Annotated in this window: 102 protein-coding genes, 2 tRNA genes and 1 other RNA gene (1 of these 105 running past the window's edge); 71 read left to right on the top strand and 34 right to left on the bottom strand. The window is 69.0% G+C overall.

The genetic code is table 11. The features are described from left to right. Window positions 1–127: 127 nt before the first annotated feature. Window positions 128–934 (bottom strand): dioxygenase family protein, encoded by an 807-nt coding sequence (locus EZ313_RS22885; protein ID WP_135265624.1) that lies wholly within the window; start codon window positions 932–934, stop codon window positions 128–130. A gap of 197 nt (window positions 935–1,131) precedes the next feature. On the opposite strand from EZ313_RS22885, the gene EZ313_RS22880 reads away from it, so the two are divergent. The 4 genes from EZ313_RS22880 to EZ313_RS22865 all read left to right on the top strand — a co-directional run bounded on the left by EZ313_RS22880 (window position 1,132) and on the right by EZ313_RS22865 (window position 3,352). Then, the gene (locus EZ313_RS22880; protein WP_167772708.1) at window positions 1,132–1,746 is read left to right on the top strand and encodes a DedA family protein; all 615 of its coding nucleotides are present in this window, start codon (window positions 1,132–1,134) and stop codon (window positions 1,744–1,746) included. 113 nt (window positions 1,747–1,859) lie between these two features. Beyond that, the gene (locus tag EZ313_RS22875; protein WP_135265622.1) at window positions 1,860–2,126 is read left to right on the top strand and encodes a hypothetical protein; all 267 of its coding nucleotides are present in this window, start codon (window positions 1,860–1,862) and stop codon (window positions 2,124–2,126) included. 195 nt (window positions 2,127–2,321) lie between these two features. Beyond that, window positions 2,322–2,756, top strand: coding sequence for a helix-turn-helix domain-containing protein (locus EZ313_RS22870; RefSeq protein ID WP_135265621.1), 435 nt, complete (start codon window positions 2,322–2,324; stop codon window positions 2,754–2,756). Window positions 2,757–2,758: 2 nt separating this feature from the next. Continuing rightward, on the top strand, window positions 2,759–3,352 hold the full coding sequence (locus EZ313_RS22865) for a DUF2889 domain-containing protein (protein WP_135265620.1): 594 nt from the start codon (window positions 2,759–2,761) through the stop codon (window positions 3,350–3,352). Here the strand turns inward: EZ313_RS22865 and EZ313_RS22860 are convergent. Next, the gene (locus EZ313_RS22860) at window positions 3,321–3,980 is read right to left on the bottom strand and encodes a class I SAM-dependent methyltransferase (protein WP_135265619.1); all 660 of its coding nucleotides are present in this window, start codon (window positions 3,978–3,980) and stop codon (window positions 3,321–3,323) included. The two genes, EZ313_RS22865 and EZ313_RS22860, sit on opposite strands and share 32 nt — an antisense overlap. Before the next feature lie 192 nt (window positions 3,981–4,172). On the opposite strand from EZ313_RS22860, the gene EZ313_RS22855 reads away from it, so the two are divergent. Beyond that, window positions 4,173–6,188: a penicillin-binding protein 1A gene (locus tag EZ313_RS22855; RefSeq protein ID WP_135265686.1), complete on the top strand. Its 2,016-nt coding sequence runs from the start codon at window positions 4,173–4,175 to the stop codon at window positions 6,186–6,188. 72 nt (window positions 6,189–6,260) lie between these two features. Here the strand turns inward: EZ313_RS22855 and EZ313_RS23520 are convergent, their stop codons facing one another. After that, window positions 6,261–7,448 (bottom strand): sialidase family protein, encoded by a 1,188-nt coding sequence (locus tag EZ313_RS23520; protein ID WP_205960466.1) that lies wholly within the window; start codon window positions 7,446–7,448, stop codon window positions 6,261–6,263. A 311-nt stretch (window positions 7,449–7,759) separates the two neighbouring features. Here EZ313_RS23520 and EZ313_RS22845 point away from each other — a divergent pair, with 311 nt between their 5' ends. The 5 genes from EZ313_RS22845 (at window position 7,760) to EZ313_RS22825 (ending at window position 10,640) form a co-directional block, all read left to right on the top strand. Further along, window positions 7,760–8,593: a lysozyme family protein gene (locus tag EZ313_RS22845; protein ID WP_135265618.1), complete on the top strand. Its 834-nt coding sequence runs from the start codon at window positions 7,760–7,762 to the stop codon at window positions 8,591–8,593. 48 nt (window positions 8,594–8,641) lie between these two features. Then, window positions 8,642–9,097, top strand: a complete 456-nt coding sequence (gene trxC, locus EZ313_RS22840; protein ID WP_135265617.1) for a thioredoxin TrxC — start codon at window positions 8,642–8,644, stop codon at window positions 9,095–9,097. A gap of 162 nt (window positions 9,098–9,259) precedes the next feature. Beyond that, window positions 9,260–9,574: a PilZ domain-containing protein gene (locus tag EZ313_RS22835; protein WP_135265616.1), complete on the top strand. Its 315-nt coding sequence runs from the start codon at window positions 9,260–9,262 to the stop codon at window positions 9,572–9,574. Between the two features lie 50 nt (window positions 9,575–9,624). Continuing rightward, window positions 9,625–9,942 carry a PilZ domain-containing protein gene (locus tag EZ313_RS22830; RefSeq protein WP_135265615.1) on the top strand — a complete coding sequence of 106 codons (318 nt, stop codon included), beginning with the start codon at window positions 9,625–9,627 and terminating at the stop codon, window positions 9,940–9,942. Window positions 9,943–9,983: 41 nt separating this feature from the next. Beyond that, a complete protein-coding gene (locus tag EZ313_RS22825) occupies window positions 9,984–10,640 on the top strand; it encodes a hypothetical protein (protein ID WP_135265614.1) in 657 nt (218 codons plus the stop codon). A gap of 12 nt (window positions 10,641–10,652) precedes the next feature. Here the strand turns inward: EZ313_RS22825 and EZ313_RS22820 are convergent, their stop codons facing one another. The 3 genes from EZ313_RS22820 to thpR all read right to left on the bottom strand — a co-directional run bounded on the left by EZ313_RS22820 (window position 10,653) and on the right by thpR (window position 13,478). Next, window positions 10,653–12,008: a DUF5666 domain-containing protein gene (locus tag EZ313_RS22820; RefSeq protein WP_135265613.1), complete on the bottom strand. Its 1,356-nt coding sequence runs from the start codon at window positions 12,006–12,008 to the stop codon at window positions 10,653–10,655. Continuing rightward, entirely contained in the window at window positions 12,005–12,796 is a 792-nt protein-coding gene (locus EZ313_RS22815) for a DUF6502 family protein (protein ID WP_338106334.1), read from the bottom strand. The genes EZ313_RS22820 and EZ313_RS22815 overlap by 4 nt, the downstream gene beginning before the upstream one ends. A 148-nt stretch (window positions 12,797–12,944) precedes the next feature. Continuing rightward, window positions 12,945–13,478 carry an RNA 2',3'-cyclic phosphodiesterase gene (gene thpR / locus EZ313_RS22810; protein WP_135265611.1) on the bottom strand — a complete coding sequence of 178 codons (534 nt, stop codon included), beginning with the start codon at window positions 13,476–13,478 and terminating at the stop codon, window positions 12,945–12,947. 91 nt (window positions 13,479–13,569) lie between these two features. On the opposite strand from thpR, the gene EZ313_RS22805 reads away from it, so the two are divergent. Genes EZ313_RS22805 through EZ313_RS22795 form a run of 3 tightly spaced genes read left to right on the top strand, consistent with a single transcriptional unit; the run spans window position 13,570 to window position 14,467 of the window. After that, window positions 13,570–13,947: a hypothetical protein gene (locus EZ313_RS22805; RefSeq protein ID WP_240788754.1), complete on the top strand. Its 378-nt coding sequence runs from the start codon at window positions 13,570–13,572 to the stop codon at window positions 13,945–13,947. A gap of 1 nt (window position 13,948) precedes the next feature. After that, window positions 13,949–14,209, top strand: a complete 261-nt coding sequence (locus EZ313_RS22800) for a DUF5985 family protein (protein ID WP_135265610.1) — start codon at window positions 13,949–13,951, stop codon at window positions 14,207–14,209. A gap of 3 nt (window positions 14,210–14,212) precedes the next feature. Further along, entirely contained in the window at window positions 14,213–14,467 is a 255-nt protein-coding gene (locus EZ313_RS22795; RefSeq protein WP_135265609.1) for a DUF5985 family protein, read from the top strand. Between the two features lie 3 nt (window positions 14,468–14,470). Here the strand turns inward: EZ313_RS22795 and EZ313_RS22790 are convergent, their stop codons facing one another. Beyond that, window positions 14,471–15,100, bottom strand: coding sequence for a CDP-alcohol phosphatidyltransferase family protein (locus EZ313_RS22790; RefSeq protein WP_135265608.1), 630 nt, complete (start codon window positions 15,098–15,100; stop codon window positions 14,471–14,473). A 144-nt stretch (window positions 15,101–15,244) separates the two neighbouring features. Next, entirely contained in the window at window positions 15,245–16,360 is a 1,116-nt protein-coding gene (locus EZ313_RS22785) for an ABC transporter substrate-binding protein (RefSeq protein WP_135265607.1), read from the bottom strand. Window positions 16,361–16,483: 123 nt separating this feature from the next. Here EZ313_RS22785 and EZ313_RS22780 point away from each other — a divergent pair, with 123 nt between their 5' ends. Beyond that, window positions 16,484–17,746, top strand: coding sequence for an MFS transporter (locus tag EZ313_RS22780; RefSeq protein ID WP_135265606.1), 1,263 nt, complete (start codon window positions 16,484–16,486; stop codon window positions 17,744–17,746). Here the strand turns inward: EZ313_RS22780 and EZ313_RS22775 are convergent. Next, window positions 17,710–18,564: an endonuclease/exonuclease/phosphatase family protein gene (locus EZ313_RS22775; protein WP_135265605.1), complete on the bottom strand. Its 855-nt coding sequence runs from the start codon at window positions 18,562–18,564 to the stop codon at window positions 17,710–17,712. The two genes, EZ313_RS22780 and EZ313_RS22775, sit on opposite strands and share 37 nt — an antisense overlap. 91 nt (window positions 18,565–18,655) lie before the next feature. Between EZ313_RS22775 and EZ313_RS22770 the strand changes: the two genes are divergently transcribed. Next, window positions 18,656–20,254, top strand: a complete 1,599-nt coding sequence (locus EZ313_RS22770) for an alkaline phosphatase D family protein (protein WP_135265604.1) — start codon at window positions 18,656–18,658, stop codon at window positions 20,252–20,254. Continuing rightward, window positions 20,254–22,617: a sensor histidine kinase gene (locus tag EZ313_RS22765; RefSeq protein ID WP_135265603.1), complete on the top strand. Its 2,364-nt coding sequence runs from the start codon at window positions 20,254–20,256 to the stop codon at window positions 22,615–22,617. Before EZ313_RS22770 ends, EZ313_RS22765 begins: the two co-directional genes overlap by 1 nt. Here the strand turns inward: EZ313_RS22765 and EZ313_RS22760 are convergent. The 5 genes from EZ313_RS22760 to mfd all read right to left on the bottom strand — a co-directional run bounded on the left by EZ313_RS22760 (window position 22,614) and on the right by mfd (window position 30,046). Continuing rightward, a complete protein-coding gene (locus EZ313_RS22760; protein WP_205960465.1) occupies window positions 22,614–23,255 on the bottom strand; it encodes a hypothetical protein in 642 nt (213 codons plus the stop codon). The two genes, EZ313_RS22765 and EZ313_RS22760, sit on opposite strands and share 4 nt — an antisense overlap. A 368-nt stretch (window positions 23,256–23,623) precedes the next feature. Next, complete coding sequence (serB, locus tag EZ313_RS22755; protein ID WP_135265602.1) at window positions 23,624–24,349, bottom strand: phosphoserine phosphatase SerB; 726 nt, start codon at window positions 24,347–24,349, stop codon at window positions 23,624–23,626. A 30-nt stretch (window positions 24,350–24,379) separates the two neighbouring features. Next, entirely contained in the window at window positions 24,380–25,147 is a 768-nt protein-coding gene (locus EZ313_RS22750; RefSeq protein ID WP_135265601.1) for a slipin family protein, read from the bottom strand. 26 nt (window positions 25,148–25,173) lie between these two features. Further along, a complete protein-coding gene (locus EZ313_RS22745) occupies window positions 25,174–26,532 on the bottom strand; it encodes an NfeD family protein (protein WP_135265600.1) in 1,359 nt (452 codons plus the stop codon). A gap of 70 nt (window positions 26,533–26,602) precedes the next feature. Continuing rightward, entirely contained in the window at window positions 26,603–30,046 is a 3,444-nt protein-coding gene (gene mfd, locus EZ313_RS22740; RefSeq protein ID WP_135265599.1) for a transcription-repair coupling factor, read from the bottom strand. Between the two features lie 68 nt (window positions 30,047–30,114). On the opposite strand from mfd, the gene ispD reads away from it, so the two are divergent. Further along, on the top strand, window positions 30,115–30,828 hold the full coding sequence (ispD, locus tag EZ313_RS22735) for a 2-C-methyl-D-erythritol 4-phosphate cytidylyltransferase (RefSeq protein WP_135265598.1): 714 nt from the start codon (window positions 30,115–30,117) through the stop codon (window positions 30,826–30,828). 5 nt (window positions 30,829–30,833) lie between these two features. Next, window positions 30,834–31,319 (top strand): 2-C-methyl-D-erythritol 2,4-cyclodiphosphate synthase, encoded by a 486-nt coding sequence (gene ispF / locus EZ313_RS22730; protein WP_205960472.1) that lies wholly within the window; start codon window positions 30,834–30,836, stop codon window positions 31,317–31,319. Here the strand turns inward: ispF and EZ313_RS22725 are convergent. Together EZ313_RS22725 and ompR are read right to left on the bottom strand one after the other, a co-directional pair. Then, window positions 31,312–32,745: a sensor histidine kinase gene (locus EZ313_RS22725; protein WP_135265684.1), complete on the bottom strand. Its 1,434-nt coding sequence runs from the start codon at window positions 32,743–32,745 to the stop codon at window positions 31,312–31,314. The two genes, ispF and EZ313_RS22725, sit on opposite strands and share 8 nt — an antisense overlap. A gap of 81 nt (window positions 32,746–32,826) precedes the next feature. Next, window positions 32,827–33,558: an osmolarity response regulator transcription factor OmpR gene (gene ompR / locus EZ313_RS22720; protein WP_055902032.1), complete on the bottom strand. Its 732-nt coding sequence runs from the start codon at window positions 33,556–33,558 to the stop codon at window positions 32,827–32,829. A 164-nt stretch (window positions 33,559–33,722) separates the two neighbouring features. Here ompR and EZ313_RS22715 point away from each other — a divergent pair, with 164 nt between their 5' ends. The 3 genes from EZ313_RS22715 to EZ313_RS22705 are packed head-to-tail and all read left to right on the top strand — an operon-like array spanning window position 33,723 to window position 36,302. Next, window positions 33,723–34,457, top strand: a complete 735-nt coding sequence (locus EZ313_RS22715) for an SIMPL domain-containing protein (RefSeq protein ID WP_135265596.1) — start codon at window positions 33,723–33,725, stop codon at window positions 34,455–34,457. Between the two features lie 49 nt (window positions 34,458–34,506). Beyond that, window positions 34,507–35,490, top strand: a complete 984-nt coding sequence (locus EZ313_RS22710) for a diacylglycerol/lipid kinase family protein (RefSeq protein WP_135265595.1) — start codon at window positions 34,507–34,509, stop codon at window positions 35,488–35,490. Further along, window positions 35,487–36,302 (top strand): metallophosphoesterase family protein, encoded by an 816-nt coding sequence (locus EZ313_RS22705; protein ID WP_135265594.1) that lies wholly within the window; start codon window positions 35,487–35,489, stop codon window positions 36,300–36,302. The genes EZ313_RS22710 and EZ313_RS22705 overlap by 4 nt, the downstream gene beginning before the upstream one ends. Window positions 36,303–36,328: 26 nt before the next feature. Here EZ313_RS22705 and EZ313_RS22700 read toward each other — a convergent pair whose 3' ends face one another. Further along, window positions 36,329–37,099, bottom strand: coding sequence for a 3-hydroxybutyrate dehydrogenase (locus tag EZ313_RS22700; protein ID WP_135265593.1), 771 nt, complete (start codon window positions 37,097–37,099; stop codon window positions 36,329–36,331). An 88-nt stretch (window positions 37,100–37,187) separates the two neighbouring features. Here EZ313_RS22700 and EZ313_RS22695 point away from each other — a divergent pair, with 88 nt between their 5' ends. The 5 genes from EZ313_RS22695 to rimO all read left to right on the top strand — a co-directional run bounded on the left by EZ313_RS22695 (window position 37,188) and on the right by rimO (window position 42,591). Next, complete coding sequence (locus EZ313_RS22695; protein ID WP_135265592.1) at window positions 37,188–38,093, top strand: alpha/beta fold hydrolase; 906 nt, start codon at window positions 37,188–37,190, stop codon at window positions 38,091–38,093. After that, complete coding sequence (locus EZ313_RS22690) at window positions 38,090–40,294, top strand: RelA/SpoT family protein (protein ID WP_135265591.1); 2,205 nt, start codon at window positions 38,090–38,092, stop codon at window positions 40,292–40,294. The genes EZ313_RS22695 and EZ313_RS22690 overlap by 4 nt, the downstream gene beginning before the upstream one ends. 49 nt (window positions 40,295–40,343) lie before the next feature. Beyond that, a tRNA-Val gene (locus tag EZ313_RS22685) sits at window positions 40,344–40,420 on the top strand. Between the two features lie 149 nt (window positions 40,421–40,569). After that, window positions 40,570–41,118, top strand: a complete 549-nt coding sequence (phaR, locus tag EZ313_RS22680; RefSeq protein WP_135265590.1) for a polyhydroxyalkanoate synthesis repressor PhaR — start codon at window positions 40,570–40,572, stop codon at window positions 41,116–41,118. A 93-nt stretch (window positions 41,119–41,211) separates the two neighbouring features. After that, window positions 41,212–42,591, top strand: coding sequence for a 30S ribosomal protein S12 methylthiotransferase RimO (gene rimO / locus EZ313_RS22675; RefSeq protein WP_135265589.1), 1,380 nt, complete (start codon window positions 41,212–41,214; stop codon window positions 42,589–42,591). Between the two features lie 53 nt (window positions 42,592–42,644). Here rimO and EZ313_RS22670 read toward each other — a convergent pair. After that, window positions 42,645–42,729 (bottom strand) — tRNA-Leu (locus EZ313_RS22670). Window positions 42,730–42,753: 24 nt separating this feature from the next. On the opposite strand from EZ313_RS22670, the gene rnr reads away from it, so the two are divergent. Next, the gene (rnr, locus tag EZ313_RS22665; protein WP_135265588.1) at window positions 42,754–45,006 is read left to right on the top strand and encodes a ribonuclease R; all 2,253 of its coding nucleotides are present in this window, start codon (window positions 42,754–42,756) and stop codon (window positions 45,004–45,006) included. A gap of 12 nt (window positions 45,007–45,018) precedes the next feature. Further along, window positions 45,019–45,780, top strand: a complete 762-nt coding sequence (locus EZ313_RS22660) for an SDR family oxidoreductase (protein WP_135265587.1) — start codon at window positions 45,019–45,021, stop codon at window positions 45,778–45,780. Here the strand turns inward: EZ313_RS22660 and EZ313_RS22655 are convergent, their stop codons facing one another. From EZ313_RS22655 to EZ313_RS22645, 3 genes are read right to left on the bottom strand one after another with little or no spacing between them, the layout of a single operon-like run. Further along, window positions 45,781–47,211: an NAD(P)H-hydrate dehydratase gene (locus EZ313_RS22655; protein ID WP_135265586.1), complete on the bottom strand. Its 1,431-nt coding sequence runs from the start codon at window positions 47,209–47,211 to the stop codon at window positions 45,781–45,783. It lies immediately after the preceding gene. Window positions 47,212–47,243: 32 nt separating this feature from the next. Beyond that, entirely contained in the window at window positions 47,244–48,515 is a 1,272-nt protein-coding gene (locus EZ313_RS22650; protein ID WP_135265585.1) for a D-amino acid dehydrogenase, read from the bottom strand. Window positions 48,516–48,542: 27 nt separating this feature from the next. Continuing rightward, window positions 48,543–49,871, bottom strand: coding sequence for an amidase (locus EZ313_RS22645; protein ID WP_135265584.1), 1,329 nt, complete (start codon window positions 49,869–49,871; stop codon window positions 48,543–48,545). A gap of 181 nt (window positions 49,872–50,052) precedes the next feature. On the opposite strand from EZ313_RS22645, the gene rpsB reads away from it, so the two are divergent. The 21 genes from rpsB (at window position 50,053) to EZ313_RS22540 (ending at window position 71,578) form a co-directional block, all read left to right on the top strand. Next, window positions 50,053–50,805 carry a 30S ribosomal protein S2 gene (gene rpsB / locus EZ313_RS22640; RefSeq protein ID WP_135265583.1) on the top strand — a complete coding sequence of 251 codons (753 nt, stop codon included), beginning with the start codon at window positions 50,053–50,055 and terminating at the stop codon, window positions 50,803–50,805. A 72-nt stretch (window positions 50,806–50,877) separates the two neighbouring features. Further along, complete coding sequence (gene tsf / locus EZ313_RS22635; protein ID WP_135265582.1) at window positions 50,878–51,798, top strand: translation elongation factor Ts; 921 nt, start codon at window positions 50,878–50,880, stop codon at window positions 51,796–51,798. Between the two features lie 78 nt (window positions 51,799–51,876). Next, window positions 51,877–52,596 (top strand): UMP kinase, encoded by a 720-nt coding sequence (pyrH, locus tag EZ313_RS22630; protein WP_135265581.1) that lies wholly within the window; start codon window positions 51,877–51,879, stop codon window positions 52,594–52,596. 24 nt (window positions 52,597–52,620) lie between these two features. Further along, entirely contained in the window at window positions 52,621–53,187 is a 567-nt protein-coding gene (frr, locus tag EZ313_RS22625; protein ID WP_135265580.1) for a ribosome recycling factor, read from the top strand. A 41-nt stretch (window positions 53,188–53,228) separates the two neighbouring features. Beyond that, on the top strand, window positions 53,229–53,945 hold the full coding sequence (gene uppS / locus EZ313_RS22620; RefSeq protein WP_276606979.1) for a polyprenyl diphosphate synthase: 717 nt from the start codon (window positions 53,229–53,231) through the stop codon (window positions 53,943–53,945). Between the two features lie 5 nt (window positions 53,946–53,950). Then, window positions 53,951–54,805: a phosphatidate cytidylyltransferase gene (locus tag EZ313_RS22615; RefSeq protein WP_135265579.1), complete on the top strand. Its 855-nt coding sequence runs from the start codon at window positions 53,951–53,953 to the stop codon at window positions 54,803–54,805. After that, window positions 54,802–55,986, top strand: coding sequence for a 1-deoxy-D-xylulose-5-phosphate reductoisomerase (gene ispC, locus EZ313_RS22610; protein ID WP_135265578.1), 1,185 nt, complete (start codon window positions 54,802–54,804; stop codon window positions 55,984–55,986). Before EZ313_RS22615 ends, ispC begins: the two co-directional genes overlap by 4 nt. A 19-nt stretch (window positions 55,987–56,005) precedes the next feature. Then, window positions 56,006–57,376, top strand: a complete 1,371-nt coding sequence (gene rseP / locus EZ313_RS22605; protein WP_135265577.1) for an RIP metalloprotease RseP — start codon at window positions 56,006–56,008, stop codon at window positions 57,374–57,376. Window positions 57,377–57,435: 59 nt separating this feature from the next. Next, window positions 57,436–59,730, top strand: coding sequence for an outer membrane protein assembly factor BamA (bamA, locus tag EZ313_RS22600; RefSeq protein WP_135265576.1), 2,295 nt, complete (start codon window positions 57,436–57,438; stop codon window positions 59,728–59,730). Next, complete coding sequence (locus tag EZ313_RS22595) at window positions 59,730–60,239, top strand: OmpH/Skp family outer membrane protein (protein ID WP_135265575.1); 510 nt, start codon at window positions 59,730–59,732, stop codon at window positions 60,237–60,239. The genes bamA and EZ313_RS22595 overlap by 1 nt, the downstream gene beginning before the upstream one ends. 7 nt (window positions 60,240–60,246) lie before the next feature. Beyond that, a complete protein-coding gene (gene lpxD / locus EZ313_RS22590) occupies window positions 60,247–61,212 on the top strand; it encodes a UDP-3-O-(3-hydroxymyristoyl)glucosamine N-acyltransferase (RefSeq protein WP_135265574.1) in 966 nt (321 codons plus the stop codon). Then, on the top strand, window positions 61,209–61,652 hold the full coding sequence (fabZ, locus tag EZ313_RS22585; protein ID WP_135265573.1) for a 3-hydroxyacyl-ACP dehydratase FabZ: 444 nt from the start codon (window positions 61,209–61,211) through the stop codon (window positions 61,650–61,652). The genes lpxD and fabZ overlap by 4 nt, the downstream gene beginning before the upstream one ends. 88 nt (window positions 61,653–61,740) lie before the next feature. After that, window positions 61,741–62,532 carry an acyl-ACP--UDP-N-acetylglucosamine O-acyltransferase gene (lpxA, locus tag EZ313_RS22580; protein ID WP_135265572.1) on the top strand — a complete coding sequence of 264 codons (792 nt, stop codon included), beginning with the start codon at window positions 61,741–61,743 and terminating at the stop codon, window positions 62,530–62,532. Between the two features lie 80 nt (window positions 62,533–62,612). Continuing rightward, a complete protein-coding gene (gene lpxB / locus EZ313_RS22575; RefSeq protein ID WP_135265682.1) occupies window positions 62,613–63,731 on the top strand; it encodes a lipid-A-disaccharide synthase in 1,119 nt (372 codons plus the stop codon). Further along, the gene (rnhB, locus tag EZ313_RS22570; protein WP_135265571.1) at window positions 63,703–64,356 is read left to right on the top strand and encodes a ribonuclease HII; all 654 of its coding nucleotides are present in this window, start codon (window positions 63,703–63,705) and stop codon (window positions 64,354–64,356) included. Before lpxB ends, rnhB begins: the two co-directional genes overlap by 29 nt. Further along, entirely contained in the window at window positions 64,353–65,120 is a 768-nt protein-coding gene (locus EZ313_RS22565) for a TrmH family RNA methyltransferase (protein ID WP_135265570.1), read from the top strand. Before rnhB ends, EZ313_RS22565 begins: the two co-directional genes overlap by 4 nt. 164 nt (window positions 65,121–65,284) lie before the next feature. Further along, window positions 65,285–66,454 (top strand): glutamine-hydrolyzing carbamoyl-phosphate synthase small subunit, encoded by a 1,170-nt coding sequence (gene carA / locus EZ313_RS22560; protein WP_135265569.1) that lies wholly within the window; start codon window positions 65,285–65,287, stop codon window positions 66,452–66,454. A 6-nt stretch (window positions 66,455–66,460) separates the two neighbouring features. Continuing rightward, on the top strand, window positions 66,461–69,712 hold the full coding sequence (gene carB, locus EZ313_RS22555; protein WP_135265568.1) for a carbamoyl-phosphate synthase large subunit: 3,252 nt from the start codon (window positions 66,461–66,463) through the stop codon (window positions 69,710–69,712). A 115-nt stretch (window positions 69,713–69,827) separates the two neighbouring features. After that, entirely contained in the window at window positions 69,828–70,556 is a 729-nt protein-coding gene (locus tag EZ313_RS22550; protein ID WP_135265567.1) for an alpha/beta hydrolase, read from the top strand. Window positions 70,557–70,670: 114 nt separating this feature from the next. Further along, complete coding sequence (gene greA / locus EZ313_RS22545; RefSeq protein ID WP_135265566.1) at window positions 70,671–71,147, top strand: transcription elongation factor GreA; 477 nt, start codon at window positions 70,671–70,673, stop codon at window positions 71,145–71,147. Window positions 71,148–71,155: 8 nt separating this feature from the next. Next, the gene (locus EZ313_RS22540; protein WP_135265565.1) at window positions 71,156–71,578 is read left to right on the top strand and encodes a DUF4149 domain-containing protein; all 423 of its coding nucleotides are present in this window, start codon (window positions 71,156–71,158) and stop codon (window positions 71,576–71,578) included. Here EZ313_RS22540 and EZ313_RS22535 read toward each other — a convergent pair. Next, window positions 71,575–72,048: a YhbY family RNA-binding protein gene (locus EZ313_RS22535; RefSeq protein ID WP_135265564.1), complete on the bottom strand. Its 474-nt coding sequence runs from the start codon at window positions 72,046–72,048 to the stop codon at window positions 71,575–71,577. The genes EZ313_RS22540 and EZ313_RS22535 overlap by 4 nt on opposite strands. Window positions 72,049–72,108: 60 nt before the next feature. Here EZ313_RS22535 and EZ313_RS22530 point away from each other — a divergent pair, with 60 nt between their 5' ends. From EZ313_RS22530 to phoR, 12 genes are all read left to right on the top strand, one after another. After that, window positions 72,109–72,771: an RlmE family RNA methyltransferase gene (locus tag EZ313_RS22530; RefSeq protein WP_135265563.1), complete on the top strand. Its 663-nt coding sequence runs from the start codon at window positions 72,109–72,111 to the stop codon at window positions 72,769–72,771. Window positions 72,772–72,934: 163 nt separating this feature from the next. Then, the gene (gene ftsH / locus EZ313_RS22525) at window positions 72,935–74,848 is read left to right on the top strand and encodes an ATP-dependent zinc metalloprotease FtsH (RefSeq protein ID WP_135265562.1); all 1,914 of its coding nucleotides are present in this window, start codon (window positions 72,935–72,937) and stop codon (window positions 74,846–74,848) included. A 73-nt stretch (window positions 74,849–74,921) separates the two neighbouring features. After that, complete coding sequence (gene folP, locus EZ313_RS22520) at window positions 74,922–75,782, top strand: dihydropteroate synthase (RefSeq protein ID WP_135265561.1); 861 nt, start codon at window positions 74,922–74,924, stop codon at window positions 75,780–75,782. Then, a complete protein-coding gene (glmM, locus tag EZ313_RS22515) occupies window positions 75,779–77,113 on the top strand; it encodes a phosphoglucosamine mutase (RefSeq protein ID WP_135265560.1) in 1,335 nt (444 codons plus the stop codon). The genes folP and glmM overlap by 4 nt, the downstream gene beginning before the upstream one ends. Then, window positions 77,113–77,658, top strand: a complete 546-nt coding sequence (locus EZ313_RS22510; RefSeq protein ID WP_135265559.1) for an MOSC domain-containing protein — start codon at window positions 77,113–77,115, stop codon at window positions 77,656–77,658. Before glmM ends, EZ313_RS22510 begins: the two co-directional genes overlap by 1 nt. A gap of 116 nt (window positions 77,659–77,774) precedes the next feature. After that, entirely contained in the window at window positions 77,775–78,812 is a 1,038-nt protein-coding gene (pstS, locus tag EZ313_RS22505; protein WP_135265558.1) for a phosphate ABC transporter substrate-binding protein PstS, read from the top strand. A gap of 117 nt (window positions 78,813–78,929) precedes the next feature. Then, window positions 78,930–79,895, top strand: coding sequence for a phosphate ABC transporter permease subunit PstC (gene pstC, locus EZ313_RS22500; protein WP_135265681.1), 966 nt, complete (start codon window positions 78,930–78,932; stop codon window positions 79,893–79,895). Continuing rightward, window positions 79,892–80,788: a phosphate ABC transporter permease PstA gene (pstA, locus tag EZ313_RS22495; protein WP_135265557.1), complete on the top strand. Its 897-nt coding sequence runs from the start codon at window positions 79,892–79,894 to the stop codon at window positions 80,786–80,788. The genes pstC and pstA overlap by 4 nt, the downstream gene beginning before the upstream one ends. A gap of 19 nt (window positions 80,789–80,807) precedes the next feature. Beyond that, on the top strand, window positions 80,808–81,581 hold the full coding sequence (gene pstB, locus EZ313_RS22490) for a phosphate ABC transporter ATP-binding protein PstB (protein ID WP_135265556.1): 774 nt from the start codon (window positions 80,808–80,810) through the stop codon (window positions 81,579–81,581). A gap of 10 nt (window positions 81,582–81,591) precedes the next feature. Beyond that, window positions 81,592–82,305, top strand: coding sequence for a phosphate signaling complex protein PhoU (gene phoU, locus EZ313_RS22485; RefSeq protein WP_135265555.1), 714 nt, complete (start codon window positions 81,592–81,594; stop codon window positions 82,303–82,305). Next, complete coding sequence (gene phoB / locus EZ313_RS22480) at window positions 82,302–83,012, top strand: phosphate regulon transcriptional regulator PhoB (RefSeq protein ID WP_135265554.1); 711 nt, start codon at window positions 82,302–82,304, stop codon at window positions 83,010–83,012. The genes phoU and phoB overlap by 4 nt, the downstream gene beginning before the upstream one ends. A 12-nt stretch (window positions 83,013–83,024) precedes the next feature. After that, window positions 83,025–84,383 carry a phosphate regulon sensor histidine kinase PhoR gene (phoR, locus tag EZ313_RS22475; RefSeq protein ID WP_135265553.1) on the top strand — a complete coding sequence of 453 codons (1,359 nt, stop codon included), beginning with the start codon at window positions 83,025–83,027 and terminating at the stop codon, window positions 84,381–84,383. Here phoR and EZ313_RS22470 read toward each other — a convergent pair. The 10 genes from EZ313_RS22470 to EZ313_RS22425 form a co-directional block, all read right to left on the bottom strand. Further along, on the bottom strand, window positions 84,331–85,683 hold the full coding sequence (locus EZ313_RS22470; protein ID WP_135265552.1) for an MATE family efflux transporter: 1,353 nt from the start codon (window positions 85,681–85,683) through the stop codon (window positions 84,331–84,333). The two genes, phoR and EZ313_RS22470, sit on opposite strands and share 53 nt — an antisense overlap. Further along, the gene (locus EZ313_RS22465; protein WP_135265551.1) at window positions 85,683–87,371 is read right to left on the bottom strand and encodes a hypothetical protein; all 1,689 of its coding nucleotides are present in this window, start codon (window positions 87,369–87,371) and stop codon (window positions 85,683–85,685) included. The genes EZ313_RS22470 and EZ313_RS22465 overlap by 1 nt, the downstream gene beginning before the upstream one ends. Window positions 87,372–87,459: 88 nt before the next feature. Then, complete coding sequence (locus EZ313_RS22460; RefSeq protein WP_135265550.1) at window positions 87,460–87,720, bottom strand: type B 50S ribosomal protein L31; 261 nt, start codon at window positions 87,718–87,720, stop codon at window positions 87,460–87,462. Between the two features lie 88 nt (window positions 87,721–87,808). Further along, window positions 87,809–89,074, bottom strand: a complete 1,266-nt coding sequence (rho, locus tag EZ313_RS22455) for a transcription termination factor Rho (protein ID WP_135265549.1) — start codon at window positions 89,072–89,074, stop codon at window positions 87,809–87,811. Window positions 89,075–89,272: 198 nt separating this feature from the next. Next, a complete protein-coding gene (trxA, locus tag EZ313_RS22450) occupies window positions 89,273–89,605 on the bottom strand; it encodes a thioredoxin TrxA (RefSeq protein ID WP_135265548.1) in 333 nt (110 codons plus the stop codon). A gap of 128 nt (window positions 89,606–89,733) precedes the next feature. Next, window positions 89,734–90,183 (bottom strand): hypothetical protein, encoded by a 450-nt coding sequence (locus EZ313_RS22445; protein ID WP_135265547.1) that lies wholly within the window; start codon window positions 90,181–90,183, stop codon window positions 89,734–89,736. Window positions 90,184–90,313: 130 nt separating this feature from the next. Then, entirely contained in the window at window positions 90,314–92,065 is a 1,752-nt protein-coding gene (locus tag EZ313_RS22440) for a response regulator (protein WP_240788752.1), read from the bottom strand. A gap of 13 nt (window positions 92,066–92,078) precedes the next feature. Continuing rightward, entirely contained in the window at window positions 92,079–99,092 is a 7,014-nt protein-coding gene (locus tag EZ313_RS22435) for a HAMP domain-containing protein (RefSeq protein WP_167772710.1), read from the bottom strand. Window positions 99,093–99,833: 741 nt separating this feature from the next. Next, window positions 99,834–99,930: signal recognition particle sRNA small type (ffs, locus tag EZ313_RS22430), an RNA gene on the bottom strand. A gap of 28 nt (window positions 99,931–99,958) precedes the next feature. Further along, the gene (locus EZ313_RS22425) at window positions 99,959–100,273 is read right to left on the bottom strand and encodes a hypothetical protein (RefSeq protein WP_135265546.1); all 315 of its coding nucleotides are present in this window, start codon (window positions 100,271–100,273) and stop codon (window positions 99,959–99,961) included. Window positions 100,274–100,451: 178 nt separating this feature from the next. Between EZ313_RS22425 and dnaX the strand changes: the two genes are divergently transcribed. From dnaX to EZ313_RS22395, 6 genes are all read left to right on the top strand, one after another. Further along, complete coding sequence (gene dnaX, locus EZ313_RS22420; RefSeq protein WP_135265545.1) at window positions 100,452–102,287, top strand: DNA polymerase III subunit gamma/tau; 1,836 nt, start codon at window positions 100,452–100,454, stop codon at window positions 102,285–102,287. Window positions 102,288–102,296: 9 nt separating this feature from the next. Further along, window positions 102,297–102,629, top strand: a complete 333-nt coding sequence (locus EZ313_RS22415) for a YbaB/EbfC family nucleoid-associated protein (protein WP_135265544.1) — start codon at window positions 102,297–102,299, stop codon at window positions 102,627–102,629. Window positions 102,630–102,632: 3 nt separating this feature from the next. Next, window positions 102,633–103,220: a recombination mediator RecR gene (recR, locus tag EZ313_RS22410; protein WP_135265543.1), complete on the top strand. Its 588-nt coding sequence runs from the start codon at window positions 102,633–102,635 to the stop codon at window positions 103,218–103,220. A 35-nt stretch (window positions 103,221–103,255) separates the two neighbouring features. Further along, window positions 103,256–103,669 carry an MAPEG family protein gene (locus EZ313_RS22405; protein WP_135265542.1) on the top strand — a complete coding sequence of 138 codons (414 nt, stop codon included), beginning with the start codon at window positions 103,256–103,258 and terminating at the stop codon, window positions 103,667–103,669. A 102-nt stretch (window positions 103,670–103,771) separates the two neighbouring features. Next, complete coding sequence (locus EZ313_RS22400; protein WP_135265541.1) at window positions 103,772–104,815, top strand: ABC transporter substrate-binding protein; 1,044 nt, start codon at window positions 103,772–103,774, stop codon at window positions 104,813–104,815. Further along, window positions 104,812–106,296: an MFS transporter gene (locus tag EZ313_RS22395; RefSeq protein ID WP_135265540.1), complete on the top strand. Its 1,485-nt coding sequence runs from the start codon at window positions 104,812–104,814 to the stop codon at window positions 106,294–106,296. The genes EZ313_RS22400 and EZ313_RS22395 overlap by 4 nt, the downstream gene beginning before the upstream one ends. Here EZ313_RS22395 and EZ313_RS22390 read toward each other — a convergent pair. Beyond that, window positions 106,277–107,794 (bottom strand): transglycosylase SLT domain-containing protein, encoded by a 1,518-nt coding sequence (locus EZ313_RS22390; protein WP_135265539.1) that lies wholly within the window; start codon window positions 107,792–107,794, stop codon window positions 106,277–106,279. The two genes, EZ313_RS22395 and EZ313_RS22390, sit on opposite strands and share 20 nt — an antisense overlap. Next, a complete protein-coding gene (gloB, locus tag EZ313_RS22385; RefSeq protein WP_135265538.1) occupies window positions 107,791–108,564 on the bottom strand; it encodes a hydroxyacylglutathione hydrolase in 774 nt (257 codons plus the stop codon). Before gloB ends, EZ313_RS22390 begins: the two co-directional genes overlap by 4 nt. Here gloB and EZ313_RS22380 point away from each other — a divergent pair. The 4 genes from EZ313_RS22380 to EZ313_RS22365 all read left to right on the top strand — a co-directional run. Next, entirely contained in the window at window positions 108,563–109,369 is an 807-nt protein-coding gene (locus tag EZ313_RS22380; RefSeq protein WP_240788751.1) for a class I SAM-dependent methyltransferase, read from the top strand. The genes gloB and EZ313_RS22380 overlap by 2 nt on opposite strands. Continuing rightward, window positions 109,366–109,827 (top strand): ribonuclease HI, encoded by a 462-nt coding sequence (gene rnhA, locus EZ313_RS22375; RefSeq protein WP_135265537.1) that lies wholly within the window; start codon window positions 109,366–109,368, stop codon window positions 109,825–109,827. The genes EZ313_RS22380 and rnhA overlap by 4 nt, the downstream gene beginning before the upstream one ends. A 140-nt stretch (window positions 109,828–109,967) precedes the next feature. Further along, window positions 109,968–111,329, top strand: a complete 1,362-nt coding sequence (locus EZ313_RS22370; RefSeq protein WP_135265536.1) for an efflux RND transporter periplasmic adaptor subunit — start codon at window positions 109,968–109,970, stop codon at window positions 111,327–111,329. A 21-nt stretch (window positions 111,330–111,350) separates the two neighbouring features. Then, window positions 111,351–112,983 carry the 5' portion of an efflux RND transporter permease subunit gene (locus EZ313_RS22365; protein ID WP_135265535.1) on the top strand. 1,502 nt of this gene lie beyond the right edge of the window, so only the first 1,633 of its 3,135 coding nucleotides appear in the window; the start codon lies at window positions 111,351–111,353; its stop codon lies off the right edge, out of view.

Raw genomic sequence — 112,983 nt, 5'->3', positions numbered from 1 at the left:
TAGGCAAGCCCAGCCTTTGCGTGTGTAAGGCAAGAGCTACATCCGCGCTTCCCCCGGGCGGGCGCGAGCTGCCGTCGCGTTGCGGTGCTCAGCGGGCCCGCAGGCGCTCGACCAGCCGGCCAGCGCGTCAGGCAGGTGCGGCTCCCTGCGGCAGTGCGCCGAACACGTAGGCGTCCATCGCCAGCACCCCGTACGTCATGCCGCCGTCGATGACCTGCACCGGAGCACCGGCAGTGGCGGCGCCGAAGGCGAAGGGCAGCGGCAGGTAGTGGTCGGGCGTGGGATGCGCGCGCTGGGCATGCGGCGCGATGTCGAGGTAGTGCACCAGCGCCTTTTCGTCGTGGCGGCGTACCGCGTCGCGCGCCCAGTCGACGAACTCGTTTGCGTAGGCGCCACCGGCCGCGCCGATGTCCTGGCGGAACTCGTAGAGGTTGTGCGTGATGCTGCCGGAGCCCAGGATGAGCACCCCCTCGTCGGCCAGCGGCGCGAGCGTGCGGCCCAGGCGCACGGCGCCCTCGGCATCGAGGGTACGCGGCATCGACACCTGCAGCACGGGAACATCGGCGCCGGGAAAGAGATGGCGCACCGGCACCCACGCGCCGTGGTCCAGTCCGCGATGCTCGTCGGCGCTGGCGGACCAGCCGTCGGCACGCAGCATTTCGAGCGCGCGGGCGGCCACGTCGGGTGCACCGGGGGCCGGGTACTGGATGCGGTAGAGCTCGGCCGGGAAACCGCCGAAATCGTGGATGGTGTCCGGCGAGGCGGTGGTGGTCACGCGCACGTCGGACGTCATCCAGTGCGGCGAGAACACGAGGATGGCGCGCGGGCGCGGCAATTGTTCGCCCAGGCGGCGCAGCAGCGGGCCGGCCAGGTGCGGCTCGATCGCGAACGTCGGCGCGCCGTGCGAGACGAAGAGGGTGGGCATGCGGGCCATGGTGGAGTTTCCTTTGTGAATGCGGCGGTCGGCTGGTGCCGTCCCATGGGTCTGAATGTAGGTACGCTAGCGGCGGAAATGAAGGCGCAAGAACGGGATGGATTGTTCCGGCAACTGAAACGATCGATCGCTTCGACGTGCGCGGCGCCAAGTGAGGATCGGCCCGCCCGGGCCGGGTGATCGCAAACATGGGCTTCATGGAATCGATGCTGGCCATGCTGCAGACCCTTCAGGGCTGGCCGGCTTACCTGCTGCTGTTCGGATTGCTGCTGGGCAGCGGGTTCGGCCTGCCGGTGAACGAAGACATCCTGCTGCTGGTGGCGGCCGCGCTGACGCTGCGCGGCGTGATGGAGCCGGTGCCGCTGGTCGCGGTGGCGTGGTGCGGCGTTCTGTGCGCCGACGGGCTGATCTTCCACTGGGGACGCCGCTTCGGCACGCAGTTGCTGCGCCACAAACTCGCGTCTCGGGCGCTGCCCGCCGCGCGCCTGCAGTCCATGGAGCGCGCGGTGCAGCGCTGGGGGCCGGGCTTCATCTTCGTGGTGCGCTTCGTCCCGGGGCTGCGCACGGCGCTGTTGTTCGCGGCCGGTTCGATGAAGATCCCCTACCGCCACCTGTTCGTGTTCGACGGGGCCGCGGCGGTGGTCGAACTGCCGCTGCTGGTCTGGGGCGTGCGCTACGTCGGCGGGCGCTGGGAGGAGATCGTGGCGGCGCTGCAGCATTGGCAAGGCTGGCTGCTGCCGGCGCTTGCGGCGGCGGTGATCGCTGCCGCGGCGGCCGTGTGGTGGCGGCGGCGCTCGCGCAGCCCGCGTTGAACCAATGATTTCCAAGTGGGGAAAACCATCGCCCGGCTGTCATCGAAATCACGTTTGCGACTGCCCAGTCGCGGCCTACCATCGAACGCCGCCGAACCGGGATGGAGGCCGGAATGCAATCGCCGCAAAGTGGTCAGTCGCTACTGAACCTGTCGCAGCTCGAGACGCAACTGCTGCGGCAGTTGGTGCTCGTGCAGGGCCGTGACGCGACCGGCTTCGCCGCGTCGGTGCTGCCGGACGGCTGCTGCATCTCGGTTCGCTCGCCGGCCGCCGCGGCCTTCTATCCGCTGGAAGGCTGGACCAGCCGGTTCCTTCGCCACCTGCACCACGGCTACTTCGATCCCAAGGCGGTGACCCGGCCGGTGCGGCCGGCCAACTAAGGCGCCCGGCGCGGCTTTCTTGCGTAGCCGATGCTCTAAAAGGATGTATCGAACCAGCTTCCTGCCCCGGTTTGCGTAGTGCAAAGTTCCAGGAATGCGCCCACCGCTAAGATGCGGTCCCAGGGAGCGGAACAGCCCGCAGCGAAAAAACGGCTCGAGACCGTGGTGCGCGGACAACCGAGGTATAGGAACCAAATGCCCAATATCGGCACCGTCCTCAAGCAGGAAATCGCCCGCATCGCGCGCAAGGAACAGCGCGGCGAGCTGCAGCAGCTGAAGAAATCCGTGGCGCAGTACCGGGGCCAGATCGCCCAGCTCAAGCGCCGCCTGCAGGCGCTGGAGCAGCAGGTTCGCCGGCAGGCGCGCGGCGGCGGCCGTTCGGCGGCGCCGGCGCAGGCGCGTGAGGACGACGAGGGGCCGCAGCTGCGGTTTTCCGCGAAGGGCCTGGCGGCGCAGCGCAAGCGCCTCGGTCTGTCCGCCGCTTCCGTTGCCAAGATCCTCGGCGTCTCGGCGCTGTCCGTCTACAAGTGGGAAAGCGGCAAGACGCGCCCGCGCGCGCGGCAGCTCGAAGCCATCTCCGCCCTGCGCAAGATGGGCAAGCGCGAGGCCATGGCCCGGCTCGCCGCCTGAGCATGCCCCTGCCCGAGCCTGCCGCGCGGCGGCACCTGCACACCCGGTCCGTGACTTACCACGGGTTCCTGCGCGAAGACGGCCTGTGGGACATCGAAGGCGAGCTTGCGGACGTCAAGACCTATTCGTTCGATCGCTCGGACGGCCGCGAAATGCCGCCGGGCTCGCCCATCCACCACATGCGCATCCGCCTCACGGTCGACGAGGACATGGTGATCCGGGCGATCGCAGTCTCGATGGACAGCACGCCGTTCGGTGAATGCCAGCAGGGCAAGGACCCGATGCAGCAGATGGTCGGCGTGCGGCTCGGCCCGGGATGGCGCCAGGCGATCGAGAAGGCGCTGGGCGGCGTGCGCGGCTGCACGCACCTGCGCGAGCTGCTCTTCAACATGGCCACGGCCGCCTACCAGACTGTGTTCCCGTGGCGCGAGCGCGAGCGGCGCGAAGCGGGCATCGGGCCGCAGCACAACACCGAGCCGCCCTACCACCTGGGCCGCTGCATCGCGTGGGACACGACGGGGGCCGTGACGCTGCGCTATTACCCGCAGTTCTTCGGCCGGCCGCTCAGGCGGCCTGCGAAGGATCGCCCGGCTTGACCCAGGTGAACACCCGCACCGGCGGGATGTTCACGACCTCCCAGCGCTTGTCGGGCGCGCCGAGGTACCGGGAGGCATAGTCCGCCACATGCGCGCGCACCTGATAGGCGACGAAACGGCCGCCCGGCCGCAGCACCTGCGCGATGACGGCGGCGATGCGGTCGGACACTTCCGGCGGCATCGTCGAGAACGGGATGCCCGACACGATCGCGTCGGGAGCGGGCAGCCGCCGCGCCGCGAGGAAATCCGCCAGGCGTTCGGCGCTGCCCAGTTCCAGCAGCAGGCGGGGATCGTCCAGTTGCTGCTGCAGGTGCTGGTGGAAATTCGGATCGAGCTCCACCGCCAGCAGCCGCGCGGTGGCCGGCATGGCCTGCAGCATGGCTGCCGTGGTGCCGCCGGTGCCGGGGCCGAGTTCGACCACGGTGCGCGCCTGCGCGATCGCGGCGCTGCGGACCAGCCGCTGCTCGAGGCGGTGCGAGCTCGGCACGACCGAGCCGACTTGGGCCGGGTGGCGCAGGAATCCTCGCAGGAATTCGAGTCGGTCTCGCAGGGGGCCGGAAGAGAGGGAACCGGCCGGCAGGACGTTCTCGCCGGCACCCGGGCCGGCGCGGGGATCTTGGAGCGCCATGTGGAATGTTGGGGTTGTTGTGGGTGAACGGCGATTCTGGTGGGCGGGCGCACGGATGCGTGTCGGACGAGGTCGACAAGGCTGTCCATCGCTCGAGCGCGGCAGTCAAGCGGCGATGCAACCGAATCGGCGGGGGAGCGGTCCTACAGCCGCGGACAAGAGTAGGAAACTAGATCGATGACGAACCCAGCCATGGCGCGCCTGCTGGACGCGGTGCGGGCGCGGTGGGCGCGAACGCGCGATGCGGTGCGCCGCCACCCCTGGCGCACGGCGCTTTTCCTGCCCGGCCTCGTGCTGCTGTACGTGCTCGCGCTGGTGCCTTTCACGCCGGGCATCGGCAACCTGCGCAAGGCCAAGGTGGAGGCGCCTGCGGTCCTGATGTCGGCCGACAACGTGGTGCTGGCCAGCTACAAGCGCGTCAACCGCGAATGGGTGCCGCTGGACAAGGTGGCGCCGGCCGTGGTGCACGGCCTCATCGCGACGGAAGACCACCGTTTCTGGGAGCACCACGGCATCGACTGGTACCGCACCGCGGCCTCGGCGTGGCACACGCTGCAGGGCCGCCGGCAGGGCGGCTCCACGCTCACGCAGCAGCTGGCGCGCAATCTCTACCCCGAGGAGATCGGCCGCTCGCCCACCGTGCACCGCAAGGTGAAGGAGGCGATCACGGCCCTGAAGATCGAGGTGGTCTACAGCAAGAAGGAGATCCTGGAGACCTACCTCAACACGGTGCCCTTCCTCTACAACGCGTTCGGCATCGAGATGGCCGCGCGCACGTACTTCGACAAGTCCGCCAGCGAGCTGGACCTGCTGGAGAGCGCCACGCTCATCGGAATGCTCAAGGGCACGAGCTACTACAACCCGGTGATCAACCCGGAGCGTGCGCGCCAGCGCCGCAACGTGGTGCTGTCGCAGATGGCCAAGCGCGGGTTGCTGCCGGAAGAGCGCGCGCAGGAGCTGGCGAAGCGGCCTTTGAAGATCGACTTCGAGCGGCAGCAGGAGCCGCTGGGCCCCGCCCCGCACGTCGCCCAGCACGTGCGCAAGTGGCTCATCGCCTGGGCCGACCGCAACGGCTACGACATCCATTCCGACGGCCTGGTGGTGCGCAGCACGATCCACACGCGGCTGCAGCGCGCCGCGAACGAATCCGTGACCCGGCAGTTGACGCAATTGCAGCCCCTGGCCGACCGCCGGCGCAAGCCGGGCCAGGAGCGGGAGCTCCTGCAGGCCGGCTTCCTCGCGCTGGACCCGCGCAACGGCCATGTGCTCGCCTGGGTGGGCAGCAGCGACTTCACGCGCGACCAGTTCGACCACGTCAGCCAGGCGCGGCGGCAGCCCGGCTCGACCTTCAAGCCTTTCGTGTATGCGGCCGCCTTCATGGATGGCTTCGGCCCCAACGACACCTTCGTCGACCAGCCCGTCACGCTGCGCGGACCCGACGGCGAGACCTGGAGCCCGCGCGACACGACACCGCCCACCAACAGGCCGTGGACGCTGCGCGAAGCGCTGACCCACTCGCGCAACTCGATCACGGCGCAGCTCATGGGGCGCGTCGGTCCGCAGAAGGTCGCGCGGCTGGCGCAGAGCATGGGCGTGCGCGAGAGCCGGCTCGATGTGGTGCCTTCGCTCGCGCTGGGCACCAGCCCGGTCACGCTGCGTGAAATGGTGTCCGCCTACGGCACCCTGGCCAACAACGGCCGCTGGATGGAGCCGCTGCTGGTGCTTCGCATCGAGGACGCTTCCGGCAAGGTGCTGGATGCGTTCGTCCCGCCGAAGTCCGCTGAAGCAATGCCCAAGTCGAAGGCGCTCGCGCTCGTCAACGTGATGCGCGGCGTGGTGGACGAGGGCACCGGCACGGCGATCCGCAGCCGCTACGGCATCCAGGCCGACGTGGCGGGCAAGACCGGCACCACGCAGGACAACGCGGACGGCTGGTTCATCCTGATGCACCCGCACATGGTGGCCGGCGCGTGGGTCGGGTTCAACGACCAGTCGATCACCATGCCCGACAGCTGGGGCCCGGGCGCGCGCAGCGCGCTGCCCATCGTCGGGGACTTCTTCCAGCAGTCCGTGCGCAACCGCTGGGTGGACACGGGCGCCGAATGGGACATCCCGCGGCCGCGGCCCAAGCCCAAGGAGCGCGAGCGTGATCCGCTGGAGCAGCTGGTCAACGACGTGATCGACCGGCTGATCAAGATCCTGCAGTGACGAAAAAAAGCCGGGCCTTGCGGCCCGGCTCGTCTCCCTCCCTGCAGGGTGACAGCGTTGTTGCTCTGTTGATTACGGACGGCTGCCCGTCGACAGGTAGATCTGGCCCTTGCTGTTGTCCAGGAAGCGGCCGGCGGCAACGGCCATCCGGGTGCCGGCGGCGTCCATGGTGACGGCGCGCCAGTCGGTTTCGGTCGCACCGGTGATCGCCAGAGGGGCGAAGGTCGCGCCGCCGTCGGTGGACAACAGCACCTGGCCCGTGCCCGCGCCCACGTTGTTGTTGGACACCGTGGCCGCGATCAGGCCGCCGTCGGCCGACATGGCGATGGACGAATAGTCGGCCACCAGGGCGTTCGCAAGGGTGAAGGTCGCACCGCGGTCCTTGGACACATAGATGCCGGCACCCGACGCACCGCCGAACTGGTTGGCGGCCATCGCGATGGTGTTGCCGTCGCCGGAGACCTTCACGCGGTACCAGTTCTGGGTCTGCGAAACATCCGCTCCGCCGACGGTGACCGGCAGCGCGGCCCAGGTCGTGCCCCCATTGGTCGAGATCAGCGTCACCGGGTCCTGGCCCACGGCCACCATCACGCTGCCATCGGCCGAGCTGTCGACCGAGCGCAAGTCGGCCGCGGCCGGGACGCCGGTCGTCGCGACCGGCGTGACTGTGCCGTCGGCGGCCACGTCCCCGACGAAGAACACGCCGTCCATGCCGACTGCAACGATGCGGCTGCCGTTCTGCGTGATCGTCACGGACTCGTACGACACGCCGCTCGGCGCGGCCGCAACCGGCGTGAAGGTCGTGCCACGGTCGTTGGAGATGACCATGCCACCGCCGAACTGCACAGCCACGATGCGCTGGCCGTCGCCCGACACGTCGGACGCGATCCAGGTCGCGGGGCCGGCGCCGGTGTTCTCCACCCAGGTCTGCCCGCCATCGGTCGAGATGGACAGGAAACTGAGCGGTGCTTCGGTGGCGCTGATGCCGGCCTGGCCCGCGACCATCACCTGGCCGTCATCGCTCGAGGACAGCGAGTGCCACACATCCGATGCACCGGTAGCGGCGAAGCTGGTGCCCAGCGCGGGTGCCGGCGCCGGCGCGGGAGCCGGGCCGGGGGCGGGGGCGGGTGCGCCGCCGGCCGCCGGGGGGTTCGCGGGAGCAGGCGCCGGATCACCGCCACCACCTCCTCCGCATGCAGTGAGCCACAGCGCGGCAACGGTTGCCGTCACGTAGACCCGGGTCTTTCTATTTGCTCCCATGAACATTTGGTGCCTCCAAGTTGCGGTTGATGACGCGAGCGATACACGTCGCAACGGATGGTCGGTTCTCCCATGCACAGCCGTGTTTCCCGTTTGGCTCAGGTGTTTGTAGGAGAACGCCGTTGCGGAAACTCAGCCGATTGCAAGCTGTGTCAATGCATGGCCCGACTGAGCCATTGCACGTCGAAAAGCTGAGGCAAGTGCGTGCTCGCGGAGTTCCTCACGCGCATCGCCGGCAAGTTGAAACAGAGGTCGAAGTCGGGCCACGGATTGCGCGCGTGGTGCTGTGATGGCGGCGGAGCAGACAACGCATGAGGCCCAGCACCGCCCTGTTCTTCACCACCGGCGCATTGCTGGTGCTGGTGCTCGAGGGGCTGGCGCTCGCTAGCTGGCAGGGATGGATCCCGCGCCGGCACGCCGCGCATGTGCCGCACATGAAGGCCCCGCCGCAAGCGCAGGCGGCAGCGATCGACGTCGCCGAGCAGATCGCGGAACCGGACGTCCCCGAGCGGCCCGTCGATGCGTACTACCGCGAGCTGCGCTCGCAGGTTCGATGGGTGCCGACGCGTTTGGGCAACGAGGTGCTGTTCACGCCGGACATGCGCTCGCGCATGCTGCTCGCGAAGTCGGCGGCGAAACACGCGCGCCTGGATGAAGTCGGCCTCGGCTTCGCGGACGTGTACGGGATCATCAACGCCGAATCGTCCTGGGTACCTCGCGACGGCATCAGCCGTGACGGGACGCCCAACCTCGGCATTGCGCAATTCGAGCCGGCCACCGCCGCTGCGCTGGGCGTTCGCGATCCGCACGACGTGGTCGAGGCGGTGCATGCGGCGGCCGAGCACATGCGCGAGGCGGCCGCGTGGAGCGCGGCTCGCCTGTCGACCCTCAAGCTGAGCAAATCCGAACGTGCGGCGCGGTTGCGCGACGGCGTCTCGATCTACTACAACCTCTCGAGCCGCGGGCGCACGCTCTGGGACGGGCGGGACATTTCGCGATTGCCGGCCGCGACGCAATCGCACATCCGCAATGCGCGGCTGGGTGCGCAGGAGGCAGCGTGGCTGGAAGCGCAGGGCAAGGTTGTCCAAGCGCGGCGGGGCCGCTCGCGCAGCGAGGCCCTCGTCACCGCCGAGGCTGCCCCTTGACCGCCCGCCCAGCTTGCGATCCGCCGCCACAACGCCAACCATCCCGTCATGAGCGAGCCGCTACACGTCGTCTGTCCTTCATGCCGCACCACCAACCGGGTGCAAAGCGCCCAGCTCGGCAGCGATCCGAGCTGTGGCCGGTGCAAGCAGCCGCTGTTCCAGGGCAAACCGGTCTCTCTTGACGAAGCGGGGTTCGACAAGCAGGTCGCGCGCAGCGAACTCCCGGTGCTGGTGGATTTCTGGGCGCCTTGGTGCGGACCCTGCCGCGCGATGGCGCCGGCGTACGAGCAGGCGGCGCGCCAGCTGGAGCCGCACGTGCGCGTCGCCAAGGTCAACACGGAGGAGGCGCAGGCACTGGGCGCGCGGTTGGACATCCGCAGCATTCCGACGCTCGCGCTCTTCATGGGCGGCCGCGAGATCGCGCGCCAGCCCGGCGCGCTCACGCGGCCCGAGGACATCGTCCGCTGGGCGCGTGCCCAGCTCGCCGCCCACGCACCCGCCTGATCGCCGGCCGCGGTCGCGTTCGACGCACCCTGTAGCGCAACCCGCCGCCGCGTTGCGATTCCCGACAGGCTGTTACGTTCCTCTCCTACAAAGTCAAAAGACGAGCGCCGCCTACCCTTGGGCTTGAAAGCGCCGGATGGCGCAACAAAGGGGAGACGAGGAATGCAGGACGCACAGCTGAGGCAGAGATCCGCCGAGCGCTTCGGGCTGGCGCTGCCCATCACGATGGAAGGCGAGGAGTGTTCCTCGCACGACATCAGCGCCACTGGCGTCCTGATCGAATCGTCCGCGGCGCCGCCGCTGGGGTCCCAGGTCTCGCTGATGCTCCAGTACCGCGCCCATGGACAGGATTTCAGCCTGGGCTGCACGGGCGAGGTGGTGCGCGTCGAGAAGCACGGCGACAACTACAACATCGCGGTTCGGCTGGCCGAGCCGCTGTTCCAGGATGCCGTGCCGCAGGAAGGCGGCACCGGCTGACCGGCACGCCTGCGAAACCAAAGGCATTGCGAGAGCGAGGGAGAGCAAGGATGGCGATGGTCGAACCCAGGGTGGTCGTGCCGCTGCGGCGGCGCCAGGAAAAACGCGGCGCGGAGCGCTTCGAGATGGAACTGCCGCTGACGGTGGGCAACGCCGGAGCCGGCACCACCCGCGACCTGAGCGTCAGCGGCCTGTCGTTCACCTCGCGGCAGCCCTACGTCGTGGGCGAGGAGATCGACGTCACCGTCGAATACCTGTTGGATGGGCACAACTTCCCGTTGCGATGCCGCGCCACGGTGGTGCGCTGCGACGCGTCCCCCGGCGGTTTCACCATCGGCGCGAAGCTGAACACCGCATTCGTCGAGTAGCGGCGGCTTCCCTTGCGGGCCCGGCGCGTGATAATGCGCGCATGGGCCTGCTCAACAAGATCTTCCGGGATCAGAAGGGCGACGGGGCTTCCCTGCCGCCGTCGGCCACGCGCTTCCAGGACAGCGACAGCCAGGGCGACGACGAAAAGGCCGCCGCACGCTCGGCCGTCCGCCGCGAGCTGGTGCAGGTCACGTTGCGCGAAACCATGCGCCGCCACGCGGTTCCTTCCGACTGGATGGAACTGCGAATGCTTCCGGTGGTCACGCGCAAGGGCAAGCACGGCATGCACGTGCAGCTGATCGTCAAGCAGGGGCAGGGCAGCCTGCTGACCTACATCCCGGCCTTCCAGAGCAGCTTCATGGCGGAGATCGAGAAGTTCGAACCGCGCGCCTGGGACTGGCTGCTCAGCATCTCCTGGCAGTTCGCCGGCATCACCTCCACCAGCGCCGGCGACGATCCCGGCAAGCCGGAGTGGCGCATGGGCAACACCGCCGCTGCGCCGGCCGCCGCGGCCGCCCCCGCTGCGGAGAAGCCCGAGGTCGAGGCGGTGCTCGAGGACGACGACGTCGCCCAGGATCTCAAGGCGCTTTTCGCGATCCGCGACGCCGCGCTCAAGCAGCCGGCCGAAAGCGAGCACCCGGACTTCGAGCCCACGCGGCCCAGCTTCGACAATTCCGGTGGCGGTCCCGGGCGCTGAGGCCCGGGCGGTTCACAGGAACTCCACCCGCCGTGCGATCAGCACGTCGTTCTCGACGCGCGAACCGGTGACCAGCACGCGGCGCCCGTTGCGAAGGTCCGCCGCCGTTCCCTTGACGAACACCACGTCGGCGCCGCCGGCGTTGATGTCCTGCCCCTGGATCTTGAAGTCGGACGCGGACCGCAAGGCGCCGATGTTGCCGCGCGCGATGTAGTCGATTTCGTCGGCATCACCGCTGCCGCTGCCTCCACCGTCTCCACCGCTTCCGCCGCTGCCACCGTTTCCGCTGCCACCGTTTCCGCTGCCGTTGCCGCCATTGCCGGATCCGCCGTTGCCGCCGCCGTTGCCGTTCCCGCCGTCGCTGCCGCCGTTGCCGGTGTCCGGATCGGGCGCGACCTCGCGCAGCTTGATGCGGCTGGCCACCAGCACGCTGCCGTTCCAGGTGCCGGCGACCTCCAGACGCGCTCCGACCACGATGGAGGACGCGCGTCCCGACACGCGAGCCCGGGAAGCGTCGACCGGCACGCCGTCCACCTGCAGCGAGGCGAGGCTGGTGAAGCGCGTGACCAGGCCTTCGACCGCGAGGCGCTCGCCGTCCACCTTCGTCACCGGGTACCACGGCTCGACCACGGCGCCGGTGAGCAGGCTGCCGGACTGGGTGCCGCGCACCCGCACCGGCTGTCCTTCCAGCGACTCGGGCGAGATCCCGAGGGCTTGCAGCAATGCGGGGATGAACCCGATGCGCAGCCCGCCCACCTGCAGGGTGGACGAGGCCAGGTCGACCGCCTGCGCGGTGCCGGAAAGCACCGGCGTGCCCACGGCCGCCACGCGCTCGATGCGGGTGGCGCGCACCCCCGGACCGGTGCCGGGCAGGCCGTAGATCTGCACCGGCTCGCCCTGCTGCAAGTCGTTCAGCGAAGTCAGCCCGTTGGCGAACACCGTCCAGGCGTCGATGTAGATCGGCGTGGACCAGACCTTCACGTAGCCCTGCGCCGGATCGACCCAGTCGACCGGCCCGCGCACGTCCGCGGCGGAGACGATCGTGGACGCGTTGCCGGTCTGCAGGTCTTCGCTGACGACGCCGCGCACGTGCACGGTCATGCCCAGCTTGAGCGTGTCGGCGTCGCTCAGGTTCAGCGTCGCCTGGCCGGTCTCGAAGCGCACGCCATTGACGATCACGCTGCTGAATCCGGAGATCGAGCCCACGGCGGAGGAGGCGAAGATGCCGGTGCCGCCGGAACCCACGCCTTCGCCGGAGATGCCGGTGCCACCCGAGCCGACGCTGGCGACGTCACCGCCCCCGCCACCGCCGCAGCTGGCGACCGCCACCGCGGCCGGGACCGCGACGATGAGGGTGCGGCGCTTCATCCCTGCGCCTCCCGCTCATCGTGGAACAGGTAGACGCCCACGCGCAATCGGCGCGCCCCTTGCGCGCCGCTGCGGGTGATGGCTTCGCTCAACTGGCTCACCAGCTCACGGTGCAACGCCGACCACCGCTGCCGCATCAACTGGTGGACGGCCTCGCAGTCGGCTTCGCTCAAACCTTCGGCGTACACCGCGCGCTCCAGCAGCAGCGGCGCCTCGCCCAGTGCGTTGGACACCGCCGCCGACGCATGGTCACGCAGGTTGTCGCCAAGGAAGGCGAGGGTGCTTTGCAGGTCCGCGGTGGGCACGAAGCCTTCGGCCGTCAGCTCCACGTGCGTAGCATCGACCTTGGAGCACATGCCCAGGCGCATCAGCTCGTCGAGCACCGCGCGGTGGTGCACGTCGCCGCGGCTCGCCTCGCGCGCCACGTCCTCGAATGAAGTGCCCTCGTTGCCCGCGGCGATCGGCAGGCGTTGCAGCGCGGCGTCCTGGCCGGCCAGCTGCAGCCAGCGAGTGAAGGTCTTGGCCGCGGCCGACAGTTCGGTGTGCGGCAGCGGATCGGCGGGCCGGCGCACGCGGGCCGTGACGTCCTTGCGATTGAGGCCCGTCGTCACCGCGAGCTGGCTGATGTTCGGCGCTGCCACGCCCTGGCGTTGCCACAGGCGCGTGGCTTCCTCCAGCAGCAGGTCCCGCAGCATGCTTTCGAGGTGCGGGTGCTTCAGCCCCATCCCGAGGGCGAGCCGCACCAGCGGGCGCATCACGCGCGCGCACGCAGCTTGGGCCCAGGTCAATCGGTCCTGCATCGATATGGAAGTTGTGTAGGCGCCATCGTTCCTGCCGGCGCCTGTGTCATGCGCCTTTTTCCCATATCGGCGGTCGCAGCGGGGCCGAACATAGTCCGAACGAGCCACGACCTGCGCGGAACTGCCGAGCCAGCAGTCAGGCGGGCCGATACGCATGAAGGACCTCGTAGCCGCGCCCCGGCACGCTGCGAACGAGCACATAGCCGTCGTCGATGCGCCATGACGGCAGTGTCGCGGGCGCATCGGCAGGCGGCCGCGCGCCGAAAGCGCGCCGCGCGAACGTCACGTGCGGACGATAGGCGCGCGCTTCCACCGGGCAGTCGAGCGAACGCAACGCCTGCGCGAGCGCCGCATGCAACCGCGCAAGCTCGGGCGTGGCATCGAACTCCAGCACCGCGAGGCCGCCCGGCCAGCGGGTGTTGCGCGCCTGCGCGAGGTCGAGCACGTGTGGCTCGCAAGGCACGGCCAACCCTCTGGTGAACTCGTCGATGCGCGCGAGCGGCACCTGGCCGAGGAAGTGCAGCGTGACGTGAAGTCGCGCCGGATCGACCAGCGCCGCGCCTTCGGGCCAGAGCCACTGTGTCTGGATCGCGTGCAGCGCCTGGCGAACGCGTGGCGGCGGCCACAGGGCCAGGAAGAGGCGGGCAGCGGACGCGGTAGAAGCGCCCATCAATGTTCCACGAGCGCCACGGATGGGTCCACAAGCTGAGCTGACGTTGGTAGAGTTCGATGCTTCATGCCTGTGTTCGTCCAGAACCCTGATGCGGCCTGACCTGCCCCAGGACCTGCGCCGGTTCATCCTCACCAGCATCCCTTCCGTGCCGTACCTCGAGGCGGTGCTGCTGCTGCGTGCGCAGCCGCAGCGCATCTGGTCCGCGGCCGACGCCGCGCGCCGCCTGTACCTGCCGGAGCAACGGGCGTCGGAGCTGCTGGCCGAGTTGAACAGCGCCGGCATCGCGCAGGCCGAGCCTCACGGTTGCCGCTATGCGCCGGGCACGGAAGAGCTCGCGGCGATCCTGGACCAGCTGGCCGCCCATTACGCGGTCGATCTCGTGGGCGTGAGCGACCTCATCCATTCGCGCGTCGACAAGAAGGCGCAGCAGTTCGCGGACGCGTTCCGAATCAGAAAGGATTCCTGACATGGCCGAGGTCGTGTACTTCCTGTGCGCCCTCACCAGCCTCAGCTGCTTCGTGCTGCTCTTCCGCGCGTGGCGCGGCAGCGGTGCCCGGCTGCTGTTCTGGAGCTCGATGTGCTTCGCGGGCATGACGGTCAACAACACGTTGCTGGTGCTGGACAAGGTGGTGTTCCCCACCGAGGTGGACCTGGGCACCTGGCGGCTGGCGGTGGCGCTCGCGGCGGTGCTGCTGCTGGTGTTCGGCCTGGTCTGGGAAGAGGAATAGCGAATGGACGAAATGCTCATGGGCGCCATCGCCGTCGCGTCGCTCGTCGCGGGGCTCTTTTTCTTCCGGTTCTGGCGAAGCTCTCGCGACACCTTCTTCCTGTTCTTCGCGCTTTCGTTCTGGATCGAGGCGGCCAACCGGGTGGCACTGACCGTCCTTTTCGGCAGCGAGTTCGAGCCGGTCTTCTACCTGGTCCGCATCGTGGCCTACGGCCTCATCGTGGTGGCCATCCTGCAGAAGAACCGCAAGCGGTCCTGACGCTCAGAACTTCGGGATCCGCAGCGTCTTGCTGATCATCAGGCTGCCCGACAGCACGAACAGCAGCGACAGGGGATGCAGGTCCCACGGTCCGAGCTCCAGCACGCCGCCGTAGAGGGCGTCACCGATGCGGTCCTGCCACGCGGCGAAGGCCAGCACGGCGGTAAGGACCACGCTGGTCGGAATCGGCGTGCCTTCGAAGTAGCTGACCTTGCCCGTATTGCCCGCGAGCGACTCGGCCGTGACGTTGAAGCGCGCAAGCCGGCTCACGCCGCAGCACACGAAATAGATCAGCGCAGCCGCGTCCCAACCGCCTTCCAGCCCCGCGGCGAAGCCCAGCGCCGCGGGCGCGACGCCGAAGGAGATGACGTCGGACAGCGAGTCCAGTTCCCGGCCGAGCGCCGAGTGCTGGTGCCGCGCCCGGGCGATCCGGCCGTCGAGCACGTCGAACGCGAAGGCGGCCGGTGCCAGCGCTGCCGAGAGCAGGAAATGCGTCGTGTCGCCGCTGGACAGGTACAGCATCGCCAGGAACACCGCGCCGACCCCGCAGGCCGCGTTCCCCAGGGTGAAGAAGTCCGCGAGGTGGAAGCCTCGCAGCATGGAGAAGTGTCGGGGGGCGGTTTGTTGCTGCATGGCCGGCGCGCGGATGGTTGCGGTCCATCTTGCGGCGGCTAGCGCGTGCGTTTGGTCGGTGCTTGAGACGGTGCGGTGTCGGCTGTGTCTGACGGGGCGGTCGCGCGCGGTTCAAGGCCGAGGTACGCGCGCCGGAATGACGGCTTACTGCCTGATCTTCCCCGACCCGCTGATGATCGACAGCTCCACGAACCGCGATCCCGTGCGCACTCCGGGCTTGAAGCCGATCATGTAGCCGCCGAGATCAAGCCGGTCCATCGACTCCAGGGCGCCGACGATGCCTTCGCGTGTCGGGCGCGCGCCCTGCCTGCGCACCGCCTCCACGATCACCTTCCCGGTGATGAAGCCTTCCATCATCGCGTAGCTGACGGGCACCTCGAGGTTGGGCGTCCTGGCGGTGAGGTCGGCGAACTCCTTGGCCAGGCGGCTGGAGATCTTGTACGGGCTGGGCGTGACCTGCGCGATGGCCACGCCCTGCATCTGCTCCTCGGACAGGCGCTTGGAGAGCTGCTCGATGTCGGCACCCGAGTGCGCGAACAGCTGCGCCGTGCCGCCTGCGGCCCGGTATTGCTCGATGAAGCCGGCGGCGGCCGCACCGCTGGAAACCATCAGGATGGCCTGCGGCTTGTGCTTCAGGAACGCGTCGACCGCGGGCGTCGCGGCGGCAGTGCCGGCGGCGTAGCCGGCCTTGCCGATGATCGTGGCCTTGGCCTTGGCTGCGGCCGCCTCGGCGGCGGCGATCAGCGCCGGGGCCCCGGGGCCGTCCTCGTAGAACAGCGCGAGCTGCGTGATGCCGATGGTGGCCAGGTGCTCGGTGAGCTTGTTCAACTCGTCGCGCAGGCCGGCGCGGACGTTGAAAAGCCAGGGGTTGTCGTACCGCAATTCCGACGTCCGGTAGCCGACCAGCGGGATGCGGTCCTTCTCCAGCAGCCCCGACTGCACGAGGTCGCCGACGTTGCGGTTGCCGAAATAGCCGGCCAGCACCAGGGGCTTGTTCTCGGCCAGCAGCTGGCGGGTGGCGCTGAGGGTGTCCTCGGGGCGGCCGCCGTCGTCCTTGCGCACCAGGCTGAAGGTGTGGCCGTTGACGCCGCCTGCCTTGTTGACGCTGTCGAAGACCAGCTGCATGCCGGCCCCATAGGCGCGGCCCTGGTTGGCCTCCATGCCGGACATGGGCCCGACCTGGCCGACGACGACCTGGGCCGCGTGGGCGAGGGGGGTGGCGAGGGCGATTGCCGTGGCCAGGATGCGCAAGCTTCTCATCGCTGTATTCCTTCGCTGGGAAAGCTCAACGATAGCGAAAGCCCGGCCATCGACCAATTGAGGAAAGCGCCTAGGTCGCAAAAACGCTGCGGAATTGGTCGCAAGCGTGTCCAATCTGGCGCCATGTCGCGCACCGCCACCCTCGCCGGCCCCCGGGCCGCCTCCCACGCCGTCGAATCGCCTTACGCCTGGCTGCGCCTGGCCGTGTCGCTGCTGCTGATGACGATCGGCAGCTCGGGCATGTATTCGGTGTCGGTGGTGCTGCCGGCCATCCAGGCGGAATTCGGCATCGACCGCGGCGCGGCGTCGCTGCCTTACACGGCGACCATGATCGGCTTCGGCCTGGGCGGCATCCTGATGGGACGCCTGGCCGACCGCTTCGGCGTGATCGTGCCGGTGGCCATCGGCGGCGCCGCGCTCGGGGCCGGTTACATCGCGGCGGGCCTGGCGCCTGCCTTGTGGACGTTCTGCCTCGCGCAGGGCTTGCTGATCGGGCTGCTGGGCACCTCCGCGACCTTTGCGCCGCTGGTTTCCGATACGTCGCAGTGGTTCGACCGCCGGCGCGGCACCGCGTTGGCCATCTGCATGAGCGGGAACTACATGGCCGGCGCGCTCTGGCCACCGGTCATGCAGCACTTCATCGAGGGTGTCGGCTGGCGCCAGACCTACATCGGCATGGGCGTGTTCTGCCTGGCGACGATCCTGCCGCTGGCCTGGCTCCTGCGGCCGCGTCCGCCGGTGGCCGCGGCGACGCCCGCTGCGGGCGTGGCCGTCGCGGGAACGCGCGACACGCGCCGGCCGATGGGCCTGAGCCCCGCGGTGGCGCAGACGCTGCTGTGCGTCGCCGGCGTGGCCTGCTGCGTGGCGATGTCGATGCCGCAGGTGCACATCGTGGCCTACTGCTCCGACCTGGGTTTCGGCGCTGTGCGCGGCGCCGAGATGCTGGCCCTCATGCTGGGCATGGGCGTCGTGAGCCGGCTGGTGTCGGGCTGGATCTCCGACCGCATCGGCGGGCTGCGCACGCTGCTGCTCGGGTCCATCCTGCAGGGCGTCGCGCTGCTGATGTTCCTGCCGTCCGAGGGGCTGGTGTCGCTGTACCTGGTGTCGGCGATGTTCGGGCTGTTCCAGGGCGGCATCGTGCCGGCCTACGCGCTCATCGTGCGCGAGCACTTCGCGCCCGCCGAGGCCGGTGCCCGGGTGGGCACCGTGCTCATGGCGACGCTGTTCGGGATGGCGCTGGGCGGCTGGATGTCCGGGGCCGTGTTCGACCTGACCGGGTCCTACCGCGCGGCGTTCATCAACGGCATCGCATGGAACGCGCTGAACCTGGGCATCGTGCTGTACCTGCTCTACCGGGTGAGGTCGACCTCCAGCAGCACCGGCTGATGGTCCGAGGCCTGCGTCTGCAGGTCGACCTCCAGCCGCCGAACGCGCGGCGCGAGGTCCTCTGTGACGAAGCAGAAGTCGAAGCTCGAAGCCTTGTGTTGCCACTGTTCGTGGTCGTACAGGCCCACGGTCTTGGCGTGAGGCTGGCCGGGATGGGCGCAGGTCCAGGCATCCACCCAGCGCGGCGCGCCGGCCAGGGGCGCCTGCAGCTTCGCGATCTCCGGACCGGAGGCATCGCAGTTGAAGTCGCCGGTGAGGATGGCGCGCGGGCCGCGCGGCCGCGGCTCGAAAGGATTGCCCTCCTTGCCGGCCGCGGGAGAGGCATGGACGGCCGCTTCCTCCTGCAGGTGCCGCAACGCATCGATGTGCGCGGCGCGCTGGACCGCGGCGTAGTACTCGAGGTGCGTGGTCATGACCCGCAGCGGCCCGCTCGGTGTGTCGAGTACCGCCTCCAGCACCATTCGCGGCATGCTGTGGTTCAGCGCATCGGGCGGACGGGGAAGCAGGTGCCGCAGCACCTGCAGCGGCGCGTTTCGGCTGAGGATCATGTTGCCGAAGCGCTGGCGGCCCACGCCGGGCGTCCAGCGTTCGACCGCGACGCCCTCGGCCGGGTGGTAGTCCGGCAGGAGCCGGCCGAGTTCGGCGAACTGGTTCACCCCGGCGGCCAGCCCTTGCAGGCCGGGGTAGTTGTCCGCGACTTCCTGCAGGCAGAGCACGTCGAAGGGCGCCCAGCGCTTCACGATGTCCACGATGCGCGGCAGGTCCACTCGGCCGTCGACGCCGCGGCCCCACTGGATGTTCCAGGTGATCACGATCATGGCAGTCCTCCCTTGGCGGCCAGTGTAGGCACGCGCGCGTGACGAACGCATGGCCTCCTGGCCAAGGATGAGTTGCTATAGTGCCCCGGCCATGTCCGCCCTCCGTGATCCGCACCGCCGCCGGCTCCTGAAGGCCGCTGCCGCCGCGGCGGGCCTGCTGGGGCTTCCGGGCTGCGCGGGCAGTCCGGCGCGCTGGCAGTCCGATCCGTTCTCGCTGGGCGTGGCCAGTGGCTCGCCGGCCGCCGACTCGGTGGTGCTGTGGACTCGGCTGCTGCCGGCACGCGGCGCCTTGCCCGATGGCGGCCAGTCCGCGCTGCCGGTGCTCTGGGAAGTCGCGCACGACCCCGGCTTCTCGCGCATCGTCCAGCGTGGCCAGACGCTTGCGCTGCCGCAGCTGGCGCACAGCGTCCACGTCGAGGCCGGGGGACTGGAACCGGATCGCTGGTATTTCTACCGCTTCCACAGCGGCGATGCCACCAGCCCGGTCGGGCGTACCCGCACCTTGCCGGCGCCGGACGCGCAGCCCTCGCGACTGCGCCTGTCGTACGCCTCCTGCCAGCGCTGGGAGCACGGCTACTACGCGGCCTGGCGCCACATGCGCGATGAGCAGCTGGACCTCGTGATGTTCCTCGGCGACTACATCTACGAGTACCCGAACGCCACCGCCGCGGTCCGCAGCTTTCCGACGCTCGGCTGGGTGCATACCCTGTCGGACTACCGCGAGCGCTACGCGCTCCATCGCAGCGACCCGGACCTGCAGGCCATGCACGCGCAGTGCCCGTGGCTGCTCACCTGGGACGACCACGAGGTGCAGAACGACTACGCGGGCACGAAGGAGGGCGATCCCTATCCCTGGGGCATGAACGCCTCGGGCGATTTCGCCGCGCGGCGCGCCGCGGCCTACCAGGCGTACTACGAGCACATGCCGCTGCGCGCATCGGAATTCGCGCGCGCGCTCACGCAACACGCGGGCGCGTCCGAATTGCGCCTGCACTCGCGCTATCGCTTCGGCCGCCTGGCCGACCTGCTGCTGCTGGACGCGCGGCAGTACCGCGACCCGCAGGTCTGCACGCCTCGCGCACCGCGTCCTTCCGGCCTGGTCTCGCCCTCCACGTGCGCGGCCTGGAACGATCCCCGTCGTACGCTGCTGGGCACCGCGCAGGAGCAGTGGCTCGACGGCATGCTGTCCCAGGCCGGCGGCGGCTGGACGGTGCTGGGGCAGCAGACGCTGTTCGGCCGCCGCGACAACCTTCCGGGCGAAGGCGAGCTGGTGTGGAACGACGGCTGGGACGGCTACTCCGCCGCGCGGACGCGCCTGACCGAGTCGTTGCGCCGCCACGCCGTTCGCAACACGGTCATGCTCGGCGGCGACGTCCACGAGAACTGGGTCGGCCATGTCAAGGCCGACTACCTGCGGCCCGAGAGCGACACGCTGGGCGTGGAGTTCTGCGGCACCAGCATCACCTCGCAGGCGGGAGGGCCGGAACTGGTCGCGGCCCGCCTGGCCGAGAACCCGCATTTCGTGTTCGCCGACGGCTGGCAGCGCGGCTACGGCGTCGCGGAGTTCACGCCGCAGCGTCTCACCACCACCCTGCGCGTGCTGGACGATGCCCGGCGATCCAGCGCCAGCATCGCCACGCTGGCGCGCTTCACCGTCGAGGACGGCCGCCCGCGGCTGGAGCGGGCCTGATGCGCGCCGGGCTGCGGCGCTGGTGGTGGCTGTGGCTCCTGGCCATCGCGCTCCCGCTGCAGGCAGGCGAGGTCCGGCTCTCCGACGAGCCCAGCTTCAATCTCGCCCGCGCGCTGGATTACCTGGAGGACCCCCGCGGCGAACTCACGCTGGACGAGGTGCTGCTGCCCGCCCAACAGGCGCGCTTCGGGCCGCTGCCGCCGATCGGGCCGGGCCCGAACTTCGGCCTCACGCGTTCGGCCTACTGGCTGAAGGTGACGCTCGATGTGCCGCACGGCCTGCCGCGCGAGTGGCTGCTGGAAGTGGGCTATGCGACGCTGGACCGCGTGGACGTCTATGCGCCCCACGCGTTCGGTTACGCGCGGCAGGCCGGCGGCGACGGCCTGCCTTTCAGTGCGCGCGTGGTGGCGCACCGCAACCACGTCTTCCCCGTGTCGTTCATCCCCGGCGCTCGCACCACGCTGTACCTGCGGGTGCAGTCCGACGGCACGCTCTCGGCGCCGATGCGCCTGTGGCAGCCCGCCGCGCTGTGGCAACAGGACCAGGTCAGCTATGCCACGCTCAGCCTGTACTTCGGCCTGCTGCTCGGGCTGCTGGTCTACAACCTGCTGCTGTTCCTGTCGGTGCGCGACATCGGCTACCTGATCTACGCGGCCTTCGCGGCGGCGATGGGCGTGGCGCAGGCGGCGATGAGCGGGCTGGGCGCGCAGTTCCTCTGGCCGGAGTGGCCGGCCTGGACGGCCGTCTCGGTGCCGGTCGGGCAGGCCACCTCGGCCATGCTGGGGCTGATGTTCGCCCGCAGCTTCCTCGCGACCCGCGCGCGCATGCCCCGGCTGGACAAGTTGCTGCTGGCGCAGATGGCCGGCTGGGGCCTGGCCCTGCTGGCCTCGCTGTTCCTGCATTACCACGTGGCCGGCTACATGGTGGCGATGCTGTCCGTCATGGGCGTCGTCACGCTCGCCGCCATCGGCTACCTCAGCATCCGCCGCGGCTACGCCGGGGCGCGCTATTTCTTCACCGCGTGGGCGCTGCTGCTGCTGGGCGTCGTGACGCTGTCGATGCACAACCTGGGCTTCCTGCCCTCCAACGCGCTCACGTCCAATTCATTGCTGATCGGCTCGGCGCTGGAGATGGTGCTGCTGTCCTTCGCGCTGGGCGATCGCATCAACGTCGCGCGCCGGTTCAAGGAACTGGCGCAGGCCCGCATCGCGGCCGAGCAGGCGATGGTGCACGCGCTCAGCAACTCGCAGGCCCACCTGAAGCAGGTGCTGGGCGAGCGCGAGGCGATCCTGAACAACGCGGTGGTGGGCATCGTGCTTTCGGTGAACCGGCGGCACGAATGGGTGAACGAGAAGTTCGCCCAGATGCTGGGCTATCCCGCGCAGGTGCTGATCGGCCAGTCGTCCATGCACATCCATCCGGACGAGGCGAGCTGGCTGCGTTTCGGCGACGAGGCTCGGGCCGCGCTCATCGCCACCAACGGCTACACCTGCGAGCGCCAGCTCAAGCGCCGCGACGGCGAGCTGTTCTGGGTGGAGATGGGCGGCAGCTGCATCCGGCCCCACGAGCCGGACTCGGGCGTGATCTGGACTTTCCTTGACATCACGGCCCGCAAGAAGTCGGAAGCCGAGATCCGCGAGGCGCTCGAGCAGCAGAAGGCGCTGAACGAGTTGCGCACGCGCTTCGTGGCGATGACCAGCCACGAATTCCGCACGCCGCTCGCCGCCATCCTGTCCGCCGAGGAGGTGCTGCGGCACTACGGTGACCGGCTGCCTCAGGCCGAGCGCATCGAGACGCTGGACAGCATCGCCGACGGCGTGCAGCGCATGTCACGCATGATGGACAGGGTGATGCTGCTGGGCAAGGCGGACGCGGGCATGCTGGACTTCGTGCCGGGCCAGGTGGACCTGCGGGCGCTGTGCCGCCAGCTCGTGGAGGAGGCCCGGCGGCAGCATCCGCAGTCTCGCTGCAAGGTGGCCGCCCGCTGGGGAGCGGGCGTCGGCAGGGGCCTCTACGACGAGAAGCTGCTGCGCCACATCTTCGGCAACCTGCTGTCCAACGCGGTGAAGTACTCGCCGGGCGGCGGGGACGTCGACCTCCACGTCCGGCGCGAAGCCGGCGAGATGGTCTTCGAGGTCATCGACCAGGGCATCGGCATTCCGCCGGACGAGATCCAGCACCTGTTCGGTTCCTTCCACCGCGCCAGCAACGTCGGGCAGATCCAGGGGACCGGACTGGGGCTGGCCATCGTGAAGAACGCCGTCGAGATGCACGGCGGCCGCATCGAGGTGGCCAGCGAGCTGGGCAAGGGCAGCCGCTTCACGGTGCGGCTGCCCTTGCAGGCCGAGGTGGTGCCGGCTTAGGCGGCAGCCAAGGCGGGCACGGGGCGCAGGTCCCTCGAGCCGAAGAGCTGGAAGTCCAGCAGGCTGGCGTGGCGCGCCCGGTAATCGGCCCAGGCCGTCAGGATCATCATGGCGAAGAAGCCGCCCGCGATCATGACCGGGTAGGCGGCCAGGATCTCCGCCAGCGAGTATTGCCAGTTCAGCGGCCGGCCGACGCCGAGCAGCGCCGCGTAGAACCACGAAACGGCCGACACGGAGCCGACGAACACGGCCAGCATGCGGCGGCTGAACGTCAGGCCCATCAGCGAACGCATCTTCTTCAGCCAGGGCAGGACGCACTGCTGCAGGGCGAAGCCGTTGATCGTGAGCAGGACGACCATCGCGATCTTGGCCTGCAGCTTCGGGTTCAGCAGGATGGGGGTGCCCTTGGCAAGCACGTCCATGCCGACCAGCGCGACGCCGGTCACCCAGAGCGCGATCAGTGCCCGCGACACCGTGGTGTGCAGCGCGTCGAAGTGGCCCGGGTCCGACCGGTCGTCGCCCGACCGCAGGAGGCGGCGGACCATGTCGAGATCGCCCATGAACACTGTGCCGATGGCGACGCAGCAGGCGATCAGATGGAGGTAAACGATGCCCATCCGAATGAATTCGGTTTCCATTTCAGTTCCTCTTCAGCAGATTGATGGCAGTTCCTTGACCAGGGCGATGCCAGCAAGGGCAATCAGTCAAGACTGGTACGGGTGCTTACGTCCCGAGGAGCGAACTGTGAGACCAAACGTCCTAAGTAGAAGGTTGAGTTGAAACGCCCTGTAGTGCAGAGGTTCGCCGCGACACGGCCGCGCATGGAAACTACTGCCGGGCAGGAAACGACCAGATTTCGGGCCATCTGGTTAGCAAAGGTAAGTAGATGCGCGGCCGAGCACACATCCAAGTAGAAGCATCCTGAAACGAATCCGCAGCCGCAATCGGGCGTCGGAAGCCTCCCACAAGCTCATCAGCGGGGGCTGACGAGCTCATCGGCAGCGGCCTACGAGCGGATCACTTCGAGCAGCCGGTCCAGCCCGCCTTGGTTGATCGCCACCATCGCGTGCTCCCGCACCCTGGGCTTGGCGTGATACGCCACCGAGAGGCCGGCTTCTCCCATCATCGGCAGGTCGTTCGCGCCGTCGCCCACCGCGATGGCCTGCTTCGGTGAGATGCCAAGCTGCGAGCAGGTCTCCAGCAGCATCTTTCGTTTCTCCGCACCGTCGCAGATGTCGCCCCAGGGCTGGTCGACCATGCGGCCCGTGAGCTGGCCGCAGTTGGGGCCGGACTCGATCTCCAGCACGTTCGAGCGTGTGAAGTCGATGCCCAGACGGTCGCGGATGCGGTCTGTGAAGAAGGTGAAGCCGCCGGACACCAGCAGCGTCTTCAGGCCCGCGGCCTTGCACGCCTTCACGAGCGCCTCGGCGCCCGGGTTCAGCTCCAGCCGCGACGTGTAGATCAACTCCATGTCGGCCACGGTCACGCCGCGCAGCAGCGCGACCCGCCTTCGCAGGCTTTCCTTGTAGTCGGTGATCTCGCCGCGCATGGCCGCTTCGGTGATGGCCGCGACCTCCTCCTTGAGACCCACCGCGTCCGCGATTTCGTCCACGCACTCGATGTTGATCAGCGTCGAGTCCATGTCGAAGGCGATCAGCTTGAACTGGGAAAGGCGCAGGGGCGGCGTGAAGCCCTGGACCTGCAGGCCGGGCGCGAATTCCTGGTGCGGCATGTGCCGGATTGTCGCACCCGCGCGGCGCGCTCAGGCCTCGCGCGCGCCGGTGAAATGCCGAAGCAAGGGACCGACGACGTCCAGCGGCAGGGGGAACACGATGGTGGAGTTCTTGTCCGCGGCGATCACCGTCAGCGTCTCCAGGTACCGCAGTTGCAGCGCCTGCGGCTGCCGCGAGAGCACCTCGGCGGCTTCGGCCAGCTTATGCGAGGCCTGCAGCTCGCCTTCGGCGTGGATCACCTTCGCGCGGCGCTCGCGTTCCGCCTCCGCCTGCCGCGCGATCGCGCGGACCATGGTGTCGTTCAGGTCCACGTGCTTGATCTCGACGTTGGTGACCTTGATGCCCCAGGTGTCGGTCTGCGCGTCCAGGATCTTCTGCACGTCCAGGTTCAGGCGCTCGCGCTCGGACAGCAGGTCGTCCAGTTCGTGCTTGCCCAGCACGGCCCGCATCGTGGTCTGCGCCAGCTGGCTGGTCGCCAGCAGGAAGTGCTCGACCTGGATGATGGCCCGGGCCGGGTCGACCACGCGAAAGTACAGCACGGCGCTGACCTTGACCGAGACGTTGTCGCGCGTGATCACGTCCTGGCTGGGGATGTCCATCACGACCACGCGCAGGTCCACGCGCACCAGCTGCTGGATGCCGGGGATGAGGAGCACCAGGCCCGGCCCCTTCACCTTCCAGAAGCGTCCGAGCTGGAACACCACCCCGCGCTCGTACTCGCGCAGGACCCGCAACGCGGCGGCGAGGAACGCCGCGAGCAGGAGCACCACCACGCCGAAGCCGATGCCAGCGAACATCTCGTCCTCCTTGTGCCGTCCGCCGGTCAGGCAGGCACGACTTCCAGCACGCCATCGTGCAGGCCGCTCACCCGCACGCGGTCGCCCGCGCGCAGCTGCGCCGGGCCGCGCACCTTCCAGTGCTCGCCCTGCACCAGGGCCCATCCCTGGCCGCCCGAGAATTCCACCAGCTCGCCACCGGCGCCCACCATCGTCTGCGGCCCGGTGACGACCGGCCGCCGCCGCGCCCGCGCCGCCATGCCGGCCACCAGCAGGACGAAGGCCGCGGTCACCAGCGCGAGGCCGGCGATCAGCGGCAGGGGGATGCCGAAACCCGGCGCATCGCTGTCGATCAGCATCACGCAGCCGAAAGCGAACGCGGCGATGCCACCGAAGCCGAGGACGCCGAAACTCGGCAGGAAGGCTTCGGCCACGAGGAAGGCGATGCCCAGCAGGATCAGCGCGAGGCCTGCGTAGTTGACCGGCAGCATCTGCAGCGCGAACAGCGCGAGCACCAGGCAGATCGCGCCGATCACGCCCGGCGCCACCAGGCCCGGGTTGCCGAACTCGAACAGCAGGCCGTAGACGCCGACCATCATCAGCAGCAGGGCCAGGCTCGGGTTGGTGATCACCGACAGCAAGTGGCTGCGCCAGTCCTCGTCGAAGGCGAGACGCGGCGCATCGCGGGTCTGCAGCCGCTGGACGCCCGCGGCCAGCCGCAACTCGCGGCCTTCCAGCTGCTGCAGCAGGTCGGTCAGGTCGGCGGCGACGATGTCGACCACTTTCAGCTGCAGCGCCTCCGGCGCGGAAAGGCTCACGGCTTCGCGCACCGCCTTCTCGGCCCATTCGGCATTGCGTCCGCGCAGCTGCGCCAGGCTGCGGATGTACGCGGCGGCGTCCGAGATGCGCTTGGCCGCGAGCGCATCTCCGGCGTCCGCTGCCGGCGCGCTCGCGCCCGACGCGGGCCGGCCCGCCGGTGCCGGGTTGGAGGGCGGCGGCCCGCCCGGCATGCCGATGCTCACGGGCGTGGCAGCGCCCAGCGTGCTGGCCGGTGTCATGGCCGCGACGTGGCTGGCATAGAGGAGGAAGGTGCCGGCGCTGGCGGCTCGGGCGCCGCCGGGCGAAACGAACGTGGCCACGGGCACCGGCGACGCGAGGATGTCCTTGATCATCCCGCGCATCGCGCCATCCAGGCCACCGGGCGTGTCGACTTGCAGCACGAGGAGCTGGGCCTTTTCCTTCACGGCGAGGTCGAGGCCGCGCCGCAGGTAGTCGGCGCTTGCGGGGCCGATCGCGCCATCGACCTGCAGCACGACGACCGGCGCCCGGGCAGCGCTGTCCGCCAGGACCGAGGGCAGGGCGAACCACAGGGCGAGCAGGCAGAGCAGGCGAGCGGCGCGGCTCATGCGCCGAGTCTCGACACTCGTCAGCGGTTAGGCAAGCTCAGCGGAGAACACACCGGGTGCGGGCGGCCGCTTACGCCGGCTCCGCCACCTTCGGCTGCCCGAGCGACCGCAGCACGTCGCGCACCATCTGCGCGCGGTCCTTCGCGTCCTTGAGTTCGCGCTCGATGCGCAGCTTCTCGTTGCCGGCCAGCTTGATGTGCCGGTTCTTCTGCACCAGCTCGATGATGCGCAGCGAATCGACCGGCGGATTGGGCCGGAACGTGATGTGCGTAACGCCCGGCGCGGCGTCGACCTTGACCACGCCGTAGGGCCGCGCGAGCACGCGCAGTCGATGCACGTCGACCAGGGTCTGCGCCTGCGGCGGCAGCTTGCCGAAGCGGTCGACGATCTCTTCGAGCAGCGAGTCGATCTGGTCCGTGGTCTTCGCGGTCGCGAGCTTCTTGTAGAACGACAACCGCAGGTGCACGTCGCCGCAGTAGTCGTCCGGCAGCAGGGCCGGCGCATGCAAGTTGATCTCGGTCGTGACCTGCAGCGGCGCCAGCAGGTCCGGCTCCTTGCCCGCCTTGAGCGACTTCACCGCCTCGGACAGCATCTCGTTGTAGAGCTGGAAGCCGACTTCGAGCATGTTGCCGCTCTGGTTCTCGCCCAGCACCTCGCCGGCGCCGCGGATCTCCAGGTCGTGCATGGCAAGGTAGAAGCCCGAGCCCAGTTCCTCCATCTGCTGGATCGCATCCAGCCGCTGGGCGGCCTGCTTGGTCAGGCTCTCGATGTCCGGGACCATCAGGTAGGCATAGGCCTGGTGGTGGCTGCGGCCGACGCGCCCGCGCAGCTGGTGCAGCTGCGCCAGGCCGAACTTGTCGGCGCGGCTGATGACGATGGTGTTGGCCGTGGGGACGTCGATGCCGGTCTCGATGATGGTGGAGCAGAGCAGGACGTTGTAGCGCTGCCCCACGAAGTCGCGCATCACGCGTTCCAGGTCGCGTTCGGGCATCTGGCCGTGGGCCACGGCGATGCGCGCCTCGGGCAGCAGGTGCTCGAGCCGCTCGCGGCGGTTCTCGATGGTCTCCACCTCGTTGTGCAGGAAGTAGACCTGGCCGCCGCGCTTGAGCTCGCGCAACACCGCCTCGCGGATCACGCCGTTGCCCTCGTTGCGCACGAACGTCTTGATCGCCAGCCGCCGCTGCGGGGCGGTGGCGATCACCGACAGGTCGCGCAGGCCTTCGAGCGCCATGCCCAGCGTGCGCGGAATCGGCGTGGCCGTGAGCGTGAGCACGTCGACCTCGGCGCGCATGGCCTTCATCGCCTCCTTGTGGCGCACGCCGAAGCGGTGCTCCTCGTCGATGATGAGCAGGCCCAGGTTCTTGAACTTGATGGTGTTGGACAGCAGCTTGTGGGTGCCGACGACGATGTCCACGCTGCCGTCGGCCAGCCCCTTGGCGGCCGCCGTGACCTCCTTCTGCGAACGGAAGCGGCTCATCTCCGCCACCTTCACCGGCCACTTGGAAAAACGGTCCACCAGCGTCTGGTAGTGCTGCTCCGCGAGCAGCGTGGTGGGCGCGAGGAAGGCGACCTGCTTGCCGCCCGTCACCGCGATGAAGGCGGCGCGCAGCGCCACCTCGGTCTTGCCGAAGCCCACGTCGCCGCACACCAGGCGGTCCATCGGCTGCGGCGAGATCATGTCCTGGATGACGGCGTGGATGGCCGCGTTCTGGTCGGCCGTCTCCTCGAAGCCGAAGTCGTTGGCGAACACCTCGTAGTCCTGCGGCGAGAAGCGGAACGCGTGGCCCTCGCGCGCGGCGCGGCGGGCGTAGATGTTCAGCAGTTCGGCGGCGGTGTCGCGCACCTGTTCGGCGGCCTTGCGCCTGGCCTTCTCCCACTGGCCGGAGCCCAGCTTGTGCAGCGGCGCTTCCTCGGCGGAGACGCCGGTGTAGCGGCTGATCTGGTGCAGCTGGCTGACCGGGACGTAGAGCGTGGCCTTGTCCGCGTATTCCAGGTGCAGGAACTCGGTGCTGCCCTGGCCCAGGTCCATGTTGACCAGGCCCTTGTAGCGGCCGATGCCGTGCTGCGCATGCACGACCGGGTCGCCCACGTTCAGCTCGGAAAGGTCCTTGATCAGCGCTTCGACGTCGCTGACCTGCTCCTGCTTCTTGCGGCGCCGGGTCGTGGGGCCGGCCGCGAAAAGCTCCGTCTCGGTGACGAAGTCAATGGCCTGTTCGTTCCAGCGGAATCCTTCGGTCAGGGGCGCTGCGGCGATTCCCAGCTTCTCGTCGCTGCCCTGGAACTCCTCCAGGGAATCGAAGGCGGGTGGCGCAAGGTGGCTCGCGCGGAAGAAGTCCAGCAGGCTCTCGCGCCGGCCGGCGCTCTCGGCCAGCAGCAGCGTGCGATGCGGCGTGGCGGCCAGGTGCTGCTTGAAGCGGGACAGCGGTTCTTCGGCGCCGCGCACGACGGAAAGGTCCGGGAGCTTGTCGAATTCGGCCCAGTCCGACTCCTCCGTCCGCGGCCGCAGGGCGAGCTGCGGGTGCTCGTTGGCGCGGCCGTAGAACTGCTCGATGGTGAGGAACAGCGCGTCCGGCGGCAGGATGGGCCGCTCGGGATCGCCCTGCAGCAAACGGTGCCGGTCCTTCGTGTCCTGCCAGAAGCGCTGGAAGGCCGGCTCGGGGTCGCCGTGCAGGACCACCGCGGCCCGCGCGCCGAGGTAGTCGAACACGGTGGCCGTCTCCTCGAAGAACAGCGGCAGGTAGTACTCGATGCCGGCGGTGGCCACGCCGTTGCCCATGTCCTTGTAGATGCGGCTCTTGGTCGGATCGCCTTCGAGCAGTTCGCGCCAGCGGCTGCGAAAACGCGCCCGCGCCTCGTCGTCCATCGGGAACTCGCGGCCCGGGAGCAGGCGGACCTCGGGCACGGGATAGAGGCTGCGCTGGCTGTCCGGGTCGAACGTGCGGATCGAATCGATCTCGTCGTCGAACAGGTCGACGCGGTAGGGCACCGGCGATCCCATCGGGAACAGGTCGATCAGCCCGCCGCGCACCGCGTACTCGCCGGGGCTCACCACCTGCGTCACGTGGTTGTAGCCCGCCAGCGTGAGCTGCGCCTTGAGCTTCGCTTCCTCCAGCTTCTGCTTGACGGCGAAGTGGAAGGTGTACCCGGCCAGGAAGGACGGCGGCGCGACCCGGTACAGCGCGGTGGTCGCCGGCACGATGACCACGTCGGCCTCGCCCTGCGAGATGCGCCACAGCGTGGCCAGGCGTTCGCTGATCAGGTCCTGGTGCGGCGAGAAAGTGTCGTAGGGCAGCGTCTCCCAGTCGGGGAACAGGCAGCAGCGCAGGTCGGGCGAGAAGAAGGCGAGTTCGTCCAGCAGCCGCTGCGCGTCCGCCGCACCGGCCGTGACGATCGCGGTGGGATGGCCCGCGGCCTTCTCGCGCTCCGCCAGGCGCGCCAGCAGCAGCGCGTCGGCGGAGCCGGGCGGGCGAGGCAGCGCAAACCGCTTGCCGGGAGACAGCTTGGGAAGATCCATTTGTTTTTCGAGCAGCAAATGCAAACACCCCTCAACGCGCAGCTGAGGGGTGATGCGTCGATTCTAGAATGCCCCTCATCTTGGCTGCTGCTCATCCTTCCCATGCCCCCGTGCGGTATCACGCACTGATCCCGTCGGCGGGCACCGGCACGCGTGCGGGAACGGCGGGGCCGAAGCAGTACGAATCGGTTGCCGGGCGGATGCTGGTGCAGCACACGCTGGAGGCGTTCACCCGCGTGAAGCGGATCGCTTCCGTGCTGGTGGTGGTCGCGCCCGGCGACGAGCGCATGCCGGCCGGCGACGGCTATCGCGTCGTTGCCTGCGGAGGTGCGACGCGCGCGGCCTCGGTCGCGAACGGGCTGGCCGAGCTGCGGGCGCAGGGCGCCAAAGAGGACGATTGGGTGCTGGTGCACGATGCCGCGCGTTGCCTCGTCACGCCGCAGCAGATCGATCGCCTGATCGACGCGTGCCTGACCGACGACGTGGGTGGACTGCTGGCGCAGCCGCTGGCCGACACGCTCAAGCAGGAGGAGGCCGGCCGGGTGGCGCAGACGCTGTCGCGCGAGAAGAAGTGGCTCGCGCAGACACCGCAGATGTTCCGGCTGGCGCTGCTGCAGAAGGCGCTGCGGGAGGCGGCCGACGGGGTGACGGATGAAGCCTCGGCCATCGAGGCGATCGGGCTGAAGCCCTTGCTGGTGCCGGGCAGTGCGCAGAACTTCAAGGTGACCTGGCCGGAGGATTTCGCCCTGGCCGAGGCGGTGCTCAGGAGCAGGACGACATGAAGGGGATGCGGATCGGCGAGGGTTGGGATGTGCACGCGCTGGTGCCGGGGCGGCCGCTGGTGATCGGTGGCGTCGTGGTGCCGTACGAGCGTGGGCTGCTCGGGCATTCGGACGCCGACGTGCTGCTGCACGCGATCACCGATGCGATCCTCGGTGCAGCCGGGCTCGGCGACATCGGCCGGCATTTCCCGGACACCGACGCACGCTTCAAAGGTGCCGATTCGGCGCTGCTGCTCGAGGAAGCCGCGCGACGCGTGACGGCCGCAGGCTGGTCGATTGCCAATGTCGACAGCACCGTGATCGCCCAGGCGCCGAAGCTGGCGCCTCACATCGAGGCCATGCGCGAGCGAATCGCCAAGGCGCTCGGTCTCACGCCCGGCCAGGTGAACGTGAAGGCCAAGACCGCGGAGAAACTGGGGCCCGTGGGGCAGGGCCAGAGTATCGAGGCCCGGGCGGTTGTGCTGCTGCTCGCGGCCCCTGTCGTCAGCTGACCTCTTCGGCCTTCGGACTGCCGGCCGGCGCCTCGCCGGACATCGTCGACCTGGGCTTCTGCAGCTTGATGTGCGCGGCCAGCCCGCCCGAGGTGGTGTTGGCCAGCGCGAAGATGCCGCCCATGCGCTGCACCGTCTTGTCGACGATGGCCAGGCCGAGGCCCGCGCCGGTGGCAGCCGTGCGCGCCGCGTCGCCTCGGAAGAAGGGCTTGACCAGGTTGGGCAGCGCCTCGGGCGCCACGCCCATGCCGTGGTCGCGCACCTTGAGCAGCACCCATTCGTTGCGCTGCTTGGCCGCGATGTCCACGACGGCGATGCCCGTCTCCGGCGTCTTGCCGTAGCGGCGCGCGTTCTCCAGCAGGTTGGCGACGACGCGGGCCAGCTCCACCTCGTCCGCCAGCACGTAGAGGCTCTTGGGCACGTCGGTGTTGATCCGCATCTCGCCGTGGTCCTGCACGGCGTACACGCAGGCCTCGATCACGTCGCGCAGGTTCACCGGCTTCAGCTCGGCGTGGTCGGGGCGCGCGTAGTCGAGGAACTTGTCGATGATGGCGTCGAGCTGGTCGATGTCCGAGGCCATGTGTTCGCGGGCCTCGGGATCGCTCACGCTCATCTCGGTTTCCAGCCGCAGCCGGGCCAGCGGCGTGCGCAGGTCGTGCGAGATGCCCGCCAGCATGACGGCCCGGTCCTGCTCGATCTTGGCCAACTGCTGCGCCATGCGGTTGAAGCCGATGTTGACCTCGCGGATCTCGCTGGTCACGGCCTTCTCGTCCAGGCGGCTCGCGTCGAAGTCGCCGTCGCGCACCCGGCTGGCCGCGAACGACAGCTGCTTCAAAGGCCGGTTGATCAGGCGCGCGATCAGCGCGGCCCCCGCCAGCGAGAGGCCGGCCGCCGTGATCAGCCAGATCAGCCAAGTGCGGCCGCCGACGCGGGTGAATCGATTGCGGTCCATCAACAGCCAGTATGAATCGGCATCGATCTTGAAGCCGACCCAGAAGCCTTTTTCCGTGTTGACGGCAGAGGCAAGCACGGTGCCCGGGCCCAGCCGGGTAACGAGCTCTTCCGCTACACGCTCATCGAGTGAGGCCGAGTCGAACACGACGTAAACATCCGTCGGTTTGCTCGGCATGATGCGCACGCCTTCCTGCTCGGCCAGAGTCTTGATCAGGGAGACGCGCGCGATCTCATCGGAGTAACGCAGCGCCGCGCGGCTGAGGTTCACCAGCGAGGCGATCTGCTGGGCCGTCTGCACGGCGCGCGGCTCGAACTCGAGCGCGCGGAAGGTCTGCAGCCAGGCGACGATGGAGCCGATCAGCAGCAGGGACAGCAGGAAGAAGGTGCGCCAGAAGAGCGAGAGGCCGACTCGCGGACGCATCTCCAGCGGCGCGGGCGCCGTTTCCAGCGGCGCCGGGCCCGTCACCTCCATGCTGGTCGCAACGCCTCGAATCACCTGTCCCCTTCAGGAATGCAATGCCCCGGTCTGGGCCGGGGCTGCGCGGCAGGTGGATCAGCCCGCGCCGTCCGGCACGAAGACGTAGCCCACCCCCCAAACGGTCTGAATATAGCGTGGGGCTGATGGGTCCAGCTCGACAAGTTTGCGCAGCCGCGACACTTGCACGTCGAGGCTGCGGTCGAACGGTTCGAATTCACGGCCGCGGGCCAGTTGGGCGAGCTTTTCGCGCGACAGCGGCTGGCGCGGATGGCGCACCAGCGCCTTGAGCATGGCGAATTCGCCGGTGGTCAGCGGCAGCTCATCGCCGTTCTTGCGCAGGGTGCGGGCGCCCAGGTCGAAGGCGAACGGCCCGAAGGTGACGACCTCATTCTCGCTGGACGGCGCCCCGGGCGCTTCCTGGGCGGGCCGGCGGCGCAGCACCGCGTGCACGCGGGCCAGCAGTTCGCGCGGGTTGAACGGCTTGCCGAGGTAGTCGTCGGCGCCGACTTCCAGGCCCACGATCCGGTCGACGTCCTCGCCCTTGGCGGTCAGCATGATGATCGGGGTGCGGTCGTTGGCGGCGCGCAGGCGACGGCAGATGGACAGGCCGTCCTCGCCGGGCATCATCAGGTCGAGCACGATGAGGTCGGCCGTTTCGCGCAACATCAACCGGTTGAGCGCCTTGCCGTCCTCGGCCAGGATGACTTCGAAGCCTTCCTGGGTGAGGTAGCGCCTGAGCAGGTCACGGATCCGGGCGTCGTCGTCGACGACCAGGATCTTGTCGGTCCGGGCGGCAGCTTGTGTCATGATGCTCCAAAACGTATTTGTAACAGCGCCGATTCTGAGGGCCTTGCCCAGCGAATTCCGGCGATCCGGCGGGCTCCTGACACACTGTTACAAAAGTTGCGGCGCGTGGGACCGATTCACTTTCCAGCCGTGAACTTCACCGCCCCTGCAACGTTGAAGCTGAGATGAACTCCCCCCGATTCCCCCTGAGACAGTTCCGATTCCTCCTTGCCGCAGCCCTGCTGGGCGCCTCTGCAGCATCTGCGGCCCAGACCGTGCCGGTGCCGTTTCCGGTGCCGGAGAACGTTGTCCAGCTGACGGCCGCCGCCACGGTGGAAGTGCCGCAGGACTTGCTTTCTTTCGTATTAACCGTCACGCGCGAGGGCACGGACCCCGGCCAGATCCAGCAGCAGCTCAAGGGCGTCCTCGACCAGGCTTTGACCGATGCGCGCAAGGCCGCGCAGCCCGGCGCCATGGACGTGCGCACCGGCAACTTCAGCATCAGCCCCCGCTACGGCCGGGAAGGGCGCATCACCGGCTGGGTGGGCACCGCGGAGCTGCTGCTCGAAGGCACGGACTTCGGGCGCATCAGCCAGACGGCGGGCCGGCTTCAGAACATGACGGTCGCGGGCGCCTCGTTCCGCCTGAGCCGCGAGAAGCGCGAGCAGGCCGAGCGCGAGGCGCAGGGCGAGGCCGTCGCGCGGTTCCGCAGCCGGGCGGGCGAGCTTGCGAAGAGCTTCGGCTTCACCAGCTACAGCCTGCGCGAGGTGTCGGTGCATGCGCAGGAGCCCGGCATCCCGCCGCGGCCGCGCATGATGGCCATGGAAGCCAAGGCGGCCTCGGCCGACGCGCCCGTTCCGGTCGAGGCCGGAAAGGCGGCCGTGGTGGTCAACGTATCGGGTTCCGTACAGCTTCGCTAGCCGGCGTCCGACAGGTCGGCGCGGGCCGCGCGCCCGACACTCGGCGTCCATGTTGGCCGAGGTCACCGATGCAGCAGCTCCCCCCGATGCAGCCAGCACCGGGCCCGAGCTGTTCGTGCTGATCAACCCCGGGTCGGGCGACACGGACGCACAGGAGCGCCGCGCGGTGCTCGAACGCGTCTTCAACGAGGCCGGCCGGCGCTTCCGCTTCGTCGCCCTCGACGGCCCCTGGGACCTCGCCCAGGCCAGCGAGGTGGCGTGTTCGCTGGCCGAGATCAACAAGGGCATCGTGGTGGCCGTCGGCGGCGACGGCACCCTCAACACCGTGGCGCAGGCCGCATGGAACCGCGGCTGTCCCCTGGGCGTGCTGCCGCAGGGCACTTTCAACCTGTTCGGCCGCGAGTACGGGATCGCGCAGGACCTGGAGACCGCCGCTCGCGCCTTGCTGAACGCTCAGCCCGAGCCGGTGCAGGTGGGCCAGATCAACCACCGCGTCTTCCTGGTGAACGCCAGCCTGGGCATGTACCCGCAGCTGCTGCAGGACCGCGAAACGTTCAAGAAGCAATTCGGAAGGCATCGCTGGGTCGCCTTGCTCGCCGGGCTGAAGACCATCTTCGTGTGGCGCCGGCAGCTGGCGCTGGAGATCGACCTGGACGGGCAGCGCACGCTGCTGACGACGCCCACCTTGTTCGTGGGCAACAACCGCCTGCAGCTGGAGCGAATCGGCATGGAGGCGCAGGTCTCCTCGCGTGTAGGCGAGGGCTGCCTGGCCGCGCTGATCGCCAAGCCGATCGGCACCTGGACCACGGTGTGGCTGATGCTTCGCGGCGCTTTCGGGCGATTGGGCGATGCGGAGCAGCTCCACAGCTTCGCCTTCCGAACCCTCACCGTCCGCGCGCTGCGCATGCGGCGCATGAAGGTGGCGGCGGACGGCGAGGTCGGCGTCATGACGCCGCCACTGCGCTTCCAGGTGGCCGAGCGGCCGCTCATGCTGATGGTGCCGCGCCCCGAAGACCGGGCGCCCGTGGAATGAGCCTGCTGCTGCACATCTCCGACCCGCATTTCGGCACGGAGCAGCAGCCGGTCGTGGACGCCCTTCGGCAACTGACGCACGAGCTGCACCCGGACGTGGTGGTGCTCAGCGGCGACATCACCCAGCGCGCGCGCAGCGCCCAATTCGCGGCAGCGCGCGCGTTCTGCGATTCGCTTGGCGTGCCGCACCTGCTCACGCTGCCGGGCAACCACGACATCCCGCTCTACAACCTCTGGGCGAGGCTGTTCGATCCGTACGGCGGTTACCGCGCGGCGTTCGGCCGCGAGCTGGAGCCGGAGCTGGACCTGGACGATCTGCTCGTCCTGTGCGTCAACACCACCCGTCCCAACCGGCACAAGGACGGCGAGGTGTCGCGTTCACAGATCGAACGCGTGTCGCAGCGGCTGCAGAAAGCGCGCCGCGAGCAGCTGCGCGTGGTCGTCACCCACCAGCCGGCCTGCGTGATGCGGGAAGAGGACGAGAAGGACCGGCTGCACGGCGGCCATCGCGCGGTGCAGGCCTGGTCGAAGGCGGGCGCGGACCTCGTGCTGGGCGGGCACATCCACCTGCCGTACATGACCGACCTGTGTGCGCGCGTGAAGGGCACCGAGCGCCCCATGTTCTGCCTGCAGGCGGGCACGGCGGTGTCGCACCGCGTGCGGTTCAACACGCCGAATTCAGTCAATGTGCTGAGGTGGTCGGCGCCGCTGGCGGGGCAGCCGCGCGAGTGCAAGGCGCAGCGCTGGGACTTCGACCTGGCCGACGGGCGCTTCGAATGCACGCACGACCACGAGCTCAAGCTCGCGGAGTAGCGCGAACTACGTCAGCGGCTCCGGGCCTACTGCGCTGCCCAACCCCCGTCCATGTTCCACGCCACCCCGCGCACGTTGTTCGCGGCGGGCGAGCAGAAGAACACGGCGAGCTCGCCCAGCTCTTCCGGCGTGGTGAACTGCATCGAGGGTTCCTTCTCGCCCAGCAGGCGCTTGGTGGCTTCCTCGTTGCTCCAGCCGTTGGCGGCGGCCTTGGCATCCACTTGCTTCTGCACCAGTGGCGTGAGCACCCAGCCGGGGCAGATGGCGTTGCAGGTCACGCCGGTGGTCGCGGTTTCCAGCGCGACCACCTTCGTCATGCCGACGATGCCGTGCTTGGCCGCGACGTAGGCCACCTTCTCGGCCGACGCCACCAGCCCGTGCACCGAGGCGATGTTGATGATGCGGCCCCAGTTGGCCGCCTTCATCGCGGGCAGCGCGAGGCGCGTGGCGTGGAACGCGCTCGAGAGGTTGATCGCGATCACCGCATCCCAGCGCTCCGGCGGGAAGTCTTCCACCCTGGCGACGTGCTGGATGCCGGCGTTGTTGACCAGGATGTCTACGCGGCCGAAACGCCCGGACGCGAACTTCATCATCTCGTCGATCTCGGCCGGCTTGCTCATGTCGGCGCCGTGGTAGGCCACCTTCACGCCCAGCTTCGACACCTCGGCCTTGGGGCCTTCGACGTCGCCGAAGCCGTTGAGCACGATGTCGGCGCCCTGCCGCGCGAGCGCCTTGGCGATGCCGAGGCCGATGCCGCTGGTCGAGCCCGTGACGAGGGCGGTTTTGCCTTTGAGCATGGGAATGTCTTTCGTGATCGGTTGGTACGATGCTGGCGCATGCGCCGGGCTCCGTGCGGGGCCGCGCGAAGTATCGGACATTTGCCCCATGGCCTCCCCTAAGCTGAACTACGTACCGTGCGCCGACGCCGACGGCGCGCACCGCATGGCGTACTGGAGCTGGGGCGCCGAGGACGCCGGCCGCGTGGTCGTCTGCGTGCACGGCCTGTCGCGGCAGGGGCGCGACTTCGACGTGCTGGCCGCGTCGCTGGTGGATCGCAGCGCGGAGCCGATCCGGGTCGTGTGCCCCGACGTGGTGGGCCGCGGCCGCAGCGACTGGCTGAAGAACCCGCAGGGCTACCAGCTGCCGACCTACGCGGGCGACATGCTGGCGATGCTCGCGCAACTCCATTCCCAGGCGCCGATCACGGATCTCTCCTGGTTCGGCACCAGCATGGGCGGCCTGATCGGCATGGGCCTCGCCGGCTCGCCGAAGCTGCCGCTGCCGGTCCCGATCAAGCGGCTGGTGCTCAACGACGTCGGTCCGGCGGTGCAGTGGTCCGCCATCCAGCGCATCAGCGGCTACCTGGGCCGCACCGGCCGCTTCAGCGACCTGCGCGAGGCGGCCGACGCGATGTGGAAGATCTCCACCAGCTTCGGGCCGCACACGCCGCAGCAATGGCTGTCGCTGTCCGAAGCCATGGTCAAGCCGCTGCCCGAAGGCGGCGTCACGCTGCACTACGACCCGGCCATCGCCGTGCCGGTGAAGGCGATGACGGAGGCCCAGGCCGCCGAAAGCGAAGCGGCGCTGTGGACCCTCTACGACGCGATCACGGCGCGCACGCTCGTCGTCCGCGGCGCGCAGTCGGACCTGCTCTCGCGCGACACCGCGATCGAGATGACGCGACGCGGCCCCCGCGCCGAGCTCCTCGAGTTCGAAGGCGTGGGCCATGCGCCCACCTTCGTCGCACCCGGGCAGGTCGACGCCGCCGTCTCCTTCCTGCTGCGGCCATGAAGCGGCAGATGGCCGAACCCGTGCAGGGCGGCCCGGTCCCCGAGCTGATCGCCGCGGCCGAGCAGTCCCTGCCGCAGCAGAGGGATGCGCTGGCCCGCGCCCGCGCTTTCGCCGAGCCCTTCATCGCGTCCGAAACGCTGGACACCGGCGAGAACACGCTGGAGCACGCCGATGCGGTCGCGGCGATCCTGAAATCCATGGGCGGCTCGCAGGCCATGCAGGCGGCGAGCTACCTGGTCTACGCCTGCCCGCACCTGAACAAGCCGCAGGAGGTGATCGCCAAGGCGTTCGGCGAGAGCTACGCGGCCCTGGCGATCGAGACCACCGCGCTGGTGCGGGTGCAGCGCCAGGCCCGCTCGGCCGAAGACTCGCTGAAGCCGGTCGACGACCCCAAGGTCCAGACCGAGAACGTGCGCAAGATGCTGCTGGCGTTCTCGCGCGACCTGCGCGTCGTGATGCTGCGCCTCGCTTCCCGACTGCAGACGCTGCGCTGGCACGCCGCGCGCAAGGTGCCGGCGCCGCCGAGCGTCGCGCGCGAAGCGCTCCACATCTTCGCGCCGCTCTCCAACCGGCTGGGCATCTGGCAGGTCAAGTGGGAGATGGAGGACCTGGCCTTCCGCTTCCTGGAGCCCGACACCTACAAGCAGGTGGCCCGGCTGCTGGACGAGAAGCGCGCCGAGCGCGAGGCCTACGTCGAGCAGTTGCGCCTGCGCCTTCAGGCCGAACTGAAGTCGCAGGGCGTTTCGGCCCAGGTGCAGGGCCGGCCCAAGCACATCTACAGCATCGTCAAGAAGATGCGCGGCAAGGCGCTGGACTTCGCCGAGGTGTTCGACGTGCGCGCGCTGCGGGTCATCGTGCCCGACGTGCGCGACTGCTACGCGGCACTGTCGTGGGTGCACCAGAAGTACGAGGCGATCCCGTCGGAGTTCGACGACTACATCGCCAGACCCAAGCCGAACGGCTACCAGTCGCTGCACACGGTGGTGCGCGACGAGGCCGGTCGGCCGATCGAGATCCAGATCCGCACCCACGCGATGCACGACCACGCCGAGCACGGAGTCGCGGCGCACTGGGCCTACAAGGAGGCGGGGAGCAAGGGCTATTCGGGCGTGTCGGCCGCGGGCGAGTACGACGCCAAGATCGCCGTGCTGCGGCAACTGCTGGCGTGGGAGCGGGACCTGGCGGGCGCCAGCGAAGGCCTGTTCGAAGACCGCATCTACGTGCTCACGCCGAATGCGGCCATCGTGGAACTGCCGCAGGGCGCCACGCCGGTGGACTTCGCGTACACCGTGCACACGAACCTGGGCCACCGCTGCCGCGGCGCACGCGTGGACGGGGCGATGGTGCCGCTGAACACGCCGCTGCAGAACGGCCAGACCGTCGAGATCGTCGCGACCAAGGAAGGCGGACCCTCGCGCGACTGGCTCAACGCCGATCTCGGCTTCCTGGCGAGCCATCGCGCCAAGGCCAAGGTGCGCGCGTGGTTCAACGAGCAGGTCCGGCACGAGACCATCGCGCGCGGGCGGGAGCTCGTGGAAAAGCTGCTGCAGCGCGAAGGCCGCACTTCGCTGAACCACAACGACCTGGCCGCGCAACTGGGCTTCAAGTCGCCGGACGACCTGTTCTTCGTGGTCGGCAAGGACGAGTACTCGCTGCGCAACATCGAGACGCTGCTGCATCCGCCCGAGGCGCCGCTGCCGCAGGACGAGTACCTGCTGCTGAAGAAGGCGCGGCCCGCGGACCGCTCGCCCAAGGGCGGCGTGCTCGTGGTGGGCGTCGACTCGCTGATGACGCAGCTGGCGCGCTGCTGCAAACCCGCGCCGCCGGACGACATCGCCGGCTTCGTGACGCGCGGCAAGGGCGTGAGCATCCACCGCACGGACTGCAGCAACTTCCGCGAGATGGCCGCGCGCAACGCCGAACGCGTGATCGAAGTGGAGTGGGGCCGCTCCAAGGCCGACGCGGGCGCGGTCTACCCGGTGGATGTGGCGGTGGAGGCCGCGGACCGGCAGGGCCTGCTGCGCGACATCTCCGAGGTGTTCGCCAAGGAGAAGATGAACGTGATCGGCGTGCAGACCCAGTCGGTGCGCGGCACGGCGTGGATGACGTTCACCGTGGAGATCACCGATTCGGCGCGGCTGGCCCGTGTGCTGGGGCTCGTGCGCGAGGTCGGCGGAGTGCGCACGGCGCGTCGGCGCTGAAAGCCGGCGCGAGCTCCTCTGCTACAATCCCGCCTCTCGAACGACATTCAGGCGCGTAGCTCAGCTGGTTAGAGCACCACCTTGACATGGTGGGGGTCGTTGGTTCGAGTCCAATCGCGCCTACCACTTCCCTAGAGAACTTCCCGCCTGGTGGCGGTGCGCTGCCGTAGGGTAAACCTGCGGGGCGCGCGCAGGCGGCGTTTCTAGAATCTTTTGCACCGCCGCATGCGCCCGCCACGGCGCGCGGTCGCGAAGAACCCCCAGGAGTTCCCCTCGTGCAAAGCAAGAAAGCCGCCGCCCGCGCCGCGGAACCCGCGCAGCCCGTGCAGCGCGTGATCAAGAAGTATCCGAATCGGCGGCTGTACGACACGGACACGTCCACGTACATCACGCTGGCGGAAGTCAAGCAGCTGGTGATGGGCAACGAGCCGTTCACCGTGCGCGATGCCAAGACCAACGAGGACCTGACGCGAAGCATCCTGCTGCAGATCATCCTGGAGGAGGAGGCGGGCGGCGCGCCGATGTTCAGCGAGGCGGCCCTGGCCAACATCATCCGTTTCTACGGGCATGCGGCGCAGGGCTTCATGGGCACCTACCTCGAGAAGAACGTGCAGGCGTTCACCGACATCCAGGCCAAGCTGGCCGAGCAGTCGAAGAACCTCACGCCCGAGATGTGGGCGCAGTTCATGAACATGCAGAACCCGCTGATGCAGGGGATGATGGGCAGCTACGTCGAGCAGTCCAAGACCATGTTCGACAAGATGCAGGAACAGATGCAGAAGCAGACCGAGCAGATGCTCGGCGCCTTCATCGGCAAGCGGTAATCCGCTCCAGCCGCATCCACGGCCGGGTGTCCCGGCCCTTTTCATCTGGGCCGGCCGCAGCCGGCGAATCGTCCCTTTGGGACAATACCGACCATGAGTGATTCGACCGTTGCGCAGGCACCCCCGAAGGTGGGCTTCGTGAGCCTCGGCTGCCCCAAGGCGCTGACCGACTCGGAGCTGATCCTGACCCAGCTTTCCGCCGAGGGCTACCGAACGTCCAAGACCTTCGAGGGCGCCGACCTGGTGATCGTCAACACCTGCGGCTTCATCGATGACGCCGTCAAGGAAAGCCTGGACACCATCGGCGAGGCGCTGGCCGAAAACGGGAAGGTGATCGTTACCGGCTGCCTGGGCGCGCGTTCGGGCGAGGGCGGCGGCAACATGGTGCGCGAGGTCCATCCGTCCGTGCTCGCGGTCACCGGACCGCATGCCACGCAGGAAGTGATGGACGCGGTGCACACGCACCTGCCCAAGCCGCACGACCCGTTCGTGGACCTGGTGCCGGCCGCGGGCATCAAGCTCACCCCCGGGCACTACGCCTACCTGAAGATCAGCGAGGGCTGCAACCACCGCTGCACCTTCTGCATCATCCCCTCGATGCGCGGCGACCTGGTGAGCCGACCGGTGGGCGACGTGCTCAAGGAAGCGCGGGCGCTGTTCGAAAGCGGCGTGAAGGAACTGCTGGTGGTCAGCCAGGACACGTCGGCGTACGGCGTCGACGTCAAGTACCGCACCGGCTTCTTCGACGGGCGCCCGGTGAAGACACGCATGCTGGAACTCGTGCAGGCGCTGGGCGAACTGGCGCAGCCGCACGGCGCGTGGGTGCGGCTGCACTACGTCTATCCGTATCCGTCGGTCGACGAGGTGATCCCGCTCATGGCCACGGGCGCTGTGCTGCCTTACCTGGACGTGCCGTTCCAGCACAGCCATCCCGACGTGCTGCGCCGGATGAAGCGGCCGGCCAGCGGCGAGCGCAACCTGGAGCGGCTGCAGAAATGGCGCGAGGCCTGTCCCGAGCTGGTGGTTCGCAGCACCTTCATCGCGGGCTTCCCGGGCGAGACCGAAGAGGAGTTCGAGCACCTGCTGGACTTCGTGCGCGAGGCGCAGATCGATCGCGCCGGCTGCTTCGCCTACAGCCCCGTCGAGGGCGCGGCCGCCAACGAGTTGCCCGGCATGCTGCCGGCGCAAGTGCGCGAGGAGCGCCGCGCGCGCTTCATGGCGGTGGCCGAGGCAGTGTCGGCGAAACGCCTGCAGCGGCGCGTGGGCGCGACGATGCAGGTGCTGGTGGATTCGGCGCCGGGCCTCGGGCGCAAGGGCGGCCTGGGCCGCAGCTACGCGGACGCGCCGGAGATCGACGGCACCGTCCGGCTTCTTCCGCCGCAGAAGCTGAGCAAGCAGCTGAAGGTGGGCGAATTCACCCGGGCGCGCATCGTGGCCACCGAAGGCCACGACCTGGTCGGGCTGCCGATCTGAAGCACGACCCCCAAACGAATAAAGCCGGCTTGTGCCGGCTTTATGATTTGACTTGGTGCCCAGGAAGGGACTCGAACCCCCACGATGTTACTCGCTAGTACCTGAAACTAGTGCGTCTACCAATTCCGCCACCTGGGCATTTCAGGAAGACAAGGATTCTATATCAAAAACATCGGACCCCAACACACGGGCGGCCTCCTCGATGAAGTCGAGGGAGCGATCCAGGGACATCGCGACGGCCACGGCTATGTCGTGCGAGACGACGGCGAGACCGACATCTACCTGCCCCCCAACGAGATGCGCGCGGTGCTGCACAAGGACCGCGTGCGCGCGCGCATCGTGCGCCATGACCGCAAGGGCCGCCCCGAAGGGCGCGTGGTCGAGATCGTCGAGCGACCGGCCCAGCCGATCATCGGCCGCCTGCTGCACGAGAGCGGCGTCTGGCTGGTCGCGCCCGAGGACAAGCGTTATGGGCAGGACGTCCTCATCCCGAAAGGCGCCACCGGCACCGCGAAGCCGGGGCAGGTGGTGGTCGTCGAACTCACCGAACCGCCGAGCCTCTACGGCCAGCCGGTCGGCCGGGTCAAGGAGGTGCTGGGCGAGATCGACGACCCCGGCATGGAGATCGAGATCGCGGTGCGCAAGTACGGCGTGCCGCACGAGTTCTCCGAGCCCTGCATCGCGCAGGCGCGGGTGCTGCCGGACAAGGTTCAACCGAAGGACCGCAAGCACCGCGTCGACCTGACCGACGTTCCGCTGGTCACCATCGACGGCGAGGACGCGCGCGACTTCGACGACGCCGTGTACTGCGAGCCGGCCAAGGTCGGCCGCGGCAAGGGCTGGCGCCTCCTGGTCGCCATCGCGGACGTCAGCCATTACGTGGAGACCGGCAGCGCGATCGATGTCGATGCGTACGACCGCGCCACCAGCGTCTACTTCCCGCGCCGGGTGATCCCGATGCTCCCGGAGAAACTATCGAACGGGCTGTGCTCGCTGAACCCGGAGGTCGATCGCCTCTGCATGGTTTGCGACATGCTGATCGCGCCCACCGGCGAGATCCAGGCCTACCAGTTCTACCCGGCCGTGATGTGGAGCCATGCCCGCTTCACGTACACGGAGGTGGCGGCGATCCTGGCCAACACCCGCGGCCCCGAGGCCCAGCGCCGCAAGGAACGGGTGGGCGACCTGCTCAACCTGCACGACGTCTACCGCGCGCTGCTCAAGTCGCGCCAGGCGCGCGGCGCCGTCGATTTCGAGACGACGGAGACGCAGATCATCTGCGACGAGAACGGCCGCATCGAGAAGATCGTGCCGCGCACGCGCAACGACGCGCACCGCCTGATCGAGGAGGCCATGCTGGCCGCCAACGTCTGCGCCGCCGACTACATCCAGGAAAGCAAGCACCCGGGCCTGTACCGGGTGCACGAAGGCCCGACCCCGGAGAAGAAGGAGATCCTGCGCAACTACCTCAAGGCCATGGGCGTGGGGCTCACGATCAGCGACGAGCCTATGCCCGGCGAGTTCCAGAGGATCGCCGAGGCCACCAAGGAGCGGCCCGACGCGCAGCAGATCCACACCATGCTGCTGCGCTCGATGCAGCAGGCGATCTACACACCGATCAACAGCGGCCACTTCGGGCTTGCCTACGACGCCTACACGCACTTCACCAGCCCGATCCGCCGCTACCCGGACCTGCTGGTGCACCGCGTGATCAAGGCAATCCTCGCCAAGACCCACTACACGCTGCCCGCGCTGCCGACGCCGGGCGAAGCGCACGAGAAGCTGGCGCGCCGCCTGGCCACCCGCGTGGCGCCGCCCCACCAGAAGCTGAAGAAGGCGCCGCCCACGCGGGAGGTGCAGGCCTGGGAAGCCGCCGGCCTGCACTGCAGTGCCAACGAACGCCGCGCCGACGAGGCCAGCCGCGACGTGGAGGCCTGGCTCAAGTGCAAGTACATGCGCGAGCACCTCGGCGAGGAGTACAGCGGCGTGGTCAGCGCGGCCACCACCTTCGGCATCTTCGTCACGCTGGACGCGCTGTACGTCGAAGGCCTGGTGCACATCACCGAGCTGGGCGGCGAGTACTTCAAGTTCGACGAGGCGCGGCAGGAGTTGCGCGGCGAGCGAACCGGCATCCGCTACGCCATCGGCACGCGCGTGCGGGTGCAGGTCAGCCGGGTCGACCTCGACGGCCGCAAGATCGACTTCCGCCTGGTGCGCGAAGGCGAGGAGCTGGAACTGCGGGCGATGCGCGAGAAGGGCGTTTCGCCGGGGCCGTCCGGCAAGACCTCCGGCAAGCGGGCGTCCGCGCGCAAGACGGCGAAGGCGGCCGAGCGCTCGCCGATCCAGAACCTGAAGGCGGCCGTGAAGAAGGCCGCCGCAAGCGCCAAGAGCAAGGGCCGCAAAGGGCGGCGCTGAGGAGAGACCGACATGGACAGGAACAGATCCCCACGCGTAGCCATCGTCACCGGTGGCGGCAGCGGCATCGGCAAGGCGGCGGCGCTCGCGCTGCTGGCCGACGGCTGGAAAGTCGCTGTGGCAGGCCGGCGCGCGGACGCGCTGGAAGGTACGTTGAAGGAGGCCGCGGCGGGCGACCGCGCACTGGCGGTCCCGGCCGACGTCACCGACCCTGCTTCAGTCGAGGCGCTGTTCCGGCGCACCGCCGAGGCCTTCGGCCGCGTGGACCTGCTGTTCAACAACGCGGGCATCGGCCTGGGCGGGGCGGCGCTGGAGGACATCTCGGTCGAAGACTGGAAGCGCGTGGTCGACACCAACCTCAACGGCATGTTCTATTGCATCCGCGAGGCGTTCCGCGTGATGAAGGCGCAGGACCCGCGCGGCGGCCGCATCATCAACAACGGCTCGATTTCCGCGCATGCTCCGCGCCCCGGTTCCATCGCCTACACCGCCACCAAGCATGCGGTGACGGGCCTCACGAAGTCGGCTTCGCTCGACGGCCGCAAGTACGACATCGCCGTCGGCCAGATCGACGTCGGCAATGCGCTCACCGAGCTGGCTGCGCGAATGACCAAGGGCGTGCCGCAGGCCAATGGCGATATCGCGGTGGAGGCGGTGATGGACGTGTCCATCGTCGGCCAGTCGGTGCTCTACATGGCCAACCTGCCGCCGGAAGCCAACGTGCTGTTCCACACGGTGATGGCCACCAAGATGCCCTTCGTGGGGCGCGGCTGATCAGAGCGCGCGGGCGAGCGCGCCGGCGGTGAGGGCGCTGCCCTCGGGCCAGTGATCGGCGGCCGATCCGTGGCGGTAGGCGGCGGCAGCGGCCGCCGACATCGGGTCGGCGCCGGCCGCGAGCAGCGCCGCGACGAGACCCGCCAGCACATCGCCCGTTCCCCCGGTGGCCAGCCGGGCATTGCCGGTGGGATTGATCCTCGGCAGCTGCCCGGGCGCGGCGATCACGGAGCCGGAGCCTTTGAGCAGCACCACGCAGCCGAAGCGTTCGCCCAGTGACGTGGCACTGCGCAGGCGATCGGCCTGCACTTCGGCCGTCGTGCATCCGAGCAGCCGGGCGGCTTCGAGCGGATGCGGCGTGAGCACGGTGGGCGGTCCACGCTCGCTTCTCCTGCGCAGGCCGTGCTGCAAGGCCGGCTCCGCGGCAATCGCATTGAGCGCATCGGCATCGAGCACCAGCGACTTCGCTCGCCGCAGGATCTCCGGCAGCACTCCCCGGACTTCAGAGCCGCCGCCGCAGCCGCAGGCGATGTTCAGCGTCTCGAGCGGCAGACCGGCGACATCGCGCACCATCAGTTCCGGCAGACCTGCAATCGGCGCAGCGCCGATCGGCGCCAGCGGGCACAGGTACACCCGACCGGCGCCGGCGTGCAGCGCCGCCGAAGCCGCGAGGACCGCCGCTCCCGACATCCCTGCAGCGCCGCCGACCGCCGCGACGTCGCCATAGCTGCCCTTGTGGCTCGCATGCAGCCGCTCCGCGACCGGCGGCGGCCCGGCCAACCACGCGGACGCCCGCTCGTCCTGCGAAGGGACGCCGAGATCGTCGAACCACACGCGGCCGGAACGATCGCGGCCGGACGCGGTGAACAGTCCCGGCTTCAGCGTGAGCAGGCTGAGCGTGTGCGTCGCGCGGGCCGACTCGCCCGTCCCGGAGTCGGCCGCCAGTCCGCTGGGCACATCGACCGCGAGCACCGTCCCCGGGCCTGCGTTGATCGTCTGCACGAGCTGCGCCAGTTCGCCTTGCAGCGCCCGCACATTGCCGATGCCGAGCAGCGCGTCGATGCACACGTCCCACGTCGCCGGCGGTTCTGCGGAAGCCGCGAGGCCCGCGGCCTGGCACTTGCGCCAAGCCGCAGCCGCGTCCGGCGGAAGCCGTGCGGGATCGCCCGCCAGCGTGAGCACCACCGACTTGCCCCATTGGCGCAGATGCGCGGCTGCCTCGAATCCGTCCCCGCCGTTGTTGCCAGGGCCACAGGCGACCCAGACGGTGTTCGCGTGCGGCGCGACGGCCAGGGCCAGCCGCGCCGTCGCCAGGCCCGCGCGCTGCATCAGCGTGTGCGATGGCAGGGCCGCGGCGGCCTCACGCTCGATCTCGCGCGTGCGCGCGACGTCGAACAGGGGCCAGGGACGGTCCGCGGTGACCTGGAGCATGGCGCGGATTGTGCGCCGCGCCGCGCGCCGGCTCAGCCGGTCAGCCGCTCGATGCCCAGGCCTTCGATGTCCAGCAGCGGATCGTGGCCCGACATCAGGTCGGCCACCACGCGAGCGCTGCCGCAGGCCAGCGCCCAGCCGCTCGAACCGTGCCCGAGGTTGAGCCACACGCCGGGGATGCCGGAGGCGCCGAGGACGGGCGGCCCGTCGGGCAGCATCGGCCGCGCGCCTTTCCACTCCTGCACTGCCGCGCCGGTGTTGGACAGCTGCGCCGCCCCGGGAAACCAGTCGTGCAGCACCTTGTAGAGCGTCTGCAGCGCGGCCGGGCTGCGGCGCTGCAGGCGGCCGCCGAGCTCGGCGCTGCCGGCTACTCGAACCCGCTGGCCCAGGCGGGTGATCGCGACCTTGTAGCGCTCGTCCATCAGCGCGCTGCGCGGGGCATTGAGCGCCTCGCGCAGCGGAGCGCTGATCGAATAGCCGTAGACGGGGGCCATCGGCATGTCCAGCCCGAGCGGCCTGAGCAGCGCCGCCGACTCCAGTCCGCCGCACACGACCACCGCCTGGAAGGCGATCTGCACGGGCGGGTCCTCGCCCTGCTGCACCGTGAGTCTGGCCGGCGCGGCCGGGTCCAGCGGCATCACCTTCGTGTTGAAGTTGAACTTCGCCCCGGCGGTGCGGGCCGCGTCCTTGAGCAGCAGCGCGAACTGCCGGCAGTTGCCGGCCTCGTCCTCGGGCAGGTGCACCGCGCCCACGAAGGGCGTGTCGGGATTGAGCGCCGGCTCGACCGCGCGCGCCGTCTCCGCATCGATCTCGTGGAAGCTCACGCCGGCCTCGCGCAGCACCTGCAGGCCGGGCTGCACCATGCGCTGGTCCTTCTCGGAGCGCAGCAGCACCAGGTAGCCCGGGCTGCGGTCGTATTCCAGCTGCAGCGAATCGACCAGCCAGTGCATGCGTTCGCGGCTGTAGAAGGCCAGCCGCTGCAGCCGGGCGCGGTTGGCCATGTAGACGTCGAGCTTGCAGGCGCGCCACCACTGCCACATCCACCCGAGTTCGGCCATGGTGAGCGGCAGCGAGAGCTTGACCGGCGCGTGCCGGCTGAAAAGGTGGCGCAGCACCTTGGCCGGCATGCCGGGCGCGGCCCAGGGCGTGACGTAGCCGGGCGCCACGACGCCGGCGTTGGCGAAGCTGGTTTCTTCGGCCACGGCGCCCCGGCGTTCGAACACGGTGACCTGGTGGCCGTCGGCGGCCAGTTCATACGCGGTGGTGACGCCGACGATGCCGGCGCCGATGACGGCGATTTTCAAGCGGATGCGCTCCCTGCCGGTGGCCTGTCAGGAGTGCCGCGCGGCCAGCGCCGCTTCGACGGCCAGGCCGGCGTCGAGCACCGCGTCGTCGCGCATCGCGCCGTGCCACAGCATCAGCCCGACGGGGAGGGTGCCCGGGACATGGCAGGGCAGCGAGAGCGCGCAGCCGTCGAGCATGTTGACCACGCTGGTGTTGCGCAGCAGCAGGGCGTTGACGCGGAAGAAGGCCTCGTCGCGCTCGGCGCCGGGCGCGACCTGATCGATGGCGGGAGCAACCATGGGCACCGTGGGCGAGAGCACGGCGTCGAAGCCGGCCAGCGCCGTCTCGACACGCGCGATCCAGTCGGCGCGGGCGCGCACGAGGTCGACGTACTCCCAGGCCTTCATGCTGGCGCCGCGCTCGATGCGCACACGCACGCGCGGGTCGTAGCCGTCGCCCTTGCGATCGAGCAGCTGGCGATGCCAGGCATAGCTCTCGGCCGCCGTGAAGCCGCCAGTGGACTGGATCGCGCCAAGATCGCGGATCTCGTCGAGCGCGATCTCCTCGATGCGCGCGCCGGCGTCGCGCAGCGTGCGCAGCGCTGCCTCGAACCCCTGCGCGACGGCCAAGTCCAGTCCGTCGAGCATCGAGGTGCGTGCTACGGCGAAACGGCGAGCGGAAAGCGGCCGATGCTCCAGCGCGACCCGGCGAGCGGCGAGGACTTCGTGCGCCAGCACTGCGTCGCGCACCGAGCGCGTCATGGCGCAGATGGTGTCGAGCGTGGTCGACAACGGCAGTGCGCCTTGCAGCGGCGTGAGCCGGGCCGTGTTCTTGAAGCCGACGATGCCGCACAGCGCGGCGGGGATGCGGATGGAGCCGCCGGTGTCCGAGCCCAGGCCGATGAACGCCGCGCCGGTGGCGACCGACACGGCCGCGCCCGACGACGAGCCGCCCGGAATGCGCGGCGTGGCCGGGTCCGCCGGGTTGGCCGGCGTGCCGTGGTGCGGGTTGACGCCCACGCCCGAGAAGGCGAACTCCGTCATGTTGGTCCGCCCGATGAGGCTGGCGCCCGCGGCCCTCAGCCGAGCCACCGCGGGACTGTCGGCAACCGCGGGCGGCGCATCGGCCAGCACGCGTGAGCCGGCGGCCGTGACCTGGCCTTCGATGTCGAACAGGTCCTTGACGGAGACCGGCAGCCCCGCCAGCGGCAGGCGGGCGGCCGCCGCGGAGGCCGCGCGCGCGTCTTGCGGAAACAGTTGGAGGAAGGCCTTGTCGCAGGCGGGCGACTGGGCGGTGGCCAGCGCGCGCTGGAACTCTTCTGCGGCGTCGGCGTGGCCGCGCCCGAGCTGCTCGCGGGTGGCGATGAGGTCCTGCATGAGAGGAGAAACGTCGGGGGCCTGTGTTAGAATCTCGCGGTTTTGCTGGCCGGTGGCGCATGGTGCGCCTCTCGCGCGACAGCAAGGCAAAACGCGAATCCGTTCCTACCAGGTGTCGCGGCGGCTTGAGGCCAGTCGCGATTGCGGGGCGGATTTTAGACCCAACCTCAGGAAAACTCCCATGTCCATCACCATGCGACAGATGCTGGAAGCCGGTGTCCATTTCGGCCACCAGACGCGCTTCTGGAACCCGAAGATGGCTCCCTACATCTTCGGCTCGCGCAACAAGATCCACATCATCAACCTGGAAAAGTCGCTGCCGATGTTCCAGGACGCGACGAAGTTCGTGAAGCAGCTCTCCGCCAACCGCGGCACCATCCTGATGGTGGGCACCAAGCGCCAGGCCCGCGACATCGTCTCCGCCGAGGCCCGCCGCGCCGGCGTGCCCTTCGTCGACCAGCGCTGGCTGGGCGGCATGCTGACCAACTTCAAGACGGTCAAGACCTCGATCAAGCGCCTGAAGGACATGAAGGCCCAGCAGGAAGCCGGCCTCGAGTCCATGAGCAAGAAGGAACAGCTGATGTTCCAGCGCGAGATGGAAAAGCTCGAGAAGGACATCGGCGGCATCCAGGACATGAACAGCCTGCCCGACGCCATCTTCGTGATCGACGTGGGCTTCCACAAGATCGCGGTGTCCGAGGCCAAGAAGCTGGGCATCCCGCTGGTGGGCGTGGTCGACTCCAACCACTCGCCCGAGGGCATCGACTACGTGATCCCCGGCAATGACGACTCGGCCAAGGCCGTGACGCTGTACGCCCGCGGCATCGCCGACGCCGTGCTCGAGGGCCGCTCCAGCGCCGTCAACGACGTGGTGCGCGCCGTCTCCGAAGGCGGCGACGAGTTCGTCGAAGTCGAAGAAGGCGCCGGCGCCTGAGCGCGCGACCCCCGCTTCCAGGAAGGGGCTCTAGGGCCCCTTTTTACCGTCCGAATCACTGAAGGAACCCAAATGGCAGCAATCACCGCAAGCATGGTCGCCGAACTGCGCGCCAAGACCGACGCCCCGATGATGGAATGCAAGAAGGCGCTCACCGAGGCCGAGGGCAACATGGATAAGGCCGAGGAGATCCTGCGCGTCAAGCTGGGCAACAAGGCAGGCAAGGCCGCCGCGCGCATCACCGCCGAAGGCGTGGTGGCCGCGAGCATCCAGGGCAGCACCGGCGCCCTGCTCGAGGTCAACTGCGAGACCGACTTCGTCACCAAGAACGAGAGCTTCATCGCCATGGCCAGGGCCGCGGCGGAGCTCGTCGCGAAGAAAAACCCGGCCGACGTGGCCGCGCTGGGCGCGCTGCCCTACAGCCAGGACGGCTTCGGCCCCACGCTGGAAGACGTGCGCAAGGGCCTGGTGGGCAAGATCGGCGAGAACATGGGCTTCCGCCGATTCAAGCGCTTCGCCGGCGACAACAAGCTGGCCAGCTACCTGCACGGCACCCGCATCGGCGTGGTCGTGGAGTACCAGGGCGACGACGCGGCGGCCAAGGACGTGGCCATGCACGTGGCGGCCATGAAGCCGGTCGCGCTGACCAGCGCCGACGTGCCGAAGGAGCTCATCGAGAAGGAGCGCAGCGTCGCCATGGGCAAGGCCGCGGAAGACCGCAAGGCCGCCGAGGCCGCCGGCAAGCCGGTCCAGTCGGACGAGATCGTCAACAAGCGCATCGAAGGCGGCGTGCAGAAGTACCTCAAGGAGGTCTCACTCTTCGACCAGCCCTTCGTGAAGAACGACAAGCAGACGGTCGGCCAGATGCTCAAGGCCGCCAACACCGCGGTGAAGGGCTTCACCCTGTACGTGGTGGGCGAGGGCATCGAGAAGAAGGTCGACGACTTCGCCGCCGAAGTCGCCGCCCAGGTCGCCGCCGCCAAGGGCGGCTGATCGCGTGAGCCTCGCGGCGGCCCCGCCGCGAGGTCCGCGCCGGTAAACTCGTTCACTGCACACCTGGAGCTTCGTCCCATGCCTGCTTCTCCCGCGCACAAGCGCATCCTGCTCAAGCTGTCCGGAGAGGCGCTGATGGGGGACGACCCGTTCGGCATCAACCGCTCCACCATCGTGCGCATGGTGGAAGAGATCGCCGGCGTGGTGAACAGCGGCGTGCAGGTCGCGGTGGTCATCGGCGGCGGCAACATCTTCCGCGGCGTGGCGGGCGGCTCGGTCGGGATGGACCGCGCGACCGCCGACTACATGGGCATGCTCGCCACCGTGATGAACGCGCTGGCGCTGGCCGACACCATGAACAAGCAGGGCCTGGTGGCCCGCGTGATGTCGGCCATCGCCATCGAGCAGGTGGTCGAGCCCTACGTGCGGCCCAAGGCGCTGCAGTACCTCGAGGAAGGCAAGGTGGTGATCTTCGCCGCCGGCACCGGCAACCCGTTCTTCACCACCGACACGGCGGCCGCGCTGCGCGGCGCCGAGATCGGCGCGGAGCTGGTGCTCAAGGCCACCAAGGTCGATGGCGTCTACTCCGCCGACCCGAAGAAGGACCCGTCGGCCACGCGCTACAGCAAGATCACGTTCGACGACGCCATGGCGCAGAACCTGGGCATCATGGATGCCACCGCGTTCGCGCTGTGCCGCGACCAGAAGCTGCCGATCAAGGTCTTCTCCATCGTCAAGCACGGCGCGCTCAAGCGCGTGGTGATGGGCGAGGACGAGGGAACGCTGGTGTACGCCTGAGAGAGCAAGAGGAAGGAGATCCCCATGGCCACGACGATCGCCGAGATCCGGAAATCCGCCGAGACGAAGATGGACCAGTCCATCGCCTCGTTCAAGACCAACCTCACCAAGATCCGCACCGGCCGCGCCAACCCCGGCCTCCTCGACACGGTGCACGTCGACTACTACGGCTCTTCGGTTCCGATCAGCCAGGTGGCCAACGTCTCGCTGCTGGACGCCCGCACGATCAGCGTGCAGCCCTGGGAGAAGGGCATGGGCGCCAAGATCGAGAAGGCCATCCGCGAGAGCGACCTGGGCCTGAACCCGGCTTCCATGGGCGACCTGATCCGCGTGCCGATGCCGCCCATGAGCGAGGAGCGCCGCAAGGAGATGACCAAGCTGGTTCGCCACGAGGGCGAGGCCGCCAAGATCGCGGTGCGCAACCTGCGCCGCGACGCCAACGAGGCGGTCAAGAAGCTGGTCAAGGACAAGCACGCCTCCGAGGACGAGCAGAAGCGCGCCGAGGCCGAGATCCAGAAGGTGACCGACCGCCACGTCACCGAGATCGACAAGATGGTCGAGGCCAAGGAACACGAGATCATGGCGGTCTGAGCGGCCTTGCTTCGGGCGCCAATCCTCAACCTGCGACACAAGTGAGCGTTCCCCACCACATCGCCATCGTCATGGATGGCAACGGCCGCTGGGCCACGCGGCGCTACCTGCCCCGCGTGGCCGGCCACAAGAAGGGCGTCGACGCCCTGCGGCACTGCGTGCGCCATTGCGGCGAGCGCGGCGTCAAGGTCCTGACCGTGTTCGCGTTCTCCTCGGAGAACTGGAACCGGCCGCCCGAGGAAGTCTCCGGCCTGATGGAACTGCTGGCCGTGGCGCTCACGCGCGAAGTGCCGCACCTGAAGGCCGAGGGCGTCCGCATCCATTTCGTCGGCGACCGCTCGGCGCTCTCCGAGAAGGTGCGCGCGGGACTGCTGCAGGCCGAAGCGGCGACGGCGGGCAACACCCGCCTGGTCTTCAACGTCTGCTTCAACTACGGCGGCCGCTGGGACATCGCCCAGGCCGCGGCGCGCCTGGTCGAACGCGGCGAGCCGATCACCGAGCAGTCGCTCGACGCCGCCATGGGCCTGGCCCACGTGCGAGACCCCGACCTGCTGATCCGCACCGGCGGCGAGCAGCGCATCAGCAACTTCCTGCTCTGGCAGGCCGCCTATTCCGAGCTGTACTTCAGCGACAAGCTCTGGCCCGACTTCGACGAGGCCGCGCTGGACGAGGCCATCGCCGACTACGCGCGGCGCGAAAGGCGCTTCGGCCGCACCTCGCAGCAGATCCAGGAGCCGGTGGCCAAGAAGGCGGCCTGAGCCCCATGCTCAAGCAGCGCGTCATCACGGCCGTCGTCCTGCTGGCCATCCTGCTGCCGGCGCTGTTCTGGCCTTCGCCGTTCCCGTTCGCCGCCGTCACGCTGCTGCTGATCGCCGCTTCCGCCTGGGAGTTCGGGCGCCTCAATGGCTGCAGCGAGGCCGCCGCCGTGTCGCTCGGCCTCCTGTGCGTCGCGCTGTGCGCCGCGGCCTGGGGCGCCGGCTGGCTGCAGCGCCCGATGCCGCTGCTGTGGACCCTCGCCGGCGCGGCGTGGGTGCTGGCGGGCGCCGTGCTGCTGCGCGGATCGGTCGCAGGATGGCCTCGCATCCCGCGCGCGGTGCGGCTGACCGGCGGCCTGATCGCGCTGTGGCTGGCGTGGGTGGCCGTGGCGCAGGCGCGTGTGGCCGGCATCAACTTCCTGCTGTCCGTGCTGCTGCTGGTGTGGGTGGCCGACATCGCGGCCTATTTCGCGGGCCGCACCTTCGGACTGAAGTTCACGCGCCAGCGCCTCGCTCCTTCCATCAGTCCCGGCAAGAGCTGGGAAGGCGTGTGGGGCGGCATGCTGGGCGTGCTGGTGCTGGCCTTCGCCTGGGTGGCGGCGGACATGCACTGGCAGGCGCAGGTGCCCAGTCTCTACTCGCGGCTGGCCGCCACCGGCTGGTGGCTGGTGGTCCTCGGGGCCGTGTTCCTCACCGCGATGAGCGTCGTGGGCGACCTGGCCGAATCGCTGGTCAAGCGCAGCGCCGGCGCCAAGGATTCCAGCAGCCTGCTGCCGGGCCACGGTGGCGTGCTCGACCGTGTCGACGCCTTGCTGCCCACGCTTCCGCTGGCGATGATGCTGGCGACGCTTTCTTCCCGATGAACCGGCAGCGCATCGCCATCCTCGGCTCCACCGGCTCGGTGGGCGCGAACACGCTCGACGTCATCGCGCGGCATCCGCAGCGCTACGAGGTCTTTGCACTCAGTGCGGGCTCGCGCGTGGAGCCGCTGCTGGAGCAGTGCGCGCGCTTTCGTCCGCGCTTCGCCGTGATGGCCGACGACGCGGCCGCGCGCGAACTGGCTTCGCGGGTCGAGTCCGAGCGGCTGCCGGTGAAGGTGCTCGCGGGCGATGCCGCGCTCGAGCAACTGGTGGTGCGCGAGGACGTCGACACGGTGATGGCTTCCATCGTCGGCGCCGCGGGCCTGGCGTCCTGCCTGGCCGCCGCGCGCGCCGGCAAGCGGCTGCTGCTGGCCAACAAGGAAGCACTGGTCGTCGGCGGCGAGCTGTTCATGAACGCGGTGAAGCAGGGCGGGGCGACGCTGCTGCCGATCGACAGCGAGCACTCGGCGATCTTCCAGTCGCTGCCGGAGGATGCATCCACCTGGGATGCGCGGGTCGACAAGATCATCCTCACTGCTTCCGGCGGACCGTTCCGCACGCGCGCGCCGCAGACGCTGCGCGACGTCACGCCCGAGGAGGCCTGCGCCCATCCCAACTGGGTGATGGGCCGCAAGATCTCGGTCGACTCGGCGACCATGATGAACAAGGCGCTGGAAGTGATCGAGGCGCGCTACCTGTTCGGCCTTCCGCCGCGGCGGCTGGAGGTGGTGATCCATCCCCAGAGCGTGATCCATTCGATGGTGCAGTACCGCGACCACTCCGTGGTGGCCCAGCTGGGCACGCCCGACATGCGCGTGCCCATCGCCTACGGCCTGGCCTGGCCGGACCGCATCGCGTCCGGCGCCGAGCCGCTGGACTTCACGGCCCTCGCGGACATGACATTCGAATCGCTGGACAGCCACGGCCACCGCGAGCGTTTCCCCGGCCTGCAGTTGGCGTGGGATGCGCTGCAGGCGCCCGCCGGCACGACCGCGGTGCTGAATGCGGCCAACGAGGAGGCGGTGGCCGCCTTCCTGGACCGCCGCATCCGCTTCGACCAGATCCATTCCGTGAACCTTGCAACTTTGGAGCGGGTCGTGCCCTCCAAGCCTGAGGCGCTGGCGGACCTGCTGGCGCTGGACGCGCGGGCGAGGCAGGCCGCCCGCGCAGCGATCGCCGCCTGAACCTGAGCCGGGGACCTTCATGCTGACCACCGTCGTCGCCTTCGTCATCGCGCTCGGTCTCCTGGTGGCTGTGCATGAATGGGGCCACTACCGCGTCGCGGTCGCCTGCGGCGTGAAGGTGCTGCGCTTCTCGGTCGGCTTCGGCAAGACGCTGTACCGCTGGAAGCCGAGGCGCCAGCGGCCCAACCAGGACACGGAGTTCGTGATCGCCGCCTTCCCGCTGGGCGGCTACGTGAAGATGCTCGACGAGCGCGAGGCGCCGGTCGCCCGCGAAGAGCGGCATCTCGCCTTCAACACCCAGCCGCTGCGTTCGCGTGCGCTCATCGTCGCCGCCGGGCCGGTGGCCAACCTGCTGCTGGCCGTGCTGCTGTACGCCGGCGTCAACTGGTGGGGCGTGCAGGAGCCGCGGGCCGTGCTGGCCGCGCCCGTCGCGGGATCGCTGGCGCAGCAGGCCGGGTTGCGCGGCGGCGAGACGGTCACCGCCGCGGGCTTCGAAGGCGAAGCGCAGGAGCCCCTGGAATCGTTCGAGCAGGTGCGCTGGCTGCTCACGCGCGGCGCGCTCGACGCGATGGACCTGCGGCTGACGGTCACCGACGGCCGCCAGCAGCGCGAGGTGCTGCTGCCCCTGAGCCGCATCGAATCGCCCGACGCCGATCCGCAGCTGTTCCGCCGCATCGGGCTGCTGGGCCCGCTCACGCAGCCCGTGCTGGGCGAACTGGTTCAGGGCGGCGCGGCGCAGCGTGCCGGGCTTCGCAAGGACGACAGGGTGCTGCGCGTCGGCAGCACCGACGTGGTGGATGGCCAGCAACTGCGCGAATGGATCCGGGGGCAGGTTCGCAACGGCCAGCCGGTCGCCTCCACCTGGCGCGTGGAACGCGATGGCCGCGTGGTCGAACTCGAAGTGACGCCCGATGTCGCGCAGGACGCGGGCCAGTCCGTCGGCCGCATCGGCGCCTACGTGGGCGCGCCCCCGCAGATGGTGGAAGTGCGCTACGGGCCGATCGACGGCCTGTGGCGCGGGGCGGTGAAGACCTGGGAGGTGTCGCTGCTCACGGTGCGCATGCTCGGTCGCATGGTCATCGGCGAGGCCTCGCTGAAGAACCTGAGCGGGCCGCTCACGATCGCCGACTACGCGGGCAAGTCCGCGAGCATGGGGCTGCTGCAGTACGTGATGTTCCTGGCCATGATCAGCGTGAGCCTGGGGGTGCTGAACCTTCTTCCGCTGCCTGTCTTGGACGGAGGTCACCTGATGTATTATCTTTGGGAGGCGGTCACGGGGCGCAGCGTCCCGGACGCGTGGATGGAGAGGCTGCAGCGGGGCGGGGTGGCGGTGCTTCTGGTCATGATGACCATCGCGCTGTTCAACGACGTCACGCGTCTCTTCGGTTGATACAAGAACACGGCTCGCCGCGCCAGCCCCGAAGACGGCGGGGCCACCCCCAGGATTCGATGAAGAAGCATCTCAGGCGCATTCGCGCGCGCACCGTCTCGGGCATGGTCGCCGCCGCGTTTGCGGTGAACGCGTGGGCCGTGGATCCCTTCACCGTCCGCGACATCCGGGTCGAGGGCCTGCAGCGCGTCGAACCCGGCACCGTCTTCGCCTCGCTGCCGTTCCGGGTCGGCGACCAGTACAACGACGAGAAGGGCTCCGCCGCCATCCGCGCGCTGTTCGGGCTGGGCCTGTTCAAGGACGTGCGACTCGAAGTCGCCGGCGACGTGCTGGTGGTCATCGTCGAAGAGCGTCCCACCGTCGCCGAAGTCGACTTCGCCGGCACGCGCGAGTTCGACAAGGAAGCGCTGCGCAAGGCGCTGCGCGAGATCGGCCTCACGGAGGGCCGGCCGTACGACCAGGCGCTGGCCGACCGCGCGGAGCAGGAGCTGCGCCGCCAGTACATCAACCGAAGCCTGTACGGCGCCGAGGTGGTCACCACCGTCACGCCGATCGAGCGCAACCGGGTCAACCTCACCTTCACCGTCACCGAAGGCGAGCCGGCGCGCATCCGCGACATCCGCATCGTCGGCAACCGCGCTTTCAACGAGGGCACGCTCAAGGGCCTGTTCGACCTGGACACCGGCGGCTGGCTGTCGTGGTACACCAAGTCCGACCGCTACTCGCGCGCCAAGCTCAATGCCGACCTCGAGACACTGCGCTCCTACTACCTGAGCCGCGGCTTCCTCGAGTTCACGATCGACTCCACCCAGGTCGCCATCTCGCCGAACAAGCAGGACATCAGCATCACGGTGAACATCACCGAGGGCGAGCGCTTCGTGGTCAGCGGGGTGAAGCTGGAAGGCAACTTCCTCGGCAAGGAAGAAGAGTTCAAGAGCCTGGTGCGCATCCGCGCCGGCGAGCCTTACAACGCCGACGAGGTGGCCGAGACCACCAAGGCATTCACCGAATATTTCGGCAGCTTCGGCTACGCCTTCGCCAACGTCGAGGCCCGACCCGAGATCGACCGCACTCGCAACCTGGTGGCCTTCACCCTCGTGGCCGACCCGTCGCGCCGCGCCTACGTGCGCCGCGTCAACATCGCCGGCAACAACCGCACTCGCGACGAAGTGGTCCGCCGCGAGTTCCGCCAGTTCGAATCGAGCTGGTACGACGGCGACAAGATCCGCCTCTCGCGCGACCGCATCGACCGGCTGGGCTTCTTCCGCGACATCAACATCGAGACGGTCGACGTGCCCGGCGCGCCCGACCAGGTCGACCTGAACGTCACCGTGGTCGAAAAGCCCACCGGCAGCCTGCAGCTGTCGGCCGGCTTCTCCAGCGCCGAGCGGCTGGGCCTGGGTTTCTCCATCCGGCAGGAAAACGCGTTCGGCACGGGCCAGTACCTCAGCGCCGAACTGAACACCAGCAAGTACAACCGCAGCGTCGCCTTGACCTCGGTGGACCCGTACTTCACCGAGGACGGCATCTCGCGCGCGGTGGACGTCTACCACCGCAACTCGCGGCCGTACGAGGAGCAGGGCGGCAACTACTCGCTGGCCACGACCGGCGCCGCGCTGCGGTTCGGGGTGCCGTTCAGCGAGTTCGACACGGTCTACTTCGGCGCCGGCCTGGAGCGCACGGAGATCCGCCCCGGCACCAACATCCCGGCCGCTTACCTGGCCTTCGCCGACCAGGCGGGCTTCACCAGCTACAACTTCCCGTTCACGGTGGGCTGGACCCGCGACGACCGCGACAGCGCCATCGCGCCCACGAAGGGCCGCCTGCAGCGCGTCGCCGGCGAGGCGAGCTTCTTCGGCGACGGCCGCTACGTGCGCGCGAACTACCAGTACCAGCAGTACATCCCGCTGAACAAGCAGTTCACCATCGCCTTCAACGGCGAGCTGGGCCTGGGCAAGGCGATCGGCGACCGCATCTACCCGGTCTTCAAGAACTTCTACTCCGGCGGCCTGGGCTCGGTGCGCGGCTTCGAGCAGGGCACGCTGGGCCCGCGCGACGTCACCGGCGCCAGCATCGGCGGCACGCGCAAGATCACGCTGAACGGCGAACTGTTCACGCCGTTCCCCGGCGCGGGCAACGACCGGTCGCTGCGCCTCTTCGGCTTCGTCGACGTGGGCAACGTGTACGGCGACGACGAGCGGGTCGACTTCGGCCAGCTGCGCGCCTCCGCCGGCGTCGGCGTCTCATGGCTGTCGCCGATCGGCCCGCTGCGCCTCGCGATCGCCCAGCCCGTCCGCAAGTTCGCTGGCGATAGAATCCAGCGACTCCAATTCCAGATCGGTACAGCCTTCTGATGAAGTATCTGAAGCTTCCCTCGCTGTGGGCCCTCGTGGCCGCCATGGCGTTCGCCGTGCCCGCAATGGCGCAGGAATTCCGCGTGGGCTTCGTCAGCCTCGATCGCATCCTGCGCGAGGCCGGCGCGGCCAAGGCCGCCCAGGCCAAGCTGGAGCAGGAGTTCTCGCGCCGCGAGAAGGAACTGAACGACATGGGCGCCGCGCTGAAGTCGCAGTCCGAGCGCTACGAGCGCGAGGCGCCCACGCTCTCCGAGAGCCAGCGCCAGCAGCGCCAGAAGCAGCTGATCGACCAGGACCGCGAGTTCCAGCGCAAGCGGCGCGAGATCCAGGAGGACATGCAGGCGCGCAAGAACGAGGAGCTGCAGCAGGTCCTCGAGCGCGCCAACCGCGTGGTGCGCCAGGTCGCCGAGCAGGAGAAGTACGACCTGATCCTGCAGGAAGCGGTCTACATCAACCCGAAGCACGACATCACCGAGAAGGTGATCAAGGCGCTCAACAACGCCAGGTGAGGCCCTCGTGCAGCTCCGTCTGGGCGACATCGTGGACTCGCTCGGCGGGCAATTGCATGGCGACCGCAGCCTGGCCATCGACGGCCTGGCGCCGCTCGAATCGGCCGGCCCCGGCCAGCTGAGCTTCCTCAGCAACCCCAAGTACCAGTCGCAGCTGGCGGCCTCGCGCGCCGGCTGCGTGATCGTCTCGCCCGCCATGCGCGACGCCGCGCTCGCGCGGGGGGCGGCCATCGTCGCCGACGATCCCTATCTCTACTTCGCCCGCCTGACGCAGCTGTGGAAATCGCGGCGACCGAGCGCCGCCGCACCGGCCGTGCATCCGAGCGCCGTCGTGGACCCGGAGGCGGTGGTCGATCCCACCGCGCGCATCGGGCCGCTCTGCGTGGTGGAGCGGGGCGCGCGCATCGGCGCGGGCACGGTGCTCAAGTCCAGCGTCAACGTGGGCGAGGACTGCGTGATCGGCGATCGCTGCATCCTGCACCCCGGCGTGGTGATCGGCGCCGACGGATTCGGTTTCGCGCCGCGCGAGGGCGAGTGGGAAAAGATCGAGCAACTCGGCGCCGTGCGCATCGGCAACGACGTCGAGATCGGCGCCAACACCTGCATCGACCGCGGCGCGCTCGCGGACACGGTCATCGAAGACGGCGTCAAGCTCGACAACCTGATCCAGGTCGGCCACAACGTGCGCATCGGCCGGCACACCGCCATCGCGGGCTGCGCGGGCATCGCGGGCAGCGCCAATATCGGCGCGTACTGCACGGTCGGTGGCAGCGCGGGCATCGTAGGCCACCTGACCATCGCGGACCACGTCCACATCTCGGCGTTCACGCTCGTGATGCGCTCCATCCTCAAGCCCGGCCACTACACCGGCGTGTTCCCCATCGACGAGAATTCCGCCTGGGAGAAGAACGCGGCGTCGCTGAAGCAGCTCCACTCGCTGCGCGACCGCGTCCGCGCTTTAGAGAAGAAATGACTACGTTAGACATCCACCAGATCCTCAAGCAGCTGCCGCACCGCTATCCCATCCTGCTGGTGGACCGGGTGCTCGACATCCAGCTGGGCAAGAGCATCCGCGCGATCAAGAACGTGACCATCAACGAGCCGTTCTTCACCGGCCACTTTCCGCACCGGCCGGTCATGCCGGGCGTGCTGATGCTGGAGGCGATGGCGCAGGCGGCCGCGCTGCTGTCGTTCGCCACCCAAGGCGTCACGCCCGACGACAAGACGGTCTACTACTTCGCCGGCATCGACGGTGCGCGCTTCAAGCGGCCGGTCGAGCCCGGCGACCAGCTGGTGATGGACGTCACCCTGGAGCGGGCCAAGGCCGGCATCTACAAGTTCAAGGGCGTCACCCGGGTCGGCGAGGAGATCGCCTGCGAAGCCGAGCTGATGTGCACGATGAGGAAAGTATGACGGCCCCCACGTTTGCGGCTGCGCCGCTGCACTGCCCCCCGAGGGGGCTGGACCTCCTAGGGGCGGCCCGTCGGAGGTCCGCATAGGCATGCCCATCCACCCGACGGCCATCGTCGACCCCAAGGCCGAGATCGACGGCACAGCCAGCATCGGGCCGTATTCGGTGATCGGGCCGGAAGTGAAGATCGGCGCCCGCACGACGGTGGGCGCGCACGCGGTGATCGAGGGCCGCACCACGATCGGCCAGGACAACCGCATCTTCCACTTCGCGTCGCTCGGCGGCATCCCGCAGGACAAGAAGTACGCGGGCGAGCCCTGCGAACTGGTGATCGGCGACCGCAACACGATCCGCGAGTTCAGCACCTTCAACATCGGCTCGCCCGGCGGCGGCGGCGTCACCCGCGTGGGCAACGACAACTGGCTGATGGCCTACGTGCACCTGGCGCACGACTGCGTCGTCGGCAACAACACCATCTTCGCCAACAACTCGCAGCTGGCCGGGCACGTCGAGGTGGGCGACTTCGTGATCCTGGGCGGCTTCACCGTGGTGCACCAGTTCGTGCGCATCGGCGCGCACGGCATGACGGCGATGTGCTCGCTTCTGTTCGCCGACCAGCCGCCGTTCGTGATGAGCCAGGGCCAGCCCGCGCAGGCGCGGTCGATGAACTTCGAAGGGCTGCGCCGCCGCGGCTTCTCGGCGGGCCGCATCTCGGCGGTCAAGGCCATGCACAAGGCTCTGTACCGCGACGGGCTCACGCTCGAGGACGCGCGCGCCCGCATCGAGCAGCTCGCCACGGCCACACCCGAAGCGCAGCCCGACGTGCGCCTGATGTCCGACTTCCTGGCCGGCGTGTCGCCGCAGCGCGGCATCGTGCGATGACCGCGGCCGGTCGGGCCGCGCCTGTCGAATCCCCTCTCGACGGCGCCCAGCACGCGCAGGGCGGGCACCCCCAGTTCGCGATGGTCGCCGGCGAAGCGTCGGGCGACCTGCTCGCGGGCCTGCTGCTGGGCGGGCTGCGCCGACGCTGGCCCGCATTGCGCGCCGCGGGCATCGGTGGGCCGACCATGGCGGCGCAGGGCTTCGAAGCCTGGTGGCCGCACGACAAGCTCGCGGTGCGCGGCTACGTCGAGGTGCTGCGGCATTACCGCGAGATCGTCGGCATCCGCCGCCAGCTGAAGGATCGCCTCCTGCGCGAGCCGCCGCGGCTGTTCGTCGGCGTGGATGCGCCCGACTTCAACCTGGACCTGGAAGCGGACCTGCGCGCCGCCGGCCTGAAGACGGTGCACTTCGTCTGTCCATCGATCTGGGCCTGGCGGCCGGAGCGCATCGCCAAGATCCGCCGCGCGTGCGACCACGTGCTGTGCATCTTTCCGTTCGAGCCGCAGCTGCTGGCGCGCAGCGGCGTGCGCGCCACCTACGTCGGCCATCCGCTCGCGGGCGTGATCCCGCTCGAGCCCGATCGCGCCGCCGCACGCCAGTCGCTCGGCCTGCCCGCCGAAGGCGAAGTGCTGGCCATCCTGCCGGGCAGCCGCGCGTCCGAGGTCCACTACCTGGCCCGCCCCTTCTTCGACGCCGCCGTGCTGGTGCAGCGACAGCGGCCCGGCATTCGCTTCGTCGTTCCCGCGCTGCCCAACCTGCGCCGCGCGATCGACACCGCGGCGCGGCGCGCGGGCCTGCGCGACGGCCTGCACATCGTCGAAGGCCAATCGCACGCGGTGCTCGCCGCCTGCGACCTGACGCTGATCGCCAGCGGCACCGCCACGCTCGAAGCGGCGCTGTTCAAGCGGCCGATGGTGATCGCCTACCGCATGAACGCGATCAGCTGGCACATCATGCGGCGCCAGCAGCTGCAGCCCTGGGTCGGCCTCCCCAACATCCTCGCCGAGGACTTTGTGGTGCCCGAGTTGCTGCAGCACGACGCGAACCCCCGTGCGCTTGCGCAGGCCCTCTTGGAATGGCTCGACGCTCCTGCAAGAATGGCGGCCGTTCAGGAGAAGTTCACCCTGCTGCACCACCAGCTGCGGCGAGACACGGCAACGTTGGCGACCGATGCGATCGAAAAGACTATCCAAGGGTGAGCAGGCCCGGCTGGCCTGGGACCCGATCGGGCTGCAGGCCGGCGTGGACGAAGCCGGGCGCGGCCCGTTGGCCGGACCCGTCGTCGCCGCCGCCGTCATCCTCGACGACGCCAAGCGCATCCGCGGCCTCGCCGATTCCAAGATGCTCACGCCGCTGCAGCGCGACCGCCTCTACGACCTGATCATGGACAAGGCGCTGTGCTGTTCGGTGGCGCAGGCCAGCGTCGAAGAGATCGACACGCTCAACATCTACCACGCGACGATGCTCGCGATGAAGCGCGCGATCGAGGGGTTGCGGCTCAAGCCGGCCCGGGTGCTGGTCGACGGCAACGCGCTGCCGCGCATCGAAGTCCTGGCGGAGGCCATCGTCGGCGGGGACGCGAAGATCAAGGCGATCTCGGCGGCGTCCATCCTGGCCAAGGTGCACCGCGACCGGCTGCTCACCACGCTGCACGACGAGTTCCCGCAATACGGCTTCGCCTCGCACAAGGGCTACAGCACGCCCGAGCACCTGGAGGCGCTGCGCGTGCACGGCGCCTGCCCGCACCACCGGCGCTTCTTCAGCCCCGTGGCCGCCACGATGACGCTGGCCGAGGGCGGCGGCGTCACCGTCACGGTCCAGTGAGCGAAACCGCGCCCGCGGTCGTCCGCTCCGCAGCCAACCCGCAGTTCAAGGCGCTGCGCCTGCTGGCGCAGGACAGCACGGCCTGGCGCAAGCAGGGACGCGTCTGGCTCGAAGGCGATCATCTCTGCCGTGCGGCGCTCGCGCGCGGCGTGCAGCCCGAACTGGCCGTGTACGCCGAGTTCTGTCCCGCCGAGCACCGCCTGCCCGCGGCGAAGACGCTGGTGCTCGCCGATCCGCTGTTCGCCGCGATCAGCGCGCTCGAGTCGCCCGCGCGCATGGGCTTCGTCATTGCCGTGCCGCCTGCGCCGGCGCTCGATCCGCAGGCCCCGACCGTGGTGCTGGACCGCCTGCAGGACGCCGGCAACGTGGGTTCGATCCTGCGCAGCGCCGCCGCTTTCGGCTTCCGGCAGGTGGTCGCGCTCAAGGGCTCGGCCGCGCTGTGGTCGCCCAAGGTGCTCCGCGCAGGAATGGGCGCGCATTTCGGCCTGTCGCTGTTCGACGCGGCCGATCCCGGCCTGCTCGATGCGCTGACCGTCCCGCTGCTCACGACCAGCTCGCATGGCGGTGATCTGTTGCACCAGGCGCGCCTGCCCTGGCCCTGCGCGTGGGTGCTGGGTCACGAGGGGCAGGGCGTCCGCGCGGAAGTCGATGCCCGCGCGAGCCTGCGCGTGCGCATCGGCCAGCCCGGCGGCGAGGAGTCGCTGAACGTCGCGGCCGCAGCCGCGATCTGCCTCCACGCCAGCGCGGTTTCGCGCTCCCGATAGCTTCTCGTTGCAGAGGCGAACGCGCTCGCCAAGTTATAATCGGAGGCTTTCCCGCAACCGTTACGCCTAGCGCAGCCGAAGCTCCTCCCCCGAACAAAAGCAACGCCGGAACCGTCGTTCCGGCTGTGTTTTGGGCGTAACCGACACCCCTTTCGGAGAACCCAGTGCTTTTGTCCCAGCAGCGAGCCCAGCCCGCAGCCCTCCTGGCGCTCGCAGACGGCACGGTCTTCCCTGGTACCTCGATCGGCGCTCCGGGCGCCACCACCGGCGAGGTCGTGTTCAACACGGCCATCACCGGCTACCAGGAGATCCTCACCGACCCCAGCTACGCGCGGCAGATCGTCACGCTGACGTACCCGCACATCGGCAACTACGGCGTCAATGAAGAAGACGTCGAGGCGTCCAAGGTCCATGCGGCGGGCCTGATCATCCGCGACCTGCCGCTGGTCGCGTCCAACTTCCGCACCAGCCTCACGCTGTCGGACTACCTCAAGCGCGAGAAGACGGTCGGCATCGCCGACATCGACACCCGCAAGCTCACGCGCCTGCTGCGCACCAGGGGCGCGCAGAACGGCTGCATCCTCGCGCTGCAGCCCGGGCAGGAGATCACGCCCGAGCTGGTCGACCGCGCCGTGGCCGAGGCGCGCAAGGCGCCGGCCATGAACGGGCTGGACCTGGCCAAGGTGGTCTCGGCCGACAAGGCCTACGGCTGGGAGCAGACCGAGTGGCACCTCGGCAGCGGCTATGGCCGGCTGGAGAAGCCCAGGTACCACGTCGTGGCTTTCGATTACGGCGTGAAGAAGAACATCCTGCGGATGCTGGCCGAGCGGGGCTGCAAGGTCACCGTCGTGCCCGCAACGACGCCGGCCGCCGAAGTGAAGAAGCTCAAGCCGGATGGCGTGTTCCTCTCCAACGGCCCCGGTGATCCGGAGCCCTGCGATTACGCCATCGCGGCCACGCGCGAGCTGGTCGAGGACGGCTATCCCACCTTCGGCATCTGCCTGGGCCACCAGATCCTGGCGCTTGCGTCCGGCGCGAAGACCTTCAAGATGAAGTTCGGCCACCACGGCGCCAACCACCCCGTGAAGGATCTGGACAACGGCCGCGTGTCGATCACGAGCCAGAACCATGGCTTCGCGGTGGACGAGAAGACGCTGCCTTCCAATCTGCGTGCCACCCACGTGTCGCTCTTCGACGGCACGCTGCAAGGGCTGGCGCGCACGGACAAGCCGGCCTTCTGCTTCCAAGGCCATCCAGAGGCATCACCGGGCCCGCACGACATCGGCTACCTGTTCGACAAGTTCACCGGCCTCATGGATCAGAAGAAGAAGTAACGACCCATGCCCAAGCGTCAAGACATCAAGAGCATCCTCATCATCGGCGCGGGGCCGATCATCATCGGCCAGGCCTGCGAGTTCGACTACTCGGGCGTGCAGGCGTGCAAGGCGCTGCGCGAGGAGGGCTTCAAGGTCATCCTGATCAACAGCAATCCGGCGACGATCATGACGGACCCGGCCACCGCCGACGTCACCTACATCGAGCCGATCACCTGGCAGACGGTCGAGAAGATCATCGCCAAGGAAAAGCCCGACGCGATCCTGCCCACCATGGGCGGCCAGACGGCGCTGAACTGCGCGCTCGACCTGTGGCACAACGGCGTGCTGGACAGGCACGGCGTCGAATTGATCGGCGCCACGCCGCATGCCATCGACAAGGCCGAGGACCGGCAGAAGTTCAAGGAGGCGATGACCAAGATCGGCCTCGGCTCGGCGCGGTCGGGCATCGCGCACTCGATGGACGAGGCCTGGGCGGTGCAGCGCAGCGTCGGCTTTCCCACCGTGATCCGCCCCAGCTTCACCCTGGGCGGCACCGGCGGCGGCATCGCCTACAACCCCGAGGAATTCGAGGTCATCTGCAAGCGCGGCCTGGAAGCTTCGCCCACCAGCGAGCTGCTGATCGAGGAATCGCTGCTCGGCTGGAAGGAGTTCGAGATGGAAGTGGTCCGCGACAAGGCGGACAACTGCATCATCGTCTGCTCCATCGAGAACCTCGACCCGATGGGCGTGCACACGGGCGACTCGATCACGGTCGCGCCGGCGCAGACGCTGACGGACAAGGAATACCAGATCATGCGCAACGCCTCGCTCGCGGTGCTGCGCGAGATCGGCGTCGACACGGGCGGCTCCAACGTGCAGTTTGCGATCAACCCCAAGGACGGGCGGATGATCGTGATCGAGATGAACCCGCGCGTGTCGCGTTCGTCCGCCCTGGCGTCCAAGGCCACCGGTTTTCCGATCGCGAAGGTCGCGGCCAAGCTGGCGGTGGGCTACACGCTGGACGAACTGCGCAACGAGATCACCGGCGGCGCCACGCCGGCGAGCTTCGAGCCGTCGATCGACTACGTCGTGACCAAGATCCCGCGCTTCGCGTTCGAGAAGTTCCCGATGGCCGATTCGCACCTGACGACGCAGATGAAGTCGGTGGGCGAGGTGATGGCCATGGGCCGCACCTTCCAGGAGTCGTTCCAGAAGGCGCTGCGCGGCCTCGAAGTCGGGGTGGACGGCATGAACGAGAAGACCCAGGACCGCGAGGTGCTGGAGAAGGAGCTGGGCGAGCCCGGCCCGGAGCGCATCTGGTTCGTCGGCGACGCGTTCGCCGCGGGCTGGAGCGTGGACGAGGTCTACGAACTCACGAAGATCGACAAGTGGTTCCTGGTGCAGATCGAGGAGATCATCAAGATCGAACTCGAGCTGGACCGGATCGCGGCCGACAAGGGCGCGGGCGCGCTGGCATCGCTGGACGAGCGCCAGCTTCGCCTGCTCAAGCGCAAGGGCTACTCCGACCGGCGCCTGGCCAAGCTGCTCAAGACCACCGACAAGGCGGTGCGCGAGCGCCGCAAGCAGCTGGGCGTGCGACCGGTCTACAAGCGGGTCGACACCTGCGCGGCCGAGTTCGCCACCAACACCGCCTACATGTACTCGACGTACGAGGACGAGTGCGAGGCGCAGCCCACCAGCAGGAAGAAGATCATGGTGCTGGGCGGCGGTCCCAACCGCATCGGCCAGGGCATCGAGTTCGACTACTGCTGCGTGCACGCGGCGCTCGCGCTGCGCGAGGACGGCTACGAGACCATCATGGTCAACTGCAACCCGGAGACGGTGTCCACCGACTACGACACGTCCGACCGGCTGTACTTCGAGCCGCTCACGCTGGAAGACGTGCTGGAGATCGTCGACAAGGAAAAGCCCACCGGCGTCATCGTGCAGTACGGCGGCCAGACACCGCTCAAGCTCGCACTCGGCCTGGAGGCGGAAGGCGTGCCCATCATCGGCACCAGCCCCGACATGATCGATGCGGCCGAGGACCGCGAGCGCTTCCAGAAGCTGCTCAACCAGCTCGGCCTGCGCCAGCCGCCCAACGCCACGGCCCGCACCGAAGCGGACGCGCTGGAAAAAGCGGCTGCGCTGGGTTATCCGCTCGTCGTGCGCCCGAGCTACGTGCTGGGCGGCCGCGCGATGGAGATCGTGCACGAGCAGCGCGACCTGGAGCGCTACATGCGCGAGGCGGTGAAGGTGTCGAACGACTCGCCGGTGCTGCTGGACCGCTTCCTGAACGATGCGATCGAATGCGATGTCGACTGCCTGTCGGACGGCCAGCGCACCTTCATCGGCGGCGTCATGGAACACATCGAGCAGGCCGGCGTGCACTCGGGCGACTCGGCCTGCTCGCTGCCGCCTTATTCGCTGTCGAAGGCGACCGTGGATGAGCTCAAGCGCCAGACGGCCGCCATGGCCAAGGCGCTGAACGTGGTCGGCCTGATGAACGTGCAGTTCGCCATCCAGGAGAAGGACGGCGAGGACGTGATCTTCGTTCTGGAGGTCAACCCGCGTGCTTCCCGCACCGTGCCCTACGTCAGCAAGGCCACCGGCATCCAGCTGGCCAAGGTGGCGGCCCGTTGCATGGTCGGCCAGTCGCTGGAAGCGCAGGGCATCCGCAAGGAAGTGACGCCGCCTTACTTCAGCGTGAAGGAAGCGGTGTTCCCCTTCGTCAAGTTCCCCGGCGTGGACACCATCCTCGGCCCCGAGATGAAGTCCACCGGCGAGGTGATGGGCGTGGGCAGGAGCTTCGGCGAGGCTTTCGTGAAGAGCCAGCTGGGCGCCGGCACCAAGCTGCCGCGGCCGACCGATCCGGTGAAGAAGGTGTTCCTCACGGTGAAGAACAGCGACAAGCCGCGCGCGGTGGAAGTGGCGCGCCAGCTCGCGGCGCAGGGCTTCGACCTGATCGCCACCAAGGGCACGGCGGCCGCGATCTCGGCGGCGGGCATCGCCTGCGAGACCATCAACAAGGTCACTGAGGGCCGCCCGCACGTGGTGGACATGATCAAGAACAACGAGATCTGCATGGTGATCAACACGGTCGAGGAGCGGCGCAACGCCATCGCCGACTCGCGCGCCATCCGCACCTCCGCGCTGCTGGCCCGCGTCACCACCTTCACCACCATCGCGGGCGCGGAAGCGGCGGTGGAGGGCATGAAGTACATGGACAACCTGGACGTGTACTCGGCGCAGGAGCTGCACGCGCAGCTCGCCTGACGCGGCGCCCGGCCCGGGGCTGGTTCGTCGCATTGCGGGGAGCGGCCGGGCGGCGTAGATTGCGCCACGCCCGGCCGTGCATCGTGCATGGCCGGGTTCCGAAGAGGAGACCCTCATGGCCGACACCTACGTCCTCGTCCACGGCGCCTGGCACACCGGCGAGCTCCTGGAGCCCGTCGCGAAGCACCTGCGCTCCCGAGGCCACACCGTCCACTGTCCGACCCTGGCCGGCAACCGGCCTGGCGACGACCGCGCCGCCATCGGGCTGGCCGACGCCGCGCGTTCGCTGCTCGACTTCCTGGAGGGCGAGAAGCTGGAGAACGTGCGCCTGATGGGCCACAGCTACGGCGGCATGGTGATCAGCCAGGTCGCCGACTGGGCGCCGCAACGCATCCGCAGGCTGGTCTACGTCAACGGCTTCGTGCCGCTCAACGGGCAGTGCCTGAACGACATGGTCCCGCCGCACTACAAGGCGCTGTTCGACGGCATCGCCGCGGCCAACCGGAATGCCGTGATGCTGCCGTTCCCGATCTGGCGCGAGGTCTTCATCAACGACGCCGACTTCGCGCTCGCCGAGAGCAGCTACGCGAAGCTCAATCCCCATCCGTACCGCACGTTCACCGAGCCGGTGGCCCTGCGCACCGAGCTGGCGGCCATGCAGATCGGCAAGTCCTTCGTCAACTTCCAGCAGGACGTGTCGCTGCCGCATTCGATGCCGTGGCATCCCCGGCTCTCGGAGCGCCTGGGCCTCTTCCGGCTGTCGGAGGCGCCCGGCAGCCACGAGGCGCTCTTCACGCACCCCGAGCTGTGCGCCAAGAAGATCGAGGAGGCCGGGCGCGACTGATGGGGCACTCGCGGCTGGGCCAGGCCGCGCCCGTTCAATGCGATAATCGTCCTGAAGAAAGACCGCCGGCCGGCAACGTCCGGCGGTTTTCATTTGAGACAGGCAAGAAGAGACATGGCCACCATCCCCATCACCAAACGCGGCGCGGAGAAGCTCAAGGCCGAGCTGCACGAACTCAAGACGAAACAGCGGCCCTGGGTGATCAACGCCATCGCCGAGGCTCGCGCGCAGGGCGACCTTTCCGAGAACGCCGAGTACGAAGCAGCCAAGGACCGCCAGGGCTTCATCGAGGGCCGCATCCGCGAGCTTGAGGGCAAGCTCGCCGCTGCACAGATCATCGACCCTGCGCAGGTGGACGCCGGCGGCAAGGTGGTGTTCGGCGCCACCGTGGAACTCGAGGAGGAAGACTCCGGCGACACGGTCAAGTACCAGATCGTGGGCGAGGACGAGGCCGACCTGAAGCACGGCCTCATCAACATCTCCAGCCCGATCGCCCGCGCGCTGATCGGCAAGGAGGAGGGCGACACCGCCGAAGTACAGGCGCCCGGCGGCCTCAAGCGCTACGAGATCGTCGCCGTCAACTACGTCTGAACCGGCGCATGGCCTGGCGCCAACGGCTGTCGGTGCTGGCGGCGGCCCTGTGGTGGGGCAGCCTCACGGCCATCGGCTTCATCACCGTGCCGCTTCTTTTCGCGAACCTGCCCACCCCGGCGCTGGCCGGCCAGACGGCCGCGCGGCTGTTCACGGCCCAGAGCTGGGTCGGGATCGGCTGCGGCGTCGTGCTGCTGCTGTCGATGCGGGCCAAAGGCGAGGAGCCGCGGATCGACTGGGCCGGCGGCGCGCTGGCCTTCGTGCTGGGCGGCATGCTGCTGGCGCTCCTGGGCGAGTTCGCCGTCGCGCCGCGGATCCTGGCGCGGGAGAACCTCCGTTTGTGGCACACGGTGGGCAGCGCGATGTATGTGCTGCAGTGGGCGTGTGCGCTGGTTGTGCTGTGGAAAGTGGCAGGCGCGCGGGAGCGCTAGTCCAGCCGCCCCTTCTTCACCGACTTCTGCTTCGGCTTGGCCCGCTTGACCTTGCCGCCGGGCGTCAGGCGCTGGTTGCCGAGCACGCGCAGCGTCTTCACCTCCGGCCGCTGCCCGCCCCGCTTGCTGTACTTCAGCACCTTGAAGTCGCGCGGGCCCGGTTTGCGGTCTTCGTCCGCCGCCTTTTCCTTCTTCGCCTTGGGCCGCCACAGCACCAGCAGTTTGCCGATGTGCTGGATGGGCGCGGCGTTCAGCCGGTCGGCCAGCTGCAGGTAGATCTCCTCGCGCTGGGCGCGGTCGTCGCCGAGCACGCGGATCTTGATCAGGCCGTGGGCGTCGAGGGCCGCGTCGGTTTCGCGCACCACGGCCGGCGTGAGCCCGTCGTTGCCGATCATCACCACCGGATCCAGGTGGTGGGCTTCGGCGCGGTGCGCCTTGCGTTCGGCGATGGTCAATTCGAGTGCGGGCATCCGCCAATTATCCCCGTCCCCTGCGGGCGGCCTGCTCGCAGCGGGGACAATGGAGGCCTGATGAAGGTGAAAACCAAGAGCCGCAAGGTCAACAAGGCCTGGCTGAACGACCACGTCAACGACCCGTACGTGAAGCTGGCCCAGAAGGAGGGCTACCGCGCGCGCGCCGCTTACAAGCTCAAGGAGATCGACGACGCGCTCGGCCTGATCCGCCCCGGCCACCTGGTCGTGGACCTGGGCTCGGCCCCCGGCGCCTGGAGCCAGTACGTGCGCCGCAAGCTTTCGCCCCAGGGCGCCGCGGTGGGCGAGCTCGATGGCGTGATCGTCGCGCTGGACCTGCTGCCCATGGAACCGGTCGAGGGCGTGACCTTCCTGCAGGGCGATTTCCGCGAGGCCGACGTCCTCGCCCGCCTGGAGCAGGCCGTGGGCGGCCGCAAGGTCGACGCCGTCGTGTCGGACATGGCGCCCAACCTGTCGGGCATCGAATCGGCCGATGCGGCCCGCATCAGCCATCTGGTCGAACTGGCGGTCGCCTTCGCCCAGGGCCACCTCAAGCCCGAAGGCGCGCTCGTGGCCAAGGTGTTCCACGGCAGCGGCTACAGCCAGCTGGTGAAGCTGTTCAAGGAGACCTTCCGGGTGGTCAAGCCCGTCAAGCCGAAGGCTTCGCGGGACAAGTCGTCGGAGACGTTCCTGGTCGGCATTGGCCTGAAGAAGCCGGCCTGACGCGGTGTTCTCCCTCTTGCCGATGCGGCCTGCACCGGCTACGCGCTGTCACCCTTTTGGCTATGGTAGCCATGGCCCCACGCCGTCTTTCCATGTGTTGAAACCTCTAGAATGGGCCGCATCTGCCTGACAGTGCCGTCAGGCACGTTTCCCGGAGTTCGATTTGAACAATCAGTGGTTCTCGAAAATCGCCGTCTGGCTCGTCATAGCGCTCGTCCTGTTCACGGTCTTCAAGCAGTTCGACACGCGCGGGGCCGCCGGCGCCAGCGTGATGGGCTACTCGGACTTCCTGGAGGAAGTGCGGGCCAAGCGGATCAAGAACGCCGTCATCCAGGAAGGACAGGGCGGCACCGAGATCGTCGCCATCACCACCGATGACCGCAAGGTGCGCAGCACCGCGACCTACCTCGACCGCGGCCTGGTCGGCGACCTCATCAACAACGGCGTCAAGTTCGACGTCAAGCCGCGCGAGGAAAGCTCGCTGCTGATGACGCTGCTCGTCAGCTGGGGACCGATGCTGCTGCTCATCGGTGTGTGGATCTACTTCATGCGCCAGATGCAGGGCGGCGGCAAGGGCGGCGCGTTTTCGTTCGGCAAGAGCAAGGCGCGCATGCTGGACGAGAACAACAACCAGGTCACCTTCGCCGATGTAGCCGGCTGTGACGAAGCGAAAGAAGAGGTCAAGGAGGTCGTCGACTTCCTGAAGGACCCGCAGAAGTTCCAGAAGCTGGGCGGTCGCATCCCGCGCGGCCTGCTGCTGGTCGGCCCCCCGGGCACCGGCAAGACGCTGCTGGCCAAGGGCATCGCCGGCGAGGCCAAGGTGCCGTTCTTCTCGATCTCGGGATCCGACTTCGTCGAGATGTTCGTCGGCGTGGGCGCAGCCCGTGTGCGCGACATGTTCGAGAACGCCAAGAAGAACGCGCCCTGCATCATCTTCATCGATGAAATCGACGCGGTCGGCCGCCAGCGCGGCGCGGGCCTGGGCGGCGGCAACGACGAGCGCGAGCAGACCCTCAACCAGATGCTGGTGGAGATGGACGGCTTCGAGACCAACCTCGGCGTCATCGTCATCGCGGCCACCAACCGGCCGGACATCCTGGACGCCGCGCTGCTGCGTCCGGGCCGCTTCGACCGCCAGGTCTACGTGCAGCTGCCGGACATCCGCGGCCGCGAGCAGATCCTCAACGTGCACATGCGCAAGATCCCGATCGGCCAGGACGTCAAGGCCGAGATCATCGCGCGCGGCACGCCGGGCATGTCGGGCGCCGACCTGGCCAACCTGTGCAACGAGGCCGCCCTGATGGCTGCGCGCCGCAACGCGCGCGTGGTCGAGATGCAGGACTTCGAGAAGGCCAAGGACAAGATCCTGATGGGCCCCGAGCGCAAGAGCATGGTCATGCCCGAGGAAGAGCGCCGCAACACGGCCTACCACGAGTCCGGCCACGCGATCATCGGCAAGCTGCTGCCCAAGTGCGACCCGGTCCACAAGGTCACCATCATCCCGCGCGGCCGTGCGCTGGGCGTGACGATGAGCCTGCCCGCCCAGGACCGCTACAGCTACGACCGCGAGTACATGCTCAACCAGATCAGCATGCTGTTCGGCGGCCGTATCGCGGAAGAGGTGTTCATGAACCAGATGACCACCGGCGCCAGCAACGACTTCGAGCGGGCCACCCACCTGGCGCGCGACATGGTCATGCGCTACGGCATGTCCGACGCGCTCGGCCCGATGGTTTATGCGGAGAACGAGGGCGAGGTGTTCCTCGGCCGCTCGGTCACCAAGACCACCAACATCTCCGAGACGACCATGCAGAAGGTCGACTCGGAAGTGCGCCGCATCATCGACGAGCAGTACGCCCTGGCGCGCAAGCTCATCGAGGACAACAAGGACAAGATGCACGCGATGGCCAAGGCCCTGCTCGAGTGGGAAACCATCGACGCCGAGCAGCTGGACGACATCATGGCCGGCAAGGATCCGCGTCCGCCCAAGGACTTCACGCCGCGTTCGCCGTCGTCCGGCGGCGGCTCCGGCGGCAGCCCGGTGGGCGCCGACAACCCGACGCCGACCGCGGCCTGACGCTCACCGTCGAGCACCAGGGGGGCCCATCCGGGCCCCTTTTGCTTTTCGCCGCTGGAGGACAATCGAGCCCATGCATTGGCAGACTGCCCGGTTCCGCATCGACCTCGCGCAGCCGCGGGTGATGGGCATCGTCAACGTCACGCCCGACTCGTTCTCCGACGGCGGCCGCTACGGCAGCACGGGCGCGGCGCTCGCGCACTGCGAACGCCTGCTGGCCGAGGGCGCGGACATCCTGGACATCGGTGGCGAATCGACCCGGCCGGGCTCGCCGCCCGTCCCGCTGGAAGAAGAGCTCGCGCGGGTGCTGCCGGCGGTGCGCGAAGCCGTCCGGCTGAACGTGCCCGTCTCCGTCGACACCTACAAGCCCCAAGTGATGCGGCAGGCGCTCGACATCGGGGCCGACATCGTCAACGACATCTGGGCGCTGCGGCAGCCCGGCGCAGCCCGGGCTGTGGCGTCGCACCCCGCGTGCGGCGTGTGCCTGATGCACATGCATGGCGAGCCGCAGACCATGCAGCGCTCGCCCATGCAGGGCGATGCCGTGCCGCAGGTGCTTGGGTTCCTGCGCGAGCGCACGAGCGCGCTGCAGGCGCTGGGCGTTGCGGCCGATCGCGTCGCCTGGGACCCGGGCATCGGGTTCGGCAAGACGGTCGAACAGAACTTCGCGCTGCTGGCGCGCCAGCAGGAGTTGCTGGCCGAGGGCCGGCCGCTTCTGGTGGGCTGGTCGCGCAAGGCCTCGCTGGGGCAGGTGAGCGGCCTGCCTTTGCCCGAGCGGATGGTTCCAAGCGTCGCGGCGGCGCTGATGGCCGTCGAGCGCGGCGCGCGCATCGTGCGCGTGCACGACGTCAGGGAAACGGTGGCGGCCCTCAAGGTCTGGTCCGCCACGGTCAGGATGAATCCAGGGGGAAAAGAAGGGAGCCCCTCACCATGAGCAGAAAGCATTTCGGAACGGACGGCATCCGCGGCACCGTCGGCCAGGCGCCGATCACGCCGGACTTCGTGCTGCGCCTCGCGCACGCGGTGGGCCGCGTGCTCAAGCGCGCCGAGGAGCGGCCCACGGTGCTGATCGGCAAGGACACGCGCATCTCCGGCTACATGCTGGAGAGCGCGCTCGAGTCGGGCTTCAACTCCGCGGGCGCGGACGTGGTGCTGCTCGGCCCGCTGCCGACGCCGGGCGTCGCCTACCTCACGCGCGCGCAACGCGCCAGCCTGGGCGTGGTGATCAGCGCCAGCCACAACCCGTTCGCCGACAACGGCATCAAGTTCTTCAGCGCGCAAGGCACCAAGCTGGCCGACGATTGGGAGCGCGAGGTCGAGGCGGCACTGGAGGAACAGCCGGTGTGGGCCGATTCGGCCAACCTGGGCAAGGCGCGGCGCCTCGACGACGCGGCGGGCCGCTACATCGAGTTCTGCAAGAGCACCTTCGCCAACGACCTCACGCTCAAGGGCCTGACGATCGTGGTCGATGCGGCCAACGGCGCGGCCTACCACATCGCTCCCAAGGTGTTCCATGAACTGGGCGCCGAGGTGCACTGCATCGGCTGCGCGCCCGACGGCCTGAACATCAACCGAGAGTGCGGCGCCACGCACCCCGATGCATTGGTGCAGGCGGTTCGCGAGCACCGCGCCGACTTCGGCATCGCGCTGGATGGCGATGCCGACCGCCTGCAGATGGTCGACGGGGCAGGGCGCCTGTACAACGGCGACGAACTGCTGTACCTGATGGTGAGGGACCGCCTTGCCAACGGCGAGCGCGTCCCCGGTGCCGTCGGCACGCTGATGACCAACATGGCCGTCGAAGTGGCGCTGCGCAAGCACGACGTGGAGTTCGTGCGCGCCAAGGTCGGCGACCGCTATGTGCTCGAAGAACTCGAGAAGCGCGGCTGGCTGCTGGGCGGGGAAGGCTCGGGCCACCTCCTCGCTCTCGACAAGCACACGACCGGCGATGGCCTGATCAGCGCGCTGCAGGTGCTCAAGGCGTGCGCGCGCAGCGGCAAGCCGCTCAAGCGCCTGCTGGAAGGCGTGTCACTCTATCCGCAGACCCTGATCAACGTGCGCCTGGCGCCCGGCCAGGACTGGAAGCAAAGCCGCCAGCTGCCCAAGGCGCAGGAGGCGCTGGAAAAGCGCCTGGGCGGCCGCGGCCGCATCCTGATCCGCCCGAGCGGCACCGAGCCGGTCGTGCGCGTGATGGTCGAAGCGCAGGACGAGGCGCTGGCCAGGCAGGGCGCGCAGGACCTCGCGCAGGCGCTGCAGGCCGGCTGATGCCCGCGGCCCGCGTCGAGGCCGTCCACCGCAGCGGCGTCCACGGCTTCAGCAAGCATGCCGAGGACGCCATCACGCTCGTCGCCGGCTTCGGCGTGGAAGGCGACGCGCACGCCGGCGCGACGGTCAAGCACCGCTCCCGGGTGCGCCGCGATCCGACCCAGCCCAACCTGCGCCAGGTCCACCTCATCCACGCCGAACTGTTCGAGGAACTGATGGCGGCGGGATTTCCCGTGTGGCCCGGCGATTTGGGCGAGAACGTCACGACACGCGGGATCGACCTGCTCGCGCTGTCCACCGGTACGCGCCTTCGGCTCGGGCCGAACGCGCTGGTCGAAGTGACGGGCCTGCGCAATCCCTGCTCGCAGCTCGACAAGTTCCAGCCCGGGCTGATGGCGGCGGTGCTCGACCGCCGGCCCGACGGCACGCTGCTGCGCAAGGCGGGCGTGATGGGCGTCGTGCTCGAAGGCGGCGAGGTGCGCGCCGGCGACGCCATCGACGTGCTGTCCTCGAGCGCAGCGCACCGGCCCCTGCAACCCGTCTGAAAACCGGCTGCTGGGCTGGACGGGATCGATCCCTGTGACAGTCCCGGACTGTCACGAGGCTGTCACGCAGCCTTCTTAAATTCACTGCAGTTCGCAACCAAGGGGAACTGACAGCGATGACCACCTTCTTCCGCGCGGCCGGCCTCGGCCTCTTCTTCGTTTGCCTGTCCGGCGTCGCTAGCGCGCAGGACGTCACCGGCGCTGGCGCCAGCTTCCCGGCGCCCCTGTATGCCAAGTGGGCGGCCGACTACAACAGGGCCACCGGTGTGAAGATCAACTACCAGTCGGTCGGTTCCGGCGCGGGCATCCGCCAGATCGACGCCAAGACGGTGGACTTCGGCGCGTCGGACGCGCCGCTGAAGGACGAAGAGCTGGCGAAGAAGGGGCAGATCCAGTTCCCCACGGTGATCGGCGGCGTGGTGCCGGTAGTCAACATCCGCGGTATCCAGGCCGGCCAGCTGCGCCTGAACGGGCAGGTGCTGGGCGACATCTTCCTGGGCAAGATCACCAGGTGGAACGACGACGCGATCAAGGCGCTGAACCCGTCGCTGAACCTGCCCGATGCGGCGATCGCGCCGGTGCGCCGCGCCGATGGCTCCGGCACCACGTTCATCTTCACCAACTACCTGTCGAAGGTGAACGCCGAATGGAAGTCGAAAGTCGGTGAGGGCACCGCCGTCAACTGGCCGAGCGGCGCGGGCGGCAAGGGCAACGAGGGCGTGGCCGCCTTCGTCGGCCGGCTGCCGAATTCGATCGGCTACGTCGAGTACGCCTACGTCAAGCAGAACAAGATGAACTACGCGCTGCTGCAGAACGCGTCGGGCCAGTTCGTCTCGCCGACCGACGATGCGTTCAAGGCCGCGGCCGCCGGCGCCGATTGGTCCAGGAGCTTCTACCAGATCCTCACCAACCAGCCGGGCGCGCAGGCCTGGCCGATCACCGGCGCCACCTTCATCCTGATGCACAAGGTGCAGGACAAGCCCGCCCAGGCCGCCGCCACGCTCAAGTTCTTCGAGTGGGCCTACAAGAACGGCGACAAGACCGCCGAGGACCTGGACTACGTGCCCATGCCCGCCGCGGTCAAGACGCAGATCGAAAAGCTCTGGGCCACGGACCTGAAGGACGGCTCGGGCAAGACCATCGCGGTCCGCTGAGATCGTGCGGCCTTCGGGCCGCTGGCTGGACAGGAACGCACGCACGTGTCCCATACACTCCCGGCCCATGAGGCCACCCAGGAGTTCCCTCGCGAAGCGGCGCGCGGGGAGCGCACGATGAGTTCGCCGCCCGGCGGGCGGCCGGCCGTCCGCAATGCCTGGGTCGACCCGCTTTTCGGCTGGGCCGCGCGAGCCGCGGCCGTCGTCACCCTGGGGCTGCTGGCCGGCATCCTCGTGTCGCTGCTCATCGGCGCCTGGCCGGCCATCCAGGCGTACGGGCTGGGTTTCCTGGGCAGCACCGTGTGGGACCCCGTTTCCAACGAGTACGGCGGGCTGGTGATGATCTACGGCACGCTGGCCACCTCGCTCATCGCGCTGGTGATCGCCGTGCCGGTGAGCTTCGGCATCGCCGTTTTCCTCACCGAACTGTCGCCGGCCTGGCTCAAGCGGCCGCTGGGCACCGCCATCGAACTGCTGGCCGCCGTGCCGTCCATCGTGTACGGCATGTGGGGCCTGCTGGTGTTCGGCCCCATCCTCGCGACTTTCGTGCAGCAGCCCTTGCAGTCGCTGCTGGCCGGCGTGCCCTACCTGGGCGCGCTGGTGTCCGGCCCGCCCGTGGGCATCGGGATCCTGTCGGCCGGGATCATCCTGGCGATCATGATCATCCCGTTCATCGCGGCCGTGATGCGCGACGTCTTCGAGGTCACGCCGCCGATGCTCAAGGAGTCGGCGTACGCGCTGGGCTCGACGACGTGGGAAGTGGTGTCGCGGGTGGTGCTGCCGTACACCAAGGCCGGTGTCGTCGGCGGCATCATGCTCGGCCTGGGCCGCGCGCTGGGCGAGACGATGGCGGTCACCTTCGTCATCGGCAACTTCAACCAGCTCAACTCGCTCTCGCTGTTCGAACCCGCCAACAGCATCACCTCCGCGCTGGCCAACGAGTTCGCCGAGGCGGCCAGCGGCCTGCACCAGTCGGCCCTGATCTACCTGGGCCTGGTGCTGTTCTTCATCACCTTCGTCGTCCTGGCGCTGTCCAAGCTGCTGCTGTCGCAGCTGCGCAAGGGCGAGGGGACCCGGTCATGAGCGGCGAGACCGGGACCGGCCAGCGCCTGATCGCGGCCGCCGACGCGGTGGCCGCGCGCGAACGCCGCTACGCCGGACGCAAGCGGGTCAACAGGGTCGCCCTGGCGCTCTCGCTCGCGGCGATGGCCTTCGGCGTGTTCTGGCTGCTGTGGATCCTGTGGGAGACCTTCCGGCTGGGCATCGGCGGCATGGCCTGGGCCACGCTGACGCAGATGACCCCGCCGCCCAACGAGGTCGGGGGCATCGCCAACGCGATCTACGGCTCCTTCCTGATGGTGACGCTCGCGACCTTCGTGGCCACGCCCATCGGCATCCTGGCCGGCATCTACCTGGCCGAGTACGACGTGAAGGGCTGGCTGGGCTCGACCACGCGTTTCGTCAACGACATCCTGCTGTCGGCGCCGTCGATCGTGATCGGCCTGTTCATCTACGCCGTCGTCGTGGCGCGCTTCAAGCAGTTCTCCGGCTGGGCCGGCGTGCTGGCCCTGGCGCTCATCGTGATCCCGGTGGTGATCCGCACCACCGAGAACATGCTGATGCTGGTGCCCGCCGGGCTGCGCGAGGCGGCCTACGCGCTGGGCGCACCGAAATGGAAGGTGATCACCAGCATCACGATGCGGGCCGCCCGCGCCGGCGTTGTCACCGGCATCCTGCTGGCCGTGGCCCGCATCTCCGGAGAGACGGCGCCGCTGCTGTTCACCGCGCTCAACAACCAGTTCTGGACGTCCAACCTGTCCGAGCCGATGGCCAGCCTGCCCGTGACCATCTTCAAGTTCGCGATGAGCCCTTACGAGAACTGGCAGCAGCTGGCCTGGGCCGGCGTGTTCCTCATCACGGCGGCGGTGCTCGGCCTGAACATCCTGGCCCGCGTGCTGACCCGAAACAAGCTCTGAGCCCGAGAGGCTGCAACCCATGAATGCAAGCGTCCAGACCTCCGCCAAGATTGCGGTGCGGGACCTGAACTTCTTCTACGGCAAGTTCCACGCCCTCAAGGGCATCAACCTCGAGATCCCGGACAAGAAGGTCACGGCCTTCATCGGGCCGTCGGGCTGCGGCAAGTCCACGCTGCTGCGCACCTTCAACCGCATGTACGAGCTCTATCCCGAGCAGCGGGCCGAAGGCGAGATCGTGATGGACGGCCAGAACCTGCTGACCTCGCGCCAGGACGTGGCGCTGATCCGGGCCAGGATCGGCATGGTCTTCCAGAAGCCCACGCCGTTCCCGATGTCGATCTACGAGAACATCGCCTACGGCGTGCGCCTGTTCGAGAACCTCGGCGCCACCGACATGGACGAGCGGGTCGAATGGGCCCTGCGCAAGGCGGCGTTGTGGAACGAGGTGCGGGACAAGCTCGGTCAGAGCGGGGCGGGCCTCTCCGGCGGCCAGCAGCAGCGCCTGTGCATCGCGCGCGGCATCGCCATCCGGCCGGAGGTGCTGCTGCTGGATGAACCCTGTTCCGCGCTGGACCCGATCTCCACCGGCAAGATCGAGGAGCTCATCGCCGAGCTGAAGAACGACTACACGGTGGTCATCGTCACGCACAACATGCAGCAGGCGGCCCGCTGCAGCGACTACACCGCGTACATGTACCTGGGCGACCTTGTGGAGGTGGGCGAGACGGAGCAGATCTTCTTCAAGCCCAAGCGGAAAGAAACCGAGGACTACATCACCGGCCGGTTCGGTTAAGGGGAGCGACATGCCCGACAAGCACCTTTCCACCCAGTTCGACAGCGAGCTCAACGGCGTCTCCACCCGCGTGATGGAGCTGGGCGGGCTGGTCGAATCGCAGATCCGCCAGGCGATCTACGCGCTGGCGCAGTTCAACGTCGAGGCCGCGTCGCAGGTGCTGCAAACCGAGAACCGCGTCAACGCGATGGAGGTGGACATCGACCGCGAGCTGTCGTCCATCATCGCGCGGCGCCAGCCCACCGCGCGCGACCTGCGCCTGCTGATGGCGTTCTCCAAGACCACCGCCAACCTGGAGCGCGTGGGCGACGAGGCCGCGAAGATCGCCCGCATGGTGCGCTCCATCATCGACAGCGGTTCGGCGCGCGCCCTGCCGTCTTCCGAGCTGCGGGTCGCGGCCGACCTCGCCTCGGGCCTTCTGCGCAAGGCGCTGGACGCGTTCGCGCGGCTGGACACGGCCACGGCCCTGTCGATCCTCAAGGAGGACGACATGATCGACAAGGAGTTCGACGGCTTCGTGCGCAAGCTGATCACCTACATGATGGAAGACCCGCGCACCATCTCGGCCAGCCTGGACCTGCTGTTCCTGGCCAAGGCCATCGAGCGCGTCGGCGACCACGCGAAGAACATCGCCGAATTCATCATCTACGTGGTCAAGGGCGCGGACGTGCGCCACTCGCCGCTGGAGCAGATCGAGTCCACCCTGCAGTCCGAGGGCCGATGAAGAACACTCCGCGCGTGCTGCTGGTCGAGGACGAGCCGTCGATCGCCGAACTGGTGGCGGTCAACCTGCGCCACAACGGCTTCCAGCCGATCTGGGCCGAGGACGGCGATGCGGCGCAGCGCGAGCTGGACTCGGTGCTGCCCGACGTCATCCTGCTGGACTGGATGCTGCCCGGCCAGAGCGGCCTGGCGCTGGCGCGCAAGTGGCGCGCCTCGGGCCGCACCAAAGGCATCCCGATCCTGATGCTCACCGCGCGCGGCGACGAGCCGGACAAGGTGGCGGGACTGGACGCCGGCGCCGACGACTACATCACCAAGCCGTTCTCCACCCAGGAACTGCTGGCGCGCATCCGCGCGGTGCTGCGCCGCCGCGCGCCCGAGCAGGCCACCGAAACGGTGGCCATCGGCGAGCTGTCGCTCGATGCGGCGACGCACCGCGTGAGCTGGCGCGGGCAGCCGCTGAAAGTCGGCCCGACCGAGTTCAAGCTGCTCAACTACCTGATGAAGCATCCGGAGCGGGTGCACAGCCGCTCGCAGTTGCTGGACAAGGTGTGGGGCGACCATGTCTTCATCGAGGAGCGCACGGTGGACGTGCACGTCAAGCGCCTGCGCGAATCGCTCGGCGCGGCCGGCGCGATGGTGGAGACGGTGCGCGGCGCAGGCTACCGCCTGACGGCCCAGCCCCAGCCCGCGGTGCGGGCCGGCTGACGCCCTCGCTCGATGCTCTGGCGGATCTGCAGCTTTCTCCTTTGCCAGGTGGCGGGCGGGCTGGCCGGCTGGTTCCTGGCGCGCGAGCGCGGGGCCGCGCTCGGCCTGGTGGCAGGGGGCCTGCTCTGGATCGTCATCGACCTGCTGCGCGGCGAGCGCTTCATGGGATGGCTGCGGCAGGGCGCGGAAAGCGATCCGCCGTTGGGCTCCGGCCTGTGGGGCGAAGCCGCCGATCGCGTGCGACGCGCCTTGCGTGCACGCGAGCGCACGGCGCAGGAAGCATCCGAGCGCCTGCAGGAGTTCCTGGCCGCGATCCAGGCTTCGCCCAACGGCGTGATGCTGCTCGATGCGCAGGGCCGCATCGAGTGGTGCAACCAGACCGCGGCCCAGCACCTGGGCATCGATCCGCAGCGTGACCTGATGCAGGCGATCGCCAACCTGCTGCGCGATCCGGCCTTCAGTGCCTACAACGCGCAGGGCGACTACTCCCACGACGTCGTGATTCCCGGCCGCGACAGCTCGCCGGGCCGGCCGCTGCGCCTGTCGGTGCGGCTGCATCCGTACGGGCAGGGGCGCAAGCTGCTGCTCTCGCGCGATGTCACCTCCGTGGAGCAGGCCGAGAACATGCGGCGCGATTTCGTGGCCAACGTGTCGCACGAGATCCGCACGCCGCTCACGGTGCTGGCCGGCTTCATCGAGACGCTGCAGAACCTGCCGCTGGACGAGGCGGACCGCACGCGCTATCTCGGCCTGATGTCGCAGCAGGCCGATCGCATGCAGACGCTGGTGAACGACCTGCTCACGCTGTCGCGCCTGGAAGGCAGTCCCCTGCCGGGCGCGGGGGACTGGACGCCCGTCGAGGCGCTGCTGACGCAATGCGAGCAGGAGACGCGCGCGCTCTCGGCGGTGCTGGGGAAGGCTTCGCACGAGTTCTCCTTCGAGGCGCCGGCGGACCTGGAAATCGCCGGGGCTGCGAACGAGCTGCTCAGCGCCATGTCCAACCTCGCTAGCAACGCGGTGCGCTACACGCCGGTGGGCGGCCGCATCCAGGTGCAATGGCGCGCGCTGGCCGACGGGCGCGCCGAGTTCGCGGTGCGCGACACGGGTCCGGGCATCGCGCGGGAGCACCTGCCGCGGTTGACCGAGCGCTTCTATCGCGTGGACCGCAGCCGCTCGCGCGAGACCGGCGGCACCGGGTTGGGCCTGGCCATCGTCAAGCACGTGGTGCAGCGGCACGGCGGCGAACTGCGGATCGACAGCGCGCCGGGTGCCGGTTCGACGTTCTCGCTGTTGTTCCCGGCCAGCCGGGTGCGCACGGTCACACGACCGCCGGGCGGCGCTCCCGCACGACACGCCACAGCAGCGCCGTGAAGACGGCCGCGGTGAGCGCGAGGGCCAGCGCTCCCGCGCCCCAGAACGCCGCGGGCGTCTGCAGCGCCGGCCAATCGCCCGGGCCCTGGTACGCGAGCAGGTAGCCCCCGCCCAGGCCGACGCCCCACAGCAGCACGCAATAGACCAGCAGCGGCCGCGCGGCCACGCCGTAGCTGCGCAGCAGGAACACGCACACGCCCTGCGTCGAGTCCGCCAGGTGGTACAGGGCCACCCACTGCAGCAAGGAACCCGCGAGCGCGACGACCTGCGGGTTGTCGCCGGCGTACAGGCGCGCGATCCCCTGGTGCGCGACCGCGATCAGCAGCGCGCTGCCCGAGGCCATCAGGAAGGCCAGCTTGAGGCCGGTGCGCAGGGCCAGGCGCGCACTGCGCTCGTCGCCCGCGCCGAGCCAACCGCTCACCCGCGCGCTGGTCGCGAGCCCCAGCGAGAGCGGCATCATGTAGAGCACGGCCGTGAGGTTGCTCGCGATCTGGTGGCTGGCCGCCGGGGCCGTGCCCATGCGCGCGATGAACAGCGCCATCAGCGTGAACGAAGTGACTTCCACCATGACGGCCAGCGCGGTCGGGACGCCGAGCCGCGCGAAGGCCCGCAGCGTGGGCCAGTGCGGCGGCTCGATGCGCCGCCAGATCGCATACGGCGCATAGAGCGGCTGCGTGCGCAGCGCCCAGGCCGAGAGCACGACCAGCAGCCAGTAGACGATCACGGTGGCCCAGGCGCAGCCGGCGAGCCCCATGGGCGGCACGCCGGCGCCGCCGAACGTGAGCCAGATCGACAGCGGCACCTTCAGCACCAGCGATGCGATCTGCAGCCAGGTGACCAGCGAAGGCTTGCCCAGCGCCTGGTTCAGCGTGGACCAGGCGCGAAAGAGCAGCGCCGGCGGCAGCGCCAGCGACAGCACGGCCAGGTACTCCTTGACCTGCAGCTGCAGGGCCGGCGGTACATCGGTCCAGCGCAGCAGCGGGTCGGGGTAGAAGAGGGCGGCCATGCCGAGCACCATGCTCGCGGCGCACAGGTACGCGGCCTGCCGCACCGACCGCCCGACCTCCGGGCCGCGGCCGCCGCCGCGCAGCTCGGCCCACACGGGAAGCTGCGCCTGCACCATGGCCTGCAGGCCGACGAAGATGGTGATGAACACCGCGGAGCCCACCGACAGCGTGGCCAGCGCCTGCGGCGCGTAGCGGCCCGCGATGGCCGTGTCTGCGACGCCGAAGGCCATGGTGGCCAGCTGGCCCACGAGCACCGTGCCCGCATGGCGGGCGATGACGCGCAGCTCCGACATCAGCGGCTTCGCGACTGGTGGCGGTACAGCAGGACGTTGTCGCGGGCGTCGGTCGGGCGGCGCACGGTGGCGACCAGGCGCCACTGCTTCATGTCCATCGCCATCGAGGCGGTGGCCTGGTACTCGGAGCCGATCACCAGCCACGGGCACTGGCTGCGCTGCCCGGCCGAGCGCAGCTCGAGCCCGCCGTGGTAGCGCAGCGCCGCGATCTGGCCGCGGTTGAGGCCGAACACTTCCGCACAGCCGGGCCGGTCCATGGCCTGGCGGATGCCCTGCACCACGGGACGGTAGCTGCGGGCGTAGTCCAGCACGGGCAGCCACAGCGTCATCATCAGGAGCCAGCACAGCGCGGTGCCGGCGGCGGGCAGCACCAGGCTTTTCCAGAGCGCGGCCTGGTGGCGCCCGGCGCGCCAGCGCACCAGCCAGCCCCAGGCGACCGTGCCGGCCAGGGCCACGGCGAAGGCGATGAGCGAGAACGTCGGCTCGAATCCGGCCGCGAGGCGAGCCACGTTGGCCGCCGGCTTGGCCGGCACGCCGGTCTGCAGCGAGATCCACACCACCCAGATCACCACCGCGCAGCCGGTGAAGAACAGCAGGGTGAACCAGTCGATCAGCGCCGAGACGCTGCGCCGCATGGTGGGCAGCGCGAACACCGCCAGGGCCGCGAGCGCTGGCAAGCCGAGCAGCAGCGATCGGTCGGAGGAATGCGTGAGCAAGGTGGAGATGATCGCGACCAGCGTGAACCACAGCGGCAGCGCGACGTGGCGCGCACTGAGCTGCCGCCGCCAGCGCCACACCGTCCAGGCTGCCAGCGGCCCGGCCGGCCAGGTGAACCAGAGGACGAGGCGAAGGCCCTGCTGCCATTCGCGATCGCCCGCCTGCGCCAGGCGCCAGCGCCAGAGATCGAGCGCGCCGGCGAGCAGCGCGACACCCGTTGCGATGCCCAGGATCAGCGCCGCGCAGATCCACTGGCGCTGCCGCGATTGGCCCTCGGGCGGGTCATCGCCTGCCGTGACGATGGCGCTGCCCGAGCCGAGCAGCACCGCTGTGCTCGGGGCGCCGCTGAGGGCGAGTCCCGCCAGTCCGGCCACCAGGGCGGCCAACGGCCCGGCCGTCCGGAAAGGCAGCGCCGCGGCGCCGTAGAACGCCAGCGCCGTGAAGCCCAGCTGCGCCAATGCGGGCGTGGTCTCGTGGGAAAGCTGCGCGAGGCCCAGGCAGGCGATCAGCGCGAGCAGGCCACCGTCGGCGATGGCCCGCGCGTAGTCGGTGGGGTGCGCCTCGCCGCCGAAGGCGAAGGGCACCGGCTGCGCCCGCGGCGTGCGGGCCAGGTAGTAGATCGCGTACCAGGTGGCCAGCAGCGTGAGCACCAGCAAGGCGGCGAAAGGGATGCGGGCCGCGAAGTCCGGCGGCACCCAGCCCGGCGCGATCTTCATCGACCAGGCGCCCAGCCAGTAGGGCAGCAGCGCGTCGAATTCGGGCGGCTGGTCCAGCAGGCTGGGAGCCAGCCAGTTGGCACGGCCTGTCGCCAGTTCGTGCATGTAGCCGAACGCGGTGACGTCGGCGTTCTTCCACGGGTCGCGGCCGACGAAGCCGGGCACCACGTACGCCGCGCAGAACAGCAGCAGGGCCGCGCGCGGCAGCCGCCGCACGGCGCTCTGGGCGACGATCGCGGGGGTCGGCTGGTTCACGCGGGCGAGTGTGTCATGGGCGGCGGGGCCAAGAAAAAAGGGCAGCGCGGTCGCCCGTGCTGCCCCTTGCGCTTGCGCAGTGCCGGCGTTACTTGGCCGCCGTCTTGCCGAAGCGGTTGCGGAACTTCTCGACGCGACCGCCCATGTTGTCGACCGACTTCTGGGTGCCGGTGTAGAAGGGGTGCGACTCGCTGGAGGTGTCCAGCTTGAAGAGCGGCAGCTCGCGGCCGTCATCGGTCTTGCCCGTCTCGCGGGTCGCCACGCAGGAGCGGGTGACGAACTTGAAGCCGTTGGACAGGTCCACGAAGAGCACTTCGCGGTAGTTCGGGTGGATGCCTTCTTTGGCCATTTCGGATTCCTTCCAGGTCGGTGCGGGAGCCGGGGCGGACCGTCCGCGCTACTTTCCGCAAAACCGTTGATTATAGCGGGACGGTGGCTCAGCCGCCTCTGCGCATCATGTCGAAGAACTCCACGTTGGTCTTCGTGGCCTTCATGGATTTGAGGACCATCTCCATCGCCTCGATCTCGTCCATGTTGTACATGAACTGGCGCAGGATGCGCGTCTTCTGCAGGATCTCGGGCGCCAGCAGCAGCTCCTCGCGGCGGGTGCCGGAGCGATTGAGCTGGATCGAGGGGAACACGCGCTTCTCGTAGAGGCGCCGGTCCAGGTGGATTTCGCTGTTGCCGGTGCCCTTGAACTCTTCGAAGATCACTTCGTCCATGCGGGAGCCGGTGTCGATCAGCGCCGTGGCGATGATGGTCAGCGAGCCGCCTTCCTCGACGTTGCGCGCCGCGCCCAGGAAGCGCTTGGGCCGCTGCAGCGCATTGGCGTCCACGCCGCCGGTGAGCACCTTGCCCGACGAGGGCACCACGTTGTTGTAGGCACGGGCCAGGCGGGTGATGGAGTCCAGCAGGATCACCACGTCCTTCTTCAGCTCGACCAGGCGCTTGGCGCGCTCGATCACCATTTCCGCGACGTGCACGTGCCGCGCGGCGGGTTCGTCAAAGGTGGAGGCGATGACCTCGGCCTTCACGGAGCGCTGCATCTCCGTCACTTCCTCGGGCCGCTCGTCCACCAGCAGCACCATCATGTAGCTGTCCGGGTAGTTGGCGGCGATGGCGTGCGCCATGTGCTGCATCATCACCGTCTTGCCGCTCTTGGGCGGCGCCACCAGCAGGGCGCGCTGGCCTTTGCCGATGGGCGCGATGATGTCGATGATGCGCCCGGTGACGTTTTCCTCGCCCTTGAAGTTGTCCCGCTCGAGTTTCATCTGCTCCTTCGGGAACAGCGGGGTGAGGTTCTCGAACATCACCTTGTGCTTGTTCTGCTCGGGCGGGCCGTCGTTGACCTTGTCCAGCTTGGTCAGCGCGAAGTAGCGCTCGCCGTCCTTGGGCGTGCGCACTTCCCCTTCGATCATGTCCCCGGTGTGCAGGTTGAAGCGGCGCACCTGGGAGGGCGAGATGTAGATGTCGTCCGTGCTCGCCGTGTAGCTGGTGTCGGGGCTGCGCAGGAAGCCGAAGCCGTCGGGCAGGATCTCCAGCACGCCGTCGGCGAACACCTGCTCGCCGGCCCGGGCGCGCTTCTTGATGATCGCGAACATCAGCTCCTGCTTGCGCATGCGGCCCGTGTTCTCGATTTCCAGCTCCTCGGCTTGCTTGAGGACTTCGGAGACGTGGAGCGCCTTGAGTTCGTTCAGATGCATGGCTGCGACTGCGGTGGATGCACCCCGGCGGGGCTTGTTGTGGGAGTCAGGGGGGAAGGTCTCTCGCGGGGCTAGAGGCGCCTCGCAGACCGGGAGCTCGGACCGCCGGAAAGCTCGGCGATCGAGGAGGATTATAGGGGGAAGGAAGGAGAGGCGAGGGACGAGGAACGAGGGGTTTCCCTCGTCCCTGTCCAGCAACTACGCGAGCTGCTGGTCGAGAAACGCCGTCAGCTGCGCCTTGCTCATGGCGCCCACCTTGGTCGCGGCCAGCTGGCCGCCCTTGAACAGCATCAGGGTGGGGATGCCGCGGATGCCGAACTTGGCCGGGATGTCGCGGTTCTCGTCCACGTTCATCTTGGCGATCTGCAGCTTGTCCTTGTAGGTGGTGGACACCTCGTCCAGGATCGGGGCGATCATCTTGCACGGGCCGCACCACTCGGCCCAGTAGTCCACCAGCACGGGCTTGTCGGCTTTCAGGACGTCGGCTTCGAAGCTGGCGTCGGAGATGTGCTTGATGAGGTCGCTGGCCATGGGATGGTTTCCTTTCTCGTCGGCTGATCGTGCCGCTTTCGTCAGGGCATTTTCACAGAAAGCCGCCGTCCCCACCGCTGCACGGCGGCTCGCGCAGTGCTATGGATGTGATAGCCCCGGCCGTTGGCTCAGAACTGCTGGCGGTAGTAGATCGTCGGATTGCCGTCCTTGCGGCGCAGCATGATCTTCGCGCCGTTGTCCAGCTGCAGGCCGATCGCTTTCAGCTCGGTGGCGAAGCTCTTGCGCGCGGTGATTCGCATTTCAAGCCGCGCGCCATACATCGGCTCGCGGTCCTGGATCATGCTCAGCGCGTCGGGCTGCCGCGGCGGGACGCGCCGCCACGCGGTGATGTCGATCGTGCGATCGCTGCCCAGCGGCCTTCGGAAGATCAGGCCGATGTCGTCGCCGCCCGGTCCCGGACGCTGCGACGCGATCTGCGGCATGAGGGAGAGCGAGAGCTGCGCAGGTGGAGGCTCGCCCGGCTGCGCCGCGCACGTCCCTGCCACAAGGGCCAGGGCCATCGCCCCCCAGCGAATGGGCGAAAACCTCCCAAGTTGCGAGCGGACCACCTGGCGCATCGCAGATCTCCCAGACTTCTCTTGTTGGGAGCAGTGTCGAGCCAGCCACCGCCGAGCCTTGTGGGACGCGTCGCGCAGGCGCTGTCAGCATCAGCCGCCCGCGCGTGAGCGCGCGCCGCCAACGGCCGCGTCAGGAACGCTGCATCTTCGGCGGCGCGCCGCGCGTGGCCACCTGTTCCATGAGCGGCCCCAGCACCTGCGGATCGATCGGCTTGACCAGGTGGCGGTCGAAACCGGCGTCGCGCGAGCGTTGCAGGTCCTGCGGCTGGCCCCATCCGGTCACAGCCACCAGCACGCGGCGCTCGCCGCCCGGCATGCGCCGGATGCGCGAGCAGGCTTCGTAGCCGGTCATCTTGGGCATGCCGATGTCCAGCAGCAGCAGGTGCGGATCGAACGAGCCCACGGCCTGCACGGCCGCCTCGCCGTCGTGCACCTCGCGGACCTCGTGGCCCATCTCGGACAGCAGCGCCGCCAGCGTCTCGGCGGCGTCCACGTTGTCGTCGGCGACCACGATGCGCAGCGGGCCGGTGGCAGGCTGGCCGGTCGTCGCGGGGGGGTGAGGCGTCTCGGACAGTTCGGCCTTGGACAGCGGCAGGTGCACGAGGAAGCGGCTGCCGCGGCCCACGCCTTCGCTGTAGGCCCTGATGGTGCCGCCGTGCATCTGCACCAGCCGCTGCGTGAGCGACAGCCCGATGCCCAGCCCGCCCCGCGAACGCGACAGCGCCGATTCCACCTGCGAGAACATCTCGAACACGTCATCCAGGCGCTCGGGCGGGATGCCGATGCCCGAGTCGCGCACGGTCACCACGGCCTGGTCCTTCTCCACCAGCACGCCGACTTCGATGCGGCCGCCGGTGTCGGTGTACTTCACCGCGTTGTTCAGCAGGTTGGTGAAGGCCTGCGCGAGCCGGGTGCGGTCGGCGTCCACCAGCAGCTTGCGATCGGGCAGGAGCACGGCGAGCTCATGGCCGCTCTCGTGTGCGAGGGGACGGATCGCCTCCAGCGCGTCGGCCAGCACGTCGTTCAGCGCCACTACCTCTTGGCGCAGTTCGATGCGGCCGCGGCTGATGCGGCTGACGTCCATGAGGTCGTCGATCAGGCGGCTGAGGGACCGCACCTGCCGGTCGATCAGCTCCGACGCCCAGCCCACGCGCTTGGCATCGCTCGGCGCGCGCTTGAGCAGTTCGACCGCATTGCGCACCGGCGCGAGCGGGTTGCGCAGCTCGTGCGCCAGCGTCGCCAGGAATTCATCCTTGCGGCGATGGGCGTCGAGCAGGCGCGCCTCGCTCTCCTCGAGTTCGTGCGTGCGCTCCATCACGCGGCGGTCGAGCGTTTCGTTCAGTTCCGACAGGCGCTGCTCGGCCCGGCGGCGCTCGGCCACTTCGCCGAGAAGCAGCCGGTTGGCCGCTTCGAGCGCGCGGCCACGGCGGTGCAGCTCGGCGAACACGGCGACCTTGGAGCGCAGCACCGAAGGATTGACCGGCTTGTGCAGGTAGTCGGCGCCGCCGCTTCCGTAGCCTTCGAGGATGTGCTGGTCCTCGTTGTAGTAGGCCGTCAGGAAGATGATCGGGATGCGCGAGGTCTTCTTGCGCTCCTTCACCAGTTGCGCGACCTCGAAGCCGTTCATGCCCGGCATGCGGACGTCCAGCACCAGCACGGCGAATTCCTCCGCCATCAGCGCCAGCAGGGCCTCCTCGCCCGAGGTGGCCCGCACCAGCCGGTAGCCCGGATCGTCCAGCACCGTCTCCAGCACCGCCAGGTTTCGCGGCTCGTCGTCGACGATGAGGATGTTCACCGTCTCCGGCGGCGCCTCGCCCGGGTCGAAGAACTGCGACGCCGAGAACTGCGAAGGCGGGAACTGCGAATCGTTGGGGATGTTCACTGCTTCTTTTTCCTCAACGGAACAGCCAGACGCGCATGAGCGACAGCAGCTGGTTGGTGTTGACCGGCTTGGCGATGTAGTCGCTGGCGCCCGCGTCCAGGCATTTCTCCCGGTCGCCCTTCATCGCCTTGGCCGTGAGCGCCAGGATCGGCAGCGTGCGGAAGGCGGGGTCCTTGCGGATCTCGCGCATGGTTTCGTAGCCGTCCATCTCCGGCATCATGATGTCCATCAGCACCATCTCGAGATCAGGCGAATTCTTAAGGATCTCGATCGCCTGGCGGCCGTTGGTGGCGCTGACGACCTCGACGTCGTGGTTCTCCAGCACCGAGGTCAGCGCGAAGATGTTGCGCGCGTCGTCGTCCACCACCAGCACCTTGCGGCCGTGCAGCACCTCCGAGGAGTTGTGCAGCCGCTCCAGCATCGCCTGCTTGTCCGCGGGCAATTGCGTCACCACGCGATGCAGGAACAGCGCGGTTTCGTCCAGCAGCCGCTCGGGCGAGCGCACGTCCTTGAGCACGATGCTCTTGGCCATGACGTTCAGGCGCGAATGCTCCTCGGCGCTGAGGTCCTTGCCGGTGAACACGACGACCGGCACGGTGGCCAGGGCCGCGTCCTTCTGCAGCTGCTCCAGCAGCTCGAAGCCGGTCATGTCGGGCAGGCGCAGGTCCAGCACCACGCAGTCGAACCGCTGCTTGCGCAGCAGCTCCAGCGCCGCTTCGCCGCGGCCGGCGGAGACGATGTCGATGTCGTCGTAGCCCAACAGCTCGATGACGGCGTCGCGCTCGATCTCGTTGTCCTCCACCACCAGCAGGCGCCGGGTGCGCGGCTGGGTGAATTCCTTCAGGCGCGTGAAAGCGGCTTCCAGGTTGCCCGTGGTGGGCTCCTTCACCAGGTAGGCGAAGGCCCCGTGCGCCAGGCCGTGCTGGCGTTCCTCTTCCATCGAGATGATCTGCACCGGGATGTGGCGCAGCTGCGGATCGAGCTTGAGCTGGTTGAGCACGGTCCAGCCCAGCATGTCGGGCAGGAAGATGTCCAGCGAGATCGCGGCCGGCTGGTACTGGCGCGCCAGCGACAGGCCCATCGCGCCCTTAGTGGCGACCAGGCCCTTGAAGCCCTTGTCGCGCGCGAGCCCCAGAAGGATCCGGGCGTAGTGCGGGTCGTCCTCGATGATCAGCACCACCGCGTCGCCCGGCGCGATCTGCTCGCGGTCGTCCGCGACATGCTCCTCGCGCGCCACGGGCAGCGCGAGAACAGGCATCGAGGATTCCGGCGGCGCCTTCACCTTGCGCATCACGGTGTTGGAATCCGGGCCGGAGTAGTGCAGCGGCAGGTACAGCGTGAAGGTGCTGCCCTGGCCGTGCACGCTCTGCAGCTTGATCTCGCCGCCCAGCAGCACCGCCAGCTCCCGGCTGATGGCCAGGCCCAGGCCCGTGCCGCCGTACTTGCGCGAGGTGCCGGCGTCGGCCTGCTGGAAGGCTTCGAAGATCAGGCGCTGCTTGTCCGGCGGCACGCCGATGCCCGTGTCCTCCACGGCGAAGGCGATGACCGATTGGCTCTGGCTGAGCACCGGGTGGTCGGGCGACCAGCCGCCGCTGGCCAGGCCCACGCGGACTTCCACGTGGCCGTTCGAGGTGAACTTCATCGCGTTGGACAGCAGGTTCTTCAGGATCTGCTGCAGACGCTTGGGGTCGCTGTCCATCGAGCGCGGCAGGTCGTCGGCGAAGCGGATGTGCAGCGGCAGGTTCTTGGCTTCCGCGACATGGCGGAAGTTGCGGTCGATGCTGTCGCGCAGCCAGAAGAACGCGATCTCCTCGACGTCCACCGTGACCGTGCCCGACTCGATCTTGGACAGATCCAGGATGTCGTTGATGAGGTTCAGCAGGTCGCTGCCCGAGGAGTTGATGTTGCGGGAGAACTCGATCTGCTTGTTGTTCAGGTTGCCCGCGGCGTTCTCGGCCAGCTGCTGCGACAGGATCAGGATGGAGTTGAGCGGCGTGCGCAGCTCGTGCGACATGTTGGCCAGGAACTCCGACTTGTACTTCGAGGTGAGGGCCAGCTCGGAAGCCTTTTCCTCCAGCGCGCGGCGGGCCTGTTCCACTTCGGCGTTCTTGCGCTCGACCTCCTCGTTCTGCTGCGCGAGCAGCCGGGCCTTGGTGCCCAGCTCCTCGTTGGTCTGCTGCAGCTCGATCTGGCGAGCCTGCAGTTCCGCGGTGAGCTGCTGCGACTGCGTCAGCAGGCCCTCCGTACGCATCGTCGCCTCGATGGTGTTGAACACCGCGCCGATGCCCAGCGCCAGCTGGTCCAGGAAGTTCAGGTTCACCGCGGTGAACGGGTGCAGCGAGGCCAGCTCGATCACGGCCTTGGTGTGGTTCTCGAACAGCACCGGCAGCACCACCACGCTGAGCTGACGGGCCTCGCCCAGGCTGGAACTGATGGTGACGAAGTCGGCCGGCACATCCGTCATCAGGATGCGGCGGTTCTCCAGCGCGCACTGGCCCACCAGGCCTTCGCCCAGCGCCAGGGTGCGCGAGAGCTCCACGTCGCCCGACTGGGCGTAGGTGGAAAGCAGCACCAGCTGCCGTTCCGCCGCTTCGCCCGCCTGGCTGTTGTGGTAGACGCTGCCCTGGTGCGCGTTGACCAGGGGCGCCAGCTCGGACAGCAGCATCTTGCCCACGGTGGACAGCTCGCGCTGGCCCTGCAGCATGCCGGTGAAGCGCGCCAGGTTGGTCTTGAGCCAGTCCTGTTCGCGGTTGGATTCGGTGGTCTCCCGCAGGTTGGAGATCATCGTGTTGATGTTGTCCTTGAGCTCGGACACTTCGCCGCGCGCATCCACCTGGATCGAGCGGGTCAGGTCGCCCTTGGTCACCGCGGTCGCCACTTCGGCGATGGCGCGCACCTGCGTCGTCAGGTTGGCCGCCAGCAGGTTCACGTTGCCGGTCAGGTCCTTCCAGGTGCCGGCGGCGCCGGGCACGTGGGCCTGTCCGCCCAGGCGGCCTTCCACGCCCACCTCGCGCGCCACGTTGGTCACCTGGTCGGCGAACGTGGCCAGCGTGTCGGTCATGCCGTTGATGGTGTCGGCCAGCGCCGCCACCTCGCCCTTGGCCTGCACCGTCAGGCGCTGCGTCAGGTTGCCGTTGGCCACGGCCGTCACCACCTTCACGATGCCCCGCACCTGCTCGGTGAGGTTGGACGCCATGAAGTTCACGTTGTCCGTCAGGTCCTTCCAGGTGCCGCCCACGCCGGCCACCTGGGCCTGTCCGCCCAGCTTGCCCTCGGTGCCCACCTCGCGCGCCACGCGCGTCACTTCGCCGGCGAAGGAGTTGAGCTGGTCCACCATGGTGTTGATGGTGTTCTTCAGCTCCAGGATCTCGCCCTTCACGTCCACCGTGATCTTGCGGTTCAGGTCGCCGCGGGCCACCGCGGTGGTCACCTCGGCGATGTTGCGCACCTGCGAGGTGAGGTTGGCGCCCATGGTGTTGACCGAGTCGGTCAGGTCCTTCCAGGTGCCGGCCACGCCGGGCACCACGGCCTGCACGCCCAGGCGGCCTTCCGTGCCCACCTCGCGCGCCACGCGCGTCACTTCCGAGGCGAAGGAGCGCAGCTGTTCCACCATCGTGTTGATGGTTTCCTTCAGCTGCAGGATCTCGCCGCGCACGTCCACGGTGATCTTCTTGGAGAGGTCGCCGTTGGCCACCGCGATCGTCACCTCGGCGATGTTGCGCACCTGGTTGGTCAGGTTGGACGCCATCGAGTTGACGTTGTCGGTCAGGTCCTTCCAGGTGCCGGCCACGCCGGGCACAGCGGCCTGGCCGCCCAGCTTGCCTTCGGAGCCCACCTCGCGCGCCACGCGCGTCACTTCGGAGGCGAACGCCGAGAGCTGGTCCACCATCGTGTTGATGGTCTCTTTCAGCTGAAGGATCTCGCCCTTCACGTCCACCGTGATCTTGCGGCCCAGGTCGCCTCGCGCGATGGCGGTGGCGACGTCGGCGATGTTCCGCACCTGGCCGGTGAGGTTGTTGGCCATCGAGTTGACGTTGTCGGTCAGGTCCTTCCACGTCCCCGCGACGCCCGGCACCACCGCCTGTCCGCCCAGCTTGCCCTCGGTGCCCACCTCGCGCGCCACCCGAGACACTTCGGCCGCGAACGAACGCAGCTGGTCCACCATGGTGTTGATGGTTTCCTTCAGCTCCAGGATCTCGCCGCGCACGTCCACGGTGATCTTCTTGGAGAGGTCGCCGTTGGCCACCGCGATCGTCACTTCCGCGATGTTCCGCACCTGGCCCGTGAGGTTGGACGCCATCGAGTTGACGTTGTCGGTCAGGTCCTTCCAGGTGCCCGCCACGCCCGGCACCTGGGCCTGTCCGCCCAGCTTGCCTTCGGTGCCCACTTCGCGCGCCACGCGCGTCACCTCGGACGCGAAGCCGTTCAGCTGGTCCACCATCGTGTTGATGGTTTCCTTCAGGGCCAGGATCTCGCCCTTGACCTCCACGGTGATCTTGCGGGAGAGGTCGCCTCGGGCGATGGCGGTGGCCACGTCCGCGATGTTCCGCACCTGGCCCGTGAGGTTGGAGGCCATGAAGTTGACGTTGTCCGTCAGGTCCTTCCAGGTGCCGGCCACGCCGGGCACCTGCGCCTGTCCGCCCAGCTTGCCTTCGGTGCCCACCTCGCGCGCCACGCGCGTGACTTCCGAAGCGAAGCCGTTGAGCTGGTCGACCATCGTGTTGATGGTGTTCTTCAGCTCCAGGATCTCGCCCTTCACCTCCACGGTGATCTTGCGCGAGAGGTCGCCCTTGGCCACCGCGGTCGTCACTTCGGCGATGTTGCGGACCTGGCCCGTCAGGTTGTTCGCCATCGAGTTGACGTTGTCGGTCAAATCCTTCCAGGTGCCGGCCACACCGCGCACCTGGGCCTGGCCGCCCAGCTTGCCTTCCGATCCCACCTCGCGCGCCACGCGCGTAACTTCCGAAGCGAAGCCGTTGAGCTGGTCCACCATGGTGTTCAGGGTGTTCTTCAGCTCGAGGATTTCGCCCTTGACGTCCACGGTGATCTTCTTGGAGAGGTCACCGTTGGCCACCGCGGTGGCCACGTCCGCGATGTTGCGCACCTGCGCCGTGAGGTTGGACGCCATCGAGTTCACGTTGTCGGTCAGGTCCTTCCAGGTGCCCGCCACGCCCAGCACCTGGGCCTGGCCGCCCAGCTTGCCTTCCGTGCCCACCTCGCGCGCGACCCGCGACACCTCGCCGGCGAAGCCATTGAGCTGGTCGACCATGGTGTTGATCGTGTTCTTCAGCTCCAGGATCTCGCCGCGGACGTCCACGGTGATCTTCTTGGAGAGGTCGCCACGCGCCACCGCCGTCGTCACTTCGGCGATGTTCCGCACCTGGCCGGTGAGGTTGGACGCCATGAAGTTCACCGAGTCGGTGAGGTCCTTCCAGGTGCCCGCCACGCCGGGCACCTGGGCCTGTCCGCCCAGCTTGCCTTCGGTGCCCACCTCGCGCGCCACCCGCGTCACTTCCGAAGCGAAGCCATTGAGCTGGTCGACCATCGTGTTGATGGTGTTCTTCAGTTCCAGCACCTCGCCGCGCACGTCCACGGTGATCTTCTTGGACAGATCGCCGTTGGCCACCGCGGTCGTCACCTCGGCGATGTTCCGCACCTGGCCGGTGAGGTTGTTGGCCATGAAGTTCACGTTGTCCGTGAGGTCCTTCCAGGTGCCGGCCACGCCTTCCACCACGGCCTGGCCGCCCAGCTTGCCTTCGGTGCCCACCTCGCGCGCGACGCGCGACACCTCGCCGGCGAACGCGTTCAGCTGGTCCACCATCGTGTTGATGGTCTGTTTCAGCTGGAGGATCTCGCCCTTCACTTCCACGGTGATCTTGCGCGAGAGGTCGCCCCGCGCGATCGCCGTGGCCACGTCCGCGATGTTCCGCACCTGGCCCGTGAGGTTGGAGGCCATCGAGTTCACCGAGTCGGTGAGGTCCTTCCAGGTGCCGGCGATGCCCGGCACCACCGCCTGGCCACCCAGCTTGCCTTCCGTGCCCACCTCGCGCGCCACGCGCGTCACCTCGGAGGAGAAGCCGTTGAGCTGGTCGACCATCGTGTTGATGGTTTCCTTCAGCTCCAGGATCTCGCCCTTCACGTCCACCGTGATCTTTCGCGAGAGGTCCCCGCGGGCCACGGCCGTCGTCACGTTGGCGATGTTGCGCACCTGCGAGGTCAGGTTGTTCGCCATCGAGTTGACCGAGTCGGTCAGGTCCTTCCAGGTGCCGGCCACGCCGGGCACCACCGCCTGGCCGCCCAGGCGCCCGTCGGTGCCCACCTCGCGCGCCACGCGCGTCACTTCCGAGGCGAAGGAGCGCAGCTGGTCCACCATGGTGTTGGTGGCTTCCTTGAGCTGCAGGATCTCGCCGCGCACGTCCACCGTGATCTTCTTGGACAGGTCGCCGTTGGCCACCGCGATCGTCACTTCCGCGATGTTCCGCACCTGCGCCGTCAGGTTGCCGGCCATCTGGTTCACCGAGTCGGTGAGGTCCTTCCACACGCCGGACACGCCCTTGACCTGCGCCTGGCCGCCCAGCTTGCCCTCGGTGCCCACCTCGCGCGCCACGCGTGTCACCTCGTTGGTGAACACGGAGAGCTGCTCGATCATGGTGTTCACCAGCTTGGCCGACCGCAGGAACTCGCCCTTGAGCGCGCGGCCGTCCACCTGCAGTTCCATCTGCTGGCCGAGGTCGCCCTTGGCCACCGCGCCGATCGTGCGGGCGATGTCGGTCGTCGGCCGCACCAGGTCGTCGATCAGCGTGTTGAGCGAATCGACCTGCGCGGCCCAGCTGCCCACCGCGCCGGGCGTCACGATCCGCTGCGTGAGACGGCCTTCCTTGCCCACCGTGTTGGACAGGCGCGCCGCCTCCTGAGTGATGCGCTGCGCGTTGGAGATGCACTGGTTGAAGGCTTCGGCGATGCGGCCATCGGTGCCGGTCCAGGTGACCGGCAGCCGGGACTGGAAGTCGCCCTGGGAGAACGCCATCAGCGCCGCGAGGATCTGCCGCGACTGCGCTTCCGCGATCTCCTCCGGATCACGGGTGCGGATCCGGCCGACGGGGACGTCGCCTTCTGTTTTCGGGGGAGTGGAGACCTTGGCTGATTTCTTCTTGGAGCTGTTGTTCAGGGCTTGGTCCATGACGCGGTACTGCTTTCTTGCTCTTGTTCGCCGGGAAACGGCGCGATGGGTCTCATGCTCGGGTGTCCGGCCGGCGCACCGGCGGGACGCCTCTCGCTCGCGGGCTCAGCAGGACGTGAGCGCAACCGTAGTGTCGGGAAACGGTCCCACAGCGGGTGTAGGACGTCGCCGACAAATGGCGGCCAGCTCGGCTGGATGAAGAAAAGTCGTGCTAGGCGCAACGGGGAGTTGTTGGGGCGCTACCTCGGCGCGAAAAAACTGTGATGCGCTTGGTCCAAGAGCTAGAGGAGGTTTCGACGAGACACCGGCATGGACGCTCGACGCTAGAACCGTCCTACGCCGACGTTGGGACAATTTCCCATGCACGCCGACGCCGCTGAACCTATGGTGGGCAGAGTCTGCGCTTCATGGGCGCGAGCACGCCAGGCAAAGTGCAGGTCGAAGAGGAGTAAACGCCATGACGCTCGAAAAGTTCACCGCCTGGTCGCTGTTCATGCTGGTCGTCGTCGCCGCCGTCGCACTGGGTGGCTGAGCGGGCACGTCGAAAGCGGCCGATCGGCCCCGGTCGAAACGTGTGTGGGTATGGAAGGTGACGAGCCTTACCCCCGGCACTGGCTCCACAGTTAGGGCTGCTTGGTTCCCCACCTGACCCGGTTGGCCGCTTCACCATGCGGGGAGGCCCGTCACGGCCGATTGTAGGCGGTCCGCAAGGCTCAGCCTGTCCTGAGCTGCCGCTGCACGATCTCGTTCAGTGCGTCGGACGTGGTCGTCGCCGTGCAGCTGCCGCTGCCGCTGCCGCCGGCCGCCTGCGTGCCGAGCACGTTGGCAGCGACGCCGCAGACGTTCGCGGCGACCGCGACCGGGACCTGGACGGTGACCGGGATCTGGCTGACGTTGACCTTCAGGTTCTGCGCGATGTTGTTCGCCACGTTCCGGATGTCCACGTTCACCAGCCCGGACTGTTGTGCCAGCGCCGGGGCGGCGGCGCAGGAAGCGATCAGCATCAGTGAAGCGATGTGTTTGCGCATTTCGATCTCCTTTGGGTTGTGGCCCGTTCCGCTCGGGTGAAGGAACGGGGGCCATTCATCGAACGCATCGCCTGGGCGCAGGCCGACCGCCATCCTGGACTCTTCGCGTCCGGATTCTTCGATTCAGCCGTTCTGCGCAGGATGAGTTCGCCCGACCGCGACCCTTAGAATCGACCCGATGTCCTATCTCGTGCTCGCCCGCAAGTACCGGCCGAAGAACTTCGGCCAGATGGTCGGCCAGGAGCACGTGGTGCAGGCGCTCTCGAATGCGCTGGAGCAGCAGCGGCTGCACCACGCGTACCTGTTCACCGGCACCCGGGGCGTGGGCAAGACCACGGTCTCGCGCATCCTGGCCAAGTCGCTCAACTGCCAGGGCCCGGACGGGCAGGGCGGCATCACCGCCACGCCCTGCGGCGTGTGCCAGGCCTGCGCGGACATCGACGCCGGCCGGTTCGTCGACTACACCGAGCTGGACGCGGCCTCCAACCGGGGCGTCGACGAGGTCCAGTCGCTGCTGGAGCAGGCGGTCTACAAGCCGGTGCAGGGGCGCTTCAAGGTCTTCATGATCGACGAGGTGCATATGCTCACCGGGCACGCGTTCAACGCGATGCTCAAGACGCTGGAAGAGCCGCCGGAATACCTCAAGTTCGTGCTGGCCACGACCGACCCGCAGAAGGTGCCGGTCACGGTGCTGTCGCGCTGCCTGCAGTTCAACCTGCGGCCGATGGCGCCGCAGACGGTGCAGGAGCACCTGGCCGCCGTGCTGCAGTCCGAAGGCGTCGAGGCCGAGCCGCAGGCGCTGCGGCTGCTGGCCCGCGCCGCGCGCGGATCGATGCGCGATGCGCTGTCTCTCACCGACCAGGCCATCGCGTTCGGCGGCGGGGCTCTGCAGGAAGCCGCGGTGCGCCAGATGCTCGGCAGCGTGGATCGCACGCACGTGTTCCGGCTGGTCGAGGCGCTGGCCGGGAGCGATGGCCGCGCGGTGGTCGACATCTCGGAAGCGCTGCGCGTCAACGGCCTGTCGGCGGCCGGCGCGCTGGAAGAGATGACGGCCGTGCTGCAGCGCATGGCGGTGGTGCAGGCGGTGCCGGACACCGGTGACGCGGGCGACCCGGACCATGCGGACATCGCGCGCCTGGCGGCGCTGCTGCCGGCCGACGAAACCCAGCTGCTCTATACGATGTGCCTGCACGGCCGCGCCGAGCTGGGCCTGGCGCCCGACGAGTACGCGGCGCTCACGATGGTGCTGCTGCGCCTGCTGGCTTTCCGCCCAGGCGCCGATGCTGCGGCCCCCGCGGAAAAAAAAACTCTGAACGCAGCCAGGCCTTCGCCTGAGCCCGCGCTTTCCGCCGCACCGGCGGTCCGTGCGCCGCAAGCGCCTGGGGTCCAGCTCCCTGTGGCCGCAACCGTGACGGGCCCGGCGCCCGCTGCGCAAGCCGCACCATCGCCCGCGCGACCGCCGGGACAGGTCCTGCCCGTGGTCGATCCGCCCGCCCGGGGCGCGGCACCTGCGCCCAGCCGCGCGCGCCCGGCAGGCGACGGCGCGGTGGTCGGAGTGCCCGTTCGCGTGCAGCCCGAGTCGCCGCGGGAGGCCGCCAGCGTCGCGACGAGCTTCGTGCCGAGCGAAGAGGGCGACTTCTGGCATTCGACGGTGCAGGCGCTGGTCGCTGCGGAAGCGATCACCGCCCTGGTCCGCGAGCTGGCCCTGCAGTCGCAGCTGGTCGCGCGCGACGAGGGCCACTGGCTGCTGCGCGTCGAGCGCGAATCGCTGAACCAGCCGGCGTCGCGAGAACGCCTGCAGAACGCGCTGAAGGTCGCCGGGCACGAGGTGGCGATCACCATCGAGCTCGGTGCGGTGAGCGACAGCCCCGCGCGCCGCAATGCCGCCGCCGCGGCGCAGCGCCAGCGCGAGGCCGAGGAGATCATCCTCAACGACCCGTTCGTGCAGCAGATGATGCGGGACTTTGGCGCGAAAATCGTGCCTGGAAGCATCAAGCCCATCCAGGGCAGCTAAGGAATCGACATGTTCAACAAGGGACAGCTGGCCGGCCTCATGAAGCAGGCCCAGGCCATGCAGGAGAACCTGAAGAAGGCGCAGGAGGAACTCGCCACCATCGAGGTGTCGGGGGAGTCGGGCGCCGGCTTGGTGAAGGTCACGATGACGTGCAAGCACGACGTCAAGCGGGTGGAGATCGACCCCAGCCTGCTCGCCGACGACAAGGACATGCTCGAGGACCTGGTCGCCGCCGCCTTCAATGCCGCCGTGCGCAAGGCGGAAGAGACCTCGCAGGAGAAGATGGGAAAGCTCACCGCGGGCATGCCGGGTCTGCCGGGCGGGATGAAGTTTCCGTTCTGAGCCTTGCCTGATTCGTCCCTCAACGCCCTGATCGAAGCCCTGCGGCGCCTTCCCGGCGTCGGCGTGAAGACCGCCTCGCGCATGGCGTTCCACCTGCTGCAGCACGATCGCGAAGGCGCGCAGCTGCTCGCGCAGGCGCTGCAGCAGGCGTCCACGCGAATGCGGCATTGCAGCCTGTGCCATACGTTCACCGAAGGCGAGGTCTGCGCGACCTGCCTGGATCCGCAGCGCGATGCCAGCAAGCTGTGCATCGTCGAGACGCCCGCCGACCAGGCGGCGCTGGAGCGCACCGCGGCGTACCGCGGCCGCTACTTCGTGCTGATGGGCAAGCTCAGTCCGCTCGACGGCATCGGCCCGCGCGACATCGGCCTGGCCAAGCTGTTCGAGCGCGCGACCGACGGCGCGGTGCAGGAGGTGATCCTCGCGACCAACTTCACCGCCGAAGGCGAGGCCACAGCGCACGTCATCGGCGAAGCGCTCAAGCAGCGCGGCCTGAAGGTGACACGCCTGGCGCGCGGGGTGCCCGCCGGCAGCGAGCTGGAGTACGTGGACCTGGGCACCATCGCCCACGCGCTGGTCGACCGGCGCTAGGCCGCCGCGTTGCGGCGAGAGGAAACAGGACAACGATGGGACCGACCCGCTTCACCGTCGCGTACTGGTGCGTGCTCGCGGCCGCGCTGCTGCCCTACCTGTGCGCGTACCTCGCCAAGTCGGGCGGGCTGTTCAAGCCGCGCAGCCAGGGCGGCTTCGACAACCACGATCCGCGCGCCTGGCTGGCCAGGCAGACCGACTGGCACGCGCGCGCCAACGCGGCGCAGGCCAACAGCTTCGAGGCGCTGCCGCTTTTCATAGGTGCGGTGATCATCGCGCACCAGCTGGGCGCTCCGCAGACGCGGCTGGACATCCTCGCCGTGCTCTTCGTGACGCTGCGGATCATCTACATCGCGATGTACGTCGCGGGCCTGCCCACGGTGCGTTCGGCGGTGTGGGCCGCGGCGCTGCTGGTCAACATCGGCATCCTGCTTTCCGCCCTTCGCTAGCCTCATTCCTGCTTTACGTGGAAACCCGCACGGGATGGTCCTGATGCGGTGCACAAGAGCTCTGGCTAACCTCGCAAGCGCCTGCCAGAGAGGAAGTCAAGAATGAGAAAAACGGCCATCACTCGCCGCGGGTTTGCCTTCGGGGGCGCCTGCGCGGTGCTGCTGGGCGCGCCGGCGCTGCGCGCGCAGGCACGCCTGGAAAAAGCGCGCGTGGTCATCGCGGTGGGCGGCAAGGCGGCGTTCTACTACCTACCCCTCACCATCGCCGAGCAGCTGGGCTACTTCAGGGCCGAGGGCCTGGACGTCGAGATCGTCGACCACGCCAGCGGCCCGCGCGCGCTGCAGGCGCTGGTCGCCGGCTCCGCGGATGTGATCAACGGTGCGTACGAGCACACGATCAACATGCAGAGCCGCAACCACTTCGTGCAGTCGTTCGTGCTCATGGGGCGCGCGCCGCAGATCGCAGTGGGCGTGTCGACGAAGTCGGTGCCCCACTACCGCGCGCCGGCCGACCTGCGCGGCCGCAAGATCGGCGTTTCCGCGCCGGGCTCCTCCACCAACATGGTGGCCAACCTGGTGCTCTCGCGCGCCGGCGTGAAGGCGCACGAAGTGAGCTACGTCGGCGTCGGCACCTCGATGGGCGCGCTGTCGGCGCTGCGCTCGGGCCAGATCGACGCGATGAGCAACACCGACCCGGTGATGACCATGCTGGAGCAGCGCGGCGAGGTGAAGATCATCAGCGACACGCGCACGCTCAAGGGCACGCAGGACGTCTTCGGCGGCCCGATGCCGGCGGCCTGCTTCTACGCCAACGCGGAGTTCGTGCAGAAGAACCCCAACACCTGCCAGGCGATGGCCAACGCCGTGGTGCACGCGCTCAAGTGGCTGCAGCACGCCGGTCCCAGCGACATCATCAAGACGGTGCCCGACGCATACCTGCTCGGCGATCGGGCGCTGTACCTGGCCTCGTTCAACAAGGTGCGCGAGGCCATCTCGCTGGACGGCATGCTGCCCGAGGACGGCGCGCGCACCGCGCTGCGCGCCGTGGCCGATTTCGAGGCCGGCATCCGGCCCGAGAAGATCGACCTGGCGCGCACCTACACGAACGAATTCGCCCGCCGCGCGAAGGAAAAGTTCAAGGTTTGAACGCTGACGGCGCGGGCAGGACCGCCGGCTTCGGCGCGCTGTTCAGCGCGGTGATGCTGCCCATGTTCATGGCGGCGATCGACCAGACGCTGCTTGCGGCGGCCACTCCGCGCATCGCCGGCGACCTGGGCGGCCTCTCGGACACGTCCTGGATCGCGGTGGGCTACCTGCTGGCCACCACCATCGTCGCGCCGATCTACGGCCGCATGGGCGACCGCTACGGCCGCCGCAACGTGCTGCTGGTCGCGCTCGGCGTGTTCGCGGCCGGTTCGCTCGCATGCGCGCTGTCCGCCAGCATGTTCGGGCTGATCGCCGCGCGCGTGCTGCAGGGCGCTGGCGGCGGCGGGCTGATGGTGCTGTCGCAGGCGCTGATCGGCGAACTGGTCGCGCCCTCCGAGCGGCCGCGCTACCAGGGCTACTTCGCCGCGGTGTTCACCGTCTCCAGCGTGGGCGGCCCGGTGATCGGCGGATTCGTCGTCAACCACGGCGACTGGCGCTGGCTGTTCTGGGCCAACCTGCCGCTCGCGCTGCTGGCCGCGTGGCGCGTGGCCAGTCTGCCGCGGCCGGAGCCTTCGGCGATGCGGGACGCGCCCTACGACCCGGCGGGCGTGGTGCTGTTCGCGGCTTGCGCAGTCAGTGCGCTGCTGTGGCTGAGCCTGGTGGGTCACCGCTTCCCGCTGTTCTCGCCGACCAGCGCGGCCCTGGCCGGGACCGCGCTTCTGGCCGGGGGGCTGCTCGCGTTCCAGCAGCGCCGGCATCCGTCCCCGTTCCTGCCGCTGGACGTGCTGCGCATCCGCGGAGTCGGCTGGGTCTGCCTCTCCATCGTCGGCTTCGCCGGCACGATGTTCGCGCTGGTGTTCCTGCTGCCGATCTACCTGCAGGTGGCCCAGAACGCGAGCGCCGCGGGCGCGGGCATCCAGCTGCTGCCGCTGACGATCGGCATGGTGGTCGGCTCCACGCTCAACGCGCGGTTCAGCGCGCGCACCCAGCGCAGCGGCGTCCTGCCGCCCTGGGGTTTGGGCACGGCCTCGTTCGCGTTGCTGACGCTGGCCGTGTGGCCGCCTTCGACGCTGTCGATCGGCATCGCCGCCGCGATGTGCGGCGTGGGATTCGGGACCGTGATGCCCAGCGCGCAGATCGCCACCCAGATGCTGGCCGGACGGGAACGCCTGGGCGCCGCCGCGGCGCTGCTGTCATTGACGCGCTCGACGGGCGCCGCGCTCGGCACCGCGGCCTTCGGGGGACTGGCTTTCGCGCTGCTCAACGTGCAGGGCTCGGGCGCGGAGGGCGCCGGCGTGCGGCTGGAAGGCCTGTCGGCCGAGCGTGTCACGCAGGCTTTCCACCTGGTGTTCGGCGCGCTCGCCGTCTACGCCGCGGCGGGAGCCTTCGCGGCCTCCCGCGCGCCGACGATGGACCTGGTGCAGCGGACGCGGGCCGAACGGCCCGACGTCAAGGCGCCGGTCAGCGACGCCGGCTCTTGACCACCGGCTTGGCGCGCGCGGCGGGCGCCACCCGCGCGCGGCTCGTGCTGCGCGGGGCGGCCTTGCCGCGCACCGGCAGGTACAGGATGACCTGCTGGCCCGCACGGAAAGCGGCGGACGCGCCGACGTCGTTCCAGTCCGCCACCTGGGCCGGCGTCACGCGGTAGCGGCGCGCGATCGACGCCACGGTGTCCTTGCGGCCGGCCTTCACGGTCGTGCGGCGCAGCGTCGCTTCGGGGGCGAGGGCGAGCTGGCCGTTGTCGGCCAGGTGTTCCGCCACGTCCTTCTGCTCGCTGGGCGGACGCGGGACCACGAGCACCGAGCCGGCCTTGATCAGCATGCGCGGCGGGATGGTGTTGACGCTGCGCAGCTCGGCCTCGCTCATGCCCACCCGGCGCGCGGCCTGGGCCACGCTCATCGTCCCGGGCACGGTCCACGCCGTCCAGCTCGCGAAGCGGCCCTGGCTGTAGTCGGTCAGGTTGCGCTGGAAGACTTTCGCGTTGTCCCAGGGCAGCAGGATCTGCGGCGTGCCGGCCGCGAGGATCACCGGGCGATTGAGCTGCGGGTTGAGCGCCTTGAAGTCGTCCAGCGCCACCCCCGCCAGCTTGGCGGCCAGCGCGGTGTCGATGTCGCGGTCGACCGTCACGACATCGAAGTAGGGATGGTTCTCGATCACCGGCAGCTCCGCGCGGAACTGGTCGGGGTTGCCGATGATGTTCTTGACCGCCTGCAGCTTGGGCACGTAGTTGCGTGTCTCGTCGGGCATCTTCAGGTCTTCGTAGCCCGTGCCCAGGCCCTTGCGCTTGTTGAACGCGATGGCGCGGCCCACGCTGCCTTCGCCCCAGTTGTAGGCGGCCAGCGCGAGGTGCCAGTCGCCGAACATGCCGTGCAGGCGCTGCAGGTAGTCGAGCGCGGCGCGGGTGGACGCCAGCACGTCGCGGCGGTCGTCGCGGAAGAAGTTCTGCTTCAGGTCGTAGTCGCGCCCCGTGGCGGGCATGAACTGCCACATGCCCGCGGCGCGCGCGCTGGACACCGCCTGCGGGTTGAACGCGCTTTCGATGAAGGGCAGCAGCGCGAGTTCGCTGGGCATGCGGCGGCGCTCCAGTTCCTCGACGATGTGGAACAGGTACTTGCGCGAGCGGTCCGTCATCCGCTGCATGTAGTCGGGCCGGGTGGCGTACCACTGCTCGTGGCGGCGCACCAGGTCCGTGTCGAGCGCGGGCATGGAGAAGCCGCCGCGGATGCGCTCCCAGAGGTCGGCCGGCGGCTCGGTGGAGACCACGCCGAGCGACGCCGCCTCGGCGGGCGTGATCGGGCTCAGGGGCCCGCTCCACACCACCGGAGGCGCGGCGGGCGCCTGCTGCGACACAGGGGGCGGAGCTTGGGTGGAAGGCGGGGGAAGGGACGGTTCGGGAGAGGGAGCGGGAGACGGCCCGGTCGCGCAACCGGCCAGCCACAACGCCAGGGACAAGCCGGCGGCCTGCAGAAGTTTCTTCATCTGAACTCGTTTTTCCATTGGCGGATGGCGGCGAAGACCGCTACTTCGTCCCTGGCGCTGGCGCCGTTGTAGGCCTGCGCGGCCCGCACCACCGAAGGCTGGCGGGTGCGCAGGAAAGGATTGATCCGCTTTTCCTCGCCGATGGTGGCGGGCAATGTCGGTTCGCCGCGGCCGCGCAACTCCTCGCAGTGCTGCTGGTAGCGGGCGAGTTCCTCGTTGGACGGCTCCACCGCGCGCGCGAAGCGCAGGTTGGCCAGCGTGTACTCGTGCGCGCAGCACACGCGTGTGGACGCGGGCAGGGCGGCCAGCGCGTCGAGGGAGGAAAGCATCTGCCCCGGCGTGCCTTCGAACAGCCGGCCGCAGCCGCCGGAAAACAGCGTGTCGCCGCAGAACAGGACCGGCGCGCCATCGACGTCCGGCGTGAAGTAGGCGATGTGCCCGGCGGTGTGGCCGGGGACGTCCAGCACCTCCAAGGGCAGGCCGAGGGCGCCGATCCGGTCGCCCTGCGCCAGGGGCCGGTAGGGCTCGGGAATCGATTCGCGCGCCGGCCCGAACACCTGCGCGCCGGTGGCGTCGCGCACGGCGGCCAGGCCGCCGATATGGTCCGCATGGTGGTGCGTGACTAGAATCGCTTCCAGTTGCAAGCCGGAGCGCCGGATGAATTCCAGCACCGGCTGCGCGTCGCCCGGGTCGACCACCAGCGCCCGTTGCCCATCGTGCAACACCCAGAGGTAGTTGTCCTGGAACGCGGGCAGAGGAACTAACTTCATGAGCGATGCGATTATAGGAATGCATGAGTGGTTCGAGACCCCGCCCGGGCGCTATCTGCTCGCCTGGGAGAAGGCGGAATTCGACCGCGCAGTGGCCGACATCTTCGGCTACCACGCCCTGCAACTGGGCCTGCCCGAACTCGACACGCTCGCTTCCAACCGGATGCCGCACAAGTGGCTCGGGCTGCGCGAGCTGCATCCGCTGGACGGTTCACGCAAACCGGCATTGATGACGGATTACGCGGCGCTGCCGTTCGAGGCCAACAGCGTGGACCTGGTGGTGCTGCCGCACTCGCTGGAGCTGAACACGGACCCCCACGCCACGCTGCGCGAGGTCGAGCGCGTGCTGGTGCCCGAGGGCAAGGTCGTGATCTGCTGCCTGAACCCGGCGAGCCTGTGGGGCCTGAGGCAGCGCCGCGCGCACATCTACCGCCGCCTCGGCTTCGGCCAGCTGTTCCTGCCCGACGCGGGCGAGTTCATCGGCTACCGGCGCCTGCGCGACTGGCTGCGCCTGCTCAATTTCGAGGTCGAGACCGGCAACTTCGGCTGCTGGCGGCCCGCGCTGGCCACCGACCGCTGGCTCGATCGCTTCGACTGGATGGACTCGCTCGGCGAGCGCTGGTGGCCCATCTTCGGCGCCGTCTACTTCGTCGTCGCCACCAAGCGCGTGCGCGGCATGAAGCTGGTGGGCAAGCTCTGGAAGCCGGCCAAGGCGATCGCCACCGCGCCGGTGCCGCTGGCCAACCGACGGCCGCAGCTGGAGACCACCGCCACGGCCGAACGGCAGGAAGTGCGCCTGCCGTGAACCAGGTGGAGATCTACACCGACGGCGCCTGCAAGGGCAATCCCGGCCCCGGCGGCTGGGGCGTGCTGCTGCGCTCGGGCAGCACCCAGAAGGAGCTGTTCGGCGGCGAGCTGGGCACCACCAACAACCGCATGGAGCTGATGGCGGTGATCCAGGCGCTGTCGGCGCTCAAGCGGCCCTGCGCGGTGACGCTGTACCTCGACAGCCAGTACGTCCTGAAGGGCATCACCGAGTGGCTGCCGGGCTGGAAGGCCAAGGGCTGGCGCACGGCCGGCAAGACGCCGGTCAAGAACGCCGAGCTGTGGAAGAGGCTGGACGACCTCGTCCAGCAGAGCGGCCACGTGATCGACTGGCGCTGGGTGCGCGGGCACAACGGCGACCCTGGCAACGAGCGCGCCGACGCCCTGGCCAACATGGGCGTGGAGCTTGCGTTGGGCCAACGCAAGCCGCCCGTGTAAACCTGCGGTAAATCCCTCCGCACGCGGCCCGGCTGCACCGGGAACTACGGGCCTGCGCACGCAGTCGGCTTACACACGCTGCTACATTGGAGTGTTTGCATGCAATCGGCGCTCCCGCTCCCTTCCCAGGCTAGAAGTTCATGGCATCGAAGCCCCTCTACACGGTGATCGCCGTTGCCGGCATCGCGGCAGCCTCGGGCGCCGCCTGGTGGTTCCAGAACAAGCGACCCGCTCCCGAGCCCCAGGCCGCCACCGCCACAGCGCCTGCCTCTCCCGGTGCGCCCGGCGCCCCGGCCCGCCCGCCGGGGGTGGAAATCGCCCGTGTCGAGGTGATGCGCCTGACCGACGACGCCCAGGCGGTCGGCAGCCTGCGTTCGCGCCAGAGCGTCGTGGTGCGGCCCGAGGTGAGCGGCCGAGTGACCCAGCTGAACTTCCGTGACGGCCAGCGCGTGCGCAAGGGCCAGCTGCTGGTGCAACTGGACGACCAGCTGCCGCGCGCGCAGGTCGAGCAGGCCAGGGCCGAGCTGTCGATCGCCCGCGCCAACCACAAGCGCAACCAGGAGCTGGTGGCGCAGAACTTCATCAGCCAGCGCTCGGTGGACGAGAGCGCGGCCAACCTGCAGGTGGCGCAGGCCAAGCTGTCGCTGGCCGAGGCCACCGCGGCGCGGCTGCGCATCTTGGCGCCGTTCGACGGAATCGCGGGCATCCGCACCGTGAACATCGGCGACTACCTCAAGGACGGCGCCGACATCGTCAACCTCGAAGACCTGGACGCCGTGTTCGTCGACTTCCGCCTGCCCGAGCGCTTCCAGACCAAGCTGCGGCCGGGCCAGGTGGCCATGGTGCAGACCGACGCCCTGCCGGGACGCACCTGGAACGCGGTGATCCAGGCCATCGATCCGCTGGTCGATGCCAACGGCCGTTCGGTGGGCATCCGCGGCTGCATCGACAACCGCCAGCTCATGCTGCGCCCCGGCATGTTCGCCCGCATCACGGCCGTGTTCGGCGAACGCGACAACGCGCTGGTGGTGCCCGAGGAAGCCATCGTTCCCGAGGGCAACCGGCAGATGGTGGTGCGGCTGGTGGATGGCCCCGACCAGGACAGCAAGACGGCCCAGCGCGTCGAGGTCAGGACCGGCATCCGCCGCCCCGGCCGCGTCGAGATCACCGAAGGCCTGCAGCCGGGCGACGTGGTCGTCGTTGCGGGCCAGCAGCGCATCCAGCGCGACGGCATGCCGGTGCGCGTGGTCGACCTCTCGGGTGCCGGGCGCGGCGCAGGCGGCGCGGGCCGCCAGGGCGGCAACGGCGCCCAGCCGGGTGCGAACGGCGTGCCGCCGGCCGCGGCACCGGAAGCCGCTGCGCAGGGAGCCCCCGCCCGGGCTGCGGCTCCTGCGGCCATTCCGGTCTCGGCGCCGGCACGCGTATCGGGACCGAACCCCTGCCTGATGTCGCAGGCCGAGGCACCCGCGACGCGGTCCGCCTCACGCGGCCGGGCCAACTGATCGCGAGCCCGGGAGCTCCCAATGCAACTGCCCGAGATCGCGATCCGCCGCCCGGTGTTCGCCACCGTGCTGTCGCTGCTGGTGGTGCTGATCGGCGCGGTCAGCTTCAATCGGCTGCCGGTGCGCGAGTACCCCAAGATCGACGAGCCGGTCGTCACGGTCAGCGTGCGCTATCCCGGCGCCTCGGCCGAAGTCATCGAGTCTCAGGTGACCAAGCCGCTGGAGGACTCCATCGCGGGCATCGACGCGGTGGACGTGCTTTCGTCCATCAGCCGCGCCGAGCAGAGCCAGATCTCGGTGCGTTTCCGGCTCGAGAAGGACGCCGACGCCGCCGCGGCGGAGGTGCGCGACCGAACGTCCCGGGTGCGCAACCGCCTGCCGCAGGAAATCGACGAGCCGGTCATCGCCAAGGTCGAGGCCGACGCCTTCCCGGTGCTCTGGCTGGCCTTCACCAGCGACACGCTCAGCCCGCTGCAGATCAACGACCTGGTCAACCGCATCGTCAAGCCGCGGCTTCAGACGGTGACGGGCGTCGCCGACGTGCGCATCTTCGGCGAGCGCAAGTACGCGATGCGGGTCTGGCTCGATCCCGACAAGCTGGCCGGCTACCGCCTGACCACCCAGGACGTGGAAGACGCGGTGCGGCGCAGCAACCTGGAGGTGCCGGCCGGGCGCATCGAGTCGCAGCAGCGCGAGTTCAGCGTCACCTCGCAGACGGACCTGGTGCGGCCGGCCCAGTTCGGCGAGATCGTGGTCAAGAACGTCAACGGCTTCCCGGTGAAGATCCGCGACGTGGCGCGGGTCGAGGAAGCGCCCGCCGACGTGCGCAGCGGCGTGCGGCTCAACGGCAGGCAGGCGATCGGCACCGGCGTGATCCGCCAGGCGACCGCCAACCCGCTGACGCTGGCGCAGGGCGTGCGGGACATGATCCCGCAGCTCAAGCAGGACCTGCCGCCGGACGTCAACGTCGATGTCGCCAACGACAACTCGCTGTTCATCGACCGGTCGGTGCAGAACGTGTACCGCACCATCGCCGAGGCGGTGATCCTGGTGGCGCTGGTGATCTTCGTCTTCCTGCGCACGCTGCGCGCTTCGGTGATCCCGATCGTCACCATCCCGGTCAGCCTGATCGGCACCTTCGGGATGATGGCGCTGGCCGGCTTCACCATCAACACGCTCACGCTGCTGGCGCTGGTGCTGGCCATCGGCCTGGTGGTCGACGACGCCATCGTGATGCTGGAGAACATCTTCCGGCACATCGAGGAGGGGCTGGACCCGTTCTCGGCAGCCATCAAGGGCGCCCGCGAGATCGGCTTCGCGGTCATCACCATGACGCTGACGCTGGTCGCGGTGTACGCGCCGCTGGCGTTCACGCCGGGGCGCACCGGGCGGCTGTTCGTGGAGTTCGCGCTGGCGCTGGCCGGCTCGGTGCTGGTGTCGGGGTTCGTGGCGCTGACGCTCACGCCCATGATGTGTTCCAAGCTGCTGCGCCACAACCCGAAGCCCAACTTCTTCGACCGCGGCATGGAAAAGCTGCTGGTCGGCCTGTCCAAACGCTACGGCCGCACACTGCGCTGGGTGCTCACCGCGCGAGCCGGCGGCGCGGGCGGCCGGCTGCTGCAGGCGCGCTGGATCGTCATCGGCGTCATGCTGG

Source organism: Ramlibacter henchirensis (genome assembly GCF_004682015.1).
Taxonomy (GTDB): Bacteria; Pseudomonadota; Gammaproteobacteria; order Burkholderiales; family Burkholderiaceae_C; genus Ramlibacter; species Ramlibacter henchirensis.
This window is presented reverse-complemented; position numbering and strand designations above follow the sequence as displayed.

What these genes read in the sequence shown, in the direction of transcription:
- rnhB (WP_135265571.1), top strand. Translation starts at nt 63,703, where the DNA reads ATGCGATCGAAAAGACTATCCAAGGGTGAGCAGGCCCGGCTGGCCTGG.
- EZ313_RS22880 (WP_167772708.1), top strand. Translation starts at nt 1,132, where the DNA reads ATGGAATCGATGCTGGCCATGCTGCAGACCCTTCAGGGCTGGCCGGCT.
- EZ313_RS22530 (WP_135265563.1), top strand. Translation starts at nt 72,109, where the DNA reads ATGAAGGTGAAAACCAAGAGCCGCAAGGTCAACAAGGCCTGGCTGAAC.
- EZ313_RS22690 (WP_135265591.1), top strand. Translation starts at nt 38,090, where the DNA reads ATGAAGCGGCAGATGGCCGAACCCGTGCAGGGCGGCCCGGTCCCCGAG.
- EZ313_RS22780 (WP_135265606.1), top strand. Translation starts at nt 16,484, where the DNA reads ATGTCGCGCACCGCCACCCTCGCCGGCCCCCGGGCCGCCTCCCACGCC.
- pstB (WP_135265556.1), top strand. Translation starts at nt 80,808, where the DNA reads ATGAATGCAAGCGTCCAGACCTCCGCCAAGATTGCGGTGCGGGACCTG.
- rpsB (WP_135265583.1), top strand. Translation starts at nt 50,053, where the DNA reads ATGTCCATCACCATGCGACAGATGCTGGAAGCCGGTGTCCATTTCGGC.
- glmM (WP_135265560.1), top strand. Translation starts at nt 75,779, where the DNA reads ATGAGCAGAAAGCATTTCGGAACGGACGGCATCCGCGGCACCGTCGGC.
- EZ313_RS22415 (WP_135265544.1), top strand. Translation starts at nt 102,297, where the DNA reads ATGTTCAACAAGGGACAGCTGGCCGGCCTCATGAAGCAGGCCCAGGCC.
- EZ313_RS22595 (WP_135265575.1), top strand. Translation starts at nt 59,730, where the DNA reads ATGAAGTATCTGAAGCTTCCCTCGCTGTGGGCCCTCGTGGCCGCCATG.
- EZ313_RS22435 (WP_167772710.1), bottom strand. Translation starts at nt 99,092, where the DNA reads ATGGCGTTCTCCCAGGGCGACTTCCAGTCCCGGCTGCCGGTCACCTGG.
- EZ313_RS22795 (WP_135265609.1), top strand. Translation starts at nt 14,213, where the DNA reads ATGGACGAAATGCTCATGGGCGCCATCGCCGTCGCGTCGCTCGTCGCG.
- EZ313_RS22540 (WP_135265565.1), top strand. Translation starts at nt 71,156, where the DNA reads ATGGCCTGGCGCCAACGGCTGTCGGTGCTGGCGGCGGCCCTGTGGTGG.
- phoB (WP_135265554.1), top strand. Translation starts at nt 82,302, where the DNA reads ATGAAGAACACTCCGCGCGTGCTGCTGGTCGAGGACGAGCCGTCGATC.
- EZ313_RS22695 (WP_135265592.1), top strand. Translation starts at nt 37,188, where the DNA reads ATGGCCTCCCCTAAGCTGAACTACGTACCGTGCGCCGACGCCGACGGC.
- EZ313_RS22745 (WP_135265600.1), bottom strand. Translation starts at nt 26,532, where the DNA reads ATGAGCCGCGCCGCTCGCCTGCTCTGCCTGCTCGCCCTGTGGTTCGCC.
- EZ313_RS22470 (WP_135265552.1), bottom strand. Translation starts at nt 85,683, where the DNA reads ATGTCGGAGCTGCGCGTCATCGCCCGCCATGCGGGCACGGTGCTCGTG.
- EZ313_RS22660 (WP_135265587.1), top strand. Translation starts at nt 45,019, where the DNA reads ATGGACAGGAACAGATCCCCACGCGTAGCCATCGTCACCGGTGGCGGC.
- EZ313_RS22405 (WP_135265542.1), top strand. Translation starts at nt 103,256, where the DNA reads ATGGGACCGACCCGCTTCACCGTCGCGTACTGGTGCGTGCTCGCGGCC.
- EZ313_RS22510 (WP_135265559.1), top strand. Translation starts at nt 77,113, where the DNA reads ATGCCCGCGGCCCGCGTCGAGGCCGTCCACCGCAGCGGCGTCCACGGC.
- frr (WP_135265580.1), top strand. Translation starts at nt 52,621, where the DNA reads ATGGCCACGACGATCGCCGAGATCCGGAAATCCGCCGAGACGAAGATG.
- EZ313_RS22835 (WP_135265616.1), top strand. Translation starts at nt 9,260, where the DNA reads ATGCAGGACGCACAGCTGAGGCAGAGATCCGCCGAGCGCTTCGGGCTG.
- EZ313_RS23520 (WP_205960466.1), bottom strand. Translation starts at nt 7,448, where the DNA reads ATGGGAGCAAATAGAAAGACCCGGGTCTACGTGACGGCAACCGTTGCC.
- trxA (WP_135265548.1), bottom strand. Translation starts at nt 89,605, where the DNA reads ATGGCCAGCGACCTCATCAAGCACATCTCCGACGCCAGCTTCGAAGCC.
- EZ313_RS22800 (WP_135265610.1), top strand. Translation starts at nt 13,949, where the DNA reads ATGGCCGAGGTCGTGTACTTCCTGTGCGCCCTCACCAGCCTCAGCTGC.
- tsf (WP_135265582.1), top strand. Translation starts at nt 50,878, where the DNA reads ATGGCAGCAATCACCGCAAGCATGGTCGCCGAACTGCGCGCCAAGACC.
- EZ313_RS22785 (WP_135265607.1), bottom strand. Translation starts at nt 16,360, where the DNA reads ATGAGAAGCTTGCGCATCCTGGCCACGGCAATCGCCCTCGCCACCCCC.
- EZ313_RS22460 (WP_135265550.1), bottom strand. Translation starts at nt 87,720, where the DNA reads ATGGCCAAAGAAGGCATCCACCCGAACTACCGCGAAGTGCTCTTCGTG.
- phoR (WP_135265553.1), top strand. Translation starts at nt 83,025, where the DNA reads ATGCTCTGGCGGATCTGCAGCTTTCTCCTTTGCCAGGTGGCGGGCGGG.
- EZ313_RS22760 (WP_205960465.1), bottom strand. Translation starts at nt 23,255, where the DNA reads ATGGAAACCGAATTCATTCGGATGGGCATCGTTTACCTCCATCTGATC.
- EZ313_RS22775 (WP_135265605.1), bottom strand. Translation starts at nt 18,564, where the DNA reads ATGATCGTGATCACCTGGAACATCCAGTGGGGCCGCGGCGTCGACGGC.
- EZ313_RS22710 (WP_135265595.1), top strand. Translation starts at nt 34,507, where the DNA reads ATGTTGGCCGAGGTCACCGATGCAGCAGCTCCCCCCGATGCAGCCAGC.
- EZ313_RS22705 (WP_135265594.1), top strand. Translation starts at nt 35,487, where the DNA reads ATGAGCCTGCTGCTGCACATCTCCGACCCGCATTTCGGCACGGAGCAG.
- EZ313_RS22805 (WP_240788754.1), top strand. Translation starts at nt 13,570, where the DNA reads ATGCGGCCTGACCTGCCCCAGGACCTGCGCCGGTTCATCCTCACCAGC.
- EZ313_RS22655 (WP_135265586.1), bottom strand. Translation starts at nt 47,211, where the DNA reads ATGCTCCAGGTCACCGCGGACCGTCCCTGGCCCCTGTTCGACGTCGCG.
- EZ313_RS22550 (WP_135265567.1), top strand. Translation starts at nt 69,828, where the DNA reads ATGGCCGACACCTACGTCCTCGTCCACGGCGCCTGGCACACCGGCGAG.
- EZ313_RS22770 (WP_135265604.1), top strand. Translation starts at nt 18,656, where the DNA reads ATGTCCGCCCTCCGTGATCCGCACCGCCGCCGGCTCCTGAAGGCCGCT.
- bamA (WP_135265576.1), top strand. Translation starts at nt 57,436, where the DNA reads ATGAAGAAGCATCTCAGGCGCATTCGCGCGCGCACCGTCTCGGGCATG.
- EZ313_RS22535 (WP_135265564.1), bottom strand. Translation starts at nt 72,048, where the DNA reads ATGCCCGCACTCGAATTGACCATCGCCGAACGCAAGGCGCACCGCGCC.
- EZ313_RS22870 (WP_135265621.1), top strand. Translation starts at nt 2,322, where the DNA reads ATGCCCAATATCGGCACCGTCCTCAAGCAGGAAATCGCCCGCATCGCG.
- lpxB (WP_135265682.1), top strand. Translation starts at nt 62,613, where the DNA reads ATGGTCGCCGGCGAAGCGTCGGGCGACCTGCTCGCGGGCCTGCTGCTG.
- trxC (WP_135265617.1), top strand. Translation starts at nt 8,642, where the DNA reads ATGAGCGAGCCGCTACACGTCGTCTGTCCTTCATGCCGCACCACCAAC.
- EZ313_RS22820 (WP_135265613.1), bottom strand. Translation starts at nt 12,008, where the DNA reads ATGAAGCGCCGCACCCTCATCGTCGCGGTCCCGGCCGCGGTGGCGGTC.
- greA (WP_135265566.1), top strand. Translation starts at nt 70,671, where the DNA reads ATGGCCACCATCCCCATCACCAAACGCGGCGCGGAGAAGCTCAAGGCC.
- fabZ (WP_135265573.1), top strand. Translation starts at nt 61,209, where the DNA reads ATGACTACGTTAGACATCCACCAGATCCTCAAGCAGCTGCCGCACCGC.
- EZ313_RS22825 (WP_135265614.1), top strand. Translation starts at nt 9,984, where the DNA reads ATGGGCCTGCTCAACAAGATCTTCCGGGATCAGAAGGGCGACGGGGCT.
- EZ313_RS22765 (WP_135265603.1), top strand. Translation starts at nt 20,254, where the DNA reads ATGCGCGCCGGGCTGCGGCGCTGGTGGTGGCTGTGGCTCCTGGCCATC.
- EZ313_RS22425 (WP_135265546.1), bottom strand. Translation starts at nt 100,273, where the DNA reads ATGCGCAAACACATCGCTTCACTGATGCTGATCGCTTCCTGCGCCGCC.
- EZ313_RS22855 (WP_135265686.1), top strand. Translation starts at nt 4,173, where the DNA reads ATGGCGCGCCTGCTGGACGCGGTGCGGGCGCGGTGGGCGCGAACGCGC.
- EZ313_RS22875 (WP_135265622.1), top strand. Translation starts at nt 1,860, where the DNA reads ATGCAATCGCCGCAAAGTGGTCAGTCGCTACTGAACCTGTCGCAGCTC.
- EZ313_RS22865 (WP_135265620.1), top strand. Translation starts at nt 2,759, where the DNA reads ATGCCCCTGCCCGAGCCTGCCGCGCGGCGGCACCTGCACACCCGGTCC.
- EZ313_RS22390 (WP_135265539.1), bottom strand. Translation starts at nt 107,794, where the DNA reads ATGAAGAAACTTCTGCAGGCCGCCGGCTTGTCCCTGGCGTTGTGGCTG.
- EZ313_RS22725 (WP_135265684.1), bottom strand. Translation starts at nt 32,745, where the DNA reads ATGGAGGTGACGGGCCCGGCGCCGCTGGAAACGGCGCCCGCGCCGCTG.
- ispC (WP_135265578.1), top strand. Translation starts at nt 54,802, where the DNA reads ATGAACCGGCAGCGCATCGCCATCCTCGGCTCCACCGGCTCGGTGGGC.
- EZ313_RS22860 (WP_135265619.1), bottom strand. Translation starts at nt 3,980, where the DNA reads ATGGCGCTCCAAGATCCCCGCGCCGGCCCGGGTGCCGGCGAGAACGTC.
- pstA (WP_135265557.1), top strand. Translation starts at nt 79,892, where the DNA reads ATGAGCGGCGAGACCGGGACCGGCCAGCGCCTGATCGCGGCCGCCGAC.
- pstC (WP_135265681.1), top strand. Translation starts at nt 78,930, where the DNA reads ATGAGTTCGCCGCCCGGCGGGCGGCCGGCCGTCCGCAATGCCTGGGTC.
- ompR (WP_055902032.1), bottom strand. Translation starts at nt 33,558, where the DNA reads ATGACACAAGCTGCCGCCCGGACCGACAAGATCCTGGTCGTCGACGAC.
- folP (WP_135265561.1), top strand. Translation starts at nt 74,922, where the DNA reads ATGCATTGGCAGACTGCCCGGTTCCGCATCGACCTCGCGCAGCCGCGG.
- EZ313_RS22380 (WP_240788751.1), top strand. Translation starts at nt 108,563, where the DNA reads ATGAGCGATGCGATTATAGGAATGCATGAGTGGTTCGAGACCCCGCCC.
- EZ313_RS22400 (WP_135265541.1), top strand. Translation starts at nt 103,772, where the DNA reads ATGAGAAAAACGGCCATCACTCGCCGCGGGTTTGCCTTCGGGGGCGCC.
- lpxA (WP_135265572.1), top strand. Translation starts at nt 61,741, where the DNA reads ATGCCCATCCACCCGACGGCCATCGTCGACCCCAAGGCCGAGATCGAC.
- thpR (WP_135265611.1), bottom strand. Translation starts at nt 13,478, where the DNA reads ATGGGCGCTTCTACCGCGTCCGCTGCCCGCCTCTTCCTGGCCCTGTGG.
- mfd (WP_135265599.1), bottom strand. Translation starts at nt 30,046, where the DNA reads ATGGATCTTCCCAAGCTGTCTCCCGGCAAGCGGTTTGCGCTGCCTCGC.
- phoU (WP_135265555.1), top strand. Translation starts at nt 81,592, where the DNA reads ATGCCCGACAAGCACCTTTCCACCCAGTTCGACAGCGAGCTCAACGGC.
- rho (WP_135265549.1), bottom strand. Translation starts at nt 89,074, where the DNA reads ATGCATCTGAACGAACTCAAGGCGCTCCACGTCTCCGAAGTCCTCAAG.
- rseP (WP_135265577.1), top strand. Translation starts at nt 56,006, where the DNA reads ATGCTGACCACCGTCGTCGCCTTCGTCATCGCGCTCGGTCTCCTGGTG.
- pyrH (WP_135265581.1), top strand. Translation starts at nt 51,877, where the DNA reads ATGCCTGCTTCTCCCGCGCACAAGCGCATCCTGCTCAAGCTGTCCGGA.
- EZ313_RS22750 (WP_135265601.1), bottom strand. Translation starts at nt 25,147, where the DNA reads ATGTTCGCTGGCATCGGCTTCGGCGTGGTGGTGCTCCTGCTCGCGGCG.
- EZ313_RS22830 (WP_135265615.1), top strand. Translation starts at nt 9,625, where the DNA reads ATGGCGATGGTCGAACCCAGGGTGGTCGTGCCGCTGCGGCGGCGCCAG.
- gloB (WP_135265538.1), bottom strand. Translation starts at nt 108,564, where the DNA reads ATGAAGTTAGTTCCTCTGCCCGCGTTCCAGGACAACTACCTCTGGGTG.
- EZ313_RS22615 (WP_135265579.1), top strand. Translation starts at nt 53,951, where the DNA reads ATGCTCAAGCAGCGCGTCATCACGGCCGTCGTCCTGCTGGCCATCCTG.
- pstS (WP_135265558.1), top strand. Translation starts at nt 77,775, where the DNA reads ATGACCACCTTCTTCCGCGCGGCCGGCCTCGGCCTCTTCTTCGTTTGC.
- EZ313_RS22370 (WP_135265536.1), top strand. Translation starts at nt 109,968, where the DNA reads ATGGCATCGAAGCCCCTCTACACGGTGATCGCCGTTGCCGGCATCGCG.
- carB (WP_135265568.1), top strand. Translation starts at nt 66,461, where the DNA reads ATGCCCAAGCGTCAAGACATCAAGAGCATCCTCATCATCGGCGCGGGG.
- EZ313_RS22790 (WP_135265608.1), bottom strand. Translation starts at nt 15,100, where the DNA reads ATGCAGCAACAAACCGCCCCCCGACACTTCTCCATGCTGCGAGGCTTC.
- EZ313_RS22700 (WP_135265593.1), bottom strand. Translation starts at nt 37,099, where the DNA reads ATGCTCAAAGGCAAAACCGCCCTCGTCACGGGCTCGACCAGCGGCATC.
- ispD (WP_135265598.1), top strand. Translation starts at nt 30,115, where the DNA reads ATGCCCCTCATCTTGGCTGCTGCTCATCCTTCCCATGCCCCCGTGCGG.
- serB (WP_135265602.1), bottom strand. Translation starts at nt 24,349, where the DNA reads ATGCCGCACCAGGAATTCGCGCCCGGCCTGCAGGTCCAGGGCTTCACG.
- EZ313_RS22845 (WP_135265618.1), top strand. Translation starts at nt 7,760, where the DNA reads ATGAGGCCCAGCACCGCCCTGTTCTTCACCACCGGCGCATTGCTGGTG.
- EZ313_RS22715 (WP_135265596.1), top strand. Translation starts at nt 33,723, where the DNA reads ATGAACTCCCCCCGATTCCCCCTGAGACAGTTCCGATTCCTCCTTGCC.
- EZ313_RS22445 (WP_135265547.1), bottom strand. Translation starts at nt 90,183, where the DNA reads ATGCGCCAGGTGGTCCGCTCGCAACTTGGGAGGTTTTCGCCCATTCGC.
- EZ313_RS22885 (WP_135265624.1), bottom strand. Translation starts at nt 934, where the DNA reads ATGGCCCGCATGCCCACCCTCTTCGTCTCGCACGGCGCGCCGACGTTC.
- rimO (WP_135265589.1), top strand. Translation starts at nt 41,212, where the DNA reads ATGAGTGATTCGACCGTTGCGCAGGCACCCCCGAAGGTGGGCTTCGTG.
- ispF (WP_205960472.1), top strand. Translation starts at nt 30,834, where the DNA reads ATGCGGATCGGCGAGGGTTGGGATGTGCACGCGCTGGTGCCGGGGCGG.
- dnaX (WP_135265545.1), top strand. Translation starts at nt 100,452, where the DNA reads ATGTCCTATCTCGTGCTCGCCCGCAAGTACCGGCCGAAGAACTTCGGC.
- EZ313_RS22645 (WP_135265584.1), bottom strand. Translation starts at nt 49,871, where the DNA reads ATGCAGGACCTCATCGCCACCCGCGAGCAGCTCGGGCGCGGCCACGCC.